Source organism: Clostridium saccharobutylicum DSM 13864 (assembly GCF_000473995.1).
Lineage (GTDB): Bacteria > Bacillota > Clostridia > Clostridiales > Clostridiaceae > Clostridium > Clostridium saccharobutylicum.
The window spans coordinates 4,457,028-4,572,370 of record NC_022571.1 but is presented as its reverse complement, the minus strand read 5'-3'; the positions used below and the strand labels follow the sequence as shown (position 1 = coordinate 4,572,370).

The window sequence follows — 115,343 nt, the reverse complement described above, 5'->3', positions numbered from 1 at the left end:
TTTAATATATTAGAAAATACTAAGCCTGGAAAAGGTGGAGAAATACAATTAACAGATGCATTAAAAACATTGATCAGCCAAGAAGCAATGTATGCATATAATTTTGAAGGTAGAAGATATGATGTAGGTGATAAGCTTGGATTTTTACAAGCAACTATAGAATTTGCATTAAAGAAAGATGAATTAAGAGATGAATTTATCAAATATTTAAATACTAAGCCTTGGGAAAAATAAATACAATAAAAAAATTTAGCTATTTTAAAGCTGATTCATAAATAAATAACTTTTAACTTAGATTTATGTGGTAGCAAAACGAAAGAAATTGTGATTTGTCGTTTCAGTTACTAGAGAAAAGGAGTGAGAATTTATAACATCAGAAGTTGCATCCATTCCAGCATGTTCCTTAAAAAAGTTAATGACATGTAAGAATGGAACAACTTCTGCTGAAGAAATTCACACTCCTTTTCTCAATGTAGCACTTCACAAAAGAGCACCATTTCTTTTTAGTATGGAAAATGTTTCAAAATTTAAGTATAGTTCATACGTTGTTTATCTATAAAATTAGCATGTTTTAAGATAGCTTTATTCTTTTATATTCTTAAAATTATGATAAAATAGTTATGTTAATATTAGTGAGATTAAAAGATAAGAAATCTAAATGTTTGTATGGTTTACTTATTCTTTTTTTATGTCAATTATATACAATTGAATTTTGGAGGGTCACAATTCATGAAAATATGTTATTTAGCAGATATAAATAGTGCTCATACTCATAAGTGGTTAAATTATTTTACTAAGAAAGGTTATGATATCCATGTAATATCTTTGGGGAATGGAGAGTATGAGGGAGTTAAAGTTCATTCATTAGATATACAAGATAGCGTTATGAAAAATACTTCAGATAAAAGGAAGTTAGGGTATTTGAAGAAAATAAGAAGAATTAAGGAGTTAGTTAATGAAATAAACCCAGATATACTTCATGCACATTATGCTAGTAGCTATGGATTATTAGGAGCATTAACTAATTATCATCCATATATAATTTCAGTATGGGGATCCGATGTTTATGATTTTCCGATTAAATCGCCTATACACAAATACATAATAAAGAGAAACTTAAAAAAGGCAGATTATATTTTATCAACAAGTAATGTAATGAAGCTTGAAACTGAAAAGTATACAAATAAGAATATAGAAGTAACTCCTTTTGGTGTAGATATTAAAAAATTTGTACCTAACAAAATTGAAAAAGATGAGATTGTTATTGGTACAATAAAAACGCTAGAAGAAAAGTATGGAATTCAATATTTAGTTAAATCATTTAAAGAAATAAAAGATAGAAATAAGGAAGTAAATCTTAAGCTTAGAATTGGTGGAAAGGGAAGCCAGCAGCAGTACTTAAAAAATTTATGTAAAGAACTTGAAATACAAGATGATGTAGCATTTTTAGGATTTGTAAATCCAGATGATGTTATAAAAGAATTTCAAAATTTTGATATTGCAGTATTCCCTTCAACACTAGATAGTGAAAGCTTTGGCGTAGCAGTAGTTGAAGCAGAAGCTTGTGGTACGCCTGTAGTAGTTAGTAATGTTGGTGGACTTATGGAATCAAGCAAACCTAATGTTACTAGCTTAGTGGTTGAAAAGGGTTCTGTGGAAGATTTGGCAGAAAAGATTGATGTTTTAGTTAAGGATAAAGAATTAAGAATAACGATGGGAAAAGCTGCAAGAAAATTTGTAGAAGATAATTATAGTTTAGAAGATAATTTTAATGATGTTGATAAAATTTATAGAAGTATATTAAATAAGGCACATTCCAATAAATAATAAGTTCATTTGCCAGTCTATTTTCCATCACAGGAAGGTCGACTCGCATACTCTCACTGAGTACTCTTTGAGTAAGCGACCATCATCAAATCATAGATGTCCACAGGGAAAGTTCGAAGAGTGAAATATAAAATTTCGATTGTCACCAAATCTATTTGGAAAGGACGCTGACTCATAAATGAGTTAACTAAGTTCAAGAAACCAAATCATAGATTTAGACTTTCACTTATCTGCTCATCGGCAAATTGACTTAATAGGACGGCTATGAGGATAATTCATCTCTTTGCCTCATGAAAAATATCCATAGCAATTTTGGACTGGTTATTTATTTTCATATGTCTAATTAAGTTTTTGATCAAATTAATAATCTGATAATATTTTATAGTCTCTAAAATATAATTAATTTTAGAGACTATTTTTATAAATTTCAATTGATTATAGATTTTAATGTATTGCCATATTTGATATAGAACAATAACACTCATATAATAGTAGTATTAATTATAACTATAGCTTTTATGGAAATAATATTATTATTTAGGGGGAGTTAGATATGGAAACGAATAAGAAATCAGGTGCTAAAGAAATAGTTTTAATGGGACTCATGACTGCTTTGATTTGCATTGCAGGAAGTATAATAAAGATTCCATCGATAGGTGGATTTGTTCATCTTGGTGATTGTATGGTATTTTTATCAGTAGTTATTTTAGGAAAAAAGAAAGGAATAGTTGCAAGTGCATTGGGAATGTTTTTTGTTGATATATTAGGGGGATATTATTTATGGGCTCCATTCACTTTGCTAATTAAGGGAGCAATGGCTTATATTACAGGAACTATCTTAGAAATAATGAGTGAACATAAATCAAATATGAAATATGTAATATCATTTGTAGTTAGTGGAATCTTTATGGTTTTAGCGTATTTTGGAGCAGGAATAATAATGGCAGCATTCTTAACAGAAAAAACAGGATTAATGCAAGGAATGATATATTCAGCTAAAGATATAATTGGGAATATAGTTCAAGTAAGTACTGGGATTATAATAGCTTTACCATTAAGCAATATATTATTAAAAGCAAAGAAGGCTATAGCCTAGAATACAGATTCAAAGTTTGTATATATTAATATATAATTGTATTTAAGAAAATATTTACTGTTTTGTTACAATTGTAATTTTTCTTATTTATAGTACAATCTGTTTTTACATTAATTTATACCATTTATAACTAGAATATATTTAACTAGATTAATAATGATAGAATAAAAAATATAAAATTTTGTATTATATTATTCAAAAAATGTAGTATAATGGAATTGCATCTAAAATTTAAAATAAACAAATGCTATTAAATAATCATAATTTATTATGATTAGAAGGTGGTGGAGATAAATGCGTGATTATGAGAAAATGTATAATGTTTTGAAAGCAGAGTATGAAACATATCAGATGTTTTGTGAAAGACATATACAAGAATTAAATGAAAAAAATATAAAATTAGAAAAAAAAATTGATTCTTTATATAACATAATTGAAATAAGTAAATATATAAATACATTTTTTACAAATGATAATTTGATATCATTAATTAACGATATGATAATTGGAATACTTGGAGTTACATATTCAACTATATTTTTAATACAAAATAATGAATTGATTATTAAAGCTACCAATATTGAAGGAATGCATATAGATTTGATATCTACAGAAATGGTTTATATAAACAAAGAACAAGAGTTTATAATAAATTCCAAAGATCCATTAAAGCAAATAGGGGAGGAAAAAACAGATATACATTCTATTATGGGAGTCCCTATTAAGCTTAGGGATAAGTTTATTGGATATATACTAGTAGAACAAAACATTTATAATTTTATGACAGTAGAATTGAAGGTGTTTTTAAAAACTATTGCTAATCAAATTGCAATTTCTATAGAAAATTCTTTTTTGTATAGGGAATTAGAGAAAATAACTCAAGTGGATTCGTTACTTGGAATATATAATAGAAAGTATTTCTTTGAGTTTTTAGAGAAAAAGTTATGCAAAGAAAATAAGTTTTCTATAGTTATGATAGATATAGATGATTTTAAGAAAGTAAATGATACTTATGGTCATCAATTTGGCGATAAAATACTAATTAATACGGCAAATGTTGTTAGTAATTGGCTTGATAAAGATGACATTATTGCAAGATATGGTGGAGAAGAATTAATAGTATATCTTTCCGATTTTAGTGATGAATATAGTGTTTATGATAAAGTAGAAGTAATAAGACGTTCTGTTGAACAGAGTAAAGTTAGCTTAAATGGACAAGAAAAATCTGTAACAGCGAGCTTTGGAATTTCTTTTTTTCCTTTAGATGGAAGTAATATCAATGATTTAATAAAGATAGCTGATGATTTGTTGTACAAGTCTAAAAAAAGCGGTAAAAATAAAGTTTTAAGTACGCATATGTTAAAATAAAAATAGTATCAATATTTAAAAGCAAACTTATTTATATATAATAAGAGTGCTTTTTTGTTATATGTAAAAAAATAAGTTATTTATGGTTATGTTTTATAAATAATATATTAATGAGGTGAACTATGGATAATAAAAAATTATTATCTTTAATAAAGAAAGATGAAGGAACCAAATTAGATTTTAAATTAAAATTAGATTTAACAACTGAAAATGGAAAGAAAGAGTTAACTAAAGATGTATGTGCCATAGGTAACTCAAGTGGTGGTCGTGGATATATAATTGTTGGTATTCAAGATAAGACTAAAAAGATTATAGGAATAAAGAATGAAGATATGTTTAAGGAGGAACAAGTTCAACAAATAGTTACTACAAGATGTGAACCACCGATTCCATTAGAAGTGGAATTTATTGATATAGATAATAAAAAAATAGGGGTAATAACAATTTATGATGGTGAGCAAAAGCCTTATCAAGTTAGAGAGAATGGAGCTTTTTATATAAGAAGAGGTTCAACTACAGATACAATGAGAAAGCAGGAATTAATAGCATTATTTGAAGAAAACTTGAGTTTGACCATTGAAACATGTCCTATAATAAGAAGTAGAATTGATATGTTAAATATGGAGTTGGTTAATAGTTATTTTAAAAAAAAGGGAATTACAGTTACTGAAGAAAATAGAGAATTTTTATTAGTTAGTTCAGGAATAGCATTTGAGGAGAAAGAGGGAGTACCGCTCAAATGCACTTATGGAGGATTACTTGTATTTTCAGATAAAAACTCTATATGTATTCCTAATAATATGATTAAAATTATTAATAAAATGAATAATATTTATGGAGAAGTTCATATAATTCAAGGAAATCTCCTTTCTATGGTTGATAAAGCTGAAAAAAAGATATTAGAAATTTTACCAGAAAGATATCCAGCATATGCTGTTATTGAAGCTATAAAAAATGCAGTATTGTATAGAGAATATTTTGATTTAAATAGGATAATTGAAATAGATATTGATAAAAATAATATTGTAATTTCAAGTCCTGGTGAATTTATAGACCAAAATATAAAAGGTGAGAAGATTAATTATAATAAAAGGAATATTTGGTTGTATGAAAAACTCATTACATTAGATGAAAAGAAAAGATTTTTAAATAATGGAAGAGGTTTTATGAGAATAAAAAATGCATTTAAGAACAAAGGAAAAGTCAAATTTATTAATTCTAGAATAGAGCATAGTTTTAAAGTTATATTGCCTACTATTAATTTTAGATAAAGTTTCTATAGATAAACAACTTAGAGTTATGTAATAACTTACCGAAAGTAAGGGAACTATTTTATTCGGTTGCTAGATAATTTGGATGTGGATTTCTACCAGCAAAAGTTGCACATATTCCAGCATGCTCCTCAACCAAGTTGAGGACAAGCAGAAATGGAACAACTTCTGATGAAGAAATACCTACAGCCAAATTATTAACGCAACACTACGTAAAATAGTTCCCTTACTTTCTAGTATGGAATACATTTCAAAGTTTAAATCTAGTTCGTAGTTTGTTTATCTATAGGATATTGTGATTAGATAAAATGTTAAAGCTAGAAAATTAATATAAATAAAATATTAATTGGTTATTGTTTATATAATTTTTGGTATGAAATGGACTTTTAATATCCTCATTGAGATTAAAACTTATGAAATTTAAAAATCTATGATATTTCTAAAATCTTAACCAATGTATATGTATTTTTGTAGGCTGTGATAAAGTTTATTTTACACAACAAGCTATAGAAGAAATGACTATTAACATATTGATTTACTATATGTAAAATTTTGTTTGATTCCTTGTTTGATGAAAAATAATCATGGCATTTTGGACTTGTTGTTTTCTTTCATGTGCGTAAAATTGAAAAAATATTGCCATAACATATGTATTGTTGCCAAAATTCATGGTTGAGGATATACTATAATAAGTGATTCCAACTTGTGGAGAAATAAATGTGTGTAGAATATTTATCTATAAATGTAATACATTATTATATTACATAAGTAAGGAAAATTTGAGGAGGTAGTTTATAATGGCAAGTGTATTAGATGAGCTATTAGAGAGAGGATACATAAAACAATTCACTCATGAAGAAGAAACAAGAAAATTATTAGAAAATGAAAAAATAACTTTTTATATAGGATTTGACCCTACAGCAGATAGTTTACATGTGGGACACTTTATAGCTATGATGTTTATGGCTCATATGCAAAGAGCTGGACATAGACCAATAGCTTTAATTGGTGGTGGAACAGCTATGGTTGGAGATCCAAGTGGTAAGACTGATATGAGAAAGATGCTTACAAAAGAGGATATCCAACACAATGTTGATTCAATTAAGAAGCAAATGGAAAGATTTATAGATTTCTCAGATGGTAAGGCAATATTAGCTAATAATGCTGATTGGCTATTAAATCTTAATTATGTTGATTTCTTAAGAGAAGTAGGAGTTCATTTCTCAGTAAATAGAATGTTAACAGCTGAATGTTTTAAGCAAAGATTAGAAAAGGGATTATCATTCTTAGAATTTAACTATATGTTAATGCAAGGATATGATTTCTATGAATTAAATCAAAAATACAATTGTAAGATGCAATTAGGTGGCGATGATCAATGGTCTAATATGATAGCAGGAGTTGAGCTTGTAAGAAGAAAAGCTCAAGGTGAAGCTATGGCTATGACTTGTACTTTATTGACTAACAGCCAAGGCCAAAAGATGGGTAAGACTGTTGGTGGAGCATTATGGCTTGATGCTAAAAAGACTTCACCATATGATTTCTATCAATATTGGAGAAATGTTGATGATGCAGATGTTGAAAAGTGTTTAGCATTGTTAACATTCTTACCAATGGATGAAGTAAGAAGACTTGGTGCTTTAGAAGGTGCAGAAATCAATCAAGCTAAGAAGGTTCTTGCGTTTGAAATAACTAAGCTTGTTCATGGAGAAGAAGAAGCTAAAAAAGCTGAAGAAGCAGCCAATGCTTTATTTAGTGGTGGAGCAGATATGTCAAATGTTCCAACTGTAACAATAAGCAAAGAAGAAATTGGATTACCTATTTTAGATATTATGGCAAGTACTAAGATTGTACCATCTAAAAAAGAAGGTAGAAGATTAATTGAACAAGGCGGATTGTCAATTAATGGAGACAAAGTGGAAGACGTTAAGAGACTTTTAACTGAAGAAGACTTTGTAGATGGATCAGTATTAATTAAAAGAGGTAAAAAGAATTATAATAAGATTGAAGTTAAATAACTTATAATTATTATCAATTGAGTATAATAAGGGCTTTCAGTAATGAGAGTCCTTTTACTATGTTTAATTAAGGCACAGGAAAGAAAATAATTTTGGCAGATGTACTTGTTATTTTTTTAATGTGTTCAATTCAATTTTCTATGAGATTAAACTATAATTTATCTAGTTTTCAGTTTATAATTGTGGTAAATTATAAATATAATTATTATGGATTAACAAGTGTTGAAATTAGATTTATAAATACATATTAACAAGGTTATAAAAAATGTAAGATGATATTGAAATTGAATGATATAGCAAAATATATAAATATATAACATATTTAGGTTAATTTGTGTATTTTTGACACGATACTTATAGTATAAACTTAGTAGGGGAGAAATAATATGCCGGGAATTTGGAACGTAAATAGCGGATATAATATAAATACTAAAAAAGTTTCTAGCAAGTTAACTTTTGAGTCAGGGGAACGTTTTGCAGGCAGAGTAATTTCAAAAGGTGATGGTAAAGATGTTACCATAAAGTTAGCGGATGGATGGCAATTTATTGCTGAACTTGAGGGAAATGTAGATTTAAGTGATATAAAACTAGTAAAATTTCAAGTAGATGGATTTGAAGGCGGAAAACTAAAATTAAAATTAGTGAATGAAAATACAGATGATACAGTAGTTGAGGATGAAAATCTTAAGGACTTAATTCAAAAGGAAGGACTTTCTAAGGAAGATATTAATGTTCTGAAGAAGATGATTACTCATAATATTTCACTAACAAGAGAAAATATTAATGAAATTAAGGGATTAATAAAATTTAACGAAAAAATTTCTGTTAATCCTAAAGAAATAGATGCGTTCATTGAAAAATATCTTCAAAGTAAAGGAATATCATCAGATAGTGGTGAGGGGCAGGCTGTAAAAGAACTATTGAGTAAATTTTTAGGTGAATTTAAAAAATTAAGCTCAGAGGATATATTAGCATTTGTTGAAAATAATTTAGATTTTTCAGAAGAGAACATAAATAGTTTCAATAACCTATTTAAAGGAGATTCATCAATAGAAGATTTACTTAAGAAAATAAATGATTCAATAAAGGAACTAGATATTCCTAAAAACAATTCATCTGTTAATGTTCAAAATAAAATTGCAGAGCAATTGGTAAACAAGCCAATTGAAAATGCTAAAAATGCAATGGATAATATTAATTCAGCGCTAGCAACAAAAATATATAATGAAAATGATTTAACTAATAATAAGATAAATATATTAGATGTATTAAAAACATTAGCTGCAAATAACGATAGTGAAACAGAATCAGTGCAAGAAAGTAAATTTAATGAATCACAACTTTCAAAATCATTAATTGAAAAATTAAATGATAAAGAATTGATACAATCAATTAAAGATACGATAGGAGACAGATTATCAAATACAGAAGTTCCTAAAACACAAGCAGCAAGCCTTATAGAATCAACTAATAAAATTAAAGTAGAAGAATTATTATCTAAATCAGAAGGAAAAGAAGTTAAGCTTACAACTAATGAGTTTAGACAGTTTATAGATTTAATAAATAAACCTGAAGTTGATGAAATTTCTAAAAGAAGCCTAGCAAGTGAAAAAAGTAATATTGAACCTAAGCCTTTAACAAGCACTGGGACCGATCAAAATATACAAGTTATTAAAGACTCTGCTTCAAAGACACAATTAAATGGTTTATTTGGAGAGCATTTAGATTCTAAAGAATTAATAAAATCTGAAATCAAAAATAAAATTGAAGATGTAAGAGATATAGTGAAAAACTTAATTAGTCAGACAGAATCAAAAGAAGCTGGTTATGATAAAGTAATGAATTTAATAAAATCAAACATAAATGATATTAAGGTATTTAATTCTATTAGTGATGAGTATTACTATTTGAATTTTCCTGTAACATTACAGAGTATAGAATATCCTTGCCAGTTAATCATAAAGGATAATAGAAAAGATGGTAAAAAAATAGATTCAACAAACGCTAAAATGGTTATAAGTGTTAAAACAATAAAGCTGGGAGATGTTGATGGCTATTTAACTATGAAAGAAAATAGAATTGATGTTAAATTGAAGTGCGATGATGAATTCACATATGTGCTAAATAATAATAAGTCAAAATTGGTAGAGGGTCTATCAACATTGGGCTTATACGTAAATGTAAGTGTAGAATCTAAAGATAAACCAGCTAATATAGTAAATTGTAGAAATTTCTTTAACGATATTACTATTTCAGCTATTGATACTAAGGTGTAATTACTATTAATAATCAATACAATAAGTATTTGAAGTCAAATTTTTAGTTGTAATTTATTAATATTTTTATGTAATATTAATAAATTACATAGTTATATTATTATTAATATTGTTATTTTTATTTGAAGTATTTAATTATAGATAAGTAAGGAGTATGCAGTTTATGAATCAAAGGAAAAAGGCAGCGGCATTAAAATATGAATATAATAGTGATGCCCCAATTGTTACAGCAGCTGGGATGGGGCATATTGCTGATAATATAATAGCGAAAGCAACGCAGAATGATGTGCCTATAGTTTACAATAAAGAATTAACTAATTTGCTTTGTAATGTAGATGTTGGAAACGAAATTCCTACAGAATTATATGAAGCAGTGGCACATGTAATAGCGTTTCTGACAGATTTAGATAAAAAAAGATAAAACAGAAAGGTGATAAATCATGGCACTTTATACTATTTCAGATTTGCACTTAGGATTTAATGTTGAGAAACCAATGGATATATTTGGAGATAAGTGGAAAAATCATTCTGAAAAAATAAGAGAAAATTGGATTAATAAAATAACAGATGAAGATATGATACTTATAGCTGGAGATATTTCTTGGTCATTAAAGGAACAGGATAGCAAATATGATTTAGATTGGATAAATGAATTACCAGGCAAAAAAATCATAAGCAAAGGAAATCATGATTATTGGTGGGGAAGCATTTCTAAGCTGAATGCTATGTATGAAAACACAAAGTTTCTTCAAAATAATTTTTATGTTTATGAAGATTATGCTATATGTGGAACTAGGGGATGGATGTGCCCAGGAGGAGATAAATATACAGCTAAAGATGAAAAGATATATAGTAGAGAACAGATAAGATTAAGGCTTTCTTTGGAAGCAGCTAAGAAAAAAGGATTTGAAAAAATTATAGTTATGCTTCATTATCCTCCAACTAATGAGAAATTTGAAGAATCTGAATTTACAAAGATTATTAAAGAATATGCTGTTGAAAAAGTAATATATGGTCATTTGCATGGTCCTGTATTGTTAGGAAATGTATTGAATGGCTATTTAGACGGAATTGAGTACATATTATCATCAGCAGATTATATTGATTTTAATCCAAGAAGAATATTATGATAGTTGTAATCTTAAGTTGAATAAAACTTTGAACAAAAATGTTAATTTCTGTTCAAAGTTTTATTTTTTGATTTAAGGTGTAATTAGGATAAAAGATTAATAATGAAAGCTTTTAAATGTTCTAATCAAACATTTAAAAACAAAAAAATGTTTAAGTTTTAAATAATTGTAAATACTATAACCATTGGTATGACAATGTTTTCAGATTTGAGAAAATAAAAGAAGAGATAATTTGAGTAAATATGAGAAAATAGGAGTAAATTAAATATATATAGTAATAAATCTGCATATTTAATAAATAACAGGTTAAATATAGTATTGCAAGAAAATAATAACAATATATAATAAATATATAAACAAAAACAAACAAAAAAGAAAATAAACGAACATAGAGCGGAAGTGATGAGGAGGTTAAGTAAACGATTTAAAAACAAAATTAAAATTAAAGATTTTAGCATATTAAATTAACTTTTAAGTTGCAATGGACATGCTATATATATGAAGATTAAATAGAAAAATTAATATAGAAAAACATTTTGAAGAAGTAAAAAACTAAAATATTACATATTTATATCACATATTAGCATTATATGATCAGTGATATTGATGTAAGGATGGAGGTAAAAATGCTAAAAGAAGAAAGACAAAAAATTATAGTAGATACGGTAAATCAATTAGGAATAATTAGAGTTTCAGATTTAACAGAAAAATTGGAAGCGACAGAAATGACTTTAAGAAGGGATCTTAAATACCTAGAGGAGCAAGGATTTCTTGTAAGAATTCATGGAGGCGCTAGAAGTAAGGATAATATAAAATTTGAAGAATTATCACTAAATGAAAAAAGGAATATAAATATAGATAGAAAAATTGAAGTCGCTAAAATAGCAGCGAGTTTAATAAAAGAAAATGATATCGTATATATAGGTCCTGGAACAACTAATGAATATATATATGACTATATTAAGGTTTCATATGCAAAAATAATAACTAATTCTCTTAATATTCTAGATAAGTTCAAAGATGATAGTAGATTTGAAGTAATACTTATCGGTGGTAAATTAAGAATGAAAACAAGTACATTGGTAGGAAGCTTTACCAATAAAGCTTTAAGCAAAATTAGGGTTAAATCAGCATTCATAGGAACTAATGGAATATCAGAAGATAATGTTATGACATCTAATGAAGATGAAGGCGTATGTCAAAGTATAATCATGAATAATGCAATAGGCAGATATGTTGTTTGTGACTCAACAAAAATTGAAAAAGAAGATTTTTATACATTATATAAGTTAGAAGATGTTACAGCATTAGTAACAGATTCTAAATTAGATGGTAATTTAAAAAGTAAATATTCAAAGTACTGTAAAATAATTGATCGAATTGAGGAGGAATAATTGTGAAAGTTTTAATTGGAGCAGACAGATCAGGTTCAGGTTTAAAGGAACATTTAAAGGAATTCCTACAAGAGAAGGGATATGAAGTCATTGATAAAACACAAGATACTGTTGATTTAGTAGATGCGGCAGATAGAGTTTGTAAAGGTATTCTGACTAAAGAAGGAGATAGGGGAATTCTTATTGATGAATATGGAGCAGGATCATTTATGGCAGCTAATAAGCATAAAGGAATTATTTGTGCAGAAGTGTCAGATGAACATTCAGCTTATATGACTAGAAGTCATAATAATACATCAATTATAGCAATGGGATCTGGAATTGTTGGACCTAAATTAGCAGAAGCATTAGCAGAATCGTATTTACAATCTGAATATGCTGGTGGAAGACATCAAATAAGAGTAGATATGTTAAATAAAATGTTATAGGGGTATAGAGGAGGAAGAAAAAAATGAAAATTGCAGTTGCATGTGACCATATTGTTACAGATAGAAAAATACACATAGTAGAATATCTAACAGAAAAAGGACATGAAGTAATAGACTGTGGAACTTATGATCATGTAAGAACACATTATGCTATATTTGGAAAGAAAGCTGCTGAAAAGGTGGTATCAGGTGAAGCAGATTTAGGAGTAGTTCTTTGTGGTACTGGAGTTGGAATAACAGGCTCAACAGCTAAAGTAGTAGGAACAAGACCAGCATTAGTAAGAGATGTATCGACAGCTATATATGCTAAAAAGCATTTGAATGCTAATATAATCGGATTTGGTGGAAGAATTACAGGTGTTGGATTAATGGAAAATATAATAGATGCTTTTTTAGAAACAAAATTTGAACCAACAGAAGAGGATAAAAAAATTATAGCTAAGATTGATGCAATAGCAACTCAAAAAGAAGATCAATTTGGAAATAATCATTTCTTTGATGAATTTTTAGAAAAATGGGATAGAGGAGAATATCACGATTAATAAATAAATTTAAAAATAGTGGCAATAAGAAAGGGTGTAAGAAAATGACTAGAGAAGAATTAGAATTAACAACAATTGAAATAGTAGCTTTTGCAGGAGATGCAAGATCAAAATATTTGGGAGCATTAGAAGCTGCCAATAAGGGAGATTTTAATAAAGCAGAAGAATTAATAGAAGAAGGTAATGAATGCATACAAGAAGCTCATAAAACTCAAACTAGCATGATTCAAGCTGAAGCGGCTGGAGAAAAAATTGATGTTGGATTTTTAGTGGTACATGCCCAAGATCATTTGATGACAGTAATGTTATTAAGAGATCTTGTAAAAAACTTTATCAACTTATATAAGAAATGTAATTAAGGAATAATCGTAAAGATAACAAGTCTATCTGGCAGTATATTTTTAATAAGAGGAAGTTCGACTTGCATACAATTACTGAGTGCTCTCTGAGTAAGCAATCATCATCAAATCATAGATGCATACATGGAAAGTTAAAAGAGCGAAATATAAAATTTATATTCTCACTTTTGAGATATCTGCTTAAGCGATTCACATCAAATCAGTTTTATGCGAGGTTAACTGATAAATGAGTTAACTAAGTTCAAGAAACGAAATCTTAGATTTGGACTTTCAATTATCTGCTAATCGGAAGATTGGATTAATAGTCACACTATGAGTTTAATCTACCTCCTTTTCTGATGAAAAATATTCATGGCAGATTGGATTTGTTATTTTATATCATGTTCCTAACTAGAATTAAGGAGGAATTAAAATGGAAAAATTAATTAAATCGATCGATAAGATGAGACCGGCCTTCGAAAAAATTTCAAACAATCCTTATTTAAGAGCAATTAGAGATGGATTTATAAGTTGTATACCGGTTATTCTCTTTTCAAGTATATTTATATTAGTAGCTTGTGTGCCTAATATATTCAATTATTTCTGGTCTGACAATGTTAATAACATGCTTTGGAAAGCATACAATTATTCAATGGGAATATTAGCAATGTTAATGGTAGCAACAATTGCTAAAAGTTTATCAGATAATTTTAATACGAAATTACCTAAACTAAGACAAATCAATCCAGTATCAGTTATGATCGTATCTATTATTTCTTTCCTATTAATAAGTACAGATTCTATAGAGGGTGGATTTGCTAATGCTTATATGGGTACAAAAGGTCTATTAACAGCCTTTGTAGTAGCATTTATAGTACCAAACATATATAAAGTATGTGTTAAGAACAATGTAACAATTAAAATGCCAGATGAAGTACCACACAATATATCACAAACTTTTGCAGATTTAATTCCTTTAGCACTTTCTGTATTATTCTTCTGGTTATTTGATATAGGATTCAGAAATTTCATTGGAATGTCTTTCAGTGCATGGATTTTAGAAGTATTTAAACCTTTATTCTCAGCAGCAGATGGATATTTAGGATTGGCTTTAATATTTGGAGCTATGGCAATGTTTTGGTTTGTTGGTATTCATGGACCTTCTATAGTAGAACCTGCAGTAACAGCTATATATATTGCGAATGTAGATGCCAACTTAAAATTATTCCAATCAGGTCAACATGCATCATTTGCATTAACTCACGGAACTTCATATTTCGTTGCAACACTTGGAGGAACTGGTGCAACTTTAATGTTTACAGCTATGTGTGCTTTCATGGCTAAATCAAAACAATTAAAAGCAGTTGGTAGAACTTCCATTGTTCCAGTATTATTTGCAGTAAATGAACCAATATTATTTGGTGCTCCAGTTGTATTAAATCCAATACTTTTTGTACCTTTCATTTGTACACCAATACTTAATGTATGGATCTTTAAATTTTTCATCGACAATTTAGGAATGAACGGATTTATTTATACTTTACCATGGACAACACCAGGTACATTAGGTTTAATTCTAGGAACAGGATTTGCTAAATTATCATTTATATTAGCACCATTATTACTATTAGTTGATTTTGTAATGTATTATCCATTCTTTAAAGTTTATGATAAAGAATTAATTATTCAAGAAGCTGAAAGAGTTGGAGAAGAAATTGATGAAATAACAACAGAAGCAGTTGAAGAAGCAGCGATTGCAGAAACTCCTGTTAAAGAAGAAATTAAGATAGAAAATAAAAATAATACAAACAAAGAATTAGCAGTTTTAGTGCTTTGCGCAAGTGGAGCTACAAGCAGTATGCTTGCAAATGCTATAACAAAAGGAGCAAAACAAAATGGTGTAAATTTAGAATCAATAGCTATGGCTTATGGACAACATAAAGAGAAAATAACAGATTTTGATTTAATTGTACTAGCACCTCAAATGGCATCTATGTATGAAGAGTTAAAGAATGATTGTGATGCTAAAGGTACTAAATCAGCAACAACTTCAGGTAGAGAATATGTAAAATTAACTAGAGATCCAGAAGCAGCATTAAAATTTGCATTAGATTTAATAAATAAATAATTATAGAACATAAGAAAAGATAAGATAGGTATAGAAAGGAAAGATTGCAATGAATAAATTTGAAAACGATTTTATATTTGGCGGAGCAACAGCAGCATTTCAAGTTGAAGGAGCTGCGAAGGAAGATGGAAGAGGACCATGTTGTTGGGATGAATATTTAGATAGACCTGAAAGCACATTTAATGGAGATGTAGCAAGTGATTTCTATCATAAATATAAAGAAGATCTTGAATTATCAAATAAGTTTGGCATAAATGGTATAAGGATTTCTATTTCATGGAGCAGAGTAATTCCAGATGGTGTTGGAGAAGTAAATCCTAAAGGAATTAAATTCTATAATGATCTTATTGATGAATGTTTAAAAAATAATGTAGAACCGTTTGTAACTTTACATCATTTTGATACACCATTATCTTTATTTAAAGATGGAGACTGGTTAAATAGAAAGACTATAGATCATTTTATAAACTTTGCAAAGGTTTGCTTTGAGAACTTTGGGGATAGAGTTAGTAAGTGGGCAACTTTTAATGAACCATGGTCTGTTGCACAAAATGGTTATATAATAGGTAATTTCCCACCAAGTATAAAATATGATATACCAAAAGCTGTACAAACTATGCACAATATGATGGTAGCTCATGCAAAAACAATTGAACTATATAAGAGCATGAATTTAAAAGGGGAAATTGGAATAGTTCATACTCTTGAAGGAAAATGTCCAATAACTGATTTAGAAGAAGATAAAAGAGCAGCTTATTTAGATGACACATTGGCAAATAAATTTATGCTTGATGCATGTTTCAAAGGAGAATATTCAGAAGAAACCTTAGAAACAGTAAATACTATACTATCTAAAAATAATGGAAGTTTTACAATCTATGATGGAGATTTAGATGTTATTAAAAGTGCAGCTAGTAAAATTGATTTCTTAGGAATGAATTATTATTCTAGTCATTTCTTAAAAGCATATGAAGGAGAAAGTAAAATTCATCATAATGGGACAGGAGAAAAAGGTACAAGCATCTTTGCTCTTAAAGGAATAGGAGCACGTGTTAGCAATCCAGAAGTTGAAACAACAGATTGGGATTGGCCAATTTATCCACAAGGTCTTTATGATATGTTAACTAGAATTAAAAGAGATTATCCAAACTACAAAAAGATATATATAGCAGAAAACGGAATGGGATATAAAGATGATTTTGTTGATGGAAAGATAGATGATACTCCACGTATTGAGTATATTAAAAAACATTTCAACTATATCTTAAAAGCCATAAGTGAAGGTGTTGTTGTTAAAGGTTATTATGTATGGTCTTTAATCGATGTATTATCTTGGTCTAATGGATACAATAAACGTTATGGTTTATTCTATGTAGATTTTAATAATCAAAATAGATATGCAAAAAAGAGTGCTTATTGGATGAAAAAAGTTGCAGAAACAAAACAATTAGTCGATCCAAGTGAAATAGAATATTAAGGAGTGTGAATTATAATGATATTATCAACAAGAGAAATGCTTTTAAAAGCACAAAAAGAAGGGTATGCAGTCCCTGCATTTAATATACACAATCTTGAAACATTACAAGTTGTTGCTGAAACTGCAATGGAGATGAGATCACCGGTAATTATTGCCGGTACTCCATCAACAATAGAGGATTATGCAGGACCAGATTATGTAAAGGCTATGGCAGAAGTAGCAGCAAGTAAATATGATGTTCCAATAGCTATTCATTTAGATCATTTTGAAGATGTACAAGCAATAAAAAAGGATATAGATATAGGATTTAGATCATGCATGATTGATGCTTCAAAGAAACCTTTTGAAGAAAATATATCAATTGTAAAAGATATTGTTGAATATGCTCATGAATATGATGCTGTTGTTGAAGCTGAACTTGGAAAACTTGGTGGAAGAGAAGATGATTTAGTTGTTGACGACAAGGATGCAATGTATACAAATCCAGATGATGCTGTTGAATTTGTAGACAAGACAGGGGTGGATTCATTAGCTATAGCAATAGGTACAGCTCACGGATTGTACAAAGGTGAACCAAAGCTTGATTTTGAAAGATTAAAAGAAATAAGAAGCAAGGTCAATGTACCATTAGTATTGCATGGAGCTTCAGATGTACCAGATGAATTGGTTCAAAAAGCAATTTCACTTGGAATATGTAAAGTTAATGTAGCTACAGATTTAAAGATTCCATTTTCAGATGCAGTAAAAGAATATTTTAAAGAAAATCCTAAAGCAAATGATCCAAGAAAATATATGACACCAGGAAAAGAAGCTATGAAGAAGATAGTAGAGCATAAGATTAATGTATGTGGAAGTGCTAATAGATATTAAAAAGTAAATTTATATTATAAAGATATAGCATAAATAGAGCTAAAAAGCCGGTATGCTAAAAAAATCTTAGGAATAGATATACTAAACCTAAGATAATATAAAAATAAAGTAAAATAAAAAATATACAGATTTATTGTACGACATAAAAATAGAAATTACAATTACAACGCAAATATTAGTTATAATCAAAAAAATATATAGATATCCAAATCAAGACTTAGAGTTATGCAATGGCTAATCGAAATAAATGCATAACCTCTATTTCTACTTTTGGATATATATTCAAAGCATAATTGTACTTCTTATGTTTGGTTTATTATTTTTTGCGGAGTGATGATCTAAAAGTGAAAAGTAAAATTTTATATTTAGTTAGAAGAACTGTTTCTGTAATATTTAACTTCAATCATTCATCATTAGTTAAAAGTAGTACAGCTACTTAAAGGAGGAGGAAGAGAGTTATGATATTAGTTATAAATCTTAATGCATCTATAGACAAGAGATATGAAATGGAAAACATAGAAAAAGGAACAGTAATGAGAGCAAAGAGTGTTGAAAACACACCTGGAGGAAAAGGTTTGCATGTGGCTAATGTGGCTACTATATTAAAGGAAGAGTGTATAGTTACTGGTTTACTAGGTGGTAAGAGTGGCGAATTTATAGAAGAAAAACTTAAATGTTATGGAATAAAACAAGATTTTGTAAAAATAAAAGGAGAAACAAGAGAATGTTTAGCCTTTATTACAGATGATCTTGTACAGACAGAAATACTTGAACCAGGTCCAGAAGTTAGTGAAAAAGAACAGCAAATTTTTATAGATAAATATAAAGAATTTATTAAGGATTCGGATGTAATAGTAGCTTCAGGAAGTGTTCCACGAAATGTGCCAAAAGATTTTTATAGAAATCTAATAGAATTAGCTAATGCTAAAGGAAAAAAGTTTTTATTAGATACTAGTGGAGAGCTATTAAAAGAAGGAATTAAAGGTAAGCCATATTTTATTAAACCTAATAGAGATGAAATTGAAGCATTAACAGGAAGAAAAATTACTAGTATAGGTGATGCTGTTAATGAAATAAAGGAATTTCAAAAGCGAGGAATTAAATTTGTAGCAATATCTTTAGGAGAACAAGGGTCTATAGCAGGATGTGAAGGTAAGTTCTATAAGGTGACAGTTCCTAAAGTTAAGGCTGTTAATCCAGTAGGGTCAGGAGATTCATATGTTGCAGGAATAGCTGTATCAATTAAGAGAGGATATGATGTAATTGATACATTAAAATATGCATCAGCTTGTGGTACAGCAAATGCTGTTGAAAAGGAGACTGGATGTGTAAAAGAAGAGATAGTAAACCAATTTTTTAATGATATAGTAGTTGAAGGAATTTAAAGCATTAAGTATTTATATATAAATTAAAAAATAATTATTAAATTCATTATTGAGGGGGAAAATTTATGTTTAAAAGAAGTATTAAAGCAATTCTATTAGGATTTATGTGTACGACTATTACTTTAGGGCTTGGTTTTACTGCTGCTCCAACTACTGTGCAAGCTGCTACAACTTTTGCAAAGGGTGCTGATATTGGCTGGCTAAATCAATTAGAAGATAAGGGTATAAAATGGCAAAATGATAAAGGTGTTCAGCAGGATGCACTTCAAATTCTAAAAGATCATGGAATAAATGCTGTAAGATTAAGAGTATTTGTAAATCCACCATCTAATTATCAATGGACTAAAAAGGATGGAACAACATGTTTTTTAGGATATTCTGATACAAATGCTGCTGTTTATATGGCACAACGTGCAAAAAAGCTAGGAATGAAAGTAATGATTGATTTTCACTACAGTGATCATTTTGCAGATCCAGCTTATCAAGATAAGCCTGCACAATGGGCAAACGATTCTTTTGATCAATTAAAAAACGATGTATATAGTCATACACATTATGTTATGTCTGCTTTAGCAAATGCAGGTATATATCCTGACTGGGTACAGGTTGGTAATGAAACTAATACAGGAATGCTATGGCCTGATGGAAGTAATTATAACTATAATAAATGGGCTCAATTAATTAATAGTGGATATGATGCAGTTAAGTCAGTAAGTTCGTCTTCAAAAGTTATTATTCATTTAGCTAGTGGTGCTAATAATAGCTTATACAGAGGTGTTTTTGATGGACTTAAATCTGCTGGTGCAAAATATGATGTAATAGGAATGTCTTATTATCCATATTGGGATGGTGTTGATTACACTAAAAATATAAATTCGTTAGCTTACAATTTAAATGATATGGCATCACGCTATAATAAGGAAGTTATGATTTGCGAAGTAGGTGGACCTCAAAATAATCCTACTCAAACATATAATATAATTAAGGCAGCAATAAATAAGGTACAATCTGTTCCGAATGGAAAAGGTATAGGTGTATTTTATTGGGAGCCAGAAGCTAATTCAAGCGTTCTTCCAGATTCATACCCATTAGGAGCATGTAATAAAGTTTCGGAAAATACATTAAAATTTACAAGTGCCATAGATGCATTTAAATAAAATATTATCATAGTTTTAATCAAGAAAATAATAGATCGATATGTTTTTCATATTTGGTCTATTATTTTTCTTGTGTTTTTTTAGATTGATTTTATATTTAATAGTGAAGAGGTTTGTTATATAATTAAGGTAATAAGGCACATTCAAAAAAATGATCATGATATTTTGAGCTTTATATTTTTTTCGTGTGCCAAAATATCTAGAAGAGGTGAGATAGTTATGAATAAAGGTTTGCTGGATCCAAAAGTAGATTTTGTATTTAAAAATATATTTTGATCTGAGAAAAATCCTGAAATATTAATATCATTTCTAAATGCTACATTGAAACCTAATAATAAAATAACAAGTGTTAAAATAAAAGGAACTGATATAGCGAAGCAATTTATAGAAGATAAATATTCTAGATTAGATGTAAAAGCAACGACAAGTAATAATGAAATAATTAATATAGAAATACAGCTTAAAAATGAACATAATATGATAAAAAGAAGCATGTATTATTTAAGTAAAATGTATGAAGAGCAGCTAGGAGAAGGGAAGGATTACTCAAAGCTTGGGCGAAAGGTTTGTATAAACATTTTAAATTTCAAGTATTTAAAAACTCAACGATTTCATACTGCATATAGACTGAAAGAGATAGAAACTAATGAGGAATTGACAGATATTATAGAAATGCATTTTATTGAAATCCCTAAATTAGAAGAAAATAGTGATGAAAAAGATTTGTTGGTAGCCTGGACAGAATTTCTAAAAGATCCAGAAAGTGAAAAAGTACGAAGTCTTGAAATGACAGTAGAGGAGATAAGGAGAGCTAAAGATCAACTTATAAGAATGAGTAATGATACTCAGCAAAGAGAGATTTACGAAATGAGAGCTAAAATATTAAAGGATAAGGTAAGTGCACTCAATAAAGCCAAAGAAGAAGGAAGAGAAGAAGGAGAAAAGAAAAAAGCTTTTGAGATAGCTAAAAATTTATTAGATGTTTTAGATAATGAAACTATAGCAGTCAAAACAGGATTAACTATAGGCGAAATAGTAAAGTTAAGAGAAAAATAATGATATGGATATGGTGGTTATAAGTTTTCTAACTTATCGATATTGGTAAAGAATTTACTAAATAGTTTAAGGGCAAAATATAATCCTATGAATGTTGTCAACAGAGTTTGGTTGTCATTGAAGAATCCTATAAGTAAACCATGAACTAGATTTAAACTTTGAAATATATTATATAATAGAAAGAAGCTGTATTCTTTTTCGGAGTGTTGCATTTATATAGCAACCGAGAAAAAGAATACAGCTTCTTTCGGTAAATTACCACATAAGGCACATTCGAAAAAATAATAAGTCTATTTGCCAGCTTATTTTCCATCATGCTGCGTCGGTAAATTGATCTAATAGGCCCGCGATGAGGGCAATTCAAAAAATATCCATGGCAAATTGGACTCGTTATTTATTTTCACGTGCCTAACTCTAAATTCTAAATTTAAATATATTGCATACTAGAAAGTACTGATGCTCTTTTGCGTAGTATTGCATTTAAAATAAGGATGTATGTATTTCTTAAGTAGAAGTTATTCCATTCCTGCTTGTCCTCAGCTTGATGAGGAACATGCAGGAATGGAATAACTTCTACTTTTAGAAATCCACATCCTTATTTTATAGCAATCGAGCAAAAGAGCATCAGTACTTTCGGTAAGTTATTACATAATTCTAAATTGTTTATCCAGACAGGTCTATGACAAATTAGATATTGATTTATTAAGTTGCTTAATTTCAGATGCTTGAGTATCTATGCTTGTAGCTACTTCTTTAACTACAGATTCATGTTCCGAATAAAGGTTAGCAATATTATCTACAGATGAGATAACATTATCTTTAGCTTCAGAAGCAGTAGTTAAGTTTACTATACAAGTAGTGATTTCATCAGTAGCATCTTCAATTGATGTTTTTATATCAGAAAAAGTATTTTTTGCATCTTCTAATGAATTATGTTGAATAGTTAAAGCTGAATTTCCAGAATTCATTGCATTAGATGCTTTTAGAATATCTTGCTTAATTTCCTCTAAGATACTAGTTATGCTCTGTACAGCAAGTTTTGAATTTTCAGCAAGTTTTCTTACTTCTCCTGCAACAACAGAGAAACCCTTACCAGCTTCACCAGCTCTAGCAGCTTCTATAGCAGCATTTAAGGATAAAAGATTTGTTTGACTTGCTATTTGGCTTATAGAGTCAGTTATGCTGTTTACTGATTCTAATTTTGAAACTAATGAATTTACTGTTGAAGTTGAAACTGTAAAGGCACTTTCAAGGTCATTTAAAGATGTATCTAAATGAGTAATTGAATCTAAACCAGTATCAGCTAATTTATCAGTATCTAATACTTTAATGTGAACATTTGTAATATTTATTGCTAAATTTTCCATGTTATTTCTGAAGTCTGATAATATATTCTTAGCAGTATGTATTTCACTACATTGTGATTGAGTAGATTTAGTTAAAGATGAAATAGAAGAACTAATATTTTTAATAGAACTATCTAAATTAGAAGTCTGATTTTTTAAAATATTAACTTCCTTACTGATGTCTTTTTTATTAATAGAATGTTGATCGGCGTTTGTAGAAACTGAAACTGTTGGTGCAATTATTTCTTTGTTACTTTTTTTGAAAATACTCATATATATGTTCCCCCATAATTTAAATTGAATTTATTCATTTTTAATCAAACTTTTGCCGACACGAGCCATTTCTTTGATTCTAAAAGAAGCATTCGTATTAACAATAGTTTTTGAATACCATAATAAGGCTTCTTCATCTTTGCCCAATTTTCTGTTTAATTCACCAAGTAAGTAAGTTAAAGAATCTCTTTTTAATCCATATATAGGAAGAAGTTCTTTAGTATAAGCATCAATAAATCCATCTAAAGATTGCTTCATAAATGATAATTCCTGTGAATTATCATTTAAAAGTCTATACATCCAAGCTATTCTTAATGAGATCATAGCTTTAGTGCTATCTGGACAATCTGTAAGCATAGCGTTTAGTAAAGCTAATTTATAACGTTCAATTGCTAATTGTTCATCAAGTATATCAGGATATTGCCTTGCCTGCCACTTTGGAGTTATATTGCTAAAAACTAACTCTTTTCTATATGACCTAATTTTTTCGAAATCTGATCTCATTGCAGCATAGCCACAGGAATTACAAATGCACACATCATAAAAATAAGGATTTATTTCTTTATATCGTATAAAAAAGTCAGAATCTTTAGACATAATTCTTGGTGACTTAGCTTTTACAGTTTTAGTTGTAAAAGTTGAATTACATACAGGGCAAGTTATATGTTTATCAAACAAATGGTCTAGTATATTTATGTCATGCATTTTTAGTCACCTCAGAAAAAGTTTTATTTAGGAATATTATATCATATGGAATGGTTACATTGTTATTGTATAAAAAAAATTAATAGGTTTATTAATTAATAATTACACATAATTCAAAGTTTTTGATATAATAGAAAAGAATGATGTGATTTAAAGGGTGGTATTGATGGCAATAAATGATTGGAAAAATTTTTTAATGCCTTATGAGCAGGCTGTAGACGAGCTGAAAGTTAAATTAAGGTCGATTAGAAAAGAATATAGAAGAAAAAATGAATATTCACCTATAGAATTTGTAACAGGTAGAGTTAAAGAAGTATCAAGTATGTTGGAAAAAGCTAACAAGTTTGAAATTCCTATAGATAGAGTAAAATACGAATTAGAGGATATCGCCGGAATAAGAATAATGTGTCAATTTGTTGATGATATAGATATTGTTGTAGAGCTTTTAAGAGGACGTAAAGATATGCAAATTCTTTATGAAAAAGATTATGTAAGAAATGTTAAGGAAAGTGGCTATAGAAGCTACCATATGATAATTAAGTATCCTGTAAATATGGCAGAGGGACCAGTTGAGATTTTAGCTGAATTTCAAATAAGAACATTAGCAATGAACTTCTGGGCAACAATTGAACATTCTCTTAATTATAAATATAAAAGACATATTCCAGAGCAGATTAAAGAAAAGCTTAAACGTTCAGCAGATGCCGCTTTTAGATTAGACGAAGAGATGTTGGAGATTAAAGATGAAATTAAGGATGCACAAAAGTTATTTGAAGTTAAGTCTCATTTAATTTCAAATATAATGAATTCATTATTAACTTTGATTTCGCTGGGAAAAGAAGCGGAAGTTGCTAGATATCAAAAAACGTTAAATAAGTTAATAGAAGAAGGGGAAGTCTGGGAATTGAACAGTTTACTTTTTTCTGTTAAAAGAGAAATTGAAAAGTATAAGGAATAATTTAAGGTACATTTTAAAATATACTTAAGGCTATGTTTGGTGGTGAAATCAAGCATAGCCTTATTATAAATTACAAGAAAGGAGAATTATATGGAAAAGGAAAATATACTATTAAAATTAAAAAGTAATCCAGAATATATTAAAGAATTAAGCGAAGCTGATGAAGAATTGAAGTTATTTATAGTTAAAAACAATGGAAATAACATTAAATATATTAAGAATCCAAGTAAGGAAGTTCAAAAGGAGGCTATTAAAAATACTCCTTTATCTATACAATATATTGAAAATGTCAATGAGGAAATTGGTATTTTATGTGTTAGAACTTTGTGGAATTCATTAGAGCTAATAAATAATCCTAGTGAAACAATAATAGAAGAAGCTGTTCAAACTAAAGGATGGGCAATACAATTTGTGAAAAATCCAAGCGAAAAGCTTCAAATTTTAGCTGTAAGTAAAGATTATGATGCTATAAAATATATAACAAATCCATCTGAAATTGTGCAACTTAAGGCAATAGAAAATTACTATGCTGCTATTAGATTTATAAAAAATCCAACATTAAAAGCTAAGATTAAATCGATAAAATCAAATGGAGAAGCCATAAATTATATATCTAATTATGATTTGGATGAATTGAAGTTATTCATTAGTGAAAATATAAATGTAGTTAAGTATATTTATGAAAGTGTTGATGTGGAAACAGTGGTTGAAGTACTTATGGAGAAAGTTAAAGATGAAACCATTGAAAAAAAATATATAGAAGATTTTTTAGAATTAGAGATTTTGGAGATGGACAAAATTAATTTTATTAGAGAATACGGAAGTAAAAATGCTAAGAAAATACTAGTTGATTATAAATTATCAATGTAGAAATAGAGGTGAGAAATATGAATTATTCAGAATGTTTAAGTACTGTAGATTTGATAATTGAATCAAATGATGTTCCATTAATAATAGGTGAAAGCGGAGTTGGTAAGACTTCTTTAGTTAAATATATAGCTAAAAATAATGGATATTATTTAGTCACAATAGATGCTAATCTTTTAAAAGAGGGAGAAATTGGAGGATTACCAGTAGTTGAAAATAGAGTTACTATATATGCAACTCATCATAAGTTAACCGAAATAGATAGAGCTTTAAAGAATGATGAAAATGCAAATGTAATTTTATTTATAGATGAGTTAAATAGATGTGATCACGCAGTAGCACAAGAATTAATGAATCTTATTTTAAATAGAGAGATTAATGGATATGTACTAGACGAGAGAGTTAAAGTAATAGCAGCTATGAATCCATCTAATAAAAATGACGGATTCTACAATAGTCAATATGAAGTTGTAGATATGGATCCAGCTCAGGAAGATAGATTTGTATGGGTTGAGCTCGATTCTGACATAAAAGAATGGATTAAATGGGCTATGAGTGATAATGGAAATATTAATGAACATATTATAGAATTTTTATCAACATTTCCTGAATATTTACATACCCCAAATACAGATGAGACAATAAAGGCTACACCGAGAAGCTGGGAGAGAGTATCGAAAGCTTATAACGTGTATTTAAACAATAAACAAAAGTATCCTATGAATTCATTTTTAAATGTTGTAAGAGGTAATGTAGGAGCTAATATTGCAAATGATTTTGCAAACTTTTTAATCAACTTAAAAAAGCCTTTAATTAAAGTACAGGATATATTCACTAATGAGATTTTGAGTTTTGAATTGAAAGAGAAGATAGAAAAAGAAAATCACTCAAGATTATATATTTTAATAAAAAACGCATTAAAATATTTAGAAGAGATACCAACAGAAAAAAATATAAACTTATTTTCAGAACTTTTAAATTTATATCCTAGAGATTTAAGACTAGGAATAATGAAAGAAATAAAAAGAGATTATAAGGATAAAATATATGAAAATCTTTTAGATAATGATATGTTCTTAGATGCATTTTTTAATATATTTTAGGCGTATGAGAGAAAATAATAGATCAATTGTATGCGTTGAGGAGAGAAAAGAGTATGGATTTTAATGAAAAGAAGGAACAAGTTTTAAAAGAAATATATTTGTTAGATACGCATAATCAATTTAATAATAGCCATAAAAGACAATTTTTTGATTTAGTTGAAGATGTTATATTGTACCTTTTACAAAGTGAAGATGCATTTTTCGGGCAATTTATGCTTAGAATAAAAAGAGGCATACGTTTTGATTTAAAAGTACCGATAGCTACAATTCCTCAAAGAGATGGCTTTAATATGTACTTTAATCCAGTTTTATTTCTAAATTGCACTAAAAAAGAAATGGCAGCGTTGTTTAAACACGAAATATATCATATAATGAGTTCGCATTTTCAAAGAGAAAGAAAAATGAAACAAAGTTTAAATAAAGAAGCTGTAAGTGTTGCATTAGATATTTCAATAAATCAATATATAAAGGATCTACCAGCATATAGTAAAAAGCTTGAAAGTGTAAATATGGAATATAAAATTATACTTAGAGAAAATAGAAGTATAGAAGAATACGCTGAAGAAATATATAAATCAATAAAATCTAGAATTAATAAGAATAAGATAAGTAAAGACAATGACTCAAAATCTGAAATAGATATGACTAGAGCTCATGAATTATGGGAAGAAATAGATATAAGTGAAGAGGATATTGAAAACTTAACTAAAAAAACAGCTTTAAGTTCTTATAATAAAAGTACTCCAGAAGGTTTACAAAAAATAATTAAGGCGTATGAAGAAAAGCCAGAAATTCCATGGCAAGTTGTTCTTAAAAGCATCTTACCAACCATGAAATCAGGATATAAAAAAACAATAACAAGAAGGAATAGAAGGCAGCCAGAAAGATTAGATTTAAGAGGAAGGCTTCCTGAAAATGAAACAGAAGTGATTGTAGCAATAGATATAAGCGCAAGTATGAAAGATGATGATTTACATAAAATATTAGTTGAAATTTTATCAATAACTTCAAACACTACAAACAAAATTACAATAATTGAATGTGATAATGAAATTAGGAATATTTATAAGCTAAGAAGTGAAAGAGATATAAAAAAACGAAGTAAAAATAATGGCTCAACAGAATTTACACCAGTTTTCAAATATATAATTGACAATAACTTGAGAAATGTAGTACTTATATATTTTACTGATGGAGTTGGAGAAAAGGAATTAGGGGTAAAACCAATAAATAAAAAAACGCTATGGGTAATATCAGGAAATGAAGAGTTATCTTTAAATAATTCATATGGAGAAATAAAGAGAATAAATAAAGAAAGAAAACAAATTATTGAAGGAAATGTTGGATTGCAAATGGTTAATGAAGTTATACATGAATGGGCTAGGTAAATAATATAGCAACTGTTGACCTGTTATTTTTTTCATGTTCATAAATAATAAAGTTTAAATAGGCAAAGAGGCTGTTATATGTTAAAATGGATTAGGATAAAATGGACATATTGTTTATAATAGGTGAATTTATGGATTATTTAATAATAATATTAAAGTATTTTGGTGAATAGACTAAATTTATAAATTAAGTTTGAATGTTTTAATAAATTTTAGAAGATATATAAAGAGGAATAACATCAGAGCATGTAAATAATGGATATATTAATGGATATATATTATAAGTAATTAATATGTTTAAATTTAATAAAAACATTATTAATTAAGATTGAAAAACAGAAGAAAATTACTTTTACTATTGGATAAAAATTTAAGAAAAAATAAATGTAGAATGAATAGTAAAATTTATTACATTCATTCTACATTTATTATTTACATATAATTTTAGTGATGGCAGCCACTACAAGAACCGCCACATCCACCTTCAGGTGTAATGACTGGTTTTAAGCTTAGACCATTACCTTCATTTTCTTCAGTAGAAAGTATTATAAATCCACCAAATTGATCGATTAAAGTTTTTTCAACTATGAAAGAAATATCGTTAATTTTTTCGATTTCATCATCGTCAGTAGCTTCAGAAACTGATATGTTAAAAATAGGACCACTGCATGCGAAACCTGCAAAATTTATTCTAATATTGAAATCGGATATATTATTTTCTTCTAAAAAAGCTTTAAATTCATTATAAGCTTCTTCACTTATAGTAATATTTTTCATGAAAACACCTACTTTATACAATCTTTCTGACAATAAGTCATTAAAATAAGTATAGCATACATGATTTGAAATAAAAAGTTAATTTGATATGTAATATAGTAAAAAAAATATTAGTATGTTATAATTTACAAAAAAAGGAAATTGACATAAAGATACTAGAGATTAATTTGGTTATAATAATTTAGTAAATATAAAAAAAGGGGAATTATCTATGAAACCATATAATAAAGAATTTGTGTTCCAAGTGATGAAAAAATATAATGAATTAATAAATGAAGGAACTAGTGGTAATTATAGAATAGTTAAAAATGTCGTAGAAGAAAATTTACAAGGATATATGTATGAAAATAAAGAACAGTATGATATAAGTGTAATTCAGTTATTAAAAGATAATGTCAGTCTAATGAGACTTTCGCCTAAAGAAATAGAAAGTTCTTATGAAACTATTAAATTTGCAAAAGGTAAAGTTGGAATCGTAGGACTAGGAATCGGATATGTAGTCCAAGAGATAGCTAAAAAAAATTCGGTAGAAGAAGTTACAGTATATGAAATTAGTGAAGATGTAATTGAACTGTATAATCAAAATTTTACTAAAAATGAAAAGATAAAAATAATAAAAGGCGATGCGTTTAAAGCAGAAAACCAAAAATTTGATTTCTTTTATGTAGACATTTATGAATATAAATTAACATCTAAAGTAGTTAAAGATTATAAAATATTTAATGAATTACATGAAATTGAGGAATATTCTTTTTGGGGATTAGAACACTTTTTATTAAGCTGTAAATATGAAGATATAGTATGGGTTTATATACCTGAAAATTGGATTTCTATGAGTAAAAAAATATATGAATCACTTGATTCGTCAGGATATATAAAAACGTATAGACCATTAGAAGAGAACAAAGTACGAGAAATATTGATGCAATTCAAAGAAGTTTTAAATGCAGATATGTAAATAATCGTTTTATGGTGATTATGTTTTAGTAAATGATTGAGCTTTGATTAAATAATATTAAACTTCATTAAGGTAAAGAACTAGAATGGAATTTATCCTATTCTAGTTCTTTTAATTTAAGTAATCTTTTAATTTTGTATATCAATTATAAGTAATTATAGTTAGTTTATTAGGATTAATTGAAACATTTAGAACTGTATAGTATTATAAGAATATAATGTCTAAAAATGTTGAAAAAAGAAATAAAATGAGGTGATATTGTCTGAACATAAATTATTATTTTAGTTTAATTTTAATACTATCTTCATTAACATTAATTTATATAGGATATTTTGCATGGAATAGGAGAAAAAAGTATATTTCAATATCATTAATTGCAATATCAATTCATGGTTTTGGATACGCATTTGAAATATTATGTACAAATATTGAGTGGGTAAAGTTTTGGGTTAAAGTAGAATATTTGGGAAGTTCATTTTTTGGTGTATTATGGCTAGTTTTTGCGCTTTGTTTTACTGGAAAAACAGATAAGATTAAAAAAGGAACTTTAGCGTTGCTATATGTTATTTCTATTACTATATTAATAGTCAATTGGACAAATGATTTTCATCATTTGTTTTATAAAGAAATGTACATGAATAATAAGGGGATTTTTCCAATCCTAGAAGTAATACATGGTCCCTGGTATTGGATTCATATTGTATATAATTATTTAGTAACACTTATAGGCCTCATAATTTTCATATTAGACTATATAAATGAAGTATCAGTCATAAGAAAGCAATTGTTATTAATAATAATATCTTGTGTAATTCCATGGATTGCAGATGTTATTTACTCGCTGGGATTGGCACCTTTTGATTTAGATTTATGCCCAATTGCACTTTCTATTTCAGGAATAATGTATAGTTGTGCTGTAGTAAAATTTAAGTTATTAAAGCTTACTCCAATAGCACTTGAGAAGGTATTTTCTAGTATGCTGGAAGGGGTTATTATATTAGATAATGAGAATAATATAGTTAATTTTAATAATTCTTCTAAAGGCATTATTCATGAATTAAATTATATAAATCAAGGTGACAAGCAGTTTGAAGAAGTATTTAAAGAATATGAGGATATAATAAGAGCTGTAAATAGCAATGAATATAAAGAAGGCTTAATAAGTCTTAAAAATAAAAATGAGCTAAAATTCTATAAAATGAGTATTAATTATATATATGAGAAAAATCGTAATATACTTGGAAAAATATTGATTCTTAGTGATATTACTAAAGAAAAAAAGCAACAAGAAAATCTTTTGGAGTTAAATACTTTTAAGGATAACTTATTTAAAGTAGTTTCTCACGATGTTAAATCTCCTCTTGGGGTTTTATTAAGTTTATTAGAACTTTTAGAAGATGAAAATGATATATATAAGGAAGAAAATAGGGAAGTTTTAAGTGAAATTAAAGCCAATGTAAAAAACACTTATGAAATGGTTGAAAATGTACTTCAATGGTTTGGAAGTCAAATGGATGGTATGGTTTATAGGAATCTTACGTGGAAACTTTTTGACATAATGAAAAATTCTCTAATGCTGTTAGAAAAAAATGCTCAATTAAAAGGCATCAAAGTAAATTATGAAATCTCTAGAGATATTTTTGTAAATGTAGACAGAGAAATGTTTGAAATAGTAGTGAGAAATCTTTTTTCAAATGCAGTAAAGTTTACTAACAGCGGTGGGTATATAAAGATATGGGCAGAAGAAGTTTCTGGTGTAGTTACTATAGCGGTCAAGGATAGTGGAATTGGAATAGAAAATGAAAAATTAGATGCTTTGTTTGATAATTCTAATTATTGTAGTACTTTTGGAACAGCAGGGGAAAAGGGAACAGGAATTGGATTAATGATTTGTAAGCAGTTTATAGAAAAAAACAATGGTGATATATGGGCAGAAAGCAGCTATGGCAAAGGTAGTACTTTTTATTTTACAATTTTATCAGGGAAAAATATTTAAAAGCGTTAGGTTGATAAAAAGTTATTTTTGTGATGGTATATCAAATAGAATCAGGGGGTATGTATATAATGAAAGTAATTCTAGTTGATGATGACAAAGCTATGATTCTTATTCTAAAAAGAATTATGAATAAGATTGAGGGGGTTGAAATAGTAAATACATTTAACAGTTCAATTAATGTATTAGAATTTATAAAAGATAATTGCATAGATATGGTGTTTTTAGATATAAGTATGCCTGGAGAAAATGGCATGGAATTAGCAAGGAACATATATCATATGAGTCCGTCAACAGATATTGTATTTATTACATCACATAGAGAATATGCTCTAGATGCTTTTGAAATATATGCATTTGATTATATTATAAAACCGGTTTTAAAAGAAAGAGTGGAGCGGACTATAAAACGGGCTTTTGAAAAAAGGTCATTATTAATTAAAAAAATACCTGAAAAAGAAAAAAATATTTCTGTATACCTTTTGGGTGGGATAGATGTAAGCAGTAAAAGCTTAGGTACTGTAAAATGGATGTCAGCAAAGAGTATGGAACTTTTTATATACCTTCTTTTAAATAGAGGACGTAATATATCAAAGAATGTAATTATTGAAGATGTATTTCAGGGTATGCCATTAAAAAATGCTGAAAATTATTTAAAAACATCTGTCTACCAAATTAGAAAAGCCTTTGAACCACATGTTTCAAATTCAATACTAATATTAAAAAACGGATATTATAAGTTGGAATGTAGTGAGTTCTATGTAGACTGTATGGATTTTGAGAAGAGTGTTGGAAGAATCAAGGAAATAAATGAAGAAAATATTAAAGATGCTTTGGATACAGAAAAGATTTTTATTGGAGAGCTATTAGGTGATAGAATATATTATTGGAGTATATCGGAAAATGAAAAATATTTAAATTTATATTTGAATTTAGCAATAAAATTAGTTAAATATCTTTTGAATAATAGAGATTTAAATAATGCTTCGTATATATTAAAAAAAATAATTAAATTGGATGCTCTTAATGAGGAGGCGAATTGTTTGTTGATGAGATTATTTGAAGCACAAAAGGATAAAAACTCTTTAATTAAACACTTTCAGGATTATGAAAGAATGATTAAAAAAGAATTTGGCGTAAATCCTGGATGTGAAATAATAAACTTCTATGAAAAACTTCTAAAAAGTTTTAGTGAGCATAGATAAACAACTTATAACTTAAACTTATGTGGTGAATAACCAAAATCAGATATATATTTGTTCCATCGGACTTATGAAATTTTCGCTGGAAAATTCTAAATGGGAGCTTGTGACCATTTGTGCATGTTCCAAATACTTATTTTGACAAGCAGTAAATGGAACAAACTCCCATTAAGAATCTTCAACAGCTCAATTTCAAATGGTTATTTCACAAATATATATATGATTTTTAGTGGATATATTAACCACAAATAAGTATAGTTCTTAAATTGTTTATCTATAAGAGAGAAAGAACAATTACTTAAATTCAGTGACTTAAATTATGACAAAAAATATGTAAGTATTAAAATTATTTTAGTGCTTGCATATTTTTTTATACTTTCTGTATATTGTGTATGTAGATATTCTTTTACTTTTCTTTTACCTGAATATTGTAGAATATTATTGTAAATATGAAAAATGTAATATTAAATAAAAATTTGTAGATATATGCAAAAACATAATGAAATTCAAATATTTATTCAATTAGTTGTTTTTATATAGTGATTTTTTAGTTATTGAAAAATTTATATTAAGATAAAATTGCAAATATATACGATATAAGAAACGAGGAGCATATAAATGAAAAGCAAAAAATTAAAACAATTAATAGCTACAGTAATGATAGCCACAACTGTAGCAGCAACTGTGCCTACTATAAATCCAATTGCAGTTTTTGCAAGTAGTGATGTAGCATATACAGAAGATCAAGCTACGGCAGCTGGATTTACATTTTCAACAGGTGTTGATGGCTCATATAAAATAACTGGATATACAGGGACAAGCAAGAATGTTATAATTCCATCTCAAATTGATGGGATAAGTGTAACAAGTATAGGTGATGATGCCTTTCGGAATTGGAGTAGCTTAACGTCAATAACAATACCAAGTAGTGTAACAAGTATAGGAAACAGTGCATTTAGTAGGTGTAGTGGCTTAACGTCAATAACAATACCAAGTAGTGTAACAAGTATAGGAAACAGTGCATTTTATGGTTGTAGTGGCTTAACGTCAATAACAATACCAAGTAGTGTAACAAGTATAGGAATCGGTACATTTTCTGGTTGTAGTGGCTTAACGTCAATAACAATACCAAGTAGTGTAACAAGTATAGGAAACGGTGCATTTTCTGGTTGTAGTGGCTTAACGTCAATAACAATACCAAGTAGTGTAACAAGTATAGCAATGGATACATTTGATTTTTGTAGTGGCTTAACGTCAATAACAATACCAAGTAGTGTAACAAGTATAGGAATCGCTGCATTTTATGGTTGTAGTGGCTTAACGTCAATAACAATACCAAGTAGTGTAACAAGTATAGAAAACGGTGCATTTTATGGTTGTAGTGGCTTAACGTCAATAACAATACCAAGTAGTGTAACAAGCATAGGAAACGCTGCATTTTATGGTTGTAACAGCCTAAAATCAATAACAATCCCAGATAGTGTAACAAGTATAGGTAATGTTGCATTTGGCAATATTAGTAATAATGCAATATTCTATGTACCTGACTTAACTATAGCAGAAGAAGTTAAATCATATAAGACGGGTAATATACAAATCATTTTACCAGTTGCTTTAACATTAGGTCAAAAAACAGCAACAACAGCAACAGTATCGTTTCCAGCACAAACAGGAGCGACTTCAGTAAAGCTGCAACAATCAGCAGATGTAGGAACTACTTGGAGTGATGCTGCAACAGGAACATTAGATGCTACATCAACAAGTGCAACTGTAACAGGATTAACAGCAAGTACTTCTTACAAATTTAGATTAGTAATGAATGATGCTTTTTATGGAAGTTCCCTTGATGTAACAACAGATGCAGGACAAGCACCAGGAATAAACAGTGTTTCAGTAACTCCAGCAACTTCAAGTGTAGAGCAAGGTCATACTGAACAATTGACAGCAACAGTAGATGCAACAGGAGGAGCAGATCAAAGTGTAACTTGGTCAAGCAGTGATACAAATAATAAAGTAACAGTAGATGCAAATGGTTTAGTATCAGTAGCAGCAGATGCACAGCCAGGAGACTATACAATAACAGCTACATCAACAGTAGATGGAACTAAGAAAGGAACAGCAACATTAACAGTACATGGATTTAAATTTGCATTAAATGGAAATGAGTGTCAAATAACTGGGTATACAGGGACAAGTACAGACATTACAATACCATCTCAAATTGGTGGGAAGAGTGTAACAAGTATAGGTAATTATGCATTTAATGATTGTATTAACTTAATATCAATAACAATCCCAAACAGTATAACAAGTATAGGTGATAGTGCATTTTTGGGTTGTGTTGGTTTAACGTCAATAACAATCCCAAACAGTGTAACAAGTATAGGGGCTTCTGCATTTACTTACTGTATGGGATTAACGTCAATAACAATTCCAGACAGTATAACAAGTATAGGGACTTCTGCATTTAGTTATATTAATAATGATGCAATATTCTATGTACCTGATTTGGCTAGAGCAGGATATGTTCAGTCATATAAGACAAATAGTAATAATATACAAATTATTTTGCCATCAGTTCCTTTAACGTTAGGTCAAAAAACAGCAACAACAGCAACAGTATCGTTTCCAGCACAAACAGGAGCGACTTCAGTAAAGCTGCAACAATCGGCAGATGGAGGAACTACTTGGAGTGATGCAGCAACAGGAGCGTTAGATGCTTCATCAACAAGTGCAACTGTAACAGGATTAACAGTAAGTACTTCTTACAAATTTAGATTAGTAATGAATGATGCTTTTTACGGAAGTTCCCTTGATGTAACAACGGATACAGCGGCAACGACAGCATACACAGTAGCAGCGGCGGCAGCAAGTTCATCACCAACAGCAGGAGTAGATAACGTAGTTACATTAACTGTGAAGGATTCAACTGGCAGCACAGATACAACCTTCACTGGCACAAAACCAGTTACAGTATCAGGATATACAGCAGCGCCAAATGGCAGTTATGGAAGTCTAAATTATAATCAAATTACTCAAGCATCAACAACAAGAAATTTGAATTTCTTAAATGGTGTTGCAACATTAAATTTAAGATTAACTAATGCTGCAGAACAAAATATAGTATTTAGTGTAGAGGGGGTAAATACTCCAGATGCAGAGGCTATTTCAATAACACCTGTGCCAGCAGAAGCAGAAAAAGAAACATTAACGCAGGATATAACAGCACCGTCATCAAACGGTGGAAGATTTGCACAACAGCCAATAGTAACTATCACGGATTTTTATGGAAACATATGTACCAATGATAGCACAACCCAAGTTTATGTGAGTAAATTTGGTGAAGGAGATTGGACTCTAACAGGAACTACAAGAGCAACAGTAAATAATGGTATTGCAAGGTTTGATGATCTTGGAGCAACAAACGAAGCAGCAGTAACAGGCGCAAAATTAGAATTTGGTTTAAGTGATGTTGGGATAAGTAGTGGATCAGTGAATCTTCCAGCACCGGCAGCAACACCAGTAGTAAACAGTGTTACAGTAACTCCAGCAACTGCAAGTGTAGTACAAGGTTATACAAAGCAATTGGCAGCAACAGTAGATGCAACAGGCGGAGCAGCCCAAACTGTAACTTGGTCAAGCAGTGATACAAATGGAAAAGTAGCAGTAGATCCAACTACTGGATTAGTAACAGTAGCAGCAGATGCAGAGCCAGGAGACTATACAATAACAGCTACATCAACAGTAGATGGAACTAAAACAGGAGCAGCAACAATAACAGTAACAGCAGCACCAGCAGCTCCAGTAGCACCAAGTATAACTACACAGCCAAGTGATAAGACAGTAACAACTGGAAATAACACAAGTTTTACAGTTGAAGCAAGCGGAAGCAGTTTAACATATCAATGGAAAGTTGATAAGGGAGATGGAAATGGATTTGTTGATGTAGTAAATGATTCAATTTATAGTGGAGCAACAACAGATATATTAAATTTAACTAATGCAACAGTAGAAATGAATAATTATAAATATGAAGTAGTGGCAAGTGGAATAACAGGAAGTCCTGTAACTTCAAATGTGGCTAAATTAACAGTAAATCCAGCTGAACCTAATGAAGTAAGTGTTACAGAAGTAAGTCCAATAGATTCTATAACTGTAGATAATGGAACAACAAGAGATGATTTAGATTTACCAGATACAGTTGATGTAACTTTAAGTGATTCAACAACAACAAGTGCACAAGTAAGATGGGGAGATGCAACTCCTGAATATGATGGAGGTACAGCAGGAACATATGTATTTACAGGAAGATTAAGATTACCAGATGGAATAACAAATCCGACTAATTTAAAAGCAAGTGTAGCTGTTAATGTTAGAACAGCTGAAAATGGAACAACGCCAGCAGCAGTAACAGTGGAAAGTGTAGAATCATTAGATAATATAACTGTAGACAATGGAACAGAAAGAAGTGACATAGATTTACCAGATACAGTTGATGTAACTTTAAGTGATTCAACAACAACAAGTGCACAGGTAAGATGGGAAGATGCAACTCCTGAATATAATGGAGATAGAGCAGGAACATATATATTTACAGGAAGATTAAGATTACCAGATGGAATAACAAATCCGACTAATTTAAAAGCAAGTGTAGCTGTTAATGTTAGAACAGCTGAAAATGGAACAACGCCAGCAGCAGTAACAGTGGAAAGTGTAGAATCATTAGATAATATAACTGTAGACAATGGAACAGAAAGAAGTGACATAAATTTACCAGAAACAGTAACTATAGACTTAAGTAATAATACAACAACAAGTGCAGCAGTAAGCTGGGATTATGATGGTGCAAACTATGATGGAGACAGAGCAGGAACATATAGATTTGTAGGAGAATTTGAATTACCAGATGGAGTGACAAATCCAAATAACTTACAAGCAAGTGCTAATGTAATTGTTGGTGCAGCAAATACTAATACTATAGGAGTACCATCAGGAGTAAGAATTGAAGGAACACCAAAAGTTGGAGATATATTAACCTCACAGCTTATAGGTGAAGATGGAAATGCATTTACAACAAGTGCAACTGTAACATATAAATGGTATAGATTAGATAATTCAAATTCAGAATTTAGTCATGAAATAGGAACAGGAAAAACTTATAAATTGACAAGTGGAGATGTAAACAAATATATAGGTGTACGTGCTGAATATGAGGATGTTTCCTTTAATAATAAAGTTGGAAAGATTTTAAGAAATACATCAGACAATAATTCACATTCATCAAGTCACAAGCATTCAAATAGCTCGGCAACTAGTAACACGAGTTCAACAAAGCAAATTGCAGTAAATGTTACAGATGGAACAAGTCATAATACAATTTCACAAACTGTAATTGAACAAACTGCAGCAAGTAATGGAACTAAGACTGACAAAGTAACTTATACAGCTGATAAGGCAAGAGAAACAATATCAGCATTAGCAAGCCAAGGAAAGGACACAGCAAGAATAGTTGCAGCAGATTCAGATTCAGCAGTATTAGAGACACAAGTTAATATTCCGAATGATACATTATCTGCACTTTCAAGTGGAAATGTAAATCTAGAAATAGAAACAAATGGTGCTATAGTTTCTATTCCAAAAGAAGGGGTGCAAGACGTAGCTGCAAGCGGACAATTAAATGGAGATTTATATTTTAGAGTTGTTCCAATAAAAGATGAAGTAAAGCAGGCAGGAATTAAGACAACAGCAGATAAGGAAGCTGCAGTGAAAGCAGTAGCAGGAAATGACGGAGTACAAGTTTTAGGAACACCAATGACAATAGAAACAAATATTGGTCAAAGACCTGTAGATATTACATTGCCATTAACAGGAATTAATCTCCCAACTGATCCAGCACAAAGACAAGCATTTTTAAATGATCTTGGAATATTCATTGAGCATAGTGATGGAGAAAAGGTACTTGAAAAAGGAGCAGTTGTAGATTATGGAAATGGAGTTTATGGACTTAAATTCAGAACACCTAAATTCAGTGATTTTACAATTGTAAAATTGAATGAAAATACTAAAGTCAAAGCTGGATGGAAATTTGATAATGGCAGCTGGTATTTCATAAAGAATGATGGAACTATGGAAAAAGGCTGGCATAAATCAGAAAATGGAGAATGGACATACGACGGACAAGATACAGTAGGACAATGGTTCCATTTAGATGCCAATGGAAAGCTAACAACAGGTTGGCTTAAAGATACAGATGGAAACTGGTATTACTTATGTGATGGCAGTGACTATGGTGCCTTAGGAGTTATGAAGACAGGCTGGCAAATAATAGATAGCAAGTGGTATTACTTCAATTCTAATGGAACTATGGCAAGTGACACAGTAATTGATGGGTATGCTTTAGGAAATGATGGAGCATTAATTTAGATGAATAAATTAAGATTTATATATAGAAATTACCCTTATTAAGATTAATGTGATATTAGTTAATGTAAAAAAGAGGATTCAAATTTATGAATCCTCTTTTTGGCTATACAGAGATTATAAAGTTTTGCCAATAAAAGCATGCTTTTATTATATTTATATATTGGTGCTTATTGGTATTTAGATTATAAAGGAAGCACCAGAATTTAAATTGATAGCAGTGATTTGTCCGTTTAATTTTTCAATAATATTTTTACTAATGGATAATCCAAGTCCATAATTTTCTTTTGTTCCTTTATAGAATCTTTCGAATATATTAGAAAGTTCATTGTTTTCAAAACCAGGACCATCATATTAAAACTCTACTGTCTTTTTAAATTTATAGAACTAATTTATAATAAATTGTAAATTTTACTTAACAACTATATTAACAAGTCTTCCTTTAATAACAATCACTTTAATTATATTTTTGCCTTCAGTATTTTCTTGAACAGTTTTATTTTCTAAAGAAGCTTTCTTTATACCATCTTCATCTAAATTTGAAGGAATATTGATTTTAGCTTTTATTTTACCATTGATTTGGATAGCAATTTCAACTTCATCTTTAACTAGAGCAGAAGGATCGAATTCTGGTAATCTTTCATTAAAGATTGTTGAAGTATTTCCAAGTAAACTCCATTGTTCTTCAGCAAAGTGAGGTGCAAATGGTGCAAGTAATTTTAAGAAATCAGTTATAGTCTCTTTTAAGAAACTTACATTTTTAATATCTTCTTGAAGATATTTATTTAGTGCATTAACGAATTCCATAAGTCTTGCGATTGCAGTATTAAATTGCATTTTGTTTCCATCTTCAGTGACACCTTTTATAGCTGTATGTTTCCAGAAGTTTAACTCTTTTTCAGCCGAGTCAATAGAATCTTTAGTATTCTCATTAGATGAGAATAAGTTTATGCAAGTTTCTAAAGTTCTTTCAATTCTATCTACAAATTTTCCGACAGATTTTATACCATCATCATTCCAAGCTCCACCTTCAGTATAGCCGAATCCAAACATTAAGTACATTCTAAATACATCAGCACCATATTCTTTGATGTAATCGTCTGGAGAAATTGTATTTCCTTTTGATTTACTCATTTTAAGTCCATCTGGTCCTAAGATTAATCCTTGATGAGTTAAGCTTAAGAACGGTTCACCAAAGTTTAAGTATCCCATATCTCTTAAAGCTTTTGTTATAAATCTTGCATATAATAAATGCATACAAGCATGCTCAGGTCCACCAACATATTTATCTACAGGAAGTATCTTGTTGATTTTCTCAGGATCAAATGGTGCATCTTCGTTTTTATTATCTGCATATCTTAAGTAATACCAAGATGAACATACAAATGTATCTAAAGTGTCAGCTTCTCTTTTTGCATGACCTCCACAAATAGGACAAGTTGTATTTATGAATTCTTCAGATTTACTTAATGGTGATTTACCATCTGGAGTGAATTCAACATCGTATGGAAGTTTAACTGGAAGATCCTTTTCTGGGACTGGAACTATTCCACAATCATCACAATATATAACTGGAATTGGAGCACCCCAATATCTTTGTCTTGAAACTAACCAGTCTCTTAATCTGAAGTTTACCTTCATTGAACCTAATTTATCTTTTTCTAATTCTTCAACAATTTTCTTTTTAGCTTCGTCTGTTGTTAATCCATCAAATTTTCCTGAATTAACAAGTACTCCGTATTCACAATAAGGAAGTTCTGGATCACTATTATCTTTATCAGTTATAACTCTTTCAATTGGTAAATTGAATTTAGTTGCAAAGGCAAAGTCTCTTTCATCATGAGCTGGAACTGCCATAACGCAACCAGTACCATATGTAGATAATACATAATCAGAAATCCAAATAGGAACTTCCTTACCATTAATAGGATTTATAGCGTAAGAACCAGTGAAGATTCCTGTTTTTTCTTTTGAAACAGATTGTCTTTCAATTTCAGATTGCTTAGAAGCAGCTTCTTTATATTCTTCAACTGCATCTTTGTATTCTGGTAATGTTAACTCATCAACTAATTTATTTTCAGGAGCTAAAACTACATATGTAACACCGTTTAGTGTATCAACTCTTGTAGTAAATACATTAAAATCTAACTTTGAATCTTTAACTTTAAAAGTAACTTCAGCACCATATGATCTACCAATCCAATGCTTTTGCATAGATTTAGTCTTTTCAGGCCAATCTAATCCATCTAATTTATCAAGTAATTCATCAGCATAATCAGTTATTTTAAAGAACCATTGAGTTAAGTCCTTTTTTACAACTTCAGTACTGCATCTTTCACATACTCCGTCAACAACTTGTTCATTAGCTAAAACAGTGTTACAAGATGGACACCAATTTACAGGAGCTTTTTTTCTATAAGCTAAACCTTTTTCATAAAGTTTTAAAAATAACCATTGAGTCCATTTGTAGTAATCAGGAAGGCAAGTAACAACTTCATTTTCCCAGTTGAACATAGCACCCATTGATTTTAATTGTTTTTCCATTGTTTCAATATTCTTTAAAGTAGAGTCTTGTGGATGTATACCTGTTTTAATAGCATAGTTTTCAGCAGGTAATCCAAAAGCATCAAAACCCATAGGTTGGAAAACATTATATCCTTGCATTCTCTTAAGTCTCGCCCATGAGTCTGTTGGACCATAGTTAAACCAGTGACCAGCATGTAATTGAGCACCTGAAGGATAAGAGAACATTTCAAGAGTATAAAGTTTCTTATCTAAGTTTTCAGGATTAAACTTATAAGTTTCATTTTCTCCCCATATCTTTTGCCATTTTTTATCGATTTTAGTTCCGTAATTTGCCATTATATAGCCTCCTATAATATTAATTTAGGATGAATGATTAAGAATGAATAATTAAGGATAAAATTCAGTAGAATTGGATTTTTAAAAAATATATTAAAAATTTCTATGAAATTTCTTTCCTTAATCCTTCATTATTAATAGTTAACCATTAATCAGTGATTATTTATTGTTAATCATTCATCCAAATAAAAAAGCCCTCGTCTCTTAAATCAAGAGACGAAAGCATAATTTCCGTGGTACCACTCTAATTAGAAGAAAAAATTAAATTGATTCTTCTCACTCAAAATTTTAACGGGTTTCACCGTACTTGTTTTTAGCAAGTAAGCTCCTAGGCAAGTTCATAATTATATAACACTGTTTTTCACCAACCAACAGTTCTCTTTAAGTTATAAGAATTATTACTACTCCTACTCATCGCAATATATACAAATTTAAGCATATTATATATTAAATAATATAAAAAAGTCAAGAAGCTAATTTACAATAATTAGAATAAATTAGAGATAAACAATTTGAGACTTAGACTTGTGATACAACTTAACTAAAGTAAGGAGAATATTTTGCTTGATTGCTATAGAATATTGCTAAGGATTTTTATCAATAAAAGTTGTTTCATTTTTTCATGTTACTATTTTGATTGTATGTTTTTTTGAATGAGTCTTAACTAATAGTACAGATTAGATATACATCGATGATAATGATTATAAAATAGAATCTTTTAGAATAGAGTAGAATGAGGTCTTATATAATATTAAAAGAATTAAAAATATCTTGTACAAAAATTACTTGTATGCAAAATACTTGTTGACAAGATACACGAATATAAATATAATTTAATTACAGGAAGAAAATTACAAAATAACAATTGACTGGATGAATTATTATTATAAAAATTAAATAAAATTCAAGGAGGAAATTTAAATGGAAAATGTAATTTTTAAACATGAGAATGGTATAGCAGAGATAACAATCAATAGACCAAAGTCACTTAACGCATTAAATACTCAAACATTGAAAGAATTAGGGCAAGTAATAAATGAGATATCAGAAAGAAAGGATATCTATACTGTAATAATAACTGGGGCAGGGGAGAAATCTTTTGTAGCAGGTGCAGATATAACTGAAATGAAAGATAAGACTGCAATAGAAGGAAGAGAAATGGCAAAATTAGCTCAGAAAGTATTTTCTAATATTGAAAATATGCCACAAATTGTTATAGCGGCAGTAAACGGTTACGCATTAGGCGGAGGCTGTGAATTATCAATGGCTTGTGACATAAGATTAGCGTCTACAAAAGCTAAATTCGGACAACCTGAAGTCGGATTAGGAATAATTCCAGGATTTGCAGGAACTCAAAGACTTCCAAGATTAGTTGGAAAGGGAAGAGCTAAAGAACTTATTTTTACTACAGATATGATAGATGCAAATGAAGCGTATAGAATTGGTCTTGTTAATAAAATATATGAACCAAATGAATTAATAGATAAGGCAAAAGAAATGGCTAATAAGATAATGAGTAAGGGAACTTATGCGGTTAGTTTAGCAAAATCATCTATAAACAATGGATTAAATATGGATACAGAATCCGCTTATGCTTTTGAAGCAGATTTATTTGGATTATGTTTCTCAACAGAGGATCAAACTGAAGGAATGAGTGCGTTTGTAGGAAAGAGAAAAGCTTCTTTTAAGGGATGTTAAAAATTAAGGCACATGAAAGAAAATAAGCTTGGCAGATAGATTTGTTATTTTTTTGAATGTGTCTAAATAGTGTAAATCAATAATTATTAATCTTGAAGGGATTGGTATATGTGAGGAAAGTAAACGTTTTAACAAGCCGTGAAGCAGCTGAAATGGTAAAAGATGAAGATTTACTAGTAACTGGTGGATTTGTAGGTAGTAGTGCACCAGAAACACTCAGTAGTGCTATAGAGAAACTTTTTCTTGAAACAGGACATCCTAAAAATATAACTTTAGTGCATGCAGCAGGACAAGGCGATGGAAAAGGAAAAGGTGCAGATCACTATGCACATGAAGGAATGACTAAAAGAGTTGTTGCAGGACATTGGAATCTTGCACCAAAGCTCGGGAAAATGGCTATTGAAAATAAAATAGAAGCTTATAATTTACCACAAGGAACAATATCTGAATTATTTAGAGATATTGCTGGAAAAAGAGTTGGAACAATAACTCACGTTGGATTAAATACGTTTGTAGACCCAAGAATAAGTGGAGGAAAACTAAATGAAAAAACAACAGAGGACATTGTTAAGCTCATAAACATAGAGGGAGAAGAAAAATTATTATATAAATCTTTTCCTATAAATGTATGCTTTATAAGAGGTTCTTTTGCTGATGAGTATGGAAATATTTCACTAGAAAGAGAAGTTGCAAGCCTTGAAGATACATCTATAGCTCAAGCTTGTAAAAACAATGGTGGAAAAGTTATAGTGCAGGTTGAAAAAATAGTTGAGTCAGGAACTTTAGATCCTCGGCTAATAAAAATTCCAGGAATATATGTAGATGGAATTGTTGTTTCAAAGCCAGAGGAACATGAACAATCATTTGGATGTGAATTTAATCCAGCTGTTACAGGAGACATCAGAGTTCCTCTAAGTACTATGAAAAAAGCACCATTAAATGAAAGAAAAATAATTGCTAAAAGATGCACTATGGAATTAAAGGCTGATACAATAGTAAATTTAGGTATAGGAATACCAGAAGTTATATCATCAGTTGCCAATGAGGAAGGAATTGGTGAATATATGACTTTAACTGTAGAAGCTGGTCCAATAGGAGGAGTACCACAAGGAGGAACAGCATTTGGAGCCAGTATAAACCCTGAAGCAATTATAGATCAACCATATCAATTTGATTTTTATGATGGTGGAGGAGTAGATATAGCATTTTTAGGATTAGCTCAAGTTGATGAACATGGAAATTTAAATGTAAGTAAGTTTGGTCCACGTATAGCTGGATGTGGAGGATTTATAAACATAACACAAAATGCTAAAAAAGTATTGTTCTGTGGGACATTTACAGCTGGTGGTTTAAAAATAAGTACAGGTGACGGAAAATTAAAGATAGAACAAGAAGGAAGAGCTAAAAAGTTTGTTAAAAATGTAGAGCAAATTACATTTAGTGGAGATTACGCAAGAAAAATGAATCAGGAAGTTATGTATGTGACTGAAAGAGCAGTATTTGAGCTAAGGAAAGATGGATTATATCTTACAGAAATAGCTCCAGGAATTGATTTACAAAAAGATGTATTAGATTTGATGGAGTTCAAGCCTAAAATGGATGGAGTACCTAAGCTAATGGATGAAAAAATATTTTATGACAAATTAATGGGATTAAAAAATAAATCTAATGAATCTTGAAATTCAAAAATTCTTAATTAGAAATACATGCAATGTGCATGAGAAATAAATTTAAAATATAGGGCATATTTAGGAGGAGTTTTGAAATGGATTTTAATTTAACAGAACAACAACAAAGAATTGTACAAGTGGTAAGAGAATTTGCAGAAAATGAAATTAAGCCAAAGGTAATAGAATACGATCAAAGTGGAGAATTTCCAATTGATACTTATAAAAAAATGGGGCAATTAGGATTAATAGGAGTTCCATATCCAAGAGAATATGGTGGAGGTAATGGAGATTATTTATCTTATGTCTTAGCGGTTGAAGAAATTTCAAAGGTAAGTGGATCATTAGGAATTTCATATTCAGTAAGTACATCTCTTTGTGCAGGTGGAATAATGAATGCTGCTTCAGAAGAGCAAAAGAAAAAATATCTTCCAGATGTTCTTTCGGGAAAGAAATTTGGATCATTTGGATTAACAGAACCAAATGCTGGATCTGATGCAGGTGGATGCATAACAACTGCTGATAAAGATGGTGATTATTATATTTTAAATGGTGCAAAATGTTTTATTACAAATGGGCCTTTATCAGAAACTTTTTTAGTATTTGCATTAACTGATAAAACTAAAGGATCAAAAGGATTATCAGCTTTTATAGTTGAAAAGGGATTTGAAGGCTTTTCTATAGGAAAAGTAGAAGATAAATGTGGTATAAGGTCTGCTCAAGTTTCAGAGCTTATATTTGAGAATTGTAAAGTACCAGCTGAAAATTTAGTTGGAATAGAAGGAAAAGGCTTTGGAATTGCAATGAAAACTCTTGATGGTGGAAGAATTGGTGTTGCAGCACAGGGACTTGGAATAGCAGAAGGTGCATTCGATGTTGCTAAACAATATATGAAGGATAGACAACAATTCGGAAAACCATTATGGAAAAATCAATATTTAGCTTTCAAGATGGCAGAGTTAGAACTTGAAATTGAACAAGCTAAATATATTTTATACAAGGCTGCGATGGATAAACAAGAGGGAAGACCTTATTCAGTTTCAGCAGCTAAAGCAAAACTTGCTTGTACAGATGCAGCAATGCATGTAACTACTGAGGCAGTTCAAATGTTAGGTGGAAATGGTTATATGAAAGAATATAATGTTGAAAGAATGATGAGAGATGCTAAGATAACTCAAATATATGAAGGAACAAATGAAATACAAAAATTAATTATAAGTGGAAGCATCTTTAGATAAAGCATATTAAAATCACTAATTGGAGCAGAATCTATGGTAGCGATTATTATTGAAATGAAGATATCTCTGTAATAATAAATGATTAAAGCACATTTAAAAAAATAACAAATCCATTTGCGACAACTTTGGTCTTGTTATTTGTTTGAATGTGCCCAATTGACAAGATACCTTAATTTGGAATAAAATAATAAATATTTAATGGAAAAGGTATGATTATTATGGAGTTAAATGAATGTATTAATTTTTTACTTACAAAAGCACAACAGGTTGTATTTCAAAGTTTAAAAGCAAGACTTGCTAAGTTTGATGTTACTCCTGTTCAATATGGAATACTTAAATGTCTTTGGGATGAGGAGTATCAAACTCCTAAGCAAATTTCAGAAATTTTAAGTTTAGATAGTTCAACAATAACAGGGCTACTTGATAGAATGGAGAATAAAGGGTTGATTCAAAGAGTTCCAAATAAAAATGATCGTAGAACACTTAATGTTGTTATTACTGAGGAAGGTCTTAAATATAGAAAAGAAATAGAACAAATTATAGATGATTTAAATAAAGATTTTTTAGAGAGATTTTCCGAAGAAGATCAGAAACAATTGAAAAATGCATTAAGAACTATTGCTAGATAATTGGGCAGTGGATTTCTAACAGTAAAAGTTAGCATCATTTCATTATAAACGTTCCCTAAGTATATTTCTTAGAATTTAGAAGAAAATATGTCTTGTAATATTAAATTATCAAGGAGGAAATAATAATGGAAGAAATGGAATCTTTAATTCCTGAAGGAAATCCAATGCAATCATGTATTGACATCTGCGTTAAATGCTCTCAGATATGTCAAGAATGTTTGAATTTATGTTTACAAGAATCTGATGTAAAAGAAAGAATGAACTGTATAAAATCACTTCAAGATTGTTCTGAAATTTGTTCTACATCTGCATGTTTTATGTCACGAAGCAGTGGAAATATAAGAGAACTATGCAATGTATGTGCTATAATATGTCAAAATTGTGCAGCTGAATGTAGAGCATTTAAAGATGATCATTGTCCAAAATGTGCAGATATGTGCCATAAGTGTGCTGATGAATGTGAAAAAATGATTAATATGTAGATATATATCAATGTTATGATATTCTACATATAAAGTTATAAAGGTAAATTTTAATATTAAGGTAAAAATTGCTATCAATTAAAATGATGGCAATTTTTTTGTTATTTTATATAAAGTTATACCATTTCATTTTTACCATCAAGCTTTTCATACATCTTATCCTGCTGTTTAGTAGTAAATTGAAAATATATTTCAGTATTTGAAACTGATTTATGACCTAACCACCATTGCAGTTCTTTGATATCCATATCACATTCAGCTAGATGAACAGCAGTAGTATGTTTGAGAACATGAAAGTGGTGTTTTGATTTATCTTCAATTCTAGCGAGTGAGCAATATTTTTTTGTAAGATAGTCTAAAGTCTGCCTTGAAATAGGATTATTTTTTTGACTTGTAAAAATAACCTGAGAATCAGATGTTATATTATTTTCATTTATATATTTATCTAAAACAATTTTTGTTTTTCTATCAAGTCGTAAAGTATTATTACTGCTTCCTTTTAGACGTTTACAGTATATTTCTCCTTTAAGCATATTGTAATCTTGTAATTTTAGCAAAGATATTTCAGATGCTCTAAGACCACATCTATATGCTAATCTAAATATTGCTAGATCACGTATTGAATGGCAACTATTGGAATTTTCTATTGAATTAAATAACGATAAAGCCTCTTTTTGGGTTAAATATTTAATTTTCGGTTCAGTATTTTTACTCATTTATAATCTCCTTTTAAAAAAACTGTACATTATAAATATTTTGTTCTAATAATATATTTATTTGTCTAAAAAGTCAAAAATAAAGTTGCTATTAATCATAAAAATACTTAAATTAAACCATATTTTGGTAATAATCTATGAGATGGAGAGGATAGTTATAAATTATATAAAAAATTATAATAATTAAATTTGAAAAGGAAGTTATTATGGATAGAATAGAAAGATTACAATTTAGTGATAGAAAAAGCATGATTAAAGATGAATTGAAAAATGTTATTGAGAAAAATGAATTGTACATTTTATATCAACCACAAATTAACACATTAAGCAATGAAATTACTGGTATCGAAGCACTTTTAAGATGGGATAATAGTAAATTGGGAAGTGTATCTCCTGTGGAGTTTATTCCTATTGCAGAAGATTTAGATTATATAGTAGACCTTGGAAATTGGGTGATGGATAAAGCATTAAGGCAAGCCTGGGTATGGAAGAGAAAAGGTTATAAGTTTAATACAATATCTGTAAATGTATCACCAATACAAATAAATAAAGAGAATTTTAAAAAAAATTTGTTAAACATAATTAATAAATATAATATTCCTCGTAACTTTTTAGAAATAGAGATAACAGAGGGAATTATAATTGATATTAACAAAGAAAAAATTGATATGTTAACAGAAATTATGAATAGTGGTATTAGTATTGCTTTAGATGATTTTGGAACAGGATATTCTTCTTTAAGTTATTTGATTAATATTCCAGTTAATACTTTAAAAATAGATAAAATATTTATAGATAATATTAATAGTGATAAAAGCAAGATATTAATTAAGGGAATTGTTTCTTTGTCAAAATCACTAAAATATAAAATAATTGTCGAGGGTGTTGAAACAAAAGAACAGTTGGAGTTGTTAACTAATATAGGATGTAATACAATTCAAGGATTTTACTTTAGTGAACCACTTTCCGAAAATGAAATGGAAAATTTATTGAAAATTAATGGCGGCGTAAACAATATATAAAAGAAAAGGATTTTAAAATATGGGAGGAGTTTTTATGGAGTGGTGGAAAAGATGAGAAATAAATTAATATTAGCATTTTTGATAGTAGCTATGTTAATAGGGATTGTTGGTACAAGTGGAGTTTTAGTATTAAGATGGGTAAACAGAAATACGAAACAAATTTACAATGATAATTTAAAAAGTGTTGAGGATATTTTATTAATAAAGGAAAATGTCTCTGGAATTAAATCTAACATTGAAATCATGATACATGAAAAGGATAAAACTAAAATAGAAGAAGAGACAAAAAATATTAATGATATGATAGAAAAAAGTACCTCATATATATCGGATTATCAAAAAATGCAAATGACGTTAGAAGAAGAGCAATTTTGGTTGGAATTCAAGAATGACTTAGGAATATATACTCAAAAAAAACAGGAAATAATAGATGATATTAATTCAAATATGTTAGATGAAGCACAACAAAAGTATTTAGAAATCCAATCAATTGAAGAAAATATGGGAAATATATTTAATAAGATTATACAAATAAATTTAAATAGTGCACAAGTGGCAAATAAGAATATTGATTCAATATTATTAAGGACAAGTAATATTATAATTATATTAAGCAGTACATTCTTTATATGTGTAATTTTACTTGGTGTGTTCATGTCAAATTATGTGAATAAGCTATTAAAGAAAATAAGAGATTATGCAGAGAGGATAGCTTCATTTGATTTTTCAACTCCAATTATTATTGAAACAAAAGATGAATTTGGACAAACAGCTTCTGATTTAAATAAAGCTCAAGAAAATTTAAATAAGTTGCTTAAAAAAACGTTAAAAGCTCTTAAGATATAGAAAGTATTTTAAATAACATATAGATAATTTAGAAATATTGTAATTGAACTTCTAATATTATTTTAAATTATAGATGATATTGGTGTTTTTTTAGATAGTTATAGGAAAATTTATGATATAATTGAGATTAATGTTTTGAGAGCGGTTTTGTTTTTATAACTATCTTAAGGGAGGATGTAAGATTGGATATTTCTAATATTTTAGTTGTTGAAGATGATAGAGAAATAAATAATTTAATAGCAGAAGTACTGAAAAAGGAAAACTATAATGTAATACAAGCTTTTGATGGTAAAGAAGCAATTGAAAAGTATAATGAAAATTTTCAAATGGTTATACTTGATTTAATGCTTCCTTATGTTGATGGCATAGAAATTTTAAGAAAAATCAGAGAAAAGAGTAATTTACCAATAATAATCCTTTCTGCAAAAGATGAAGAAGTGGATAGAATTGTTGGACTTAGTATGGGCGCTGATGATTATATTCTGAAGCCATTTTCAATAAGAGAGTTGATAGCTAGAATAAAAGCTAATCTGAGAAGATATGTTGATTACAATAATACAAAAATTAAAAACACTATTCTAAATTATAGAGATTTAAAAATGGATATTTTGAATTACAAAGTATTAAAACAAGAAAAAGAATTGAATTTAACACCAAAAGAATTTGAACTTTTAAAATTATTTATTTCAAATCCTAACAGAGTTTTTACAAAGGCTCAATTATTTAATAGTGTATGGGAAAATGAGTACTTAAATGATGATAATACTGTAATGGTTCATATAAAAAGATTAAGAAATAAAATTGAAGATAATACTAATGATTATAGTTACATACAGACAGTATGGGGAATAGGATATAAGCTTGGTGAGTAATATGAATGCAATTGATTATATTTTAATATCTATTGTTATTATTCTCATAATATTAATTGTTTCATATTATAAAAAATTAAATTATATTTGTGGTGTCTTAGATGAAATTTTAGCTGGAAATTTAAATCAAAGAGTAAGACTTCAAAATAATATAAAGCAATTAGGTAGATTAAGTGTAAAACTAAATTCTATAATAGAGAATTTTCAAAAAGTGAATGAAAAAAGCAGAATAAATGAAGAATCAAGAAAAAAGATGATATCGAACATATCACATGATTTTAGAACTCCATTAACATCAATGTTAGGATATATGGAACTTATGCTTGATGACAATACTACAAATGATAAGTTGTTTGATTGTAACAGTTTAAATTGCAAACAAAAAAATGAATATTTAGAAGTCATTTATAATAAGGGAAGTTACTTATATAATTTATTAGAAGAATTTTTTGAAATTTCTAAGTTAGATTCTAATGATGTTAAAATAGAAATAAAAGAGGTTAATGTATCAGAAATTATAAGACAGAATATTATTTCTTTCTTTAATGAAATAAATAAGTTACATATAGAGCCCAAAATAAATCTTCCTGAAGATGACGTTTATGCATTAGGAGATGAAAAAGCATTAAATAGAATTTTAAACAATCTTATAAATAATGCTATAAAATATGGAGTACAAGGAACTATAATAGGAGTTAATTTAATTGAGGATGAAGATAAGATTTCAATAGAGATATATGATAATGGTGGTGGCATACCAGAAAATGAGATAGACTATGTGTTTGATAGATTATATACAGTTGAAAAATCTAGAAAATTAAACACAAAAAGTAGTGGAATTGGACTTACGATAGTGAAAAAGTTGGTAAACAGTTTAAATGGAACTATTTCAGTTTCAAGTGTGCCATTTGAGAAAACAGTATTTAAATTTACATTACCTAAAGCACTTTGAAGAAATTGTAATTTGTTATTTATTTTCATGTGACTAATATTTATTATTTTAAAGTACAAAAAGTTAAGAAAATTGTAAGAACTTATTAAAAGTCATGTAAGGACTATGTTATATATTAAAAACATAGTCTTTTTGTATTGTAAAACAAAAGAGATATTTGATTGCTATCTTTTATTTTCATGTGCCTTATGGTGATGCAGGATGAAAAGAATAATTACGATAATAAAAAATTATGGAGGAATAAAAATGGATTATATTTTAAGAACGTATAATTTAACTAAAGAATTTAAAAAGTTTTCTGCAGTTAAGAATTTAAATATGAGTATTAAGCAAGGTGAAATTTATGGTTTCTTAGGAGAAAATGGTGCTGGAAAAACAACTACAATAAGAATGATTATGGGACTTATAAAATCAACTTCTGGTGAAATAGAGTTATTTTCAGAAAAGGAAACAAAGCAAAATAGAAATTTACTTCAAAGAATTGGTTGTATGATAGAATATCCAGGATTTTATCCGAATCTAACAGCAGGAGAAAACTTGGACATACATAGAAGAATGATGGGAATGCAAGATAAAGAGTGTATAATTGAATCCTTAAAAGTAACAGGTATACAAGATGTAAAAGATAAAAAAGTCAAGGAATTTTCTCTTGGTATGAAACAAAGACTTGGGATAGCTAGAGCAATTTTGCATCATCCTGAATTTCTGATATTAGATGAACCAACTAACGGTCTTGATCCCAGTGGAATAAAGGAAACTAGGGAATTGATTTTAGATTTATGCAAAACTAAAGGAATTACGTTTCTAATATCAAGTCATATATTAAGTGAAATTCAACAGATGGCAACTAAAATAGGAATAATACATAAAGGAGAATTACTTGAAGAAATTGAGTATGATGAATTACAGAGAAGGAATAGACATTATATAAATATAAAAGTTAATAATGATAAGAAAGCTGCAGTTATATTAGAACAAAAATTACATATAAGAGATTATGTTGTATGGGGAAAAAATAATTTAAGAGTATATGAAGGTTTACAAGAAGCTTCACGAATAAACAGTATATTAATTTCAAATGATGTAAGTGTAGATGAACTCTGTGTAAAAATAGATAGTTTGGAAGACTATTTTTTAAAGCTTACGAAAAATAAACATTATAATGTTTGATAAATTTATAATATTTATGATTAGGAGGGTCATTGATGTTTAATATAATATATTCTGAATTCATAAAATTAAAAAAGTCTTATATTTTAATTATAGCTTTAATTAGTGCAATTTTAATGCCTGGAATACAGATTATAAGAGACATTGAGAATGATTATGCTATTATACCGTTAAATGATAGAGGTCGTTTTTTTCAACGTGATGTAGTTGATATAGATAGGATGTCAATTTTAATGATATATATTATTATCTTTTGTTTGATATCAGCTTATGTTTTTTCAAGAGAATATACTGATAAAACAGCAAATATTTTATATACATATCCAATAAGAAAAGGAAAAATATTTGTGGGTAAGTTTATTACAATATATATGATAATAATATTTGTATATTTAATTCAAATTATAATTACATACTTAGGTTTGTATATAGTGTGGGGAAAGCTGCCTCCAATACAATTTATTATTAAAGATATAAAGGTAAATATATATTCTATGCTATTGCAATTTTTACTATTACCAATATCAGTATTGATTGCTAATCTTACTAAGAACATCATATTTTCAATTATATATGGATTATTAGCTACTATAATAGTGGGATTATTACTGGGAAGCGGTGCAAATATATATAGCCAATTTTGTCCATTAACATTACCAGCACTGCCATTTTATTATTATCATAATGGAGATCCTATTGATTTTGTCATTACAATTGGAAGTGCAATAATTACTTTTGTTTTATTCATGTTTTTATGTATTTATCAATATAGAAAAGCAGATATTGAATAAAGAATTGGGGGGATTGGTTTGTTAAATTTAATGTATTGTGAGCTTTTAAAGTTGAAAAAAACTTATATAATACGTGTATCATTAATTGGTGGAGTTTTTATTTCAATATTAATGGATTTAATTTCACTAGTTAGTTCAGAAAAATTTCAATCATTTGAACATTATTCATCTACTATAGATGTTTTAAATATTTTATTACTATATACAATTTTATTTTCTTTAATAGCAGGATATGTATTTTCTAGGGAGTTTGCTGATAAGACTGCAAGTATAATATATACTTGTTCAATATCTAGAAATAAAATTTTTTTTAGCAAGTTAATTGTTATATATATATTAATTTCTTCAGTTTATATGGTTAAAATTGTTTTTATATATTTAAGTTGCTATATATTGGGGAATGCATTTCCAGAGGTCAGTTTTATGGTTAAGCATATAGAGTATAATGTTTATTCTTTAATGTTTGAATTCTTGTTAATTCCCATTCCAGTATTAATTACGAATGTAAGTAATAATATTATATTGCCAACAGCATATGGAATATTAGGGACCATAATCACAATAATCACATCAGGAAGTAGTTCTACATTTGCAAAATATATACCTTGGTCAACACCATATAAATTTATAATGAAAATATATAGTCCTAATCTGGTTAATTTAAACTATAGCGTAATTACTGGAGTTTTATGTTTTATTATATCAATGATTATTTGCATTTATCAGTATAATAACAGTGATATTATTTAGCCACAATCAAAAAAAAAATAGACCAGTATGCTTACCATTTCATGGCATGCTGCATTGGCAAATTCAGCTAATAGGTCAACTATGAGCAAAATTTACCGACGCAGAATAATGAAAAATAAGCTAGCAAATAGATTTGTTATTTATTTGAATGTGTCTAAGTTAATATTAAGGAGATTGAAATGAAAAAAATTATAAGAATTAATATATGCTTTTTTTTAGTTTTTCTAACATTGATGATTACAGGATGTGAAACACAATATTTAAGTGGAGATAGAAATTCTAAATGGAAAAAGGATTTGGATTATTTACAAGAAGCGTTACCTAATAAACATGCAAATTTATTTTTTAAAATTAATGAGGAACAGTTTAATAAAGAGATAGATGATTTAAAAAATTCAGTTGATAATTTAAATGATGATGAAATTATAGATGGAATTTATAAAATAGTTGCATCTGTAGGAGATGGACATACAAAGGTTCAAAGAGAGTTAAAAAAAAGATATCCTGTACAATTTTTTTATTTTAAAGATGGAATATATGTAATTAATACTGAAGATCAATATAAAGAATCACTATATTCTAAATTAATTAAAATAAACGGACAAGACATTCAAGCAATTAAAGATAAGCTAGTACCTTTAATTGCTCAAGAGAATGATGAAACAATAAAAAAAGTTTTACCTAATTATTTGTTTAGACCAGAAATTCTTCATGGAGTAAAAATAATAGATAATATAGATAGTGAAGTTACTTTTACTTTTGAAAATAAAGAAGGAAAAATATTTGATTTAAATATGAAGCCGTTAGATTCAACAGAGAGTATTAATTCTGTAGTAGATGTTCAATATGATGAGTCGTATCCGCTATATATGCAAAATCGAAATTATAATTATTGGTATAAATATTTAGAAAATGATAAAACTTTATATCTTAAATATAATGAATGTGTTGAAAGCAATAAATCTGGAAAGATAGATGATTTTAATAATGAGGTTTTAAACTTTATAGATAATAATAAAGTAGAAAAGTTTATAATCGATATGAGAGATAATGGAGGCGGACAAGAAAATAGGTTAAATACTATTATAGAAGCAATAAAGAATAAGGAGATAAATAACAAAAAAAGATTTTTTGTTATCGTGGGAAGAGGAACTTTTTCAGCAGCTATAGTTGATATAGTTAACTGGAAAGAAGAAACTAATGCTACTTTTGTAGGAGAAGCAACAAGTGGAAAACCTAATCATTATGGTTCGGTTAAAAATTTTACACTTCCTAATTCAAAACTTACTGTTCAATATTCCACAGTGTATGCAAGAACAGGTAATGATGAAAGTAATTCATTTATACCTGATAAGACAATTGAAATATCAATAGACGATTATGTTAATAAAAAAGATCCTGTTTTAGATTATATCTTACATGTATAAATTGAAATTGGTATATACTTAATTTTTGAACTTACCATAATAAAGCATACAAAATAAAATTTGATTAATAGAAATTGATTAGAATGAAGTTTATAATATCAATAGCGTTAAATTTTATAGTTTAACAATTGAATTATTATAGTATATAATAATTCATAAATTTATGTTTATATATGTATTGGAGATTTATATGGAAAATTATGTTAACTTTATTGATACGGCATGGAAAAAATTTATTTCTACTGGAAAAGTAAATTCTAAAGTTAGAAGTGAAATTAAAGATTCATGGATAAGGTGTATGAATTATGGCGTTGATCCGTACAATGGAAAGGGAAATATTAAACATCCTAATGTAAAACAATTAATTAACAAAAATAATGAACTTATTTCAGTAGCTAGACCTATTATGGAAAGTATTTATAGTATGGTTCGTGGGTCAGGATTCGCATTATTTTTAACAGATAAAGATGGCTATATAATAGAAGTAATAGGTGACAAAGATATAATGGAGAGGGTTGCAGAACTGAATTTTTTAAAAGGTGAGTTATGGTCAGAAAATGTAGTTGGTACAAATGCTATAGGAACAGCTTTATATCTAAATAAACCAGTTCAAACTATAGCAGCAGAGCATTATGGAATAAATCAACATTCATGGACTTGTTCTGCATCTCCTATTTATGATGAAGATGATAATTTAATTGGATGTATAAATATGTCTGGAAATTATTATAATGCTCATTCTCATACAATGGGAATAGTAACTGCAGCAGCCCAATCAATACAAAAGCAAATGGCACTAGCAATTTCATATAAATTACTTAATATAACTTTTGATTCTATATCAGAAGGAATGATTGTTATTAATGAGAATATGAAAGTAAAAAGAATAAATGGAAAAGCACTAAAAATTTTAAATATATCATTAGAACAAGCTATGAATATGGATATTAATGAAGTTTTAAATGGTGTTAATTTTCAGAAGCTACTGCAAGAGAAAAATAAGTCTTTAAATAATATAGAATGGGACTTTTCTATAAACAATGACATAATAAAATGTGTTATAAATGTATTACCATTGAATAAAAATGGCAAGAGTAGCGGTATGGTGATAACTTTTACAGAAGTTAAAATTGTACATAAGCTAGTAAACAAATTTGTTGGATATAAAGCTCAATATCAATTTAAAGATATTATAACAACGAATAGAGAAATGAAAAACATGATAGCTTTTGCTAAAAAAGCTGCAAAAAGTGATTGCAATATATTGATTCAAGGTGAAAGCGGTACTGGTAAAGAATTAATTTCGCAATCGATACATAACTATAGTGATCGTGCAAATGGTCCTTTTGTTGCTGTAAATTGTGCATCAATTCCTAGCGAATTATTTGAGAGTGAGTTATTTGGATATGAAAAAGGTGCATTTACAGGAGCATCAAAAGAAGGACATCCAGGTAAATTTGAGTTAGCAGATGGAGGAACAATATTTCTCGATGAGATTGGAGAATTGCCATTAGACATTCAAAGCAAACTTCTTAGGGTTTTGGATAATGGGAAAATTGTAAGAATTGGTGGAACTTATGAAAAACAATTAGATGTTAGAGTTATTGGTGCTACTAATAGAATATTGAAAAAAGAAATAATTAAGCAAAACTTTAGGGAGGATTTATATTATAGGTTAAGTGTAATGGAGATAAAAACCATTCCGCTTAGAGAAAGAAAAGATGATATAGATGTACTTGTAAATGATTTTGTCCAAAAGTTAAATATTAAGAGTAAAGATAAAACTATAAGCGTAAAACAGTTATATATTAATGAATTGAAAGAATATAATTGGAGTGGAAATATAAGAGAACTTAAAAATGTTGTTGAAAGAGATTATTATCTAAGTGAAGATGAAATTATGAATATAAATTGTTTAAATTATGACAATGTAGTTAAAAATATTGACAGTGAGGAATCACTTGAAGAAGAAATAAAAATAGTTCCATTAGATTGCTTAGAAAAGAATGCAATAAAAGATGCAATAAAAAAATGTAATGGGAATCTTCAATTAGCATCAAAGCTATTAAATATAGGAAGAGCTACATTATATAGAAAGATCAAAAAATATGATATTTATGTATCAAAATGAGAATAAAAATAAAAGTGTATCAAAATGAGAAAAATAAATGTATCATTTTGATGCACTTTTTGCTTTTATATATAAATATCTTTTATAAGATTTTAAGCAAGAAAATAATAAAGAATAGTTATATTACTAGATTGTTGCTAATAAATTTATAATATTATAATTATTTTTATATTTTGGCATGGATTTTGCTATATAAATTTATGTGAATTAATTAACAAATTATTTAAGGGGGATTTTTAATATGAAAGCAGCATTATGGTATGCAAAGAAAGATGTTAGAGTAGAGGAAATAGAAGAACCAAAAGTTATAGATAACGGTGTAAAAATTAAAGTAAAATGGTGTGGAATTTGTGGATCAGATTTACATGAGTATCTAGGAGGACCTATATTTATACCAGTAGGTGAGCCACATCCATTAAGTGGTACAACAGCTCCTGTAGTTTTAGGTCATGAATTTTCTGGAGATGTTGTAGAAGTAGGTAAGAATGTAACTAATTTTAAACCAGGAGACAGGGTAATAGTTGAACCTATAGTTGCATGTGGAAAATGTCCAGCATGTTTAGAAGGAAAATATAATTTATGTTCTTCTCTAGGATTTCATGGACTTTGTGGAAGTGGTGGAGGATTTGCTGAATATACAGTCTTTCCAGAAAAATTTGTGCATAAAATACCAGATGAAATGTCTTACGAACAAGCAGCTTTAGTTGAGCCAATGACAGTAGCACTACATTCAATTAGAATAGGAAACTTTAGAACTGGAGATACTGCATTAGTTTTAGGATCAGGTCCGATAGGATTAGCAACAATAGAATGTTTAAAAGCAGCTGGTGCAAAATTAATAATAGTATTACAAAGAAAATCAATAAGACAAGAATATGCAAAGAGAGCAGGAGCTGATGTAGTATTAGATCCTAATGAAGTAGATATAGTAGAAGAAGTTAAAAAACTTACAAATGGGGTTGGAGTTGATGTAGCGTTCGAAACCACAGGAGCTCAAATAGGTTTTGATACAGGTATCGACAGTTTAAAATTTGAAGGAACTTTAGTTGTAACAAGTATATGGGAAGATGGTGTTAAATTTAATCCTAATACACTAGTATTTACTGAAAAGAAAGTTGTCGGAACATTAGCATATAGACATGAATTTCCAGCAACTATTGCTCAAATGAATGATGGCAGAATAAAAGCTGAAGGATATGTAACTAAGAAAATACATTTAGATGATATAGTAGAAGAAGGATTTGGTGCATTAACAGGTCCAGAAAAGAAAAAGCATGTTAAGATATTAGTAACACCAGATAAAAATCTTTTATAAAATTTGGAGGAATATAAATGTATAAAATAATTAATAAAATGGAGCTTACGCAAAACATATATCTAATGGAAATTGAAGCTCCTAGAGTAGCAAAGTCTGCAAAACCTGGACAATTTATAATTATCAAAAATGATGAAAAGGGAGAAAGAATTCCTTTAACAATTGCAGATTATGATAAAGAAAAGGGAACTGTATCGATAGTTTTTCAAACAGTTGGAAAAAGTACAAAAGAATTAGCTACATATGAAGTAGGAGAATGTGTTTGTGATTTTGTTGGACCATTAGGACAACCTAGTGAGTTTGTAGATGAAAACTTAGAAGAATTAAAGAAGAAAAGATTAATATTCATCGCAGGAGGTGTTGGGGCAGCACCAGTATATCCTCAAGTAAAATGGATGCATGAAAATGGAGTTGCAGTGGATGTTATTTTGGGAAGCAGAAACAAAGATTTATTAATATATGAAGAAGAACTAAAGAAGGTTTCAGGAAATTTATATGTGACAACTGATGATGGTTCTTATGAATTTAAGGGAACTGGATCGGACATGCTTAAAGAACTAGTTAATAATCAAGGTAAAAAGTATGATCATGCAGTTATCATAGGACCTATGATAATGATGAAATTTACTTCTATGCTAACTAAGGAATTAGGAATTCCAACTACAGTAAGTCTTAACCCAATAATGGTTGATGGTACAGGAATGTGTGGTGCTTGCAGAGTTACCGTTGGAGGAAAAGTTAAATTTGCTTGCGTTGATGGACCAGAATTTGATGGACATTTAGTAAATTACGATGAATCAATGAGAAGACAAACTATGTATAAGACAGAAGAAGGAAGAGCTGCTTTAAAGTTAGAAGAAGGAAATACTCATAGTCATGGTGGCTGTGGTTGCAGAGGTGATAAATAATGGATATGAATGAGAGATTAGTTAGAATACCTGTAAGAGAGCAAGAACCTAAAGTTAGAGCTAAAAATTTTGAAGAAGTTTGTATCGGATATAATGAAGAAGAAGCTACAAAAGAAGCTTCAAGATGCTTAAATTGTAAAAATCCTCAATGTGTAAAGGGATGCCCAGTATCTATTAATATCCCTGGATTTGTTGGACATGTTAAAAATAGTGAGTTTGAAAATGCTGCAAAGGAAATTTCTAAGTATAGTGCATTACCAGCAGTATGTGGAAGAGTATGTCCACAAGAAAAGCAATGTGAAGGAAAGTGCGTACTAGGAATAAAGGGCGATGCTGTATCTATTGGTAAGCTTGAAAGATTTACAGCAGATTGGGCAGCATCACATAATGTTGATTTAAGTGAAACAGAATCTAAAAATGGAATTAAGGTGGCTGTTATAGGAAGTGGTCCATCAGGATTAACTTGTGCAGGAGATTTAGCTAAAAAGGGATATGATGTTACTATATTCGAAGCACTACATAAGGCAGGCGGAGTTTTAGAATATGGTATTCCAGAATTTAGACTTCCAAAAGAAAAAGTCGTTAAAAATGAAGTCGAAAACATTAAAAAGTTAGGTGTTAAAATAGAAACTAATGTTATCATAGGAAGAACAATAACTATAGATGAATTGTTTGAAGATGAAGGATTTAAAGCAGTATTTATAGGATCTGGTGCAGGACTTCCAAGATTTATGGGGATAGATGGAGAAAATGCAAACGGAGTATTCTCAGCAAATGAATTTTTAACTAGAGTTAACTTAATGAAAGCTGCAGTAGAAGGATATGATACACCAGTTAGAGCTGGTAAAAAAGTTGCAATAGTTGGTGGTGGAAATGTTGCTATGGATGCAGCAAGAACAGCATTAAGACTAGGTGCAGAGAGTCATATTGTTTATAGAAGAGGAGAATCTGAACTTCCGGCAAGAGCAGAAGAAGTACATCATGCTAAAGAAGAAGGTGTAATCTTTGATTTATTAACAAATCCAAAAGAAATTTTAGTGGATGAAAACGGATGGGTTAAAGGAATGAAGTGCATAAGAATGGAACTTGGTGAACCAGATCCATCTGGAAGAAGAAGTCCAATTGAAGTTGAAGGGTCTGAATTTATTATGGATTTAGATACTGTAATAATGTCTCTTGGAACATCACCAAACCCATTAATTTCATCAACAACTAATGGATTAGAAATTAATAAGAGAAGATGTATTGTGGCAGAAGAAGAAACAGGATTAACTACAAAAGAAGCAGTTTATGCTGGTGGAGATGCAGTAACAGGAGCAGCAACAGTAATTTTAGCTATGGGTGCTGGTAAAAAAGCTGCAGCAGCTATTGATGAATATTTACAATCAAAGTAATTGAATTAAAGCTTAATAAATAAAACAATTCACTTAAAGATAGAAGTTTTCAAGTCAATAAAAAAACCTCGAGCTAAATATAGTTTCGAGGTTTTTCTGCATATTAAATTTTATTTTTGTAAAAATTAGGTGTGTGAAAATAAATAACAAGTGCAATTTACCCCAGAATATTTTTCCTCAGGCAAGGTGGTGGATTGCCATAATAGCAGGCTATTATGTTAATTTGCTGACGTAGCATGGATGGCAAATGGAATTGTTATTTTTTAAATTGTGCTTTATTAAATAATATTAACAGTATAGAAAAATATGTTATACTGACACTATTAAGGCATATGAAATAAAATAACTAGTCTAAAATGCCATTATTATTTCTTTACGCAATGAAAGGGACTGAGTTCATAGCGGGCATATTAGTGTAATCTGATAATGAGTAGATAAGTGAAAGTGCAAATCTATGATTTGATGATGGTCGCTTACTCAGAGAGCACTCAGTGAACGTATGCGAGTCGAGGTATAGGCTTGGTAGATGAATTTGTTATTTTTTGAATGTGGTTAAAATATTCGTATGAGGTGGAAAAAGCATGAGAATGAAAAACATAAAAAAATATTTAAATTTAGTTACAGTAGTTGTAATCATGAGTTCTCTTGTATTAGTTGGTTGCGGAAATAAAAATACTCAAAGTCAAGGAGATTCAACTTCTGTAACTGATGAGAGTAGTGATTCTAAAACTGGTAATGAAAATTTACCAGTAGTAACTATAACAGTTGAAAATTATGGAGTTATTCAAGCTGAATTATATCCAGAAATTGCTCCAAATACAGTTAATAATTTTATAAATTTAGTAAAGAAAGGATTTTATGATAATTTAACGTTTCATAGGATAATTAAAGGTTTTATGATTCAAGGTGGAGATCCTAAAGGTGATGGAACTGGTGGACCAGGATATTCAATAGAAGGCGAATTTACATCAAATGGATTTGCAAATAGCTTAAAGCATACAAAAGGAGTACTTTCTATGGCAAGGACACAAGATCCTAATAGTGCAGGAAGTCAATTTTTTATAATGACAGGAGATGCACCAAATCTTGATGGACAATATGCTGCATTTGGTAAGGTAACATCAGGTTTAGATGTGCTAGAGAAAATTCAAAGTGTAAAGACAAAGTCTAATGATGCACCTATTGATAAAGTAGTTATAAAATCAATTACCGTTGATACCAAAGGCGTTGATTATAAGGAACCTAAAAAGAAATAAATATTAATGTATAATATATGTTAGTATTAAAATTAGTTTTAAACTTAATTTAAAGAAAGAATTGGTCAAAATGAATGAATTTGATTTTGACTAATTCTTCTTTTAATTTATAAATATGATAATTTTACAGTAGAAATTGATAATGATGGAATTATCTTAGAATTTTAAGTCAGGTTGGACTTGTTATTTTCTTTCATTTGGCTAAAGGTAAAAATGTCGAAACTAAATTTATTACATCATAATTATTATAAAAATTAAAGAAAGTGAGTGAGTTAATGTTTGAAATTAAAGATATCAAATTTAAGAAGATTTTAGATATTAAGTTCTTGTGTATTAATAATCCAATTACATGTATTGTAGGATCTTCTGGGAGTGGTAAAACAACATTACTTAAAATGTTGAATGTATTAAATTTACCAGATGAAGGTACAATTATTTATAATGGAGAAGACATTTCTAAGATTGATACGCTGAAGTTACGTCGTAAAGTAGTTATGTTAGGGCAAACTCCTGTAATATATAGTGGATCAGTTGAAGATAATTTACAAATAGGATTAGAGTTTTCTAGAAAATTACCTGCGTCTAAAGTTGCAATGGAAGAAAGTCTTGCAAGGGTTGAACTTTCAAAGAAGTTAACTGATAATTGCGGAAGTTTTTCAGGTGGTGAAAAGCAACGTTTATGCCTTGCAAGAGTGATGTTAATGGATGCAGATACATATTTATTGGATGAACCATCGGCTGCATTGGATAAAAAAACAGAAGAATTTATAATAGATAATTTAGCAAAGTTTGTATTAGAAAATAATAAGCAATTGATAATGGTTACTCATTCAGAACAAATTGCAAATAAATTTTCGGATTCCCTTATAAGAATTGAAAATGGAAGAGTTACGGAGGCATATCATGAATAATACTGTAATGAATCTCTCAATATTCCAGCTTTCAATCGCGTATATTTTTGTTTTGATACTCCTTATTATTTTTAAGTCTAGAGGAATTAGGCGAGAAAAGCAAATTTTAATAGCTACAGTAAGAATGACATTGCAACTTACTTTAATGGGGTATGTACTTATGTTTGTTTTCAATAATCCAAGCTGGTATCTTACTTTAATCATGATAGGGATTATGATTGCTTTTGCAATATATAATTCAATTAAAAGAGTAAGGGAGGAAATGTCAAAGGAACTTAAGAGAATAATTGCTTATTCTATGATGTTTGGGGCTCTTGCTACTGCTACGTTTTTTATTATTGTTGTACTTAAAGTGCGTCCATGGTTTAATCCTCAATATTTTATTCCGATTTCAGGGATGATTGTAGGAAATAGTATGACTGGAATTGCATTAGGAGCGAATAAGTTATGTAGTGATATGGAAGATAAAAGAGTTGAAATTGAAAATTCATTAATGTTAGGAGCAAGCCCAGCTCATGCAACTCGAGAAATCGTAAATGGTGCGTTTGATAGTGCAATTTTGCCTACAATGAATAATATGTTAACTATGGGGATTGTATCGTTACCGGGTATGATGACCGGACAAATACTTTCAGGAACATTTCCTATTACTGCGATCAAATATCAGATTGGAATAATGCTTGCTATTTTAGGGAGTACTGCACTTGCAACTGTTTTTTTTGTGACATTTGGCTATAGAACATTTTTTACTAAAGATAATAGATTAAAATAGGATTTTTATGTGATTTGTGTTTTGAGTAAGCTTTAGTGGATCATCAAATATATATAGTGGAGCAAAATCAAGATATGTAATTTTTTGCAATATAAATTTTTGTCATTATTAATCAGATATAAGCAATATATCTTGAATAAGTTTGAATTATTAAATATAATGTTTATAAGGACTAACTTCATAAAAGTTCATGCGAATGAAAAAGTATACATTAATTTATACATGATTATGCAAATTTAAGTTATCCTAAAATATATAAGAGGGGTAGATATTAGATGAAAGACGTGAAAATTTTAATAGTTGATGATTCGCCATTTCAAATAGCGTTATTAAGAGATGTGCTTACTGAAAATGGGTTTAATGTAGTTGGGCAAGCACAATCTTTAGAAGAAGTTATTGAGGAAGTTAAGAGAACAAAACCTGATTTAGTAACTATGGATATGACTATTCCTGGAACAGATGGGTTTGAATGCACACGAGAGATACATAAAATTGATAGTAATATTAAAGTGATCATTGTTAGTTCGATGATGGATGATGAACTAATAAGAAAAGCTAAAAAAACTAATGTGTCTGGTTATATTCAAAAACCAGTTGATTCAGAAGAATTAAGTTTATTAATAAACAGAGTTATGGCAGATGAGGAATTATTTTTAGAATTAGAGGGATTATATTCTAAAGTATTTAGAGAGGCTATATTAGATCTTTTCAATAAACTTACTAAGACAATTCCAGAAATAACAGATGAAACTAATGTTGATATGGATATGGAGAGTGAAGGAATATCTATAATTATGGGCATTACAGGTAAATATAGTGGCAGATTAATTTTTGATATGTCATTTGAAGCGGCAAATAAACTTTCAACAGTATTATTAAGAAGAGAGCCTAAAAATAATGAAGAGTTACTTAATGTTATATCTGAAATAGCAAATATGTTTGCAGGAAATGCATGTTCTATGATAAATAAAAAGAACAAAATATTTGGATTAAGAGTTGCTCCTCCAACTACACTTCACGGAGAATCAATAAGTATATCAAAAGCAGAGCTAGATAACAATTATTCTGCAAATGTAAGAACTAAATTTGGAGATCTGTCAATAAATATAGGATTTAAAAGAGGTGAAGGTGAGTGGTTGTCAATTATATAAATCCAATTATAGATTCTTTTAAAAATGTCATGCCACAACTAGGTTTAAATGATATAAAAGAAAATGATGTTAAATTAAAAGAAAGGCTAATAAATAGTCCGGGAGTTGTGATAATTATTGGTCTTATGGGAGATATTAAAGGAAATATTATTTATGGAATCAATGAAATAGATGCAAAGAAAATTGCATCAGTTATGATGATGGGAATGCCTGTAGAAGAGTTTGATGAATTAGCTCAAAGTGCTATTTCAGAACTTATAAATATGCTAACGGCAAATGTTGCAACTAATTTTTCACAGCAAAATGTATCAGTGAATATATCTACGCCAACTCTTATTTATGGTAAGTTCACTGCAAATGCTAGCTCAGATAAGGTTATTTGCATACCAATGAACATAAATGAAGCAACTATAGAAGTTAATATTTCATTAGAAAAGAATACAATTTAAGATAAATTAAAATAAATAACAAGCCTAATTTGCTGTATATATTTTTTCATCAGTCAAGGAGGTGAATTGCCCTCATAGAGGCTCTATTAGGTCAATTTACCGATGAGCAGACAAGTGAAAGTTCAAAGCTATGATTTGATGATGGTAGTTTACTTGTAAAAATAATAAAGTACTAGTAATCAGGTCACATGTTAAGGAATTGAAGAGCATTTCAGGTTTAGAATATATAAGTTGTAAAAGATTTTATTCATAAATTTTAAGTTTTATCACAGAAGTACATAGTAATGTTTATTATTTATGAATTTTATTAATTATAATTTATATATCTAAATTTGTATTTTATAAGGAAGTCCGTATCAAAGTATAGAAAATTTGGTATGGGCTTCCCTTATTTTATGTTGATGTAATGATATGTATTACTATTTGCAAATGATGTCGAAAATTAAATAATTAATAAAATAATTGGATTAAGCTGGTATATATAGATTGTATCTATATATTGTGAGTTGAATTTCTATTGGTTAAATACGACAGTTTTTGCTATAATAGTTTTAAAAGAATGTTAAATAATAAACAAACTTTAATTAAAATAACTTTAAAATTATAAATTTGATTATTGTATATTATATTGTAGAAAAATCAAAATATATTTAAGGCACATGAAAGAAAATAACAAGTCCAAAATGTCATGATTATTTTTCATCAGGCAAGGAAGTGGATTTGTCTCATAGTGGGCTATTAGAGGAATCCGCTAATGCAGCATGATGAAAAATAGGCTTGGCAGATGGACTAGTTATTTTTTTGAATGTGCCTAAAAGGAGTGTGGATATGTTTAAGAATGATTACTTTAAAACGGCATTGGGAATATACATAAGTTATTGCATGTTAGGCATGATTGTTATTTTATTATCATCAAACATGGCATTTGTAACTAAGCAATTTAATACAGATGCAGCTGGTATTAGTTTCTTGATTTCCGTGGAAGGAATAGTACGTTCAGCTACATTGTATATTACAGGGAGATTATCCGATAAGTTTGGAAGGAAAAAAATATTATGTTTGGCTCCAATATTTGCAATAGTATTTTTAGTAGGGATACCACTTGCACCTAATTATGGAGTAGCAGTTTTATTATCAGCATTTGCTGGTATATCACACGCTTTTATGGATGCTTCAAGTTATCCTTCACTAATAGAATGCTTTCCAAAGACTCCAGGAACAGCAACTGTTATAATAAAAGCATTCATAGCAATTGGTGGAATAATTTTACCAATAATGATATCATTTTTTGCAACTAGAAATATGTTTTATGGATATACATTTTTTGTGATTGCAGCAGTAATGTTTTTTAATGGGTTATTTTTATTTAAAAGCAGGTTCCCAAAAGCTAATCAAATAGAGAATTCTAATGATGCTAAAGTAATTAAAAGAAAGTTTGCTAGTGAACCAGTCTTGAAAAAGGAAGGTTTAGCACTTATAATAATAGGATTTACATCTAATTCTATATTTACTGGATTTCAAACATGGATGCCTACTTATGGTCAAAATGTTTTAGGGATGAATCAAATAAATTCATTAAAATTAATAACATATTATAGTGTAGGAGCACTTATTTCAGTTTTAATATTAGCAAAGCTTTTACAAAAAACAATAAAGCCTATAGTTGTGTTAGTTGTCTATCCTATAATCGGAATAATGTGCCTTATATTAATATTGATTGTTCGAACAGAATTAGTTACAACAGTAGGTTTCTTTTTAATAGGATTATCATCAGCTGGAGTATTGCAGATGGCTCAAACTACAATGGGTGAAATCTTTTGGAAAAATAAAGGTGCAACAATAGCATTAGTATCTACAGCTAGTGGAATATCAGCAGCTGTTATTCCAGCTTTAACAGGAATGATATTAAGACATTCTGATATTTTACATGTATTTTATTTGATGATAGCGATATTCATAATAGGTATACTATCTGCTATATTTGCAAAATTGAGATATGATAAAATTATGATAAATGATTAGATATATTAATTATAGAGCTGTTTCTAAATTTTTAGAAACAGCTCTAATTTTTATGTTCTAATTTAAGTAAAGCTTATGCTATATAAGTAATTTGGCATTTCAATTTATGTAGAAGTTAATTGAAGAAAATGGCATCTGTTATTTTTATTCCATTTAATGGAAAAACAAAAAAGAAAGTATTATAATAAAATTAGAATATATTAAGGACAAACTATTTTAAAAAAGTAGTCATAATGTGTTTGTTTAATTGAATATATTTTAGTAAAAAGGGGGGAGTGTTTATGGACTTCAGAGAATTTATAGAAACAGATAGAGAGCAGGCTAATACAAGAAAGTTTGAAGGAAATTTTCTAGATTATTTAGAAATAGTAAAAGAAAATCCAGAGGTTGCTATCCTTGCCCACAAAAGAATTTATGACATGATTATGAGTAGAGGAGCAGAAGTTCTAAAAGGTGAGGATAACCCAAGGGTAAGGAAAATTTATGGTAATGATGTAATTAAAAAGTATGGTTTTTTCAAAGATGATTTTTATGGTATTGATAAGGTTATTATGAAGTTGGTAAGTTATTTCAAATCAGCTGCTATGAAGGGTGAAGAGTCTAGGCAGGTATTATATCTTGTTGGACCAGTTGGTGCAGGTAAATCTTCTATAGTTGAAAGTTTAAAATCAGCATTGGAATCTTGTGAGCCAGTTTATGGATTAAAAGGATGTCCAATGCATGAACAGCCACTTCATCTTATTCCCAAACATTTAAGACCAAAGTTTGAAGAAATGCTTGGAGTAAAGATTGAGGGAGATTTATGCCCAGTATGTAAGTATAAATTAACACATGAACTTAAAGGAAAGTATGAAGAATTTCCAGTCGAAAGAGTAGGATTCTCAATTAGATCTAGAAAGGGAATTGGTGTAGTACCACCTGTTGACCCTAATAATCAAGATACTTCTATATTAACAGGATCAATCGATATATCTAAAATGGATTTATACTCAGAAGATGATCCAAGAATCTTTTCTTTAAATGGTGCTTTTAACGTTGGTAACAGAGGACTTGTAGAATTTATTGAGGTATTTAAAAATGATGTTGAATACCTTCACACAATAATTACTGCAACTCAAGAAAAATCTGTACCATCACCAGGTAAAGGGTCAATGATTTACTTTGATGGAGTTATAATTGCTCATTCAAATGAAGCAGAATGGAATAAGTTTAAATCAGATCATACTAATGAAGCTATTTTAGATAGAATAGTAAAAATAGAAGTTCCTTATTGCTTGGAACTTGATGAAGAAGTTAAGATATATGAAAAAATATTAAGAAAGAGTACATTTAAAGCTCACATAGCACCACATACTATTAAAATTGCAGCTATGTTTGCAATACTTTCAAGATTAACTCCATCTGCTAAGGTAGATGCTATGACTAAGCTTAAAATCTATAATGGAGAAGAAATAGTTGAAAAAGGAACAACAAAGAAAATTGATATTGGAGAACTTAGAGAAGAAGCTGGTCAATATGAAGGTATGAAGGGAATAAGTACAAGATTTATTATAAAGGCTATAGATAATGCACTTTCAGAATCAGGATATGATTGTATTAATCCACTAAGCATAATGGAAAGTATTATAAGGTCAGTTAAAGAGCTTGATATTGCTGCTGAGGATAAGAAAAAGTATTTAGGATTTATTCAAGATACTATTAGAAAAGAATATAATAAGATTCTTGAAAGAGAAATTACTAAAGCATTTATACATTCTTTTAGAGAACAAGCTGAGAGTTTGTTTAATAATTATATAGATAATGCGGAAGCATATGTAAATAAGAGTAAGATAAAAGACGATTCAACAGGAGAAGAGCTTAACCCAGATGAAGAATTTATGAGAAGCATAGAAGAACAGATAGGAGTATATGCTGCATCAGCTAAAGGATTTAGATCAGATGTAACATCATATATGTTCTATGTAGTTAGAAATGGTGGAAAATTGGATTATACTTCTTATGAACCACTAAAGGAAGCTATAGAAAAGAAATTAACAGCTTCAGTTAAAGATCTATCAAGAATTATAACTAAATCTAAAGTTAGAGATAAAGAACAGGCAGAAAAATATAATTCTATGGTTGAAGAGATGAAAAAGAATGGATATTGCTCTCATTGTTGTGATGTTATCTTGAAATATGCTGCTAATAATTTATGGAGGGATTAGAGTAGTATATGGCTATATTTAGAGATTATACAAATAATCAAATTGATCATGACAGGTCCATAGAAGATAGAAGAAGGCATAGGCAGCTTGTAGAAAAATCAATTAAAGAGAATTTGGGTGATATATTATCAGAAGAGAGTATAGTTGGTGAGAGTAAGAATAAAAAGTTTAAAATACCTATTAAAGGAATTAAGGAATATCAATTTGTTTATGGAAGCAATTCTAAAGGGGTAGCCACTGGAGTTGGTGATGAAGAAAGAGGAGATAAATTAGGTAATGGAAAGAAACAATTAGCAAATGGTAATAAAGGTGCAGGAAATCAAGAGGGTGATGATGTTTATGAAACAGAAATTACTCTTGAAGAATTAATGGACTATATATCAGAAGATTTAGATTTACCTAATTTAGATCAAAAGAAGTATTCTGAAATAGTTACTGAAACTACTGGCAGAAAGAGAGGCTATCAAACTCATGGTATAAGACCAAGACTTGCAAAGAAAAAAACTGTTATGTCTAAGATTGCAAGAAAACAGGGTAAAAAAAGAGCTTTAAGGGAAATGGAAGAGGAACAGGAATTAGATAGATTTCCTTTTAGAGAAGAAGATTTAAGGTATTACAGAGTTAAATTAAAGCCTAGAAAAGATAGTAATGCTGTTATGATATTTATTATGGATGCCTCAGGTTCAATGGATATAACAAAAAAATATTTAGCAAGATCATACTTTTTTGTTCTTGCTACTTTCCTAAAAAGAAAATACAACAATATAGCATTTGAATTTATATACCATACTACTGTTGCAAAAAGGGTAGATGAATATGAGTTCTTCCATAAATCTGAATCAGGTGGTACGTATATATCAAGTGGTATTAATGAAGCTTTAAATGTGATTAAAGAAAAATATCCACCATCAGCTTGGAACATATATAGCATATATGCAAGTGATGGAGATAATTGGTCTGAAGATAATGAAAGAGCTATTGCAGCAGTTAAAAATATATGTGAAATAAGCAATATGTTTGGATATGCTGAATTATTACCATCAACATATACAACAACAATGTATCATAAGTTCAAAAAGGAAATAACTGACGAAAAATTTGTTCCTGTAATAATAAAAGAAAAAAAGGACTTATGGGATGCACTTAAGATTATGCTTAGAAAGGAGTTAAAGGAGGAATAGGACTTTGGAATATAGTTTTAGTGATATTGAAAAATGGAATGAGAAAATAGAAAAGAAAGTTAAAGAATATGGATTGGATTTCTATCCTCAAGAGTTTGAAGTTATAGGCTTTAACGATATGATAGGATATGAAGCTTATGTTGGTATGCCATCAAGATATCCACATTGGAGTTTTGGTAAGTCCTATGAAAAAAATAAAACGCTTTATTCTTTAAATCTTACAGGTCTTCCTTATGAAATGGTTATTAATTCGGATCCTTGTCTAGCATATTTGATGAAAGATAATACCTTGTTATTGCAAATATTAACTATGGCTCATGTATATGGGCATAATGATTTTTTCAAAAACAATAGATTATTTAAGCAAGGTACCAATGCAAGTTACACATTAGAAATGTTTAATTTAGATGCAAAAATTATACGTGATTACATTGACGATCCAAGCATTGGTTATTCTGAAGTTGAAAGGATATTAGATGCAGCTCATGCAATTAGATATCAGATAGGAAGAACTGTTGGAATAAAGGAACTATCAAATGAAGAAATTAAAGAAAATATGATAAAAGATTACGAGAGAAAAAAGGGAAATAGGGGAATATTAGATTCTAATAAAAAAATAGAATTACCTGATTTAGAAAAGATACCATTAGAGCCAGTAGATGATGTTATTGGATTTATAATAGAGTATGGTAATTTGCAGGAGTGGGAAAAGACAATATTAAGAATAGTAAAACGAGAAACACAATATTTTATTCCTCAAATAGAAACTAAAATAATGAATGAAGGTTGGGCAAGCTATACCCATTACAATATATTAAAAGAATTAGATTTGCCTCAAGAATTACATTTTGAATTTATAAAAAGACATAATGATGTAATAGCACCAGCGATAGGAGGGTTAAATCCTTATTATATTGGATTTAAGATATTTGAAGATCTTGATAAAAAATATGGAAAAGAAAAAATATTTGAGGTTAGAGAAGTTGAAAGAGATTCTTCGTTCTTAAGGCGTTACTTGACTAAAGAATTGTGTGAAGAATTAAATTTATTCCAATATAATAAAAGAACTTTTGATACTGTAATTGAGGAAATATCAGATGAAACTGGATGGAAAACAATTAGAGATACATTAAGTTATACTGCAGGTATGGGAAGTATTCCTTATGTTAGAGTTATAGATTTAAACAAAAAGGATTACACTTTAACACTTGAAAACCTTTTTGATGGAAGATCATTAGAGCTATCTTATGCTAAAGAAACTTTAAAATATGTTCAAGAGCTTTGGGGGCATAATGTTAGATTAATCACTAAAGGAAATGATGGTCAAGAAGTAATTATGACTTGCAATCAAGAAAAAAGAATAATTTTATCTTAAAAATTTAAATACTAGGATCAGTCATATGAAATAAAATAACAAGTAATTATGCTGTTTAAAGTTTATATAAAATAAATAAGCATATTCACATCGTTTTGAGCGATTAGATGAATATGCTGAGAATAAACTATATAAAATAAATTAGCATTCTGACTTGTTATTTTTTGTATAGTAACCAAATATATAAAAATGAATATTCTATTTATGTAGGGATATTGAAGAAATAAGTTGATATGTTAGTCGAGTTTTTATCATGCTAATTATATCATGAGTCTAACTTAGTTGAAAAAGAATATATACAAAATTTTAAGTTTCTTATTTTATTAATATCCATAAGAAAATAATACTTAGGAGATTGAGATGAACTTAAAAGGTAGTAAAACAGAAAAAAATTTATTTAAGACATTTGCAGGAGAATCTAGAGCAAGAAATAAATATAATTTTTATGGTGATAAAGCTAGAGAAGAGGGGCTAATGTGGGTAGCTGATATATTTGACGAAACTGCTCATAATGAAAAAGCTCATGCTAGAAGAGTATTTAAGGGATTTTTACACAAAATTGAAGATTCAGAAGATAATTTGATAGAAGCGTCTTTGGGAGAAGCAGAGGAAAGTAAGGTTATTTATAAGGAATTTGAAAATATAGCTAGAGAAGAAGGTTTTGATGAAATAGCCGATTTTTATAAGGAGCTTCAAGAGGTAGAAGAACATCATAAGGAAAGATTTTTAGAAATAGCTAAGAGACTTAAGGAAGGAAAAATGTTTAAATCGAATACAAAGTCAGAATGGATATGTTTAAATTGTGGTTATATTCATGAAGGGTACGAAGCTCCAATGAAGTGTCCATTATGTGGATATCCAAGATCATATTTTAAAAAGATGGACAATAAGGATTGTAAACAGGAGGATAAAAAGAAATGTTGTATGAATATCCAGAGGAATTTGTAGTTTCTGTTATTTATGTTAAAGATCTAAAAAATGATTTTGCTGATAGAGATAATAAGTTTGAATTTTCAGCTAATGGTGGATTTCTAAAAATTCCAGAAAATGAAATTGAAGAATATGAACTTTTTTCTGAAAAAGGTAACACAATAGAATCAATTGTAGATATAAATTTAAGCGATATTGGGAAAGAAGATTCGGGGATACAAGAACAAGAGGCTTTAGGTAAATTGGAAAATTATAATACAGGTAATATTTTCAGTTCAATAGATGATGAATATGCAAATAATGAAACAGATTAAAATATAGATAGACAACTTATGATACAATTTACTGAAAGAAGTTGCATTCTTTTTCTTGCTATATAATTGCAATGCTTCGAAAAAGAATACAGCTTCTTTCTATTATAGAATATCTTTTAAAGTTTAAGTCTAGGTCATAGTCCTGTGGAACAAAAATACAATTGATTTCTTTAAGTTATCACATAAGTCTAAAGTCAAAGATGTTTATTTACATTTGTAAATATATTAATAAAAATTTTAAATTAAATTGTAATTAAAATGTTTAATTGAAAATATATTATATAATAAGGAATAAATTTAGAAGGAATAAATTATGAAATATGATGATTTAGTAAAGCAACAATATGATGATATTGATAAATTGAGTACATTATTAAAAAATTATGTAGATTCATATAGATTATTGATTGGAGGGGCTTCAGAATTATATGGTATTAATTTAGTAAAGAAAAGTGATATAAAAAAGGCAATTGATAGGGTGGATGAAGTTGGGGATTTAATAGACAAATTGATAGATACTATAGATAGATGTGGTGGAGCGTATTTGAGGTATTGTAAAATTAAGAATGAATATATTACAGTTAGTACAGAGAAAAATAAAATATTTACTGAAATAGATAACGAGCTTAATTTTCAAAATTCTGAAAGAGAAGATGATAAGCAAAAAGATGAGAATTAATAAAATTGGAAAAAGAAAATCTAGAAATGCAGTTTGCTTTTAAAATGTACGCATTGTTTTTGGTTATACTTTATGAATTAAAAACTCTGCCCTAATATTAAGGCAGAGTTTTTAAATGTATATATACATCTACAATTTCTTCAATTTTAAATTGCTTACCATTAAGTATGAACCAATAATCATTAAAATAATAGTAATATAAACGGGTACTACTGGTGTTAAATTAAATAGTGCGAAAATTGCCATGAAGCAACCAACAATTGTTATTGGTACTCCAGTAAATACTCCATCAAATGCAGCAGTATTAAATCTAGCTAATCTGTATGCACCGCATATTGGAAATAACAATAATATTATATATCCTATTAATCCATTTGGACCAACATATGTAAGATTAAATAATATATATATTAAAATAGATGGTGCAACACCAAAAGAAACTAAATCTGCCAAAGAATCTAACTCTTTACCTAAATCACTAGATACATTTAAGAAACGAGCTATTCGACCATCATATCTATCTACCAAACCTGCTAATAGAATAAATATTCCTGCTGCTTTAAGATTGTTATCCATTGCTGATAATATAGATATAATTCCACAAGATAAATTAATAAAGGTAAATACATTAGGAATACAACTTTTCCTCATAAAATCACTCCTAAAATTAAAAAAGATACTTACAAGATTTTATTATATCATATAAAGAAAGATAATATAAGAGACAAATTAACTTTAAGGTTTTATTAAGATTGTGATACCCTCGACATTAAATAATTAAGATGATATAATTGACTTTATCTAATATCATTATATGTAATTATTTGTTAGTATCTCAAAATAGATACTAATTTTAATTAGCTCGTTTAAGTTATATTTGTATTAAAATATGACTTTTTATATGTTTTTAGTTTTATTGTGAAGAATTTAAAGTGTTAGTGATAAAATGGGCAGGAGGCAAGGTTATTTTATGAGAAAAGTAAGATTTATATATAATCCATATTCAGGGGAAAATAGTATAATAAATGAATTAGATAACGTTATAAAACTACATCAGGAAGTCGATTTAACAATTGTGCCGTATAGAATTAAAAGGGGAAGAAATTTAGAAGAAGCTTTGGATATAATAGATGAAACTTATAGTTATATCTTAGTAGCCGGTGGTGATGGGACTGTGGATTCTGTTGTAAATGCCATGAAGCATAGAAATATAAATCTACCTATAGGAATATTACCAGTTGGAACTGCAAATGATTTTGGAAAGTTTATTAGTATGCCACAAGATATACAAAAAGCTTGTAAAAAAATCTTAGATTCAAAGCCAATTCCGGTGGATATAGGAAAAATAAATGATAAGTATTTTATAAACGTTGCTAGTACAGGACTATTTACTGATGTTTCTCAAAAAACTGATGTCAATCTAAAAAATACCATAGGTAAACTAGCTTATTATTTAAAGGGAATTGAAGAATTGCCTAATTTTAGAAGACTTAAAATAAAGTTAACTTCTAAGGAATGTGATTATGATGGAGAAATGTATTTACTTTTAGTATTTAATGGTAAAACTGCTGGAAACTTTAATTTAGCTACACAAGCAGAAATTACAGATGGGAAATTGGATGTAATAATATTTAAAGCAATACCAATAATAGAATTATTACCATTATTTATAAAGCTATTAAAAGGAGAACATCTTGATTCAGATAAAGTTGTTTATTTTAAAACAGATAATGTTTATGTAGAATCTTCAGAAGACATTGTTACAGACATAGATGGCGAAAGAGGCCCTGACTTTCCATTAAGAGTTAAGTGTATCAAGGGTGGAATTGAAGTTTTAGGTATAAAATAATATAAATTATAATAAATATAAGTAACAGGAATATAGACGGGAGTGTAATTTGTGAACTTTGCATATTATGTGTTTTTGTTACTTATAATTTTTTTGTGCATTTTTACATTAAATAGGAATTTTAAAGAATCGCCAAAGAAAATAAAAATATATTTAACTATAGTAATTACATTATTTTTATTAAGACATGTAGCATTATTTTTATTATGCATACTTAAAAGTAGTAACTTAATATATTATTTAAAGTCAATAATATTTTTAAATCATATAGCAATACCTCTTATAATATTGGCTATAACATATGTGTATTTAAGAGCACAAAAGTTAAAATTTACTGGGAGTTATATTATAGCGATAGCAGTTACAATCATATACATTATAATAATGCATACATCAAAGGCAACTGTTCAAGTAAATTATTTATATGGATTTGTAATAAAATTAAATGAAGAAATAGAATTATTTTTATTTTCGTTAGTGTTACTTGGGATTCTACTTGTATTAAATGTAATTATATTGGATAGGCCATTTGCGAATAAGAAGGGAATATGGTTAATAATAATATCTATTTTAGTAGTAATGATTGAAGATGTAATTATTCTAGGTGGAATTAAAATTTTCCCTTATTCTGTAATAGGAGACTTTATATTTCTTATTATCATGAACATAGTACTTAATGGTTTTAAAAACTTAAGTACAAATAAAAAACTAAAATTATAGATAAATAACTTAAGATTTAGATTTATGCTATAAATTACCGAAAGTAAGGGGATTATTTTACTCGGTTGCTAGATAATTTGCCTATGGATTTCTAACAGTAGAAGTTGTTTCATTCTCTCATGCTCAAAAGGCAAGATTGTGACAAGCAAGAATAGAACAACTTCTACTTGAGAAATACCTACAGCCAAATTATCAACGCAGCACTACGTAAAATAATCCCCTTACTTTCTAGTATAGAATGCATTTTTTCAATTTAATATCCCCACAAAAGAGTACCATTTTCTTCTGGTTTAGAATATGTTCTAAAAGAATAAATCTAGTTAATAATTTGTTTACCTGTATAGCGTTCCGCAATGAGAATAGAGCTTGTTTTCAAAGGCCTGTTGCGCAAACATGTATCCAATTTCTCTGTTTGCGATATATTAAATTCTCAATGAGGAATCATATAAGGTTTTAAATTAATTTATAATCTTATTTTTTACTAGGTAATAGAACTATATAGTGTTATCATTCATATTTTGATAGTAGGCAGCTTAGTTATTAATTATGAGAAGATCTTAATATACTAAAAATATGGGAATAAAAGGGTGGGGTGACTATAGTGTTGAAAAATAAGATTAATTGGATTGAATGTGATTGTGGACCACATATTATTTTAGAAAAACGACTCTCTAAGTTCTGGGGAGGTATAGAAGATGTCTCACATAGCAGAACATATAATTTTCCTGAAATAGAATGTGATTATGATTGGGCATGTGAAATTGAAGGCTATGTTGGGAAGATTCAAATTGAAGATGGTGAAGGAATAGTAATAAGCGAAGATATATGTAAGAGTGCATGGATTCCATTAGACAATTCTGCTGATAGTGGAATATTGATAGTTGTTAATTATATGAATGAAAATATTGAAGATAGTATTATTATTGATAAAATAAGAGAAATTAATGAAAATGAATATACTAATCTGGATGTAACATTTACTACTAAAGAAGATACGTTATGTTTATTTGCAGCTACAGACAAAGGACCTAATTGGACTTATAAAGTTAATGAATTTAAGTTAAATGTTGGCTCATATAAAATTGATATGATAGAAAAATACAATTTTAATGGATGTAGCTTTAGGATTCATAGATTTACAAAAATTAAATAGGATGTATATAGATAAATAGCATGAGATTTAGCCTTATGAGGCAGCTTACCGAAAGTAAGGGTACTCTGGTTGCTCTATTGCTATAGAACATGGCTATGGATTTCTAACGGTAAGAGTTGCTCAATTCCTGCATGTTCCCCAGGCAAACTGGGTACAAGCAGGAATTGAACAACTTTTACTGAAGAAATACCTATAGCCATATTCTAAATGCAATGCTAGCAAAAGAGTACCCTTACTTTCTATGTTAGAATATATTTCAAAGTTTAAATCTAATTTATATTTTGTTTATTTATAGGAGGATGTGATACTTCATAATGATTACTAATCATTATGAAGTATTTAATATCTTTCTAAATGATAATGCGGTTAGTATTTTAGTTATATTGATATATAAATAAATAACATGGAATAATAAGATAGTCTATGCTATTTATAGTTATATAAAATAAATTAATTTATTAACTTATTATTAGTGTTATGTTTTTTTAATTACTTCTTCTTTTTGAAGTATTTTTATTAAAACTACTTTTGGCATTTTTTGAATTCTTATTTTGTTTAGTGTTTGAATTGTAATTAAACTCTTTGCTAGAATTTTTAGTTGAACCATTCTTTGAGTTACTATTAGATTTTTTATTAGAATGGTTATTAGTTGTACTTTCATTATTAGATGTTTTATTGTTTTTGTGTTTTCCTTGATATCCAAGTTTTGCTGGAGAATATCCAATAAGACAGTTTTTATCAGTACCTATTAAATCTTCTCTATGAGCTTTAATTAAAGCTTTCTTAACTTTTGGATAATTTTTTGGTACAGTAAATTGAATTAATGCTCTTTGCATGTCTTTTTCTTCCTGAGTTTTTGGAACATATACTGGCTCATTAGTAAGTGGATTGAATCCAGTATAATATATTGTAGTTGATAAACTGCCTGGTGTTGGATAAAAATCTTGTACTTGTTCTGGAGTATATCCCATTTCCTTAATATATAGTGCAAGATCTATGGCAGCATTTAAATCAGAACCAGGATGAGAAGACATTAAATAAGGAACTAAAAATTGTTTTTTGTCTAGTTTTTTATTAATTTGAAAATATTTATTAACAAATTTATCATATACTTCTCTTGTTGGTTTGCCCATTTGGTTTAAAACTCTTGGAACAACATGTTCTGGAGCAACTTTTAATTGTCCACTTATGTGATGTTCACATAGTTCTTTAAAAAATGCATCATTTTTATCATGTATTAAATAATCATATCTAATACCAGAACGTATAAATACTTTTTTTATTCCAGGCAATTTTCTAACTTTTTTTAATAATGAAAGATATTCAGTATGATCTATTATTAAATTCTTACAAGGCGCCGGGAACATGCATTGTTTTGCTTTACAAGTACCATGTTCTATTTGTTTTTTGCATGCTTTGTGTCTAAAGTTTGCAGTTGGGCCGCCAATGTCATGTATATATCCTTTAAAATCAGGTAAAGTGGTTAAAAGTTTTGCTTCGTCTATAATTGATTCTTGACCTCTATTTTGAATAACTCTTCCTTGGTGGAATGTTAAAGCACAGAAGGAACATGAACCAAAGCAGCCTCTGTGACTAGTTATTGAAAATTTAACTTCCTGTATTGCTGGAATTCCACCTTTAGCTTCATAAATTGGATGATATGTTCTTGTATAAGGTAAATCATATACAAGATCCATTTCTTCTTGAGTTAAATTTTCTTGAGGTGGATTTTGAACTAGGTATCTATCTCCGTGCTTTTGAATAATAGTTTTACCTATTATAGAATCTTGTTCATAGTATTCTAATTTGTAAGCTTCACCATAAGCTTTTTGATCAGTAGATACTTCTTCAAATGATGGAACTGTAACAGCATTTTTTATATTTGATATATCATGAGTTAAATAACAAGTTCCACGAACAGTTGTTATATTTTTGATGTTAGCTCCATATCTTAATAATTCAGCAATTTGAATTACTGTTTTTTCACCCATACCATACATTAATAAGTCAGCTTTTGAATCAACAAGAACACTTCTTCTAACTTTATTATCCCAATAATCATAGTGAGAAAATCTTCTTAAACTGGCTTCTATTCCACCAATTGCAATTGCTATATCTTTATATGCTTCTCTAATTCTATTGCAGTAAACTATAACAGCTCTGTCAGGTCTATGACCAGCTTCGCCACCAGGAGAGTATAAATCATCTCTTCTAGTTTTTTTGGCTGTTGTATAATGATTAACCATTGAGTCTATGTTACCTGAATTAACTAGGAATCCATATTTTGGCCTACCTAGTTTTTTAAAATCGTCACAATTATGCCAGTTAGGTTGAGCTATAACTCCAACAGTAAACCCTTGTGATTCAAGAGTTCTACCTATAATTGCAGTTCCAAAAGAAGGATGATCAACGTAAGCGTCACCAGAAACAATAATAAAATCTAATTGATCGATTTTTCTTTTTGCTAAATCTTCTTTACTAATAGGCAAAAATTCTTTACAAAGTTTCATATGTATGTAATCTCCAATTCTTTAAGTTTATTTAAACTATCAAAATGATTTAATATATAACTCTAATTAAAATTTACAATAATTAAATTATTAAATTTTAATAAATTCTGAAGGAATTTTATTTTTAAAGTACTAATTAAAAAGTATATATTCTAATGTATATTAACACAAGGATTGTGAGTTTACAAACATCAATATTATTTAGAGATGTAAAAAAATAGAGTATAAGACTTAGTTTATTTTACAATATAATTTTTGAATAAAATGAACTGGTAGATAGCTATAAAAAATAAGTGCAAATATTTTTTGTATAGTATTACATTAATTTAGATAAAAAGGTAAAGTGGTTAAAATCTTGTTGCCTTTTTACTTGTATGTAATATAATAAGTAAGGACAGTAATGAATTGGCTTAAGGCACATTCAAAAAAATAACAAGTCAATGTGTCTAATTATAAAATATAAATGATAATAGTTTTTAATAGAAAACACAATGATAAGGTGGTGCAAAAGATGGAGGACGGACCTCAGAATTCTAAAAGTCAGACGATAAAAATTAAATATTCAAAGAGAGAAGTCGTTTATCTGAAGTTAGGATCACAAGATAAAATAGACATTTAATTTTGATACTAAAACACTTATTCAGTATCAAAACAAGTCATGATTTAAATACAAGATTTAATTATGAGTTTGGTTAAATAATATCTAAATCTTAGTATTCATTTAAGGGATTTCTTTCTATAGTGAAGAGGAGGAACCTTTATAATGAAATTATCCATATTTCTATATACAAACATTTTAGGGAAAAAGGTTTATGATGAATTTGGTGATGTGTTAGGTATTTTAAGAGATATTTATGTAACTACAGAGGAAGGATATCCTAGGATAATTGGATATAAGCTTAAAAGAGAAGGAGTTACATTTCATTATGAATTTAGATATATAGAATTTGTAGAAAGAGATGGAAAGACAAAAATCAAAACAAGAGGAAGTAAAGAAATATTACCGATGAGATATAGTTATTTACTTTCAGAAAATTTGTTAGATAAAAAGATAGTTGATATAAATGGAAAACAAGTTGTACGAGTTAATGATTTAAGAATTGCCAGAATTGCTGGTGAATATAGGGTGATTGGGGTTGAAACAGGTCCGCTTGCTAGATATAGAAGATTAAAAATAGCATGGATTATGAAAATTATATATAAAATTTTAGGTAAAACTTTAGAAGATAAGATTTTAAGATGGGATGATGTTGAATCTTTAGAAATGATTGAAAATAATCTTAAGCTGAGTGTACCATATAAGAAATTATCGACTTTACATCCTGCAGATCTTGCAGATATATTGGAAAACTTAGATACGAATTTAAGAAAGAAAGTGTTGGAATCATTGGATGAAGATTTAGCAGCAGATACATTAGAAGAAATAGATTCAGAATATAAAGGTGCCATAATTAAAGAATTATCAGATAGTAAAGCTGTAGAAGTTTTAGAAAATATGCCTACCGATGAAATAGCTGATTTATTAGATGATCTAGATGAAGAAGAGAGAGAAAAGATATTGGTAAATCTGGAGAAAGAAGATGCAGATGAAGTTAAAGAACTTTTACAATATGAAGATGAAACTATTGGTAGCATAATGAGTAAAGAGTTCATATCTGTTAATTTAAATATTACAGTAGGCGATACCATAGAAATATTAAAAGAAATGAAGCCAGATGAAGAAGTAATGTATTATATATATATAACTGATGAGGAAGAACATCTTCAAGGGGTAGTACCTATACGAGATTTAATAATATGTGATACTGATAAGAAGATAAAAGAAATAATGGATGAAACAGTATCACATGTAAGTCATGATGATGAAATAAATGAAGTTGTAGAAATTATAGCAAAATATAGTTTGAATTCTGTTCCGGTAGTAGACGAAGAAGATAAATTAGTTGGAATAGTTATTATTCATGATTTAATAGATGAATTTTTATATCCATTATGGAAAAAGAAGAATTAGAATAGTCAACGCTTTTTTAAAAAATTAAAAAAAAGCGTTGACTTTTTTGGTCAATGGAATATAATATTAGTATAAAGTTTATCAAAACACTCAGAATTAAAAGCAGTGAAAAAGAAAGTAGCATAAAGGAAAGTTGACAGAGAGAAAAGGAAGCTGAGAACTTTTTATCATGAATTTATGTGAAGTGCCCTTTGGAGTTGAAATTTGAAAATTAAATATACGCAAAATAATAAATTACATTTTAGTATATGTTTGTGTTATATGAATTAGTAAAATTCTCCGGGTTCACCCGTTATAGTGATATAGCATATATTTTGTGCTTTAATTTGAGGGGGATTAAATTTTTAATCCAATTAGAGTGGAATCGCGGAAGTCACACTTCGTCTCTATATAGTTTATAGAAGATGGAGTTTTTTTGTTGCATAATATAAATATAAAATGAAAGTTAAGGGAGGAAAAACATATGATTTATAATAAAGCATTAGATTTGATAGGAAATACACCAATTTTAAAGGTTAATAATTTAATTAAGGATGAAAATATTGCAGATATATATGTTAAGTTAGAAAAATACAATCCAGGAGGAAGCGTTAAAGATAGAGCAGCTCTTGGTATGATAGAAACAGCTGAAAAACAAGGAATATTAAAGCCAGGATCAACAATAGTAGAACCAACAAGTGGAAATACAGGAATAGCACTTGCTTTTATAGGTAAGATAAAAGGGTATAAGGTTATAATTGTGATGCCAGAAACAATGAGTAAAGAAAGAAGAGATTTAATAAAAGCTTATGGTGCAGAGCTTGTTTTAACAGAAGGATCAAAAGGAATGAAGGGTGCTATAGAAAAGGCAGTTGAAATAGGAAGTGGAGAAGGATTTTTTATTCCACAACAATTTGAAAATATAGCTAATCCAGAAAAACATTTTGAAACAACAGCAGAGGAAATATATAAAGATATTCCAGATTTAGATGCATTTATAGCTGGTGTTGGAACTGGCGGAACTTTAATTGGTATATCTAAAAACTTGAAGAAAAAGAATACTAATATAAAGGCAATAGCAGTTGAGCCAGCAACATCGCCAGTTTTAAGTGGTGGAAATCCTGGAGGACATAAAATTCAAGGTATTGGTGCTGGATTTATTCCAGGAATTTATGAAAGTGATTATGTAGATGAAATTATAAAAGTAAAGGATGACGATGCATTTAATACAGCAAAAGCATTTTCGGAAGCAGAAGGTGTTTTAGTTGGAATATCATCAGGGGCATCATTATATGCAGCTATAGAAGTCGCTAAAAAGCTTGGAAAAGGAAAAAAAGTATTAGTTATAGCTCCAGATGGAGGAGAAAAATATATATCTATGGGTCTATATGATTAATTAATTCAGAAATAATTAATATTACAATGCATAATTTGTAGTTTCAATTAACTTTAAAAATTATGTTTAACAGTTAGTTGAATAAAATTATGCATTGCAAAATTTTAATTATTTTATTGAAATCATATGAAAAGGAGATAGAGCTGTGTTTAAAAGATTGAATTATGATTTAGAAAGAATTTTAAATGAGGATCCAGCAGCTAAAAGTAAGATAGAAGTATTACTATTGTATCCATGTATTCATGCTTTAATTGCGTATAGAATATCACACTTTTTTTATTTGCATAATAGATTTTTTTTGGCGAGATTAATTTCACAGCTATCAAGATTTTTTACAGGAATAGAAATTCATCCAGGGGCTACTATAGGTAATGGATTATTTATAGACCATGGAATGGGAGTTGTAATTGGAGAGACAACAGAAATTGGGGATAACGTAACTCTTTATCATGGAGTAACACTTGGTGGAACTGGAAAAGATACAGGCAAAAGGCATCCAACAATAAAAGATAATGTATTGATAGGTACAGGGGCTAAGGTACTTGGACCTATTACTATAGAGGAAGGTGCTAAGATTGGGGCTAATGCTGTAGTAGTAAAAGATGTACCAGCAAAGGCAACTGCAGTAGGTACCCAAGCTAAAAATATTGTAAGAACTAATCCAACTGCAACTATAATTGAAATAAGAGATATAAAAGGACAGAAAAAGAAAATATTTAATGATATGGTTATTTAAAAATAATCATGACATTTTGGATTTGTTATTTTCTTTCATATGGCTAATATAGTATTTGGTTAAAAATAATTCGCCAATTTAGATTTTATTTTATTGTAAATTAATTATCTTAAAATTTGTGAATGGTTGAATATTAAAGGTATAAAATTAAGTTATTTAGCTTATATTTTATACCTTTTTTATTAAGAAATATATTGCATCTTTATTAATATTTTATTACAATATTTACAATTTATTGTAATAAGTAATGTAATAAGATTAGCGAATCAAGATTTTGAGTGGGGTAAATTGGATTTTGATCGTTAAATAGTAAGGAATATTAAGAATTGCATAGGTATGGGAAAAAATATATAATGTATATATTATTGTTTATAAGGAAGGTGGAAAAGAATGTTATCCCCAGTTGTAGTAAACATTATAAAACTACTACCAGAAGGTTTAGTTATAAAGGTAGCAAACAGAATAGTTGATGGATATATAAAGAAATATGCAAACCTAACAGTGAATGGCATAGAAAATATAGATGAAGTTAAGAAACCGAGAATATTTGTTTGTAATCATTTAAGTAATTCAGATGGATTGGTTTTAGAAAGAGTACTAAAAGAAAAAAGTGATCCATATTTTATAGCGGGAGTGAAATTATCTGATGATCCAATAACAAGTTTAGGAACTAAAATAGTTAAAAATATACCTATTAAACCTAGTTCAGCTGATAAAGATGCTATTACTAAAGTAGTTAAAACACTTAAAGGCGGAAATGATATTTTAATATTCCCAGAAGGAACTAGAAGTAGAACTGGTCAAATGATAGAGGGTAAAAAAGGTATATTATTATTTGCAAGGATGGCAAAGGCAGAAATAATACCAATTGGTATGTCTGGAACAGATAAACTATTGCCTATAAGTAAAGATGGTAATATGGGATCGGAAAAATGGCAAAATTCAGATGTGACTATAAATATAGGAAAAAAAGTTGAATTTCCACCTAGGGAAAAACAAGAAGATAGACATGAATATGAAGATAAATGCATGGATATACTAATGAGAAGTATAGCGAAACTCTTACCTGAAAATTACAGAGGAGTTTATAAATAAGGAGTTTTAAAAGCATATGAAAGCAAGGACGAAGAAAATCATAGAGATTTTAAAAGAAACGTATCCTGATGCAAAGTGTGAGTTGAATTATAAAACACCGCTTCAATTACTTGTTGCCACAATACTATCAGCTCAAACAACTGATAAAAAAGTAAATGAAGTTACAGAAAGCTTATTTAAAGATTATCCAGATTTAGATGCATTTTTAACATTGGCTAACGACGAACTTGAAGAAAGAATAAGGCAGATAGGATTATATAGAAATAAATCTAAAAATTTAATACTTATGTTTAGACAATTAAAAGAAAAATTTAATGGAGAAGTTCCACAGACTATGGAAGGAATAACTTCACTAGCAGGAGCAGGAAGAAAAACAGCAAATGTGGTTTTGTCAAATGCTTTTGGAGTACCATCTATTGCAGTAGATACACATGTATTCAGAGTTTCTAATAGATTAGATTTAGCTAATTCAGATAATGTTTTAGAAGTTGAAAAACAATTACAAAAAGAAATTCCTAAAAAGGAATGGACGTTAATGCATCATCTTTTAATTTTTCATGGAAGAAGATGTTGTATTGCGAGAAAACCAAAATGTAAAGAATGTCCATTAAGTGATGTATGTAAGTATGACAATAAAATATATTAAAAATATACATTAAAGAATTTTGAAAATAACATTTTACAGAATAGATGAATTGTATATTTATTATTTATAAATAAATAATCTACAAATTAAATTTGAATTTTGAAGTATAGTTCCATTTCTTTTAGTAAGTTACCACATAAGTCTAAATTTCATTTTCATAAACGAAAAGAACCACTATTAATAATATTTATAAGTTTAGTGGTTCTTTTATTTTTATATAAAAATTATTATAATTTATATATGGAATTAGGATTAAAGCATCTTAAAAAGATAATAAGTCAAATTGATAATGACTTTAAAATGAGTATTCATAAAATATTTGGAGGTTAATTATGAAAGTCGGAGTTATAATGGGCGGTATTTCATCAGAAAGAGAAATATCATTAAAAAGTGGGAATTCAATATTAGAGAATATAAATAAGGAAAAATATGAAATAGTACCTATAGTTATAGATAAAAAAGAAGATATAGTCAATAAAGTTAATGGCATAGATTTTGCACTTTTGGCATTGCATGGACAATTTGGAGAAGATGGTACGGTGCAAGCAGTTCTTCAAACATTAGGGATTCCATATTCAGGATGTGGTCCATTAAGTAGTGGAATGTGCATGGATAAGGATGTAACAAAATCTATTTTACAAGCTGCTAACATTAGAACTGCACCTTGGATAAATCTAAACAAAGATGATGAAATTAATTTTGATCAAATAAATAACTTAGGATATCCAGTAGTAGTTAAGCCAACTCATGGAGGATCAAGTGTAGCTACATTTGTTGTAAAAGAAGAAAAAGATATTAAAAATTGTATTGAAGAAGCATTTAAATGGGATAATGAAGTTATGATAGAAAAGTTCATAAAAGGTGATGAAATAACTTGCCCTGTTTATGGAGATAAAATGCTTCCAGTTATTGCAATAAAGCCGAAGTCAGAATTCTTTGATTTTGCTTCAAAATATGAAGATGGTGGAGCGGAAGAAATAGTTGTAGAGTTAGAGAAAAATCTACACGTAGAAGTTGAAAAAATGGCATTAGCAACATATAGAGCGCTAAAGTGTCAAGTATATTCTAGAGTTGATATGATTGTTACACAAGAAGGTATTCCTTATATTTTAGAAGTGAATACATTACCAGGAATGACTAAAAATAGCTTGATTCCTAAAAGTGCAGCAGCAATAAATATAGGATTTGCTGAATTAATAGACATGATCATAGAAGATTCAATGAAAATAGAAAGATAGGATTACACTTAATCTGAAGGTATTGTTAAAATTAAAGTTTTGCAATACCTTACCGAAATTAACCACATATTTGTTCCATAGGACTAAGAAAATTTCGATGGGAACATCTAAATGTTAGGTTGTACCAACTTCAGTTTGCTCGAAATATAAAATTTGCACAAACTAAAGTTCAAAAACCTGACATTAAGATGTCTAAGCAGCTTATTTTCAATGTCTATTTCACAAATATGTGGTTAATTTCTCTGTTTATATATTCATCCATAATATTGATTGTTTTTAATATATTTAAAGTTTTTAACATTTCGGTTGTTATCATGAAACTTTGAGTATTTCACAATACCTGTAAAGAATATTAATAATTATAGGTACTTTTTTGAGATTAAATTAATATTTATAGTAGAGAAGTATTTTTTATTTGGAGGAAATATGCAGGATAAAAATTCTAAAAGTCTTTTTGGAATAGACATAAATGAATATACTACGAATGTACAATTTGATGTACTAGCTGGCAAATTAGATTTTTTATATTTAAGAGCATCTGGATCAGGATCGGGAACATTTAGAATTGATAAAAAATTTATACAACATGCAGCAGATAGTAGAAAGTATGGAATACCAGTTGGTGCATATCATTTTGCAGTTCCATCTTATGATTTAACAGATGCAGATAGACAATGCGATGATTTTATAGTTACGCTGCAAAGAGGATTTGGGGATAAGGATTATGGTGATTTATTTCCGGTACTAGATGTAGAGGTTCCTGTAGATAAATCTATAAGTACAAAAACATTAATAAATTGGATTGACAGATTTAGAAAAAGATTTGAGAAGAAAACTAGAAGAAGATTGATGCTATATACTGGGCTGTTTTTTATAGAATTATATAATAATTTCTATATTGAGGGAAGAGGATATCCATTAAAAAATATGATACTATGGATAGCTATGTATACTAGTGTGCCTATTAATCCAATAGTTCCACCTAATATAGGAGGATGGACTAGATGGAGAATTTGGCAATATAGTGAAGCTCAAGTAATTGAAGGGGTTGGAAATCCGGTTGATGCGAATTGGGGACCTAATAATATAGACTTATTAACACAACCACGTACAGTTACTGGACTTAATGCGAGTTTTCAAGGTGGTAACATAAATGTATCTTGGAACCCTAATCAGGATATAGATTTATTAGGATATAATATTTTTGTAAATAATGAATGGGTAGGAACTGTGGATGAAAAAGCAACAAATTATGTTATAAAAAAGAACGATATCAAGGTTCAAAAAAATGTTCCTGTAGTAGTAAGTATTGAAGCTTTTGATTATGATGGAGAAACTTCAAAAACTAGAGCAAAAGTAACTTTATAAAATAAAATTCAACTTATATTTCAATTGATATATGATAATATTACTACCATATATCAATTGGGATATGTTATAATGTTAACAATAATAACAATTTTACATTATTGTAAATTGTTATAGTATATGAAAAAAATTGGTGAGTTTATAATGTGATGTATGTTTTTTGTAAAAAGGGCTGTATATTTGTCTCATAGGACGCTATTAGATTAATATGCTTACTAAGTATGACAAAAAATAGACTAACATGCAGACTTATTATTTTTTTGAGTATGCGTTAATAACGTATCTAAAAATTAAATATAGAATTAGATTCCTCGAAAGGAGAATATTGATTGGTGAACAGTAATGGAAAAAGAATACGTACATCTAAGCCTGTCAAATATAAAATGCAAAGAAACACTATGCTTGGAATGATTGGACTAGCAGTTGTTTTGGCTGGTGCGTTGTATGCATATTCATTATCTATAAAAGAGACAGTTAATAAGTGGGAAGGAAAGATATATCCTGGGGTAACTGTACAAGATGTAGATATTGGAGGTATGACTAAAGAACAGGCTAAAGATAAGCTTGCTGAAACATTTAATGGAGCTATTGGCGATAAAAAATTACATATATCAGTAGAAGACAAACAATTTGAACTTATTTATTCTAATATAATGCCAAGCTATGATATAGATGGAACAGTTAATGAAGCTTATCAATTTGGAAAAGATGATGGGTATTTTAAGAAGTATATCGACATAAAAAGAGGAGAATTTAAGAAGCATCAGGTGAAATTAAATTTCCTTTATGATGAAGAAAAATTAAAAGTATATGAAGAGAAATTACAAAAAGATATTACACAATCAGCTAAGGATGCTACTTTAAGCATAGATGGAAATAATATAACTGTTAACTCAGAAGTAGATGGAAAAACAATAGATTTAGATGCGTTAGATCAAAAATTAAAAGAAGCTATAAATGGGGAAATTAGTGATAATGATGCAGTTGCATTAGATGTTGAAACAACAAAGCCAAAAGTAACTAAAGAAGATTTAGCAAAAGTTAAGGGATTGATTGGAACTTTTTCAACTAATTATAGTTCCTCAGCGCCAGGTCGATGTAATAATATAGAATTAGCAACTGCAGCAGTAAATGGAACAGTTGTTATGCCTGGAGAAACATTTAGTTTTAATGATGTGGTAGGACCTAGAACAGTTGAAAGAGGATATAAAGAGGCTGGAACTTACGTAGGTAATAAGGTTGAACCAGGAATTGGTGGAGGTATCTGTCAAGTATCTACAACTCTTTATAGGGCAGTTATGAAATCGAATTTGAGATCTGTTGAAAGAACAAATCACTCAATGTCAGTTGGATATGCTAAACCAGGGTTAGATGCAACAGTTTCTTATGGGTATTTAGATTATAAATTTAAAAATACGTATGATTTTCCAATTTATATTCAGGGTATCACTCAGGACAAAAATGTAACTTATAATGTATATGGTGATCCAAGTGAATTAAATGGGAAAACATATGATATGGTAAGTGAAATACTTGAAACTATTCCTCCGCAATCTAAAGTGGTTGATGATAGTACTCTGCCAGTTGGACAAGAAATATCTGAAGGTGGTGGTACTACTGGTTATAGAGCAAGATCATACCAGGTGACTTATGAAAATGGAGTTGAAGTAAATAAAGAAGTTATATCAAATGATACTTATGCAAGTGTTGATGTAACTGTTAGAAAAGGAACTGCTCAGCCAGAGCCAACTACTGATAATACAACAACTCAAACACCAGAAATGCCTCAAGATACTACAGCTCCTTCACCCCCTGCGGCTGATGAAGCAAAACCAAAACAATAATTTATAAAAGCATATCTTCTTTATGATTTAACGAAGGTATGTTTTTATTTATATACTATTTATGCACATTTAAATAAATAACAAGTCACGTTGCTAGAATATTTTCACGTGCCTTATACATAATTTTGACTTGTTATGAACCGTATAGTATAATTTTTAAATAAGGCACATGAAAGAAAATAATCATGTCAGATGGACTTGTTATTTATTTTCATGTGCCTAAACAAAGGTTAATTTTGTATAAATAAGAGAAGGTGAAAATTTGAATTTAAACATAGTATTGTATCAACCAGAGATACCTCAAAATACAGGAAATATTGCTAGAACTTGTGTTCTTACAAATAGTAAATTACACTTAATAAAGCCATTAGGTTTCGATATAAGTGAAAAGCAAGTGAGAAGAGCAGGTTTAGATTATTGGAAGGACTTAGAAATGGAAGTACATGAAAGTTATGAAGCGTTCATGGAAAAGTATGGTGATAAGAGAATTTTCTTATCAACTACTCATGAAGGAACACATTATGATGAAATTTCCTTTGAAGAAGGTGATTTTATAATGTTTGGAAGAGAGTCTTGCGGTGTTCCTGAAGAAGTTCATAAAAGACTTAATGGACTTAGAGTACCTATGATAAAATCTAGTGCTAGAAGTTTAAATTTATCCAATACTGTAGCTATAGTAGCTTATGAAGCTTTAAGGCAATTAGGATTTCCGAATATGAAATAATTGAAGAGGAATGAAGATGAATGGAAAAGATAAAAATCATTACTGATAGCACTGCAGATTTATCAAATGATATATACAATAAATATGATATAGAGGTTTTACCATTACTAATAAACTTTGAAGAAAAAAGTTATTTAGATGGGGTTGAAATAAATCCTAAGATGGTATTTGAGAAGATAGAAAAGGAAGGTATATTACCAACTACAGCTCAAGTAATTCCAAATAGGTTTATGGAATCATATAAGAAATATTTAGATGAAGGATATAAAATTATCTCAATTCATATGTCATCTGCAATGAGTGGAACTTATCAATCAGCATGCATAGCAAAGGAAATGCTAGAAAGTAATGATATAGTAGTTATCGATTCTCAAAATGTTACAGCGGCATTAGGTATATTGGTATTAAAGGCTGCTAAGCTTAGGGATAAAGGATACGATATAATTCAGATAGAAAACGAATTAAACAATATTAAGAAAAATGTTAAGCTTTCAGTTTGTTTTGAATCCTTAGAATACCTTGTTAGAGGTGGAAGAATTTCGAAAACAGCTGGAATTGTGGGCGGAATACTTGGAATTAAACTAGTGCTAGATATAAAAGATGGGCTTATGTCTGTAAAAGATAAAATTAGAGGTACGAAAAAAGCGATTAATAAAATTATTGATGATTTAGAAAATTCTAATCTAGATGAAGATGTTCCGGTTATATTAATTGATGTAGACAATGTTGAGATCAAAGAAGCGCTTAAAAAATATATGATTGAAAATAATGTTGATTTTATTGAATGTTCAGTTGGATCAACAGTTAGTATACATTCGGGACCACATTGCTGTGGATTAGTATTTTTAACAAAATAATAAACAGTTATATCATAGAACATATTGTATTGTTTTAAAATATATTAATAAAATTAAATTAGTTAATTTTATTAATATATTTTTTTATTTGTTTGCTGTTTTATTAAGTCTATATTAGGAATAAAGAGGGAAATAGAATAATATAAATAATTAAAGTGTATGGCATACTTGCCATTATGGACAATAAAAGGTTATACTATATAAAAGAAATACAGTAAATAATTAGAATTGTGAATACGTTTAACTATGATATTTTAAAGAAGTATACAAGATGATATAAGGGGGATATTTATGAATTTAGATTATAGAATGAAGATGACTCAAGAGCAGAGAATGGTGTTAACTCAAAATATGCAGCAATCTATAAAACTTTTGCAAATGTCTCTTCATGATTTAAGAGAATACATTGATAACGAATATTCAGAAAATCCAATTCTAGAGGTAAATGAGGAATCATATGACGACACTCAAGTTAATAGTGAAATGCAAATGGAAGAAAGATACGATTATAAAAAAATAGTAGAAGAATTATATTCGGATAATTATTGTGATAAGTCTGAAAAAAGTTACTTTAGAGATGAGGATGAAACATCGCCACTAAATTTTATAGAAAAAAAGAAATCGTTGAAAGAATATTTATATGAACAACTAGTGGAGATCGATTGTGATCCATATACAATAAGCATATCTAAATACATTATAGAATCCTTAGATTCTAGAGGATATTTAGAGTTATCTATAGAGGAATTTTCTAAGGAACTAGGTATTCCTAATGAAGATATAGAGAAAGCTTTAAAAGTGGTACAATCATTAGAACCATATGGAATAGGGTCTAGAAATATACAAGAATGTTTGTTTATTCAGAGTCTAAAATTAAATATTTTAGATGATATTATAGAAAAAATGATTTCAAATCATTTAGAAAATATTGCAGAAAATAAATATGATTTAATTGGAAAGGATCTTAATATTTCGCCAAGAGAAGCTCAAAGATATGGGGATTTAATTAAGAGTTTAGAACCTAAACCATCAAGAGGATTTTTTACAGGTGAAGAGGTGAATTATATTATACCTGATGCTGAAATTAAAAATATTGATGGTGAATTTTTTATAATGATGAATGAAAGTGTATTACCTAAACTTGTAATAAACAAAATGTACAAACAGGTCTTGGAAAATGATAAAGATTCAGAAACAAACACTTATGTTAAGGAGAAGATTAATAAAGCATTGTTCCTTATAAAGTCGATAGAACAAAGAAAAAATACATTATATAAAGTTTTAGAATGTGTTTTAGAGAGGCAGAATGAATTTTTTAAGAATGGTAAGCAATATATAAAACCTTTAACATTAAAAGAAATAGCAGATAAAATTAAAGTTCATGAGTCAACTGTGAGTAGAGCAATTAAAGATAAATATGTATTAACGAGTTATGGCACCATAAAAATAAAAGATTTATTTGCAACTGGAATATCATCAAATAATCAAGAAGATATGTCAACAATAAAAATAAAAAATTTATTAAAGAAAATAGTTGAACAGGAAAATAAAGAAAAGCCTCTTTCAGATCAAGCAATAAGTAATATGTTAACTGAAAGCAATATGAAAATTTCGCGTAGAACAGTAGCAAAATATAGAGAGGAATTAGGAATTAAATCTTCTTCTATGAGAAAAAGATTATAATAATATTAAAAAAATGCATACTAATAATTGATGAATGAAATAAGTGTAGAAGTTTATTTATTAATTATTAATTATGCATTTTTTTATAGCAATAATCCAAGATATTTAAGATTGTGTAACAGTACTTGTGAGCAAATAAATTTATTATACCTTAAAATTATATTTACAATAAATGATACTATTATATAATATTTCTTTCATAGTAAAAAAAATAATTTATTTAATATTTAAACTTTTTTTGGAATATTATAAAAAAAGTTTTGCTAAAGGGTTTAAAAATTTATCAAGGTGTTTTATAATAATACATGTGGGACACAATGAAATATGATGGGACAGTTGAAGACCAAGGGAGTGTTTGAGTTGCAGGAAATATTAGAATTACAAAGGAAAATAGTTCCTGAGCTTGTAAATACATTAGATAAAAGGTATAACATACTTTTAACAATCTATCACAATCAACCTATTGGGAGAAGAGTATTATCTGATAAGTTAAATATCGGAGAAAGAAGTGTTAGAACTGAAATAGGTTTTTTAAAGGATCAAGGTTTAATTGATATAAATACTGCAGGTATGACAGTTACAAGTGATGGAGTAGAACTTATAATAAAATTAAAAGATTTTATACATGAAATAAAGGGACTTTCCCATATGGAAGAAAAAATAAAATCTTTACTTAATTTAAAAAAAGTAATTATAGTCCCAGGGGATGTGGAAGAAAATTCATTAGTCTTAAAAGACTTAGGAAAAGCATGTGCTAATTATGTTAAAGATGTTTTAGAAGATAATTCTATTGTAGCATTAACAGGTGGCAGCACATTAAAAGAAGTAGTAGAAGCATTTCCCAAAATAACAAATTTGTCTAACATACAAGTAGTACCAGCAAGAGGTGGAATGGGAAAGAAAGTTGAAACCCAAGCTAATACATTAGCAGCAACCTTAGCTAAAAAGTTAAATGGTACTTATAAAATGCTTCATATCTCAGAAAATTTAAGCTTAGATATAGTAGATACTTTGCTTAAAGAAGAAGCTGTTAAAGCTGTTATTGATGCTATTCATAAAGCAGATGTTCTAATGTATGGTATAGGTAATGCAGTGCAGATGGCTAGAAAAAGAGGAGTTCCGGAGAAAGAAATAGATAACTTAATAAATAACGGAGCTGTAGGAGAAGCATTTGGATGTTACTTTAGTAGAGACTCAAAAATAATCTCAGAAGCTACCACAATTGGAATTAAAATTAATGAAGCAAAAAAAATCAAGACACATATTGCAGTAGCAGGTGGGAAAAATAAAGTAGAGTCGATTATAGCAACTGAATTTAATGATTTCACTGGTGTACTGGTTACCGATGAAGCGGCAGCTAATGGTATACTAGATATATTAGAAAATCGAATTCAGTAATTAAATTAGTTTGTAAAATTTATTTTTATAAAAAAAAAGAAATGTATTATTAGGAGGTAATTGTAATGGTAAACGTAGCAATTAATGGTTTTGGAAGAATAGGAAGATTAGCTTTAAGATTAATGATCAACAACCCTGAATTTAATGTGGTTGCAATCAACGACTTAACAGATGCTAAAATGTTAGCTCACTTATTCAAATATGATTCAGCTCAAGGAAGATTCGATGGAGAAATCGAAGTTAAAGAAGGAGCTTTTGTAGTAAACGGAAAGGAAATCAAAGTTACTGCAGATGCTAACCCAGCAAACTTACCATGGGGACAATTAAATGTAGATATCGTTTTAGAATGTACTGGATTCTTTGCTTCAAAAGACAAAGCTTCAGCTCATATTCAAGCAGGTGCTAAGAAAGTTGTTATTTCAGCTCCAGCAGGAAACGATCTACCAACAGTAGTTTACAATGTAAACCACGAAATCTTAAAATCAACAGATACAGTTATTTCAGGTGCTTCATGTACTACTAACTGTTTAGCTCCAATGGCTAAAGCTTTAAATGATAACTTTGGATTAACAAAAGGTTTCATGACAACAATTCACTCATACACTAACGATCAAAATACTTTAGATGCTCCACACAGAAAAGGTGATTTAAGAAGAGCTAGAGCAGCTGCAGCTTCAATCATCCCTAACTCAACTGGTGCTGCTAAAGCAATCGGATTAGTTATTCCTGAATTAAAAGGAAAATTAGATGGTGGTGCTCAAAGAGTTCCATGTATCACTGGTTCATTAACTGAATTAGTTTGTACTTTAGATAAGAAAGTAACTGTAGAAGAAGTTAACGCTGCTATGAAGGCTGTTGCTACTGAATCTTACGGATATACTGAAGATGAAATAGTTTCTTGTGATATCATCGGAAGCAGCTTCGGTTCATTATTCGATGCTACACAAACTAAAGTTATGGAAGTTAACGGAGAACAATTAGTTAAAGTTGCTTCTTGGTATGATAACGAAATGTCATACACTAACCAATTAATCAGAACTTTAGGATACTTCGCTAACTTAAAGTAATTTAGATCTAATAGAACATAATTGCGCAATTTTATGTTAAAAATAAGTCTGGTTTTGTAGTATAAGGCTATAAGGCCAGACTATTTTAAAATCTGATAAAATATTTTTAGAGGTGAAAGTGAATGAATTTTAACAAGAAAACAATTGAAGATATCGATGTTAACGGAAAAAAAGTACTAGTAAGATGTGACTTTAATGTTCCATTAAAAGATGGTGTTATAACTGATGAAAACAGATTAAATGGAGCACTTCCAACAATCAAATATTTAGTTGCACATAATGCAAAAGTTATTCTTTGCTCACACTTAGGAAAAGATGCTTCAAAATCATTAGCTCCAGTTGCTAAAAGATTAAGTGAAATGTTAGATAAAGAAGTTGTTTTTGCTAGAGATGAAGAAGTTGTTGGTGAAAATGCTAAAAAAGCAGTTGCAGAAATGAAAGATGGAGACATCGTTTTATTAGAAAACACTAGATGCAGAAAAGAAGAAACAAAGAACGTTGAAACATTCTCTAAAGAATTAGCTTCATTAGCTGACGTATTTGTTAATGATGCATTTGGAACAGCTCACAGAGCTCACTGTTCAACAGTTGGAGTAACTGATTATATAGATACTGCTGTATGTGGATACTTAATTCAAAAAGAATTAAAATTTTTAGGAAATGCAGTTGAAACTCCAGAAAGACCTTTTGTTGCTATTTTAGGTGGAGCAAAAGTTTCAGATAAGATTGCTGTTATTAACAATCTTTTAGATAAAGTTAATACAATCATCATTGGTGGTGGAATGGCTTATACATTCTTAAAGGCTCAAGGATATGAAATCGGAACTTCATTAGTTGAAGAAGATAGACTTGACTACGCTAAAGAAATGATTGCAAAGGCAGAAGAAAAGGGAGTTAAGTTCTTATTACCAGTAGACCATAGAGTTGCTGCAGAATTTAAAGATGTAGCTGCTGTAGTTACTGAAGATCAAAACATTCCTGCTGGAAGTATGGGATTAGATATTGGACCAAAGACAGAAACTTTATATGCAGAAGCTGTTAAAGATGCTAAGACTGTAATCTGGAATGGACCAATGGGAGTGTTCGAATTTGAAAACTTCAACAAAGGAACAATTGCAGTAGCTAAAGCTATGGCTGATTCAAGTGCTACTACTATAATCGGTGGTGGAGATTCAGCTGCTGCTGTTAACATTTTAGGATTTGGAGATAAGATGACTCATATCTCAACTGGTGGTGGAGCATCACTTGAATTCTTAGAAGGTAAAGTATTACCAGGAATTGCTGCATTAAATGACTAATTCTAATAGATATATATAAATAAAAAGTAGTTTCTAATATTACTAATATTGTTTAATGAATATTAAAAATATTGATTGTTAAATAAATAATATTTTGAAAGATTATTAATTGATTTTATTAAAACAAGTTCGACGGGATTTGTAGAAACTTTAGGCCAAAAGTCTCATTTAAGATTATTAGTTAATTGATTTTAAAAATTATATTTAGATGAACTTAAGAAAACTTGATCAATTTTCTTAAGTTCATATCAATTAAAGAATATTCAAAAATAAAAAAGTATTAAAATTATTTGGTTAAGATAAGTAATTTTAAAATGATTCAGTAAGATACGAAACTAAGACACATGAGAGAAGATAACAAGCCGAAATGCCATGATTATTTTTTTTAATGTGCCTAAAATAATAAAATTTAATTATGAGGTGAATATCAATGAGAAAAGCAATTATAGCAGGTAACTGGAAAATGAATAAAACTGTTGATGAAGCAGTTAAAATGATAGAAGAATTAAAACCATTAGTTAAAGATGCTACATGTGATGTAGTTGTATGTCCTACTTTTGTATGTTTAGATGCAGTAAAAAAAGCTGTAGCTGGATCAAATATAAAAGTTGCTGCACAAAACATGCACTTTGAAGAAAGTGGAGCTTTCACAGGAGAAGTTTCTCCATCAATGCTTGAAGCTATGGGAATTGATTATGTTGTTTTAGGACACAGCGAAAGAAGAGAATACTTCAATGAAACTGATGAAGCATTAAACAAAAAGGTTAAAAAAGCTTTTGAACACAACATCACTCCAATTCTTTGTTGTGGAGAAACTTTAGAACAAAGAGAAAACGGAACTACTAATAAAGTTATCGAAGCTCAAATTAAAGCTGATATAGCTGGATTAACTAATGAACAAGTAGAAAAATTAGTTATTGCTTACGAACCAATCTGGGCAATCGGAACTGGTAAAACTGCTACAGATGAGCAAGCAAATGAAACAATAAAAGCAATAAGATCTATGGTTGCTGAAATGTACGGTTCAGAATATGCTGAAAAAACAAGAATTCAATACGGTGGATCAGTTAAACCAAACACAATAAAAGCTCAAATGGAAATGTCTGATATCGATGGAGCATTAGTTGGTGGAGCTAGCTTAGTTGCAGCAGATTTTTCTGCAATAGTTAACTACTAGGATATAAAAGTTATGAACTTTATGTTCATAACTTTTTTTTTAGAATGAATTACTAAAAACAGAAGTGGTATTTCGACAAGAAATATTGATGCAAATTATTCATTATGTAGTAAAAAATAATTCACAAAAAGATGCTATATATGATAAATGAAGACATTTACAAAGTTGCAATGATTATTAAAAAATAATATAATAATATTGTAATAAAACGAAATTATAATAATAGGTGTATGCTATTATTCAATGAGATAAAAATGGAGGTAAAAACATGTCAAAAAAGCCAGTTATGTTAATGATATTAGATGGTTTTGGAATTGCACCAAAATCAGAAGGAAATGCTGTAAGTTTAGCTAAGAAACCAAATTTCGATAGATTAGTTGCAAATTATCCAAATTCTCAATTACAAGCAAGTGGATTAGAAGTTGGATTACCAGAAGGTCAAATGGGAAATTCAGAAGTAGGACATTTAAATATTGGATCAGGTAGAATTGTATATCAAGAATTAACTAGAATTACTAAAGCTATTAAGGATGGGGACTTTTTTGAAAATGAAGCTCTTAGATTAGCTATGAGTAATGCTAAAAAAACTGGAGCAGCGCTACACTTAATGGGATTATTATCAAATGGTGGAGTTCACTCACACATTGATCATTTAAAAGGTCTTTTAGAATTTGCTAAAAAAGAAGGAGTTCAAAATGTTTTTGTTCATGCTTTCATGGATGGAAGAGATGTACCACCTTCATCAGCAAAAGAATTCATAAAAGAAACTGAAGCTGCAATGGCTGAAATTGGAGTAGGTAAAATTGCTACTATAAGTGGTAGATATTATGCAATGGATAGAGATAATAGATGGGAAAGAGTTGAACTTGCATATAACGCATTAGTTTTAGGTAAAGGTGAAACTGCTAATAGTGCAGTAGAAGCAATTGAAAATTCATATCATGACAACAAAACTGATGAATTTGTTTTACCAACAGTAATCTTAGAAAATGGTAGCCCAATAACTAATATTAAGAACGGAGACTCAGTTGTATTCTTTAACTTTAGACCAGATAGAGCAAGAGAAATAACTAGAGCTATTAATGATAAAGAATTTGTAGGATTTAAGAGAGAAACTTTAGATCTTACTTTTGTAACAATGACTCAATATGATAAAACTTTAGAAGGAGTTCATGTTGCTTATACTCCACAAACCTTAGCTAATACTCTTGGACAATATGTAAGTAGTAAGGGATTAAATCAATTAAGAATTGCTGAAACTGAAAAGTATGCTCACGTTACTTTCTTCTTTAATGGTGGTGTTGAAAAAGAAAATCCAGGTGAAGAAAGAGTTGTAATTCCATCACCAAAGGTTGCAACTTATGATCTAAAACCAGAAATGAGTGCATATGAAGTAACAGAAGAATTATTAGCTAGGTTAGATAGCGATAAATATGATATGATAATTCTAAACTTTGCAAATCCAGATATGGTTGGACATACAGGTGTTGTTGAAGCAGCTGTTAAGGCGATTGAATCTGTTGATGAGTGTTTAGGTAATGTCGTAAATAAAGTCTTAGAAAAAGATGGATGTGTATTTATTACTGCAGACCATGGTAATGCTGAAACTATGATAGATTTCTCAACAGGAAATCCATATACAGCTCATACTACAGAGCCAGTTCCATTTGTTTGGGTATCAAATGATACTGAAGGCAAGAAATTAAAAGATGGAAAGCTTGCTGATATAGCTCCAACAATGTTAGGTCAATTAGGTTTAGAAGTACCTGCTGAAATGACTGGAGAAAATTTAATATTAAATAAGTAATTTTATTTAATATAAAGAATAAAACAAAAACGTCATTAACATTTTAGTTAATGACGTTTTTGTTTTATAGTATAGAGAAACAACTTTGAATCTAGACTTATGTGATAGATAACCTAAATAAGGGGAATTTTTTTGCTCGGTTGCTAGATAATTTGGCTGTGGATTTTCGAACAGCCAAATTGTCAACGCAACGTTACGTAAAAGAATTCTCCTTATTTCTAGTATGAAAACACATTCTAATTATAAATCTAATTCTTAAATTGAATATCTATAAACAAGACATAATGGGGATACAATAATTTTATCTGCTCATTAACAGATTCCTCTAATAGCCTATGATCAAACAAATTTGCTTCCTTGCCTGATGAAAAATAATAATGACATTTTGGATTTGTTATTTTATTTCATGTGCCTAGATAGAATTGCATAAAGTAAACAATAAATTAATATATTTATAAAAAAGATTTAGGACTGATAATATGAAAAAAAATTTTGCATATTCTGCTGACTTTGATGAAATTACAGAAAAATTATTTAGAGAGGCAAACTATTTAGGACAAGGAAATAATGGAGTAGTTTATGAATTGCCTAATAAAAAAGTTATAAAAATATTTTTAAAGCAAAAGGTATGTAATGATGAAGGAAGTATTCTTGCTAAAACTAATGGATCAAAATATTTTCCGTACATGTATAAGAAAGGAAAGTTATATGTTGTAAGGGATATGGTGGAAGGAGAAAGGCTTGATGAATACATTAAAGAGAGCGGATTGAGTAATTCGTTGATAGAAAATATATATCAGTTGTTATTAGAATTTAAAAAACTTAAATTTAAAAAGCTTGATACTCGTTGCAAAGATATTTATGTTTCAGAAGATGAAAAACTCATGATAATAGATCCGAAGAAAGCTTATACAAGGAAAGTTGATTATCCAAGGCATCTCATGAAGGGATTGAATAGAATTGGAGTTCTTGAAGAGTTCTTAGAAGGTATAAACAAAATAGATTCTAGAAAAGCAAAAATGTGGAGACTAAAATTTAAAAAATATTGTGAAGCTGAACAATTATCTGGAATTGAGTAAATATATGATTTATAGTTTTGTCTCTAGAAGTTATAGCTGACAATGAAATTAGGATAGTTTAATTCTAATCAGAATTGATAATATAGAATGTAGAATGATTTTTAAAATGTAATCGCATTTTATATGTTTTGCTTATAAAATTTTTATTTTTTATATAAGTTTTTATTATTCATTATTCATTCTACATTATCAATTTTAATATTAATCTATATACAGGATAGAGTGATATTATTGCAGAGAACCATCTGCAGATAAATAATATCCATCAACTTTGATATTACTTGCCATTACTCCAGTAGTTGTATCGAAATAATACCATCTTTCATTAATTTTTTGCCAACCTGTTAACATAGCTCCTTTGTTATCCATGTAGTACCATAATCCATCACTTTGTAGCCAGCCCTTGCTTGCCTTACCATCTGATTGGAAGTAGTACCACTTGTTGTCTATAGCATTAGGAAACCATCCAGTTACCATCTTACCATCGGCGCCTATACCATAGTCACCATCAGGCTCGTTTACCCAAACGTTTTTAACTAATTTTCCGTAGTCAATATAGTATCCCCAGCTGCCATCTGAGAATTTATACCACCCTTGATACTTTCCGTTGCTATCTACAGTTTGTCCTAGATACTTATCAGAATTAACTGCAGCTTCTGCAGTTACAGCTGGCAAACATGGTCCAACTGTTAATACAGTAGCTAAAGATGCAATAATAAATTTTTTAATCATTTTATAAATCACCCCTAATTAAAAAGTAATCCCATAACATTGGTTAAAGGATGTAATACTATTATCTTATAACTAAATGTAAAAATCAACCATAATTACAAAAAAACTCAAACGAAGTATTATGTTGAAAATTTAAATAATATATAAAATGAATAATTAAAAAATTTTTACTAATAATATTATGGTAAGTAAAAAAGCCTTTTTAGTTGAGTTTATCTATTATTATAGCAGTATTAGTAGATATTCATACTAAAGTTCATAATACAAGGAGGGTAATATTAAATGAAAGATTATTTAGAAATTGTAGATGTTGTTGCCAGACAAATAATAGACTCTAGATGTTTTCCTACAGTAGAAGTAGAAATATATCTAGAAGATGGTTCTATGGGAAGAGCAGCAGTACCATCAGGTGCATCAACTGGAATGTACGAAGCAGTAGAATTAAGAGATGGAGATAAAAGTCAATATCAAGGTAAGGGTGTTTTAAATGCAGTAAATAATATAAATGAAACAATTGCTGAAGAATTAATTGGATGCAATGTATTTGACCAAACTTATATTGATGAAATGCTTATTAAATTAGATGGAACTCCTAATAAAGGCAAGTTAGGTGCTAATGCAATTTTGGGTGTTTCATTAGCTGTTGCAAATGCTGCTGCAAATGCTTTAGCAATGCCATTGTACAGATACATAGGTGGAGTAAATGCAAAAGTATTACCAGTTCCTATGATGAATATTTTAAACGGAGGTTCACATGCTGATAACTCTGTAGATTTACAAGAATTTATGATTATGCCAGCTGGAGCTCCTACATTCAGCGAAGCTTTAAGAATGTGCGCTGAAGTTTATCATACATTAAAGAAGATTTTAAACGACAAAGGATATGCAACTGGCATTGGTGATGAGGGTGGATTTGCTCCAAATTTAACATCAAATGCAGAGGCACTTGATGTTATAATAGAAGCAATAGAAAAAGCTGGATATAAACCAGGAGAAGAAATCTTTATTGCAATTGATGCTGCTTCATCAGAATATTATAAGGATGGTAAATATGTATTAGAACATGAGGGCAGAACATTAAGCTCAAAAGAGATGGTTGATTTCTTTGAAGATTGGGTTAATAAGTATCCTATTATTTCCATTGAAGACGGTATGGCAGAAGAGGATTGGGACGGATGGAAGTTAATTACTGAAAGATTAGGAAAGAAAGTTCAATTAGTTGGTGATGATTTGTTTGTTACTAATACTGAAAGACTTGAAAAGGGTATTGAACTTGGAGTAGGTAATTCAATCCTTATTAAGTTAAACCAAATTGGTACATTAACAGAAACATTAAATGCTATAGAAATGGCTAATAGAGCAGGATATACAGCTGTTGTATCTCACAGAAGTGGTGAAACAGAAGATACTACTATAGCTGACTTAGTTGTTGCTGTTAATGCAGGACAAATTAAAACAGGTGCACCAGCAAGATCTGAAAGAGTTGCAAAATATAATCAATTGTTAAGAATTGAAGAAGAATTAGATGAGGTAGCAGAGTATAGAGGTAAGAAGGCTTTCTTCAATATTAAGAAATAGTTATTAATGACATGAAATTGTTATTTTGTGAATCTATCTGAAATAAACAAGGGTATTTTAGAGTTTTTTCTAGAGTACTCTTATTTTTGTAAAAAATTTTAACTTGTGCAAGCTGAAAATAAGTCTAAATAATATAACTTAAATAATCTAGCTGTAAATTTGTAATTGAGAAAAGTTGTAATAATAGAATAATTATGATATGATTTAACATATGTATTATACATAATTATAGGAGGTGTTACCTATGAAAAATATATTTTTAGTCCTAGAAGTAATATTAGGAATATTCACTATTGTGACTGTTTATATGCAACCAAGTAAAGCTGATGCGTTAAGTGGTTTAATACAAGGAGCTACAACAGATACATTTTTTGCAAAAAATAAGTCTAGAACTAAGGAAGTAATTCTTGTAAGATTAACATACATATTTATGGCTCTTTTTGCGATAAATACAATTGTGTTAAATATATTAAAGTAATAGTTTAAGCTACTTAAAATGTAAGTAGCTTTTTTGTTTGTATATAAATAAGTAAGTTTTAGACTTATGTGATACTTTGTCCAAAGTAAGCGGATTTTTTTGCTCAGTTGCTATAGAATCCACTTACTTTTTGTTTTTAAATATATTTCAACATTTTCAGTAACCGAAATAAATGCATGACTTCTATTTGGGGTAATAATCATATAAGTTTAAGATTTAACTTGAATACCTATAGTATGTTTGTTATAAAGGGTAATATGGATATTATAATATTTATTTTTTATTATATATTGAAATAAATTAAATGATTAAGTTAATAATATATAATAAGGCTAAATAAAAATTATATTCTATGTTATCTAAATATAATATATAAGTATAAAATATAATATAGTAAGTTTATATTAGACTATGTTATTATGGTAGTATATAGATACAAAGGAATAATATATAGAAAATTGTATAGTGGAGGAATAGTTATGGGAATAAAGCAAACATTAGCAAGTTTTATGAGAGAAACTGCATATACCCCAATGGATATTGAAGAATTAGTTGCCATATTTGATATAAAGAAAAATGAATATAATGCATTTAAGAAAACTTTGAAAATGATGGAGCATGAAGGAATAATAAGAAGAACAAAAACTAATAGATATATGATAGCAGAAGGTGAAGAGCATCAGGAAGAAGGATTAGTTATTGGAACTCTACAATCTCATGCAAAAGGTTTTGGATTTTTAATTCCTGAAGAAGAAGGACAGAAGGATGTCTTTATTCCTAGTAATTGTATAAATGGAGCTTTTAATGGTGATAAAATCTCAGTAAAAGTAACAAGGGAAGATACAAAGACTAAGAAAAGGGAAGGTATAGTAGTTGAAATCCTTGAAAGAAATACAAGTAAAATTGTTGGAGTATATGAAGATTCAAAAAACTTTGGCTTTGTAATTTCAGAAGATACTAGAATGACGCAAGATATATTTATATCAAAGAAAGACAGAAACAATGCTAAAGATGGGGACGTAGTTATAGTTAAAATAACAAAATGGCCAGATGGAAAAAGAAAACCAGAAGGTGTTGTTACAGAAATTTTAGGTAGAAAAGGCGATAGAGGAATAGATATTTTAATGATCATTAAAAAGCTTGGATTGCCTGAAGAATTTCCTACTAAAGTATTAAATTTTGCTGAAAATATTTCCGAGGAAATTGATGAACAAGAGTATCTAAGCAGAAGAGATTTAAGAGATTTAAGAATGGTAACAATAGATGGTGAAGATGCTAAGGATTTAGATGATGCTGTATCTATTGAAAAGTTACCAAATGGGAACTTTAGACTAGGAGTTCATATTGCGGATGTAACTAATTATGTTAGAGAGAATAATCCATTGGATAGGGAAGCATTAAAAAGAGCAACTTCGGTTTATTTAATTGATAGAGTTGTTCCAATGCTACCTAGAAAATTATCAAATGGTATATGTTCGTTAAATCCTAGAGTAGACAGACTAACATTAACTTGTTTTATGGAAATAAACAATAAGGGAATGGTTGTAGATCATGAAATAGTTGAATCTATTATTAAAACTAATGAAAGAATGACATATACAGATGTTACAAAGATTTTAAAAGATCATGATGAAGAGTTAATAAAAAAATATGATTATCTTTATGATGATTTTAAGTTAATGGAAGAGCTTTGTAATATTTTAAGAGAGAAGAGAACTAGAAGAGGAGCCATTGATTTTGAAATCGCAGAAGCTAAAATAATATTAAATGAATTAGGTAAACCAATTGAGATTAAACCTTATGAACGTGAAATTGCTAATAGAATGATTGAAGAGTTTATGTTAGCAGCTAATGAAACAGTAGCTGAGCATATGTTTAAAACTAAAATACCGTTTGTATATAGAATCCATGAAAGCCCTGATGAAGAAAAACTAACAAAGTTTAAGGAATTTGTATATAATTTAGGATACAATATTAGTTGGACAGAAGAAATACATCCTAAGAGTTTCCAAGAAATTTTAGAGAAAGTTAAAGGACAAAATGAAGAAACTGTTGTAAGTACCTTATTATTACGTTCAATGATGCAAGCTAAATATGCACCAGCATGTATAGGACATTTTGGCTTAGCAGCTCAATATTATTGTCATTTTACTTCTCCAATAAGAAGATATCCAGATTTACAAATTCATAGAATAATAAAGGAATATTTGCATGCACAAATAGATGAAAAGAGATACAATAGGTTGAAAAATATAGTTGGATATGCAGCTAAGCAGTCATCAGAAATGGAAAGAAAGGCACAAGATGCTGAAAGAGAAGTTGATGATTTAAAGAAAGCAGAGTATATGCAAGATAGAATTGGAGAAGAATTTGAAGGAATTATATCTTCAGTTACAAGCTTTGGAATATTCGTTGAATTACCAAGTACAATTGAAGGGTTAGTTCATGTTAATGATTTAAATGATGATTATTATGTATTTAATGAATCACATCTTTCACTAACTGGAGAAAGAACTAAAAAGGTATATAAATTAGGAGATAAGGTTAAAGTTGAATGTGTGGATGTAGATATAGCTAATAGAGAGATTTTCTTTAGAATTACAGAAGAACCTAAGAGAGAAGATGAAATAGCTGATAAAGATGATAGTCAAATTCAAATTAAATGAAGGAGACTAAGATACGATAGAAAAAAGCTTAGAGAGGGCAAGTTATAGAATTTAAATAATTATAGAATATATAAGATATTTTATAATTAATAGAGATATTCTGAAGAATATTTATTTAATCATTCTTCAGAATATTATTTTGAAATTAAAGTTAACTATTATTTTATATTTAGCATTATTAAAATAAACAATTAGATTCTATTTTTAATATGTAAGTTTTGAAAAATAATTTGTATCAAAATAAGTAACAGTAACTTAATTTTACTTGAAAATTAAAAATATAAATATATATAAGTTATAAAAAATTTTATTCATAAATTCTCGGTCTCAGCAAAAGAAGTAAATAGCAAAATTTATTATTTATGGATTTTATTAATTAGAACATATAGATATATGTATATTTCTATATGTTTCTAAAGTTGATTTGTAGGAATGCGTATAATATAATCTTAAGTAAGGCATATGAAGGAAAGTAAAAAGTTGAAATTATAAAGAATTAGAAGAGTAACTTTTTATTTTTTCAATGTCTCTAAAGAAATATAGCCATAGTAGGTGATTAAAGTGGTAAGAAAGAAAAATGAAAATTCATTAGCTGAAAATAGAAAGGCTAGACATGATTACTTTGTTGAGGAAGCAATGGAAGCTGGATTGGTTTTAGTTGGAACAGAGGTTAAATCTATAAGAAAAGGAAGAGTAAACCTTAAAGATTGTTATGCTGATATATACAATGGAGAAATATTTATAAAGAACATGCATATAAGTCCTTATGAGCAAGGAAATATATTTAATGTAGATCCAGTAAGAGAAAGAAAATTATTATTGCATAAAGATCAAATAAGAAGATTAGATGCTTTAGTATGCCAAGATGGATATACTTTAGTACCTTTATCACTTTATTTAAAAGAAGGTAAGGTTAAGGTTGCACTTGGAGTATGCAAAGGTAAGAAAAATTATGATAAGAGAGATGCAATGCTTGAAAAAGCACAAAAGAGAGATATTGACAGAGCTATAAAAGAAAGAAATAGATATTAAGGCATATGAAAAAATTAATCTTAGTAGATGGACTTGTTATTTGTGATTGTGCTTAAGTTGCTTAAAATTTGTTTTTAGGAGGCTTTTTATTTTTTATTTTATTTGGTGTAGAAATTTGTTGTGCATTTAAAATAAAAATTAAAAAGTTCTTGCAATATATTAAACAAGCATATATAATAAAATTAATCCGATGATAATACTTTGGATTAAGCAGTTAATAATAATTATTATTTAACTGTTGACAAAATAAAAGAATATTTATATAATCATGTCAGAAACTAATTAAATAGTCTGATATCTTATCAAGAGTGGCGGAGGGACTGGCCCTGTGAAGCCCAGCAACCGAAATAGTGGTTCATTTACCAATATATTATACGGTGCTAATTCCTGCAGCTTTTTTTTAGCTGGTAGATGAGAGGGTAAATTTGTGTAGTGTATTGCGCGCTAGAGGTTTATTCTCTAGCGCTTTTGTTTTTTAGTTATCCGGAAACTAAGTAAGGACAATTAGGGAGGAATGTGTTTTGGTAGAAATAAAAAACGTAGTTAAAAGTTTTGGGAAAACACAAGTTATAAAAGATGTATCAATGAGCATTAAGCAAGGTGAAATTTATGGAATAATAGGACATAGTGGGGCAGGTAAATCCACATTGCTTAGATGTATAAATGGACTTGAAACTTATGATGGTGGATCTATTAATGTAATGGGGAAAGAGGTCTGTTCGTTAAGTGGTTCAGAACTTAGAGAATTTAGAAAAGATTTAGGGATGATTTTTCAAAACTTCAATCTTTTACAAAGAAAAAATGTATTTGATAATGTTGCACTTCCTCTTGAAGTGTGGGGATATGATAAGAAAATAATTGAGACTAAGGTATTAGATTTACTTAAATTAGTTGGCTTAGAGGATAAAAAACTAAGCAAACCATCGCAACTTAGTGGTGGACAAAAGCAAAGAGTGGCGATAGCAAGAGCATTAGCATTGGATCCAAAGATATTACTTTGTGATGAGGCAACATCAGCGTTAGATCCTAAGATTACAAAGGATATTTTAGCTTTACTTTCTAAAATTAATAAAGAGCTAGGGATAACAATAATAATGGTTACTCACCAAATGGAAGTTATAAAAGAGGTGTGTCAAAGAGTTGCATTATTAGATGGTGGAGAAATAAAGGCAGAAGGAAGAGCAGAAGATTTATTTTTAAAGCCGGGAACTTCATTAAAGAAATTCCTAGGTGAAGAAGATGAAGAAGAAATATTGCCAGAGAGCGGAGTTAATATTAAGTTATTTTTCCCAAGTAATTCTTCAGAGAATGCACTTATAACTAAAATGGCGAGAGAGCTAGAAATAGATTTTTCAATAGTTTGGGGTAAACTTGAAAAATTTAGAAGTGAAGTATTAGGGGGGCTTGTAATAAATATAAGCGAAAATGATAAAGATAAGGTTCTAAAGTACCTTGAAGGTAAAGAAATTTTGTGGGAGGTGCTTAAGTAATGAACGAAATAATAGGAAAAGCGTTAATAGAAACATTAGAAATGGTTTTTGTATCAACTACATTTTCTGTAATTTTAGGTTTTATACCTGCAATTTTATTAACAGTTACTGCAAATGATGGCTTAAAACCTAATAAAATTATTTATAATATTTTAGATTTTATTGTTAATACATTAAGAAGTTTTCCATTTGTTATATTAATGGTAATAATTGTACCTTTAACAAAAATAATTGCAGGTAAATCAATAGGGACAGTGGCAGCAATGGTTCCACTTACAGTTGCAGCAGCACCTTTTGTTGCAAGAGTTATAGAATCATCTTTAAGAGAAGTAGATAAAGGTGTAATAGAAGCGGCAAAGTCTTTTGGGGCTTCAAATACTCAAATTATATTTAAAGTTATGCTTAAGGAAGCAATTCCTTCGATAATGTCAGGAATAACTCTTACAATAATAAGTATTGTTGGATATTCTGCAATGGCAGGTGCTATTGGAGGCGGAGGTCTTGGAGATGTAGCAATAAGATATGGATATCAAAGATTCCAAACAGACGTAATGATAGTAACATGTATTATTCTAATTGTAGTAGTACAAGTTCTACAACTTTTAGGAAATTATTTTTATAATAAATTATCAAAATAATTCACAATATATAATTAAGAAGTTATTTTCTATAAAATATATAAAAACTTTTATATATTTTATAGTTGCAAATATATTATAAAAAATCTTAATAATTAGATATCAAATTATTAAAGCATAAGCTTAAAATGGGGGTAATAAATATGAAAAAGAAATCAATTTTATCAATAGCTTTAGCGGGTGTAGTCGCATTAGGATTAGTAGGATGTGGAGGAACATCTACAAATACAGCATCTAAAGAAGATAAGGTAATAAAAATCGGGGTAACACCAAAACCACACAGGGAAATAGTAGATATAGCTAAACCATTACTTGAAAAAGAAGGATATACAGTAGAAGTAACTGAATTTAATGATTATGTTCAACCAAATACATCAGTATCAGAAGGTGAATTAGATGCAAACTTCTTCCAACATATGCCTTACTTAAAAGAACAAAATGAATCAAAGGGGCTAAATTTAGTATCAGTAGGAGCTATTCATTTAGAACCAATGGGATTATATTCTCATAAAATAAAAAGTTTAGATGAACTTAAAGATGGAGCTACAATTGCGGTTCCAAATGATCCATCAAATGAAGCTAGAGCATTAAAGTTATTAGCATCAAAGGGAGTAATTAAAATTTCAGATGGTGAATTAGTTACACCAAAAGATATAACAGAAAATCCAAAGAATTTGAAGTTTAGTGAATTAGAAGCGGCAGCAGTTCCAAGATCAATAGATGATGTTGATGCAGCTATAATAAATGGTAACTATGCAATAGAAGCTAAATTCAATCCATCTACAGATGCTATTATTATAGAAGATAAAGATTCAGAAGCTGCTAAGCCTTATGCTAATATAATTGCAGTAAAAGCAGGTAATGAAAATGAACAAAAAATTAAAGATTTAGTAAAAGCAATGACTTCACCAGAAGTTAAAGAATTTATAGAAAAAGAATACAATGGAGCAGTAATTCCAGTATTTTAAATTATAATATAAAAATAAGGATGAGCAATAGTTCATCCTTATTTTTATATAGATAAATAACTTGTAACTTAAGATTATGTGGCAAGTAACCGAAAGAAATAATGCTCTGTTTGTTTCGGTTACTAGAGAAAATGATTGTGGATTTCTAACATCACAAGTTGTACCCATTCCAGTATGCTCCTTAAACAAGTTAAGGACATACAAGAATGGAACAACTTGTGATGAATAAATCCTACAATCATTTTCTCAATGTAACACTCAACAAAAGAGCACCATTTCTTTCTAGTTTGGAATATATTCCGAAGTATAAGTATGGTTTGTTATTTGTTTATTTAAGTAGAATGATGTGATTAAGCAAGATTTTGTACTTGATAAAGTTTAATTAGTGTTATTATCGAGTATCTGTATCTATAAAATGTACTTTATCCCATCCGCATCTATATTGTTATGAATTTTGATATTATTTTATAATGCTTATTTAAGGCACATGAAAATAAATGACAAGCCCAAAGCGGCTATGAGATGTTCTTATATGCAGCATAGCTGCTTCTTTAAAGGTGCATATTTTTCATAGGACAAGGAAGCAAAGTGCCATCATAAGTCTATTATGCGATTTTTCTGACTCAGGATGATGGAAAATAGGCTAGTAGATGGATTTGTTGTTTATTTGATTGTGCCTAATTATAATTAATTCGATTAATTTTATAGGAAGATATGAGAAAGGAAATAGAAAAGATGAATAAACAAGAATTGGAAAGTCAAATTCAATTAAAGATATGGACATATAATTTCTTTGCAGTAAGTTTATTGAAAGTGCCATCAAAAGAAATTATAGATAATTTTTTAGATTATAAAAAAATTCAACAATTTGAAAAAGTTGAATTAAAAGAAGTAGAATTGCTTATTAAACAATTAAAGAAATTAAAGTCATACAAAAATGAAGAATGGATAAAGATACACGAGGAATATTCTTCTTTGTTTGAAGGAACACGAGGTTTTAATCTTCCATTATGGGAATCAGTATATAAGGGTAGTGAAAATATTTTATTAGATGAAAATACTTTAAAGGTTCAACAGTATTATAAAAAATGGGGAATTGGGGTAATCAGAGATATAAAGCAACCTTGTGATCATATTGGACTGGAGTTTAGCTTCATGGCTTGGCTTAATAAATCTATGATAAAAAGTTTAATAAGAGATGATATAGATGAGTTTAAAAAATATGTAGATGGACAATTGGAGTTTTTAAATAATCATATTTTAACATTCTTATCTTCATTTTGTGAAATATTACGAAAAAAATCAACACATCAATTTTATAAAGAAATATCTTATTTAGTTTTAGATTATGTCAATCAAGAAATAGATTCTCTGTTAAAATTGAAAGAAATAAAAATATTTAATAACAATGATGTTAATATACAATTACATGAAGATGATGAAAAACAGATAGGTTTGTATAAGCTTAGCGAGGATGAAATAAAGCAAGAAGAAAAGACGGAAGTTATATCAACTTCAGGGCGTAATAATTGTGGTGGACGTTGCATAATAAAAGCACATGTAAAAGGTGGAAATATAATTAAATTAACAACAGATACAGAAGAAGAAAGTGATGTAGGGCCGCAAATTCGAGCATGTGTCAGAGGTAGAGGGTATAGAAAAACATTTTTGAGTCCAGATCGTTTGAAATATCCAATGAAGAGGGTTGGACAAAGAGGTGAAGGCATATTTAAAAGAATTTCATGGGAAGAAGCAGTAGATATAATAGCATCAGAAATTCAGAGAATAAAAAAAGAATATGGACCTGAATCAAGGTATGTTAATTATTCAACAGGAGTTAGTGCAGTTCTAAGAGGAGATAGATTATCAAGAAGATTATTAGCTTTAGATGGAGGATATTTAGGATATTATAATGATTATAGCAGTGCATGTATTAAATATACAACACCATATACATATGGCACAATTTACGCGGGTAATAGTACAAAGGATTTGTTAAATTCTAAATTGATTATACTTTGGGGACACAATCCAGCAGAAACAATTTTTGATCCATTAATGGGATACTATTTAAAAAAAGCAAAAGAAGCAGGTGCAAAAATTATAGTTGTAGATCCTAGATATAGTGATACGGCAGCTGGATTTGCAGATCAATGGATAGGTCTTAAACCTACAACAGACAGTGCTCTTATGGATGCTATGGCATATGTGATTTTATCAGAAAACTTACAAAATCAAGAGTTCATGGATAAATACTGTTT

At 28.8% G+C, this 115,343-nt stretch carries 92 protein-coding genes, 2 pseudogenes, 1 riboswitch and 2 other annotated features (2 of these 97 cut by a window edge); of the genes and pseudogenes, 85 read left to right on the top strand and 9 right to left on the bottom strand.

Annotation, left to right across the window (positions count from 1 at the left end):
* The 19 genes and pseudogenes from galU to CLSA_RS19750 all read left to right on the top strand — a co-directional run.
* A protein-coding gene (gene galU / locus CLSA_RS19840) for a UTP--glucose-1-phosphate uridylyltransferase GalU (protein ID WP_022749851.1) crosses the window boundary here: on the top strand, positions 1–234 show its end. 636 nt of this gene lie to the left of the window's left edge; 234 of the gene's 870 nt are visible here — the last part of the coding sequence; its start codon lies off the left edge, out of view; the stop codon is at positions 232–234.
* Positions 235–729: 495 nt separating this feature from the next.
* Positions 730–1,827 (top strand): glycosyltransferase family 4 protein, encoded by a 1,098-nt coding sequence (locus CLSA_RS19835; protein ID WP_022749847.1) that lies wholly within the window; start codon positions 730–732, stop codon positions 1,825–1,827.
* Positions 1,828–2,380: 553 nt separating this feature from the next.
* On the top strand, positions 2,381–2,923 hold the full coding sequence (locus CLSA_RS19830; RefSeq protein WP_022749843.1) for an ECF transporter S component: 543 nt from the start codon (positions 2,381–2,383) through the stop codon (positions 2,921–2,923).
* Positions 2,924–3,217: 294 nt separating this feature from the next.
* The gene (locus tag CLSA_RS19825) at positions 3,218–4,291 is read left to right on the top strand and encodes a sensor domain-containing diguanylate cyclase (protein WP_022749838.1); all 1,074 of its coding nucleotides are present in this window, start codon (positions 3,218–3,220) and stop codon (positions 4,289–4,291) included.
* A gap of 122 nt (positions 4,292–4,413) precedes the next feature.
* A complete protein-coding gene (locus CLSA_RS19820; RefSeq protein ID WP_022749834.1) occupies positions 4,414–5,562 on the top strand; it encodes an AlbA family DNA-binding domain-containing protein in 1,149 nt (382 codons plus the stop codon).
* Between the two features lie 797 nt (positions 5,563–6,359).
* Positions 6,360–7,580, top strand: coding sequence for a tyrosine--tRNA ligase (gene tyrS / locus CLSA_RS19815; protein ID WP_022749829.1), 1,221 nt, complete (start codon positions 6,360–6,362; stop codon positions 7,578–7,580).
* Positions 7,581–7,966: 386 nt separating this feature from the next.
* Positions 7,967–9,856 (top strand): hypothetical protein, encoded by a 1,890-nt coding sequence (locus CLSA_RS19810; protein WP_022749823.1) that lies wholly within the window; start codon positions 7,967–7,969, stop codon positions 9,854–9,856.
* A gap of 163 nt (positions 9,857–10,019) precedes the next feature.
* The gene (locus tag CLSA_RS19805; protein WP_022749818.1) at positions 10,020–10,277 is read left to right on the top strand and encodes an EscU/YscU/HrcU family type III secretion system export apparatus switch protein; all 258 of its coding nucleotides are present in this window, start codon (positions 10,020–10,022) and stop codon (positions 10,275–10,277) included.
* A gap of 19 nt (positions 10,278–10,296) precedes the next feature.
* Entirely contained in the window at positions 10,297–10,986 is a 690-nt protein-coding gene (locus tag CLSA_RS19800; protein ID WP_022749815.1) for a metallophosphoesterase, read from the top strand.
* A 626-nt stretch (positions 10,987–11,612) separates the two neighbouring features.
* A complete protein-coding gene (locus CLSA_RS19795) occupies positions 11,613–12,380 on the top strand; it encodes a DeoR/GlpR family DNA-binding transcription regulator (protein WP_022749814.1) in 768 nt (255 codons plus the stop codon).
* A 2-nt stretch (positions 12,381–12,382) separates the two neighbouring features.
* Positions 12,383–12,808: a galactose-6-phosphate isomerase subunit LacA gene (gene lacA, locus CLSA_RS19790; RefSeq protein WP_022749813.1), complete on the top strand. Its 426-nt coding sequence runs from the start codon at positions 12,383–12,385 to the stop codon at positions 12,806–12,808.
* Between the two features lie 23 nt (positions 12,809–12,831).
* Entirely contained in the window at positions 12,832–13,350 is a 519-nt protein-coding gene (gene lacB, locus CLSA_RS19785; protein WP_022749812.1) for a galactose-6-phosphate isomerase subunit LacB, read from the top strand.
* 44 nt (positions 13,351–13,394) lie between these two features.
* Complete coding sequence (locus CLSA_RS19780; RefSeq protein WP_022749809.1) at positions 13,395–13,709, top strand: PTS sugar transporter subunit IIA; 315 nt, start codon at positions 13,395–13,397, stop codon at positions 13,707–13,709.
* Positions 13,710–14,121: 412 nt separating this feature from the next.
* Positions 14,122–15,816, top strand: a complete 1,695-nt coding sequence (locus CLSA_RS19775) for a PTS lactose transporter subunit IIBC (RefSeq protein WP_022749806.1) — start codon at positions 14,122–14,124, stop codon at positions 15,814–15,816.
* A gap of 49 nt (positions 15,817–15,865) precedes the next feature.
* Positions 15,866–17,293, top strand: a complete 1,428-nt coding sequence (gene lacG / locus CLSA_RS19770; RefSeq protein ID WP_022749803.1) for a 6-phospho-beta-galactosidase — start codon at positions 15,866–15,868, stop codon at positions 17,291–17,293.
* 15 nt (positions 17,294–17,308) lie between these two features.
* On the top strand, positions 17,309–18,163 hold the full coding sequence (locus tag CLSA_RS19765; protein WP_022749800.1) for a tagatose bisphosphate family class II aldolase: 855 nt from the start codon (positions 17,309–17,311) through the stop codon (positions 18,161–18,163).
* Between the two features lie 458 nt (positions 18,164–18,621).
* On the top strand, positions 18,622–19,548 hold the full coding sequence (locus CLSA_RS19760; RefSeq protein ID WP_022749797.1) for a 1-phosphofructokinase family hexose kinase: 927 nt from the start codon (positions 18,622–18,624) through the stop codon (positions 19,546–19,548).
* Positions 19,549–19,613: 65 nt separating this feature from the next.
* Positions 19,614–20,705, top strand: a complete 1,092-nt coding sequence (locus CLSA_RS19755) for a glycoside hydrolase family 53 protein (protein ID WP_022749794.1) — start codon at positions 19,614–19,616, stop codon at positions 20,703–20,705.
* A gap of 219 nt (positions 20,706–20,924) precedes the next feature.
* A pseudogene (locus CLSA_RS19750) lies at positions 20,925–21,761 on the top strand (Rpn family recombination-promoting nuclease/putative transposase).
* Positions 21,762–22,438: 677 nt separating this feature from the next.
* On the opposite strand, the gene CLSA_RS19745 reads toward CLSA_RS19750, so the two are convergent.
* Positions 22,439–23,380 carry a methyl-accepting chemotaxis protein gene (locus CLSA_RS19745; protein ID WP_022749790.1) on the bottom strand — a complete coding sequence of 314 codons (942 nt, stop codon included), beginning with the start codon at positions 23,378–23,380 and terminating at the stop codon, positions 22,439–22,441.
* 30 nt (positions 23,381–23,410) lie between these two features.
* Positions 23,411–24,085 carry a DUF2225 domain-containing protein gene (locus tag CLSA_RS19740; RefSeq protein WP_022749786.1) on the bottom strand — a complete coding sequence of 225 codons (675 nt, stop codon included), beginning with the start codon at positions 24,083–24,085 and terminating at the stop codon, positions 23,411–23,413.
* A 166-nt stretch (positions 24,086–24,251) separates the two neighbouring features.
* On the opposite strand from CLSA_RS19740, the gene yjbM reads away from it, so the two are divergent.
* From yjbM to CLSA_RS19720, 4 genes are all read left to right on the top strand, one after another.
* Positions 24,252–25,043, top strand: coding sequence for a GTP diphosphokinase (yjbM, locus tag CLSA_RS19735; protein WP_022749782.1), 792 nt, complete (start codon positions 24,252–24,254; stop codon positions 25,041–25,043).
* Between the two features lie 90 nt (positions 25,044–25,133).
* The gene (locus CLSA_RS19730) at positions 25,134–25,913 is read left to right on the top strand and encodes a hypothetical protein (RefSeq protein ID WP_022749777.1); all 780 of its coding nucleotides are present in this window, start codon (positions 25,134–25,136) and stop codon (positions 25,911–25,913) included.
* 17 nt (positions 25,914–25,930) lie between these two features.
* Positions 25,931–27,013: an AAA family ATPase gene (locus CLSA_RS19725; protein ID WP_022749773.1), complete on the top strand. Its 1,083-nt coding sequence runs from the start codon at positions 25,931–25,933 to the stop codon at positions 27,011–27,013.
* A gap of 53 nt (positions 27,014–27,066) precedes the next feature.
* Positions 27,067–28,401, top strand: a complete 1,335-nt coding sequence (locus CLSA_RS19720) for a vWA domain-containing protein (protein WP_022749769.1) — start codon at positions 27,067–27,069, stop codon at positions 28,399–28,401.
* A 444-nt stretch (positions 28,402–28,845) separates the two neighbouring features.
* Here the strand turns inward: CLSA_RS19720 and CLSA_RS19715 are convergent, their stop codons facing one another.
* Positions 28,846–29,178, bottom strand: a complete 333-nt coding sequence (locus CLSA_RS19715; RefSeq protein ID WP_022749765.1) for a HesB-like protein — start codon at positions 29,176–29,178, stop codon at positions 28,846–28,848.
* A 211-nt stretch (positions 29,179–29,389) separates the two neighbouring features.
* On the opposite strand from CLSA_RS19715, the gene CLSA_RS19710 reads away from it, so the two are divergent.
* The 4 genes from CLSA_RS19710 to CLSA_RS24155 all read left to right on the top strand — a co-directional run bounded on the left by CLSA_RS19710 (position 29,390) and on the right by CLSA_RS24155 (position 39,754).
* Positions 29,390–30,136, top strand: coding sequence for an rRNA adenine N-6-methyltransferase family protein (locus tag CLSA_RS19710; protein WP_022749764.1), 747 nt, complete (start codon positions 29,390–29,392; stop codon positions 30,134–30,136).
* Between the two features lie 262 nt (positions 30,137–30,398).
* The gene (locus CLSA_RS24160; RefSeq protein WP_241392874.1) at positions 30,399–32,132 is read left to right on the top strand and encodes a sensor histidine kinase; all 1,734 of its coding nucleotides are present in this window, start codon (positions 30,399–30,401) and stop codon (positions 32,130–32,132) included.
* Between the two features lie 68 nt (positions 32,133–32,200).
* A complete protein-coding gene (locus CLSA_RS19700; protein ID WP_022749755.1) occupies positions 32,201–33,334 on the top strand; it encodes a response regulator in 1,134 nt (377 codons plus the stop codon).
* Between the two features lie 615 nt (positions 33,335–33,949).
* Complete coding sequence (locus CLSA_RS24155) at positions 33,950–39,754, top strand: leucine-rich repeat protein (protein ID WP_022749751.1); 5,805 nt, start codon at positions 33,950–33,952, stop codon at positions 39,752–39,754.
* Between the two features lie 177 nt (positions 39,755–39,931).
* On the opposite strand, the pseudogene CLSA_RS22995 reads toward CLSA_RS24155, so the two are convergent.
* Together CLSA_RS22995 and leuS are read right to left on the bottom strand one after the other, a co-directional pair.
* Positions 39,932–40,090, bottom strand: a pseudogene (locus tag CLSA_RS22995) (ATP-binding protein); the annotation flags it as partial.
* A gap of 72 nt (positions 40,091–40,162) precedes the next feature.
* Positions 40,163–42,613 (bottom strand): leucine--tRNA ligase, encoded by a 2,451-nt coding sequence (leuS, locus tag CLSA_RS19680; RefSeq protein WP_022749747.1) that lies wholly within the window; start codon positions 42,611–42,613, stop codon positions 40,163–40,165.
* A 209-nt stretch (positions 42,614–42,822) separates the two neighbouring features.
* Positions 42,823–43,037: a binding site (T-box leader), on the bottom strand.
* 497 nt (positions 43,038–43,534) lie between these two features.
* On the opposite strand from leuS, the gene CLSA_RS19675 reads away from it, so the two are divergent.
* The 5 genes from CLSA_RS19675 (at position 43,535) to CLSA_RS19655 (ending at position 48,327) form a co-directional block, all read left to right on the top strand.
* On the top strand, positions 43,535–44,311 hold the full coding sequence (locus CLSA_RS19675; protein WP_022749743.1) for a short-chain-enoyl-CoA hydratase: 777 nt from the start codon (positions 43,535–43,537) through the stop codon (positions 44,309–44,311).
* Between the two features lie 110 nt (positions 44,312–44,421).
* On the top strand, positions 44,422–45,990 hold the full coding sequence (locus CLSA_RS19670) for an acyl CoA:acetate/3-ketoacid CoA transferase (protein ID WP_022749739.1): 1,569 nt from the start codon (positions 44,422–44,424) through the stop codon (positions 45,988–45,990).
* 86 nt (positions 45,991–46,076) lie between these two features.
* Positions 46,077–47,216, top strand: a complete 1,140-nt coding sequence (locus CLSA_RS19665; protein WP_022749734.1) for an acyl-CoA dehydrogenase family protein — start codon at positions 46,077–46,079, stop codon at positions 47,214–47,216.
* 215 nt (positions 47,217–47,431) lie between these two features.
* Entirely contained in the window at positions 47,432–47,845 is a 414-nt protein-coding gene (locus tag CLSA_RS19660; protein WP_077393859.1) for a MarR family winged helix-turn-helix transcriptional regulator, read from the top strand.
* 125 nt (positions 47,846–47,970) lie between these two features.
* Entirely contained in the window at positions 47,971–48,327 is a 357-nt protein-coding gene (locus CLSA_RS19655) for a four-helix bundle copper-binding protein (RefSeq protein ID WP_022749724.1), read from the top strand.
* Between the two features lie 116 nt (positions 48,328–48,443).
* Here CLSA_RS19655 and CLSA_RS19650 read toward each other — a convergent pair whose 3' ends face one another.
* Positions 48,444–49,043, bottom strand: coding sequence for a tyrosine-type recombinase/integrase (locus tag CLSA_RS19650; protein WP_022749719.1), 600 nt, complete (start codon positions 49,041–49,043; stop codon positions 48,444–48,446).
* Between the two features lie 206 nt (positions 49,044–49,249).
* On the opposite strand from CLSA_RS19650, the gene CLSA_RS19645 reads away from it, so the two are divergent.
* The 24 genes from CLSA_RS19645 to CLSA_RS19530 all read left to right on the top strand — a co-directional run bounded on the left by CLSA_RS19645 (position 49,250) and on the right by CLSA_RS19530 (position 75,865).
* Positions 49,250–50,065 (top strand): EAL domain-containing protein, encoded by an 816-nt coding sequence (locus CLSA_RS19645; RefSeq protein ID WP_022749715.1) that lies wholly within the window; start codon positions 49,250–49,252, stop codon positions 50,063–50,065.
* A gap of 51 nt (positions 50,066–50,116) precedes the next feature.
* Positions 50,117–50,911 (top strand): MCP four helix bundle domain-containing protein, encoded by a 795-nt coding sequence (locus tag CLSA_RS19640; protein WP_022749710.1) that lies wholly within the window; start codon positions 50,117–50,119, stop codon positions 50,909–50,911.
* A 182-nt stretch (positions 50,912–51,093) separates the two neighbouring features.
* Positions 51,094–51,783, top strand: a complete 690-nt coding sequence (locus tag CLSA_RS19635; protein WP_022749706.1) for a response regulator transcription factor — start codon at positions 51,094–51,096, stop codon at positions 51,781–51,783.
* Position 51,784: 1 nt separating this feature from the next.
* The gene (locus tag CLSA_RS19630) at positions 51,785–52,735 is read left to right on the top strand and encodes a sensor histidine kinase (RefSeq protein WP_022749704.1); all 951 of its coding nucleotides are present in this window, start codon (positions 51,785–51,787) and stop codon (positions 52,733–52,735) included.
* A gap of 246 nt (positions 52,736–52,981) precedes the next feature.
* A complete protein-coding gene (locus tag CLSA_RS19625) occupies positions 52,982–53,905 on the top strand; it encodes an ABC transporter ATP-binding protein (RefSeq protein ID WP_041716386.1) in 924 nt (307 codons plus the stop codon).
* Positions 53,906–53,940: 35 nt separating this feature from the next.
* The gene (locus CLSA_RS19620) at positions 53,941–54,696 is read left to right on the top strand and encodes an ABC transporter permease (protein ID WP_022749696.1); all 756 of its coding nucleotides are present in this window, start codon (positions 53,941–53,943) and stop codon (positions 54,694–54,696) included.
* An 18-nt stretch (positions 54,697–54,714) separates the two neighbouring features.
* Positions 54,715–55,446 (top strand): ABC transporter permease, encoded by a 732-nt coding sequence (locus CLSA_RS19615; protein ID WP_022749691.1) that lies wholly within the window; start codon positions 54,715–54,717, stop codon positions 55,444–55,446.
* A gap of 179 nt (positions 55,447–55,625) precedes the next feature.
* Positions 55,626–56,873: a S41 family peptidase gene (locus CLSA_RS19610; protein WP_022749686.1), complete on the top strand. Its 1,248-nt coding sequence runs from the start codon at positions 55,626–55,628 to the stop codon at positions 56,871–56,873.
* 190 nt (positions 56,874–57,063) lie between these two features.
* The gene (locus CLSA_RS19605) at positions 57,064–59,004 is read left to right on the top strand and encodes a sigma-54-dependent Fis family transcriptional regulator (protein WP_022749682.1); all 1,941 of its coding nucleotides are present in this window, start codon (positions 57,064–57,066) and stop codon (positions 59,002–59,004) included.
* 241 nt (positions 59,005–59,245) lie between these two features.
* Positions 59,246–60,319 carry a 2,3-butanediol dehydrogenase gene (locus CLSA_RS19600; RefSeq protein WP_022749677.1) on the top strand — a complete coding sequence of 358 codons (1,074 nt, stop codon included), beginning with the start codon at positions 59,246–59,248 and terminating at the stop codon, positions 60,317–60,319.
* A gap of 17 nt (positions 60,320–60,336) precedes the next feature.
* A complete protein-coding gene (locus tag CLSA_RS19595) occupies positions 60,337–61,227 on the top strand; it encodes a sulfide/dihydroorotate dehydrogenase-like FAD/NAD-binding protein (protein ID WP_022749672.1) in 891 nt (296 codons plus the stop codon).
* A complete protein-coding gene (gltA, locus tag CLSA_RS19590; protein ID WP_022749668.1) occupies positions 61,227–62,621 on the top strand; it encodes an NADPH-dependent glutamate synthase in 1,395 nt (464 codons plus the stop codon). Before CLSA_RS19595 ends, gltA begins: the two co-directional genes overlap by 1 nt.
* A gap of 581 nt (positions 62,622–63,202) precedes the next feature.
* Positions 63,203–63,877 carry a peptidylprolyl isomerase gene (locus CLSA_RS19585; RefSeq protein ID WP_022749665.1) on the top strand — a complete coding sequence of 225 codons (675 nt, stop codon included), beginning with the start codon at positions 63,203–63,205 and terminating at the stop codon, positions 63,875–63,877.
* Between the two features lie 275 nt (positions 63,878–64,152).
* Positions 64,153–64,788: an ABC transporter ATP-binding protein gene (locus CLSA_RS19580; protein ID WP_022749662.1), complete on the top strand. Its 636-nt coding sequence runs from the start codon at positions 64,153–64,155 to the stop codon at positions 64,786–64,788.
* Positions 64,781–65,560, top strand: a complete 780-nt coding sequence (locus tag CLSA_RS19575; protein ID WP_022749658.1) for an ABC transporter permease — start codon at positions 64,781–64,783, stop codon at positions 65,558–65,560. The genes CLSA_RS19580 and CLSA_RS19575 overlap by 8 nt, the downstream gene beginning before the upstream one ends.
* Before the next feature lie 275 nt (positions 65,561–65,835).
* Positions 65,836–66,711, top strand: a complete 876-nt coding sequence (locus CLSA_RS19570) for a response regulator (protein ID WP_022749654.1) — start codon at positions 65,836–65,838, stop codon at positions 66,709–66,711.
* Entirely contained in the window at positions 66,693–67,160 is a 468-nt protein-coding gene (locus CLSA_RS19565; protein WP_022749649.1) for a chemotaxis protein CheX, read from the top strand. The genes CLSA_RS19570 and CLSA_RS19565 overlap by 19 nt, the downstream gene beginning before the upstream one ends.
* An 828-nt stretch (positions 67,161–67,988) precedes the next feature.
* The gene (locus tag CLSA_RS19560) at positions 67,989–69,182 is read left to right on the top strand and encodes an MFS transporter (RefSeq protein ID WP_022749645.1); all 1,194 of its coding nucleotides are present in this window, start codon (positions 67,989–67,991) and stop codon (positions 69,180–69,182) included.
* A 281-nt stretch (positions 69,183–69,463) separates the two neighbouring features.
* Positions 69,464–71,386 carry a PrkA family serine protein kinase gene (locus tag CLSA_RS19555; protein ID WP_022749641.1) on the top strand — a complete coding sequence of 641 codons (1,923 nt, stop codon included), beginning with the start codon at positions 69,464–69,466 and terminating at the stop codon, positions 71,384–71,386.
* 8 nt (positions 71,387–71,394) lie between these two features.
* Complete coding sequence (gene yhbH / locus CLSA_RS19550; RefSeq protein ID WP_022749637.1) at positions 71,395–72,567, top strand: sporulation protein YhbH; 1,173 nt, start codon at positions 71,395–71,397, stop codon at positions 72,565–72,567.
* A 4-nt stretch (positions 72,568–72,571) separates the two neighbouring features.
* Positions 72,572–73,942, top strand: coding sequence for a SpoVR family protein (locus CLSA_RS19545; protein ID WP_022749632.1), 1,371 nt, complete (start codon positions 72,572–72,574; stop codon positions 73,940–73,942).
* Positions 73,943–74,302: 360 nt separating this feature from the next.
* Entirely contained in the window at positions 74,303–74,890 is a 588-nt protein-coding gene (locus CLSA_RS19540) for a rubrerythrin family protein (RefSeq protein WP_022749627.1), read from the top strand.
* Positions 74,860–75,186: a hypothetical protein gene (locus tag CLSA_RS19535; RefSeq protein ID WP_022749625.1), complete on the top strand. Its 327-nt coding sequence runs from the start codon at positions 74,860–74,862 to the stop codon at positions 75,184–75,186. The genes CLSA_RS19540 and CLSA_RS19535 overlap by 31 nt, the downstream gene beginning before the upstream one ends.
* A 313-nt stretch (positions 75,187–75,499) precedes the next feature.
* Complete coding sequence (locus CLSA_RS19530) at positions 75,500–75,865, top strand: hypothetical protein (RefSeq protein WP_022749621.1); 366 nt, start codon at positions 75,500–75,502, stop codon at positions 75,863–75,865.
* Between the two features lie 129 nt (positions 75,866–75,994).
* Here CLSA_RS19530 and pssA read toward each other — a convergent pair whose 3' ends face one another.
* Positions 75,995–76,516 (bottom strand): CDP-diacylglycerol--serine O-phosphatidyltransferase, encoded by a 522-nt coding sequence (gene pssA / locus CLSA_RS19525; protein WP_022749617.1) that lies wholly within the window; start codon positions 76,514–76,516, stop codon positions 75,995–75,997.
* Positions 76,517–76,835: 319 nt separating this feature from the next.
* Here pssA and CLSA_RS19520 point away from each other — a divergent pair, with 319 nt between their 5' ends.
* The 3 genes from CLSA_RS19520 to CLSA_RS19510 all read left to right on the top strand — a co-directional run bounded on the left by CLSA_RS19520 (position 76,836) and on the right by CLSA_RS19510 (position 79,587).
* Positions 76,836–77,714 (top strand): YegS/Rv2252/BmrU family lipid kinase, encoded by an 879-nt coding sequence (locus CLSA_RS19520; RefSeq protein WP_022749612.1) that lies wholly within the window; start codon positions 76,836–76,838, stop codon positions 77,712–77,714.
* Positions 77,715–77,765: 51 nt separating this feature from the next.
* Positions 77,766–78,434, top strand: a complete 669-nt coding sequence (locus CLSA_RS19515; RefSeq protein ID WP_022749608.1) for a hypothetical protein — start codon at positions 77,766–77,768, stop codon at positions 78,432–78,434.
* 601 nt (positions 78,435–79,035) lie between these two features.
* Entirely contained in the window at positions 79,036–79,587 is a 552-nt protein-coding gene (locus CLSA_RS19510) for an Imm21 family immunity protein (RefSeq protein ID WP_041716383.1), read from the top strand.
* Between the two features lie 485 nt (positions 79,588–80,072).
* Here CLSA_RS19510 and CLSA_RS19505 read toward each other — a convergent pair whose 3' ends face one another.
* Positions 80,073–82,097 carry a YgiQ family radical SAM protein gene (locus tag CLSA_RS19505; protein WP_022749600.1) on the bottom strand — a complete coding sequence of 675 codons (2,025 nt, stop codon included), beginning with the start codon at positions 82,095–82,097 and terminating at the stop codon, positions 80,073–80,075.
* Between the two features lie 763 nt (positions 82,098–82,860).
* Between CLSA_RS19505 and CLSA_RS19500 the strand changes: the two genes are divergently transcribed.
* From CLSA_RS19500 to CLSA_RS19420, 17 genes are all read left to right on the top strand, one after another.
* On the top strand, positions 82,861–84,108 hold the full coding sequence (locus CLSA_RS19500; protein WP_022749596.1) for a magnesium transporter MgtE N-terminal domain-containing protein: 1,248 nt from the start codon (positions 82,861–82,863) through the stop codon (positions 84,106–84,108).
* 96 nt (positions 84,109–84,204) lie between these two features.
* Positions 84,205–84,499 (top strand) — a binding site (T-box leader).
* 72 nt (positions 84,500–84,571) lie between these two features.
* Positions 84,572–85,483, top strand: a complete 912-nt coding sequence (gene cysK, locus CLSA_RS19495; protein WP_022749592.1) for a cysteine synthase A — start codon at positions 84,572–84,574, stop codon at positions 85,481–85,483.
* 145 nt (positions 85,484–85,628) lie between these two features.
* Positions 85,629–86,219: a serine O-acetyltransferase EpsC gene (gene epsC / locus CLSA_RS19490; RefSeq protein ID WP_022749588.1), complete on the top strand. Its 591-nt coding sequence runs from the start codon at positions 85,629–85,631 to the stop codon at positions 86,217–86,219.
* A gap of 390 nt (positions 86,220–86,609) precedes the next feature.
* Positions 86,610–87,314 (top strand): lysophospholipid acyltransferase family protein, encoded by a 705-nt coding sequence (locus CLSA_RS19485; RefSeq protein WP_022749584.1) that lies wholly within the window; start codon positions 86,610–86,612, stop codon positions 87,312–87,314.
* Positions 87,315–87,330: 16 nt separating this feature from the next.
* Positions 87,331–87,960: an endonuclease III gene (nth, locus tag CLSA_RS19480; protein WP_022749583.1), complete on the top strand. Its 630-nt coding sequence runs from the start codon at positions 87,331–87,333 to the stop codon at positions 87,958–87,960.
* A gap of 332 nt (positions 87,961–88,292) precedes the next feature.
* Positions 88,293–89,198, top strand: coding sequence for a D-alanine--D-alanine ligase (locus CLSA_RS19475; protein ID WP_022749575.1), 906 nt, complete (start codon positions 88,293–88,295; stop codon positions 89,196–89,198).
* Positions 89,199–89,624: 426 nt separating this feature from the next.
* Positions 89,625–90,566: a glycoside hydrolase family 25 protein gene (locus CLSA_RS19470; RefSeq protein ID WP_022749571.1), complete on the top strand. Its 942-nt coding sequence runs from the start codon at positions 89,625–89,627 to the stop codon at positions 90,564–90,566.
* A gap of 329 nt (positions 90,567–90,895) precedes the next feature.
* On the top strand, positions 90,896–92,410 hold the full coding sequence (locus CLSA_RS19465; protein ID WP_052334816.1) for a VanW family protein: 1,515 nt from the start codon (positions 90,896–90,898) through the stop codon (positions 92,408–92,410).
* A 262-nt stretch (positions 92,411–92,672) separates the two neighbouring features.
* On the top strand, positions 92,673–93,134 hold the full coding sequence (locus CLSA_RS19460; RefSeq protein ID WP_022749562.1) for a tRNA (cytidine(34)-2'-O)-methyltransferase: 462 nt from the start codon (positions 92,673–92,675) through the stop codon (positions 93,132–93,134).
* A gap of 20 nt (positions 93,135–93,154) precedes the next feature.
* Positions 93,155–93,991 carry a DegV family protein gene (locus CLSA_RS19455; RefSeq protein ID WP_022749559.1) on the top strand — a complete coding sequence of 279 codons (837 nt, stop codon included), beginning with the start codon at positions 93,155–93,157 and terminating at the stop codon, positions 93,989–93,991.
* Positions 93,992–94,282: 291 nt separating this feature from the next.
* Entirely contained in the window at positions 94,283–95,674 is a 1,392-nt protein-coding gene (rpoN, locus tag CLSA_RS19450) for an RNA polymerase factor sigma-54 (protein ID WP_022749556.1), read from the top strand.
* Between the two features lie 327 nt (positions 95,675–96,001).
* Positions 96,002–97,072: a sugar-binding transcriptional regulator gene (locus tag CLSA_RS19445; protein WP_077393856.1), complete on the top strand. Its 1,071-nt coding sequence runs from the start codon at positions 96,002–96,004 to the stop codon at positions 97,070–97,072.
* A 65-nt stretch (positions 97,073–97,137) separates the two neighbouring features.
* Positions 97,138–98,139, top strand: coding sequence for a type I glyceraldehyde-3-phosphate dehydrogenase (gap, locus tag CLSA_RS19440; protein ID WP_022749551.1), 1,002 nt, complete (start codon positions 97,138–97,140; stop codon positions 98,137–98,139).
* Between the two features lie 122 nt (positions 98,140–98,261).
* Positions 98,262–99,437: a phosphoglycerate kinase gene (locus CLSA_RS19435; RefSeq protein ID WP_022749549.1), complete on the top strand. Its 1,176-nt coding sequence runs from the start codon at positions 98,262–98,264 to the stop codon at positions 99,435–99,437.
* Between the two features lie 430 nt (positions 99,438–99,867).
* Positions 99,868–100,614 (top strand): triose-phosphate isomerase, encoded by a 747-nt coding sequence (gene tpiA / locus CLSA_RS19430; RefSeq protein WP_022749546.1) that lies wholly within the window; start codon positions 99,868–99,870, stop codon positions 100,612–100,614.
* 268 nt (positions 100,615–100,882) lie between these two features.
* The gene (gene gpmI, locus CLSA_RS19425) at positions 100,883–102,421 is read left to right on the top strand and encodes a 2,3-bisphosphoglycerate-independent phosphoglycerate mutase (protein WP_022749543.1); all 1,539 of its coding nucleotides are present in this window, start codon (positions 100,883–100,885) and stop codon (positions 102,419–102,421) included.
* Between the two features lie 479 nt (positions 102,422–102,900).
* Complete coding sequence (locus CLSA_RS19420; protein WP_022749539.1) at positions 102,901–103,500, top strand: protein kinase family protein; 600 nt, start codon at positions 102,901–102,903, stop codon at positions 103,498–103,500.
* Positions 103,501–103,728: 228 nt separating this feature from the next.
* Here CLSA_RS19420 and CLSA_RS19415 read toward each other — a convergent pair whose 3' ends face one another.
* Positions 103,729–104,232, bottom strand: a complete 504-nt coding sequence (locus tag CLSA_RS19415; RefSeq protein ID WP_022749537.1) for a cell wall-binding protein — start codon at positions 104,230–104,232, stop codon at positions 103,729–103,731.
* Positions 104,233–104,514: 282 nt separating this feature from the next.
* Here CLSA_RS19415 and eno point away from each other — a divergent pair, with 282 nt between their 5' ends.
* From eno to CLSA_RS19375, 9 genes are all read left to right on the top strand, one after another.
* Positions 104,515–105,810 (top strand): phosphopyruvate hydratase, encoded by a 1,296-nt coding sequence (gene eno, locus CLSA_RS19410; protein ID WP_022749534.1) that lies wholly within the window; start codon positions 104,515–104,517, stop codon positions 105,808–105,810.
* A 244-nt stretch (positions 105,811–106,054) separates the two neighbouring features.
* Entirely contained in the window at positions 106,055–106,288 is a 234-nt protein-coding gene (secG, locus tag CLSA_RS19405; RefSeq protein ID WP_022749530.1) for a preprotein translocase subunit SecG, read from the top strand.
* 479 nt (positions 106,289–106,767) lie between these two features.
* Complete coding sequence (gene rnr, locus CLSA_RS19400) at positions 106,768–108,954, top strand: ribonuclease R (protein ID WP_041716378.1); 2,187 nt, start codon at positions 106,768–106,770, stop codon at positions 108,952–108,954.
* Positions 108,955–109,515: 561 nt separating this feature from the next.
* Positions 109,516–109,986, top strand: coding sequence for an SsrA-binding protein SmpB (smpB, locus tag CLSA_RS19395; RefSeq protein WP_022749522.1), 471 nt, complete (start codon positions 109,516–109,518; stop codon positions 109,984–109,986).
* Between the two features lie 296 nt (positions 109,987–110,282).
* A riboswitch (SAM riboswitch) is annotated at positions 110,283–110,404 on the top strand.
* Positions 110,405–110,507: 103 nt separating this feature from the next.
* Positions 110,508–111,476, top strand: a complete 969-nt coding sequence (locus CLSA_RS19390; protein WP_022749518.1) for a methionine ABC transporter ATP-binding protein — start codon at positions 110,508–110,510, stop codon at positions 111,474–111,476.
* Positions 111,476–112,114 (top strand): methionine ABC transporter permease, encoded by a 639-nt coding sequence (locus tag CLSA_RS19385; protein ID WP_022749515.1) that lies wholly within the window; start codon positions 111,476–111,478, stop codon positions 112,112–112,114. The genes CLSA_RS19390 and CLSA_RS19385 overlap by 1 nt, the downstream gene beginning before the upstream one ends.
* 143 nt (positions 112,115–112,257) lie before the next feature.
* On the top strand, positions 112,258–113,082 hold the full coding sequence (locus CLSA_RS19380) for a MetQ/NlpA family ABC transporter substrate-binding protein (RefSeq protein ID WP_022749511.1): 825 nt from the start codon (positions 112,258–112,260) through the stop codon (positions 113,080–113,082).
* A gap of 76 nt (positions 113,083–113,158) precedes the next feature.
* Positions 113,159–113,311 carry a hypothetical protein gene (locus CLSA_RS23245; protein ID WP_022749507.1) on the top strand — a complete coding sequence of 51 codons (153 nt, stop codon included), beginning with the start codon at positions 113,159–113,161 and terminating at the stop codon, positions 113,309–113,311.
* A gap of 506 nt (positions 113,312–113,817) precedes the next feature.
* Positions 113,818–115,343, top strand: the 5' portion of a protein-coding gene (locus CLSA_RS19375; protein ID WP_077393855.1) for a DMSO/selenate family reductase complex A subunit. Its footprint extends 1,459 nt past the window's final position; the window shows 1,526 of its 2,985 coding nt (coding positions 1–1,526); its start codon is at positions 113,818–113,820; its stop codon lies off the right edge, out of view.

Coding starts and splice junctions, on each gene's coding strand:
- CLSA_RS19835 (WP_022749847.1), top strand. CDS start 730: ATGAAAATATGTTATTTAGCAGATATAAATAGTGCTCATACTCATAAG.
- CLSA_RS19830 (WP_022749843.1), top strand. CDS start 2,381: ATGGAAACGAATAAGAAATCAGGTGCTAAAGAAATAGTTTTAATGGGA.
- CLSA_RS19825 (WP_022749838.1), top strand. CDS start 3,218: ATGCGTGATTATGAGAAAATGTATAATGTTTTGAAAGCAGAGTATGAA.
- CLSA_RS19820 (WP_022749834.1), top strand. CDS start 4,414: ATGGATAATAAAAAATTATTATCTTTAATAAAGAAAGATGAAGGAACC.
- tyrS (WP_022749829.1), top strand. CDS start 6,360: ATGGCAAGTGTATTAGATGAGCTATTAGAGAGAGGATACATAAAACAA.
- CLSA_RS19810 (WP_022749823.1), top strand. CDS start 7,967: ATGCCGGGAATTTGGAACGTAAATAGCGGATATAATATAAATACTAAA.
- CLSA_RS19805 (WP_022749818.1), top strand. CDS start 10,020: ATGAATCAAAGGAAAAAGGCAGCGGCATTAAAATATGAATATAATAGT.
- CLSA_RS19800 (WP_022749815.1), top strand. CDS start 10,297: ATGGCACTTTATACTATTTCAGATTTGCACTTAGGATTTAATGTTGAG.
- CLSA_RS19795 (WP_022749814.1), top strand. CDS start 11,613: ATGCTAAAAGAAGAAAGACAAAAAATTATAGTAGATACGGTAAATCAA.
- lacB (WP_022749812.1), top strand. CDS start 12,832: ATGAAAATTGCAGTTGCATGTGACCATATTGTTACAGATAGAAAAATA.
- CLSA_RS19780 (WP_022749809.1), top strand. CDS start 13,395: ATGACTAGAGAAGAATTAGAATTAACAACAATTGAAATAGTAGCTTTT.
- CLSA_RS19775 (WP_022749806.1), top strand. CDS start 14,122: ATGGAAAAATTAATTAAATCGATCGATAAGATGAGACCGGCCTTCGAA.
- lacG (WP_022749803.1), top strand. CDS start 15,866: ATGAATAAATTTGAAAACGATTTTATATTTGGCGGAGCAACAGCAGCA.
- CLSA_RS19765 (WP_022749800.1), top strand. CDS start 17,309: ATGATATTATCAACAAGAGAAATGCTTTTAAAAGCACAAAAAGAAGGG.
- CLSA_RS19760 (WP_022749797.1), top strand. CDS start 18,622: ATGATATTAGTTATAAATCTTAATGCATCTATAGACAAGAGATATGAA.
- CLSA_RS19755 (WP_022749794.1), top strand. CDS start 19,614: ATGTTTAAAAGAAGTATTAAAGCAATTCTATTAGGATTTATGTGTACG.
- CLSA_RS19745 (WP_022749790.1), bottom strand. CDS start 23,380: ATGAGTATTTTCAAAAAAAGTAACAAAGAAATAATTGCACCAACAGTT.
- CLSA_RS19740 (WP_022749786.1), bottom strand. CDS start 24,085: ATGCATGACATAAATATACTAGACCATTTGTTTGATAAACATATAACT.
- yjbM (WP_022749782.1), top strand. CDS start 24,252: ATGGCAATAAATGATTGGAAAAATTTTTTAATGCCTTATGAGCAGGCT.
- CLSA_RS19730 (WP_022749777.1), top strand. CDS start 25,134: ATGGAAAAGGAAAATATACTATTAAAATTAAAAAGTAATCCAGAATAT.
- CLSA_RS19725 (WP_022749773.1), top strand. CDS start 25,931: ATGAATTATTCAGAATGTTTAAGTACTGTAGATTTGATAATTGAATCA.
- CLSA_RS19720 (WP_022749769.1), top strand. CDS start 27,067: ATGGATTTTAATGAAAAGAAGGAACAAGTTTTAAAAGAAATATATTTG.
- CLSA_RS19715 (WP_022749765.1), bottom strand. CDS start 29,178: ATGAAAAATATTACTATAAGTGAAGAAGCTTATAATGAATTTAAAGCT.
- CLSA_RS19710 (WP_022749764.1), top strand. CDS start 29,390: ATGAAACCATATAATAAAGAATTTGTGTTCCAAGTGATGAAAAAATAT.
- CLSA_RS19700 (WP_022749755.1), top strand. CDS start 32,201: ATGAAAGTAATTCTAGTTGATGATGACAAAGCTATGATTCTTATTCTA.
- CLSA_RS24155 (WP_022749751.1), top strand. CDS start 33,950: ATGAAAAGCAAAAAATTAAAACAATTAATAGCTACAGTAATGATAGCC.
- leuS (WP_022749747.1), bottom strand. CDS start 42,613: ATGGCAAATTACGGAACTAAAATCGATAAAAAATGGCAAAAGATATGG.
- CLSA_RS19675 (WP_022749743.1), top strand. CDS start 43,535: ATGGAAAATGTAATTTTTAAACATGAGAATGGTATAGCAGAGATAACA.
- CLSA_RS19665 (WP_022749734.1), top strand. CDS start 46,077: ATGGATTTTAATTTAACAGAACAACAACAAAGAATTGTACAAGTGGTA.
- CLSA_RS19655 (WP_022749724.1), top strand. CDS start 47,971: ATGGAAGAAATGGAATCTTTAATTCCTGAAGGAAATCCAATGCAATCA.
- CLSA_RS19650 (WP_022749719.1), bottom strand. CDS start 49,043: ATGAGTAAAAATACTGAACCGAAAATTAAATATTTAACCCAAAAAGAG.
- CLSA_RS19645 (WP_022749715.1), top strand. CDS start 49,250: ATGGATAGAATAGAAAGATTACAATTTAGTGATAGAAAAAGCATGATT.
- CLSA_RS19640 (WP_022749710.1), top strand. CDS start 50,117: ATGAGAAATAAATTAATATTAGCATTTTTGATAGTAGCTATGTTAATA.
- CLSA_RS19630 (WP_022749704.1), top strand. CDS start 51,785: ATGAATGCAATTGATTATATTTTAATATCTATTGTTATTATTCTCATA.
- CLSA_RS19625 (WP_041716386.1), top strand. CDS start 52,982: ATGGATTATATTTTAAGAACGTATAATTTAACTAAAGAATTTAAAAAG.
- CLSA_RS19620 (WP_022749696.1), top strand. CDS start 53,941: ATGTTTAATATAATATATTCTGAATTCATAAAATTAAAAAAGTCTTAT.
- CLSA_RS19610 (WP_022749686.1), top strand. CDS start 55,626: ATGAAAAAAATTATAAGAATTAATATATGCTTTTTTTTAGTTTTTCTA.
- CLSA_RS19605 (WP_022749682.1), top strand. CDS start 57,064: ATGGAAAATTATGTTAACTTTATTGATACGGCATGGAAAAAATTTATT.
- CLSA_RS19600 (WP_022749677.1), top strand. CDS start 59,246: ATGAAAGCAGCATTATGGTATGCAAAGAAAGATGTTAGAGTAGAGGAA.
- CLSA_RS19595 (WP_022749672.1), top strand. CDS start 60,337: ATGTATAAAATAATTAATAAAATGGAGCTTACGCAAAACATATATCTA.
- gltA (WP_022749668.1), top strand. CDS start 61,227: ATGGATATGAATGAGAGATTAGTTAGAATACCTGTAAGAGAGCAAGAA.
- CLSA_RS19585 (WP_022749665.1), top strand. CDS start 63,203: ATGAGAATGAAAAACATAAAAAAATATTTAAATTTAGTTACAGTAGTT.
- CLSA_RS19580 (WP_022749662.1), top strand. CDS start 64,153: ATGTTTGAAATTAAAGATATCAAATTTAAGAAGATTTTAGATATTAAG.
- CLSA_RS19575 (WP_022749658.1), top strand. CDS start 64,781: ATGAATAATACTGTAATGAATCTCTCAATATTCCAGCTTTCAATCGCG.
- CLSA_RS19570 (WP_022749654.1), top strand. CDS start 65,836: ATGAAAGACGTGAAAATTTTAATAGTTGATGATTCGCCATTTCAAATA.
- CLSA_RS19560 (WP_022749645.1), top strand. CDS start 67,989: ATGTTTAAGAATGATTACTTTAAAACGGCATTGGGAATATACATAAGT.
- CLSA_RS19555 (WP_022749641.1), top strand. CDS start 69,464: ATGGACTTCAGAGAATTTATAGAAACAGATAGAGAGCAGGCTAATACA.
- yhbH (WP_022749637.1), top strand. CDS start 71,395: ATGGCTATATTTAGAGATTATACAAATAATCAAATTGATCATGACAGG.
- CLSA_RS19540 (WP_022749627.1), top strand. CDS start 74,303: ATGAACTTAAAAGGTAGTAAAACAGAAAAAAATTTATTTAAGACATTT.
- CLSA_RS19535 (WP_022749625.1), top strand. CDS start 74,860: ATGTTGTATGAATATCCAGAGGAATTTGTAGTTTCTGTTATTTATGTT.
- CLSA_RS19530 (WP_022749621.1), top strand. CDS start 75,500: ATGAAATATGATGATTTAGTAAAGCAACAATATGATGATATTGATAAA.
- pssA (WP_022749617.1), bottom strand. CDS start 76,516: ATGAGGAAAAGTTGTATTCCTAATGTATTTACCTTTATTAATTTATCT.
- CLSA_RS19520 (WP_022749612.1), top strand. CDS start 76,836: ATGAGAAAAGTAAGATTTATATATAATCCATATTCAGGGGAAAATAGT.
- CLSA_RS19505 (WP_022749600.1), bottom strand. CDS start 82,097: ATGAAACTTTGTAAAGAATTTTTGCCTATTAGTAAAGAAGATTTAGCA.
- CLSA_RS19500 (WP_022749596.1), top strand. CDS start 82,861: ATGAAATTATCCATATTTCTATATACAAACATTTTAGGGAAAAAGGTT.
- cysK (WP_022749592.1), top strand. CDS start 84,572: ATGATTTATAATAAAGCATTAGATTTGATAGGAAATACACCAATTTTA.
- CLSA_RS19485 (WP_022749584.1), top strand. CDS start 86,610: ATGTTATCCCCAGTTGTAGTAAACATTATAAAACTACTACCAGAAGGT.
- nth (WP_022749583.1), top strand. CDS start 87,331: ATGAAAGCAAGGACGAAGAAAATCATAGAGATTTTAAAAGAAACGTAT.
- CLSA_RS19475 (WP_022749575.1), top strand. CDS start 88,293: ATGAAAGTCGGAGTTATAATGGGCGGTATTTCATCAGAAAGAGAAATA.
- CLSA_RS19470 (WP_022749571.1), top strand. CDS start 89,625: ATGCAGGATAAAAATTCTAAAAGTCTTTTTGGAATAGACATAAATGAA.
- CLSA_RS19455 (WP_022749559.1), top strand. CDS start 93,155: ATGGAAAAGATAAAAATCATTACTGATAGCACTGCAGATTTATCAAAT.
- rpoN (WP_022749556.1), top strand. CDS start 94,283: ATGAATTTAGATTATAGAATGAAGATGACTCAAGAGCAGAGAATGGTG.
- CLSA_RS19445 (WP_077393856.1), top strand. CDS start 96,002: ATGGGACAGTTGAAGACCAAGGGAGTGTTTGAGTTGCAGGAAATATTA.
- gap (WP_022749551.1), top strand. CDS start 97,138: ATGGTAAACGTAGCAATTAATGGTTTTGGAAGAATAGGAAGATTAGCT.
- CLSA_RS19435 (WP_022749549.1), top strand. CDS start 98,262: ATGAATTTTAACAAGAAAACAATTGAAGATATCGATGTTAACGGAAAA.
- tpiA (WP_022749546.1), top strand. CDS start 99,868: ATGAGAAAAGCAATTATAGCAGGTAACTGGAAAATGAATAAAACTGTT.
- gpmI (WP_022749543.1), top strand. CDS start 100,883: ATGTCAAAAAAGCCAGTTATGTTAATGATATTAGATGGTTTTGGAATT.
- CLSA_RS19420 (WP_022749539.1), top strand. CDS start 102,901: ATGAAAAAAAATTTTGCATATTCTGCTGACTTTGATGAAATTACAGAA.
- CLSA_RS19415 (WP_022749537.1), bottom strand. CDS start 104,232: ATGATTAAAAAATTTATTATTGCATCTTTAGCTACTGTATTAACAGTT.
- eno (WP_022749534.1), top strand. CDS start 104,515: ATGAAAGATTATTTAGAAATTGTAGATGTTGTTGCCAGACAAATAATA.
- secG (WP_022749530.1), top strand. CDS start 106,055: ATGAAAAATATATTTTTAGTCCTAGAAGTAATATTAGGAATATTCACT.
- rnr (WP_041716378.1), top strand. CDS start 106,768: ATGGGAATAAAGCAAACATTAGCAAGTTTTATGAGAGAAACTGCATAT.
- CLSA_RS19385 (WP_022749515.1), top strand. CDS start 111,476: ATGAACGAAATAATAGGAAAAGCGTTAATAGAAACATTAGAAATGGTT.
- CLSA_RS19380 (WP_022749511.1), top strand. CDS start 112,258: ATGAAAAAGAAATCAATTTTATCAATAGCTTTAGCGGGTGTAGTCGCA.
- CLSA_RS23245 (WP_022749507.1), top strand. CDS start 113,159: ATGTGGCAAGTAACCGAAAGAAATAATGCTCTGTTTGTTTCGGTTACT.